Raw genomic sequence first — 115,343 nt, 5'->3', positions numbered from 1 at the left:
TTTCTGATATTGTAAAAGAAAACCCGGATAATCGACGACTCGATTATCCGGGTTAATTGTTTAAAATTCAGGGGGCTTGCCGGGAGCGCCGAATCGAGGCGTGCCATCCTCGTTCCAGCCCAGCCTCTGGGCGCGCGCATGACGATTCGGATCATAGAGCGGGTCTCCGGCAATTTCCTTATAATCCCTCGCGTGATAGACCAGCACATCGGTCGCTCCGTCCTCGGACACCGTAAAGCAATTGTGCCCCGGTCCGTATTGCCCCGTCTCTTCGTTCGTCGCGAAGACCGGCTCGGCCGACTTGCTCCAGGAGGCGGGAAGGAGCAGATCGCTCTCTTCGTCGGCCCACAGCAGGCCCATACAGTAATTATGATCCGTCGCACTGGCCGAATAGCTAATGTAAATTTTGCCGTTGCGCTTCAGAACCGCCGCCCCTTCGTTGACGCGAAACCCGATGATCTCCCAATCGTACTCGGGCGTCGATATCCTGATCTGCTCACTTCGGAGCGTCCAGGGATTGCTCATCGCGGCAATATACAAATTCGAGTTGCCGGGAATGTCCGGGTCCTTCTGCGCCCAGACGAGATAGCGCTCGCCGCGATGCTCGAACGTCGTAGCGTCCAAAGCGAACGTCTCCCATCGCGTCGCGATCTGCCCCTTCTCCTGCCACCGACCGTTCGTCGGATCGGCCGATTCGTTCTCCAGCACGTACATGCGATGATCGAACAGCCCTTCGTTGGTCTCGCTCGTATGAGCGGCGGCGAAGTAGATGTACCATTTTCCGGCGATAAAATGAATTTCCGGCGCCCATATGTTGGCGCTGAGCGGGCCGCTCTCGCGCTTCCGCCAGCACACGACGGGACGCTCCGAAGCCAGCCCTTCAAGCGTAGCCGATCTGCGCAGCTCGATCCGGTCGTACTCCGGGACAGAGGCGGTAAAGTAATAAAAGCCGTCCGTATGCCTGTAAACCCAAGGGTCCGCGCGCTGCTCCACAAGCGGATTGCGGTAGTCGACCGCCGCGCCTTCCGGACTCGGATTGCGGTTTTTTGCGTTATTCACGTTGCAACACCCTGCCTGTCTTCTGTTTTTAGTTGTCCTCGTACGGGTCAGCCTTTAACGCCGCCAACGGTCAAACCGGAAATAAAGAACCTCTGGAAAAATACGAACAGCGCCAGAATCGGCAGGATCGCCATCACCGAGCCTGCGATCAGCACCTGATAGTTGTTGCCGTAGGGCGTCATTAGCGTGCTCAGGCCGATCGGTATCGTCAGCATATCGTTCGTTCTCAGCACCAGCATCGGCCACAGGAAATTGTTCCAGTTGCCCAGCGCGATCAGAATCGTCATCGCCCCGAACGCGGGGATCATCAGAGGAACAAAAATACGGAAAAACATGCCGTACTCCGTGCAGCCGTCGATTCTCCCTGCATCCATGAAGTCCTTAGGCAAGCTGCTGGCGTATTGCCGAAAGAAAAAAGTCGGCAGCGGCGCTACGGCGAAAGGCAAAATAACCCCCTGCAGCGTATTGATCATTTTGAATTGGATCATCAGCTTGTAGAGCGGCAGCATGATAATTTCAGTCGGCACCATCATGACGAGCAATATCGCAACGAAAATCACGTTCTTCAGCCTGAATTCGTACATCGCCAGGCCATAGCCGACGAAGGCCGACAAGAGCAGCGATACCACGGTAGCCAGAAGCGTAATCACCAGACTATTCTTGAACCAGGTAAAATACGTATTCGCCGATTCGGTGAACAGGGAACGATAGTTATCGAACGTAAACAGCTTCCAATCGATGCTATAACTGAGCCCCGAGCTGATAGCCAGCTTGGCCGGCTTGAAGGAAGCCACGAGAATGGCATAAAACGGCGTCAGAACCGCAAGCATGACAAGGATGAACAGCAACAGCATCAGCAGAGAAGAAGGGGTTAGCTTTCTTTTGTCCACCGCCGGTCAGTCCTCCTTCTTGAAAAGCCCGAATACTTTCAGTTGAATCAGGTTCAGCACGAGCATTAAGATCAGCAGGGCCAGACCGATCGCGGAGCCGAGCCCCATGTTGTTCTGCTCAAAGCCTTGCTGGTAGATGTAGCCGACCATAGTGAGCCCCATGTCCTTCGGGGAGCGGTTGCCGCTCCATAGCGTGAAGCTTTCGATGAACATGGACAATCCGCCGAAGATGCTGATCGTCAGCACGTATATGGAGACCGGCTTCAGCATCGGAACGGTAATCCTCATGAACTTCTGCCACGCTGTCGCGCCGTCTATCTCGGCCGATTCGTAGACCTCCTGCGGAATGCTCTGCAGGCCGGACAGAAAGTAAACAATATTGACGCCCAACCAGCGCCATGTCGCCAGCAATACGAGGGACAGCATGCCCAGTCGGGAGTCCGCCAGCCATTTCTGCGGCTCGATGCCGAACAGCCCGATCACCTGGTTCATGATCGCGCCGTCGGACTGACCCAGCATCAGCCGGAAAATCGTGCCCGCTACGACAATGGAGACCAGCGCAGGCACAAAAAACGTGGAACGGAATACTTTTTTGAACGGCAGCGCGCTCGAATTCAGCATAACCGCGAACACGAGCGGCACCGGAATAAGCACGATCAGCGTCAGAGCGGTATAGAGCAGGCTATTGAAGATCGCTCTGTAGAAATGCTTGTTCAGCAGATTTTCGTAGTTTTCAAACCCGATGTATCGGGTGGCCCCCGGCAATACCTCCTGAAAGCTCATCCGAATCGTCGACGCGACCGGATAAGCGAAAAAAATCAGGAAGGTGAGAATGAACGGCAGCGCGTATACGTAAGGCGCGATGCTTCGGCTGTACAGAATGCCGGCTTTTCTCGGCGCGGGCGCTTTCGCGATCGCGGCGCGATTCGGTTGATTCACGGCGCTGCTCTCCTCTCGGGAAAGAACCACTAGCCAGGCTGAACCCAGCGAGGCTAGTGATCCTTATCGATATTTGGATTATCTGACCTCGTCCGCCACTTCCTTCAGCACCTTCGCAGGGTCCTCCAGATCGTTGATCGTGCGGAACATTGCCGACCGCTTGACGGCATCGATAATCGCAGGCGTCTTCTCGCCGATGTTGACCGGCTTGATCTCGTCCTTGATCTGGGACAGCATTGTGAATATGCCGTCGCCGAAGTACTCCGTGAACTTGTTCGGCTGGTTCAATTCAGGCAGGGTCCACACTTCCGAGCGGATCGGGTCGAAGCCGAGCTCCGTCCACAGCGCAATGTTCCCTTCCTTGGACAATTTCGCGAACGCCAGAAATTCCTTGGCGACGTCCTGTACTTTGGATTGCTGCGTAATTACCGTACCCGTACCGCCCATGCCCGCTGAACGCGCGCCGCCCGCCGTCCAGGCCGGCATCGGCTTAATGACCATTTTGCCTTTCAGCTCCGGCATATTGTCGATAAATCGGCCCATGTACCACATCGGCATCCAGATGGAGGCCGCTCCTCCCTGGTTCATGAACGCCCAATATTCCTCGGAGTGATGGAATCCGCCCGGAGTCGGCACGGCGATCTTCTCCTTGACCAGATCCTGCAAATATTGAAGCGTCTTGATGTTGGTCTCGCTGTCCAGCGTCACGCCGCCGTCCTTGCCGAGGAAATCTCCGTCCTGCTGCGCGATCAGAGGCCATAGAGACCAGTGCTCGGTCGTTTCGATCGTCGTCATGGGCACGCCGGCCTTCTCGAGCACGGCTTTGCCGGCCGCTTTGTAGTCGTCCCATGTTTTGATGTCGTCCGGATTTACGCCGGCCTTGTCGAGAATTTCTTTGTTGTAATAGATAACGGCCGCTCCGACGTGATAATCGATGCCGTAATAATTGCCGTCTTTGGCGTAAATATCGAAGCGGGATTTGACGAGATTGCCCAGCTCCGGCTCCACAATATCGTTCAGCGGCGCAAGCTGAGGCGTGCCCTTCAAGTAATTGGCGAATTTGCTGATCTCGATGTCCGCCATGTCCGGAGCGCCTACTCCCGTCTGCAAGGCGACCAGCAGCTTGTTGTGCACGTCGTCGTAAGGGAACGTGCTGCCCTCAAGCTCGATCGGCTTGTCCGGATGCTGCTTGTTCCATCTGTTCGCCATTTCCTCGTAATACTTCTGATGAAGCTCCTGAAACGTCCAAAACACGATTTTGGTCGCATCGCCGCCTGCCGCGGTCTTGCTGGCGGTTCCGCTTGCGGACGGAGATTCCGAAGATGAGGCCCCGTTGCCTCCGCTGCACGCCGTAAGCGCTATCATTGCGGACAAAAGAAATGAGAAAACTGCAAATCTGGTTTTGCGCATTCTGTTTCCCCCGTTCATTCTCAGTTTAATTAAATTGTTTTATATTTTACTGAAACAATTTATGGATTTATGATACTGGATTCCTTTATTTGTTGTCAACGCCTATTTTGAATGCGGTTACTTTTGAGTGAACCTTGCTTCAACAGTCGGAAAAATCATAGAAAGTACGCGACATTTCGGGATTCTCCAGCCCGACTTGATCCCGTATGACGCTCAGCTCAGGGTATCGTTCATATAGTTTAATAAAAGCTAAAAACCATAGGAGAGAAGTTTAGCTTATTCGACATGAACATTTCTATATCATTTTAGATCAATGTATAATAAATGCCGCTTTTATGATAAGCTGTACATAGAACCGAACCTTTTCGGAAAGGATTTTACGATTATGATTCATATTAAAGAGCTGCGATCCGGACTTAGTATTTTCAAAGCGCTCAGTTCGGAGATTCGAATTCAAATTTTGGAGCTGCTGGCCGAACACCAGACGTTGAATCTCAACGATCTGGCCACGAAGCTGAACCTGACCAACGGCGCCATTACGATGCATATCAAGAAGCTTGAGGAGAGCGGACTGATCGAGATCAACACCGTCGTAGGCAAGCACGGCTTGCAGAAGATGTGTTATTTGAACGAGGAGCAGCTGATGGTGGAGCTGCGCACGAAGGAGGTCGGCAACCGCTACGAGGTCGAGGTGAAGGCCGGCCATTACAGCAACTATCACGCTGTGCCGACATGCGGTCTAGCCACCAAGGACAGCATCATCGGAGACTTCGACGATCCGCGGTATTTCGCCGATCCCCAGAGGGTGGACGCCGAGATCATCTGGCTGTCGGAGGGCTATCTGGAATATCGCATCCCGAACTATTTGAAACCGAACCAGGAGTTTCAGGAGCTGCAGTTTTCTCTTGAGCTAAGCTCCGAGGCCCCGGGATTCGCGGACAACTGGCCGTCCGACATTTATTTCTATGTCAACGAGATCGAAATCGGCTCATGGACAAGCCCGGGCGACTTCGGAGACAAGAAGGGCGCCTTCAATCCGGACTGGTGGCCGCCCCATCTGAACCAATACGGCATGCTTAAGCTGATTAGAATCAATCGGGACGGAAGCTTCATCGACGGATGCCGGATTTCCGACGTGAATCTGGAGCAGATTAATCTGGACTACAAGAGCAACATCCGGTTTAAGCTCGCGGTCGACGAGAAATCGAAGAACAAGCGGGGGTTGACCGTATACGGCAAGCATTTCGGCAACTACAATCAGGACATTCTCATCAGGGTTCTCTATAAGGATTTGCATTAATGCCGTAACAAGCAAGGGCTGCCGGAATCCGGACAGCCCTTGCCTGTTATTGACACATCCCGTCGCCTCCATTAAACTTAAACTAAATCTAATTAAAAGGGGATGAAGGCTATGCGAAAAGCGGGCGCCATGACCGTGCAGCGTCAAACGATCTACGATCTGCTGGCCGCGGCCGACGACCATCCTACCGCCTCCGATATCATCGAAAGGCTGAAAGCCGGCGGCCATCATTTCGCTTACGCGACCGTATACAATACGTTGAAATACTTGACGGAGGAGGGGCTCATCCACGAGCTCAAGCTTGAAGGAGACGCCTGCCGTTACGATGCCCGCACCGAGGAGCATCAACATATCATCTGCACCTCCTGCGGCAAGGTCGACGAGGTATTCGCAGCTACGCCGCCGGAGTGGCTGGAATCGATCGCCGCGCAAACCGGCTACGACATCATGGATATGCAGCATGTGTTCAGGGGGGTGTGCCGAACATGCAGGAACGCGAACAGCTCCGCCCATTGACCGAAGATGCCGTTCCGATCGACCGCTTCACCAGCTCGCAGACATTGCCCGAGGAAGGGGAATATTGCGAGATCACCGATCGGATTCTGATCGTCAGCCCGCGCCCGGCCGCTCTGCGCGCGCTCGTGGCCGAGCTCGCCCGGCGCTGCTACGATGTCTTGCTCCTGCACCATGCCGACGATCCGCTTCTCAGCATGATTCCGGGCAATATCGTCGTCATGGACCGTACGGTAGACCAGCCTGCGGCAACGACGGCCGCCTGGTCGGACGGCGGAGCCTCTCCCGTTCTCGCGCTCGTTAGCCAGGGCGAGACCGAAGCGGCCCGGCCAGGAGAGGAAACGGCCGTCTGGCCCGGTCCGATAGAGGAGATCGTCGCCAAGATTCACCAGCTGGCCGATAAGCGCTTGCCGCAGACGGAAGCTTCGCGCGTGACCGTCTTCAAGGATCTCGCGCTCGATCCGGACCGAATGACGGTCAGCCGCAGCGGCGTCAAGGTGGAATTGACGAAGACGGAATACGATCTTCTGCGGGCGATCGTAGGAGCCGGCGGCAAGGTGATGACTCGCCAGGAGCTGATGAACGCCGTGTGGGGAGAAACCTATTTCGGCGGCAGCAACGCGATCGATGTCCACATTCGCAGCCTGCGCAGCAAGCTGGAGGACGACCCGCGCCAGCCGCGTTATATTGCGACCGTCAGAGGCGCCGGTTACCGGCTGGCCGATTCTTGACGTCATGAAGGACCGCTACCCGATGAGAATCGAGTCGCGGTCCTTCGCATGTTCATTCCTGGTGCGGCAAGTGCTCCAATTTGTCGGGATTGACCACGAGATACAGCTCGGCGATGGCGTCCTCTTCCATACGAAAGGTCAGAACGCTGTTCGGCCGAGCCCCGATTGAGGTGACGATGCCGGGCTGACCGTTGATCTGGACTATGCGGTAAGAGAAATCGGGCGGCGCTTTGCCGAGCACTCCGAGCAGGAAGGCCGCAATACGCTCCGCTCCCCGAATCGGATGGACAGCGGCCGTGACCTTGCCGCCCCCGTCGGAATACAGGGCGGCCTCCCGTTTCAGCAGCTCGACCAGCAGCCCCGGCTGGCCTCCCGTCAGCGCCGCGACGAACTGATCGACCCGTTTCGCAAGCGTCTCCGCTCCCGGGCCGGGCGCTGCCGGCCGTTCAGACAGTCCCGATACGGCTTTCCTTGCGCGGCGGAAAATTTGCCGGCAATTCGCCTGGCTCTTGCCCACGATCCCGGCAATCTCTTCGTAGTCGTATTGAAGCGCCTCCCGAAGAATAAACACCGCCCTCTCCGCCCAGGTCAGCTGCTGCAGCAGCAGCAAATAGGCGGTGGAGAGCGTTTCCTTGCGCAGATAAGCCTCCCCCGGCCCATCCGCGTCGGGAAGCTCGCTCAGCAGCGGGGCAGGCAGCCACGGGCCGACATAGAGCTCCCGCGACTTAGCGGAGCCGCGTAGGCGATCGATACAGCGGTAGGTTGTCATTTTGCACAGATAAGCCTTCGGATTGCGCACTTGCTCCCCTTCCCGCTCATTCCAGGACAGGAAGACCTCCTGGACAATGTCCTCTGCATCCATGACGCTGCCAAGCATGCGATATGCGATCCCGAACAGCAGCGGCTTATACGTCTCGTAATCCGCCTCCGCCGACTGCGTCTGCGTGCCTTCCACACGATCCCCCCCTCTCGCCATTATGCTCCCGATCCGACCGAGACAGCCTCGCGAAGCCGCCAGTCTCCCGTCGCAACGAGACGCGCCGCCCGAAGAGCGCTCGCAGCCGCGGCATCGACCAACAGCTCGCCATGACTAGCCCAATCGCCGGCTACGCAGAGCCCTCGAATCTCCGGCACTTCCGGCCCCGCATCGGGAAAGGTGCGGCCAATGTGGGGATAATCATGCACTACGGCGATATTCGGCAAGTATTGCCGTGCGGCAACCTCCTTCTCCCATCCCGGGTGAAGCAAGCTCATCGTTTGCTCCAGTTGCCGCTCGTCAGCCTTGGCGTCCTGTCCGCCAAGGCCGTTATACTTCATGACATGTACGACAATTGTACCATTCTCGCTTAGCCGCGCCACTCTTGAATGGTGAGCGAAGAAAATCGGCCGATCCAGCCCGATGGCCAGATGGCGATCCGCGGTCGGAAGCCTGCGCAGAGCCAGATCCAGGCTTGCCGCATACATCGGCCTCGCTTCCTCCTTCCACCGGCGCAGCGCCGTCCCTTCCGCTCCCGGCGTCATGGCGAATGTCGCGGCGGGCGAAGCCGTGCTGATTACAGCCGCAGCCGCGATCTCCGCTCCGTCGGCGCAGCGAACTCCGATCGTCGCCCCCCGTTCATGGCGAATTTCCTGCACGGACGCGCCGGAATGAATCCTAACGCCGAGGGCCGCAGCCTTGTCGCGAAGCTGATCGACGATCGACTGCCAGCCCCCGTCCACATACTTCACGCCCCCTGCTTTCAACGAGCGTCGCACTTGCTTCAAAGCCGGTCCGGCGCTCTGATAATCGGGATCCTGCGTATAGGTCGCCGTCCGGCACAAGGCGTAAAAAATGTGACGAACCATCGGGTCCCCGATCTCTCTTTCGGCCCATTCCCGCAAGCTCACGGCGCGCAGCCCGACGTCATCCGCCTTGGCTATTTTCAGCAGCAGACGAACCAGCCTTCCTTTCCCTAACCAGCCCAGCAGCTTCGAGGACAGAAGGGACAGAGGATCGCCGGGCAGCGGCGCAAGCTGCCCATTCCATATGGCCGTCCCCTTCGCGGCGGGAGAGCCTCCAGTGAGCTTTAAGCCATACCGCCGAAATAATCGGTCCGCTTCCCCGCCCGCATACAGCGCATGTCCTCCCAGGTTGAACAAGGCTCCGTTCTTGTTCACCGTCATCGCCCTGCCGCCCAGCTTGCCGGATTTCTCCAGCACAAGCGCCGTCTTCCCCGCTTCCGCCAATTCGATGGCCGCGATCAGCCCCGCCAGTCCTCCGCCGATGATTACTGCGTCATATCTCCTCATTCTCCTCGACCTCCAATCGTTATCGTACCCGCGTAAAGCCGCACCCCAAGCCTGCTTCATCCAGAGAGGTTCGGCTTATACAGGTAAGTCGAACCAGAGCGCCGATTTGTGACACGATATACGCCGATCAGGCTTCCGCGCCTGAAGGCAAGCCGAAATCTTCGCTTTCTTTGCCCTGCTTAATTGATTAAAATAGAAAATCAAAACCCTTCGCCGCGGCCCTCCCCTGTTTTGCCGGCCGCCCAGGCGAAGTCGACGAACGGGAGAAACGCCATGAAAAACGGGATTCCGTCGCTGCTCGGCCGTTTTCGCTTCCGCAGGGTAAGAAGCCGCTTTCTGGCGGCGATGATCGTGCTTTCCTTGCCGCCCTTAGTGCTGCTCGGCTACATTTCATTCGATATCGCCAAATCGACGCTGCTCGAAAACAACCGCCAGACGAACCGCGATCATCTGGAAACGTCCAGCGAGGTCGCGGATTTGCTGTTCCGCAATATCATCAACTTGAACCGGTATATCGTACTGAGCCCGGAAATCCGCGACGACCTGCGCAAGAGCGGCATCAACAGCAGCATCGAGCAGGAAAACAAAAATGTGCAGACGATCAATCGCCTGCAGCGGGTGCTGAATACGAACTCCATCGATACGCGCTTCGTCGATTCCATGTGTGTCTTTGACCTGCACTTTCAGGCATACTGCCTGGGCAGATCCGACGATGCCGGCATCTACGAGGGCGCCGACAAGGCCGAGGCCATCCAGCGGACCGCATGGTATCAAAAGGCGCTGGCCGCTCAGGGCAGAGTCGAATTTTTCGGCAGCAGCGTGCTGGAGGATAATCCGAACTCCTTCTCGACCGTCAAGCTGTTTCGGGATTCCGAGAGCCTCAGCGGAGAAACGCTCGGCTTGCTTGTGGTGAACTTGTCCAAGTCGATGTTCGGAAGCATCTTCAGCAGCAGCCCGGAGAGCGGACGCTTTCTCGCCATCGATGCGACCGGGGGCAAGGCGCAGGCAGTCTATCCTGTGGCGGCCTCGAGCGAAACCTCTCTGATCTCGGGCAATCTTCAAGAAGCGTTGGGCAATCTGCACGAGCAGGGCTATCTCACGAGCGAGTTCCGCAACATCACGACGGGCTGGACTTTCGTTCACGCCATTCCCTCGCGGGAATTGCTCAAGGATTCGAACCGGATCGGCACGGCGACTACGCTGATCGCTTCCCTCATCGCGCTTGTCGCGCTCATTCTTTCGTTCCTGCTTTCCGGCGGCATCACAAGGCCGCTGCTTCGGATCAAGAAGATGATGATCGACTGGACCAAGGGGAACCGCGAATTCGAAGGCACGTTTAAGGATGACGAAGTCGGGGCCATCGGCGAAACGTTCCGGCGGCTCGCCTACGAGAATCAGGAGCTGGATGCGAGACTGTACCATTCCGAGCTGAAGGAGCGGGAGGCGGAGCTGCGGGCGCTGCAGGCTCAGATCAAGCCTCATTTTCTGTACAACACGCTCGATTCAATCTATTGGATGGCCCGGCTGAACAAAACGCAAGAGGTTGCCCAGATGGCGCTCGCGCTATCGGAAAGCTTCAAGCTCAGCCTGAACAAGGGCCGCGAAACCATTCCGCTGTACAAGGAACTAAAGCATATCGAGCACTACATGACGATTCAGAATTTCCGCTACAAGGGTCGATTCAAGTACGAAGCCGAGATCGACTCCTCGATCATGGGCATCGAAATTCTCAAGCTGATCCTTCAGCCATTGGTGGAGAATGCCATCTATCATGGTCTGGAGCCGAAGGTCGGAGAAGGAACCATTCGCCTGGAAGGCAAAAGAGACGGCGATCAGCTGGTATTTATCGTGGAGGACGACGGGGTCGGGATGGAGGACCTGAGCGTGATTGAGCAGGGCTACGGACTCCGCAACGTCCGAGAGAGAATGACGCTCTATTACGGCAGCTCGTCAAGCTCGTTCACGATGACCAGCGAAGCAGGCAAGGGAACCCGGATCGAGCTTCGATTCCGGCCGTTTCTGGAAGAGGGGATATCGGATGCTTAAAGCGTTGCTCTTCGATGATGAATATATCGTGCTGGAGGCGTTAAGCGCGCTCGTCGATTGGGAGGGTCTCGGCATCGAGCTGGCGGGGACGGCGGGCGACGGCATAGCCGCGTTGGCTCTGTTCCGCGCCGAGCGCCCGGATATCGTCCTTACGGATATTCGTATGCCGGGCATGGACGGTCTGACATTGATCGAGCAGATCCTTCAGGAGGGGCCCGATACGATCTGCATCGTGTTCAGCGGATTTAACGAGTTCGAATACGTCAAGCGCGCCATTCAGCTTGGCGTGGCGGATTACGTGGAGAAGCCGATCACCGAGGACATCATCGAGAAGGCCTTGCGCAAGGCGCTCGAACAGATCGGCAGCAGGAACGAGACGAAGGCGCTGAAGCTGGCGTGGGAAAACAGCAGGCAGGAGCTGCTGGAGAAGGCAACCTGGGAGCTGCTGCAGTACGGGAGACCGGCGCTGCCCAAGTGGCTTGAGAGCGCGGGCGAAGACGCGCATGGCATTGTCGGCGTAACCGTACTGGCCGCGTCCGAGGATTTCCCGTGGCCCCCATTGCCAGACACCCTATCCATGAGCTTGCGAAACGGACCAGAATTTCTGAACGTGCTTTTCCATACGGTGGAGCCTACCCGTGAGCTGTGGGACTCCCTCGTCGGCGCCGCCGACCATGCGGAGAAGTCCATCGGCATCGGACTTACCTACGCGGAACCGGCCGATGCGGCCAATAGCTGCCGCGAAGCGCAGCGGGCGCTAAAATCCGCTTTGTTTCTGCAAATCAAGGGAGCGGTCCGGTTCGATGAGCTGGGCAGCCTGATCAAGGTGCCGGATGGCTTGCACGAACGCGAGGAAGCTCTGCTCGTCAGCCTGCGGGCAGGGAGCCGAAGCGGATTGCTGGAGCAAGTGGACCGCTTTATTCTGTGGCTTCATGCCGAACGGCTCGATGCTGAAATCGCCGAGCGGGAAATGCTCAAGCTGATCTACCTGGCACTCGATGTCGCCCAGGAGACCGGAGAGAGCAGCGGCAAGCCTGCCGCCCTCCGAGAAGGCTATATGCCGCATGTGGAAATCCGCGAGGCGGCGGCTCGGGGCGGGCAATCCCAATGGTTCAGGACCCAGTTCGAGCAGATCGCGGATTGGAGCCTGAAGGCTAAAGGAAACGCCAAGCATATAGCCGTCGAGCAAGCACAGCGATACATCGAGCACAACGTGTCGCGCGATGTGTCTCTTCAAGAGGTGGCCAATCACGTCGGTCTGAACGCGACTTACCTGAGCGTGCTGTTCAAGGAGGTCGTAGGAGAAACCTATATTAAATACGTCACCCGATATCGCATGGAGCTCGCGAAGGTGCTGCTGCGCAAAGGCCTGAAGGTGCAGGAAGCCAGCGAGAAGGTCGGTTATCTGACGCACCGGCACTTCGCCGAAGTCTTCAAGAAATATACCGGTCTGACGCCCGGGCAATATAAAGACGGCGAATCCGAAAAAACCGGACCCCGAACAAAAGAATGACGCACTCCCCGTGAAAACGTCTTCACGATACAATAAGGCTCACAGGGTACCCGGGCCCTGCTGGGCCTCATCTTACATCGAATGATCAGGGGGACATAACAAATGAGAAAAGCAAAAAAAATCCTGACCGTGCTGTCTTGCGCATTCCTGCTTGGCGGCGTGCTGTCCGCTTGCGGCAGCAATTCTTCCAGCAACTCTTCCAGCAACGCTAGCAGTCCCGCGGCTTCCGGCGGCAGCTCGCCAAGCGCATCGCAAGAGAAAGTGACCCTTTCCATGCTTGTCGACAACAATCCGGACTCCGTCAACATCGCCAAAGCTCTGATAGAAGCCTATCAGGCCAAAAACCCTAATGTGACCATTGAGACCGAGACCCGACCGGCCGGGGGCGAAGGCGATAACTTCGTGAAGACAAGATTGTCGACCGGCGACATGAACGATATCTTCTTCTACAACTCCGGCTCGCTCATGCAAGCGCTTAATCCCGAACAGAATATCCTTGATCTGACGAACGAGCCGTTCCAGGCCAACGTGATCGACTCCTTCAAGACAACCGTTTCCTTTAACGGTAAAGTGTATGGCGCTCCGAGGACATCCTCCATCGGCGGCGGCTGGATGTACAACAAAAAAGTGTACGCCGACCTTGGTCTCGCCATTCCGAAGACATGGGCCGAATTGATGGCGAACAACGACAAGATCAAAGCTGCCGGCATCACGCCGATCATCGGAACCTACAAGGATACCTGGACCTCGCAACTGATCGTGCTGGCCGACTATTACAACGTGCAGGCGGAAGTTCCGACCTTTGCCGCCGATTATACGGGGAACAAGGCCAAATACGCCACTACGCCGGCAGCGCTTAGAAGCTTCGAGAAGCTTCAGGAAACCGTCGGATACATGAACAAGGACTACCTGGCGACAACCTATGACGCAGGCATGAAGATGCTGGCCGAAGGCAAGGGCGCGCATTATCCGATGCTCACGTTCGCCGTGCCGGTCATCGCGCAGAACAATCCCGACCAGATCAACGACATCGGCTTCTTCGCCCAGCCGGGCGACTCCGCCGACAAGAACGGCCTGACGGTCTGGATGCCGGACGCCGTCTACATCTACAAGAATACCGAGCACGCCGACGAGGCCAAGAAATTCCTGGCCTTCATCGCCTCCGTCGAAGGCATGGCAACCGTCGGGAAGGTCTCTCCTCCGGTAGGTCCTTACGTCGTCAAGGATGCGGCGATTCCGGACGACGTGCCTCAAGTGATTAAAGAAATGCTGCCTTACTTCGAGAAGGAAGGACAGACTGCGCCGGCGCTGGAGTTCGTCTCCCCGATCAAGGGACCTAGCCTGGAGCAGATCACCGTCGAGGTCGGCAGCGGCCAGCGGAAGGCAGCCGATGCGGCGGCTATGTACGACAAGGACGTACAGAAGCAAGCCGAGCAGCTTGGATTGGAAGGCTGGTAATCGGAATATGGCGTGAGTAAGAGGTCATCGGCCCTGCGAGTCCATCTGCGCAGGGCCGATTTCTTCGCTCGGATCAGGAGGGATCACGATGTCTAAAGTTTTCAAGAGAATATACAGCTACAACTTTCTGCTCCCGGCGGCAGTGATCTATACGCTCATCTTTATCGTACCTACGGCGATGTCCTTCTTCTTCAGCATGACGAGATGGACGCTTTCGGACTGGGACTTCATCGGCTTCAAAAATTTCGTAACCTTCTTCCAGGAATCTTCCTTGAGCATCGGCTTCAAAAATACGTTTATTTACGCGGTCGTCACATGCGGGCTCAAGGTCGTCCTCGGCCTGCTTCTAGGCGTGTTCCTGACTTCCAAAATCAAGTCCAAAAGCTATTTGCGCTCGGTCGTCTTCTTCCCGACTCTGGTAAGTACGATCGCGGTGGGCATTGCGTTCAGCATGATGATGCATCCGACCACCGGCCTGTTGAATCAGACGCTGGCGCTGGTCGGCATCGAAGGGCCGGATTGGCTCGGCAACACGAAGCTGGCTCTGATTTCCGTAGCTCTGGTGGACGTATGGAAGGGCGTCGGATTCGCTACGGTCATCTATATTGCCGGCATTCTGTCCATTCCCGAGGAATATTACGAAGCGCTTCAGATCGACGGAGGCAATGCGTTCAACAAGTTCTGGAACATTATCGTCCCGCTCAGCCGCTCCGCGACGAACGCTGTCATCATCCTCGCTTTTATCGGGGGACTGCGGACGTTCGATCTTATCTGGGCCATGACCAAGGGCGGTCCGGGATTCGCGACCGACGTTATCGCTTCGATCATTTATAAGCAATATCAAGGGGGCTTCTATGGCCTCGCCACGGCAGGCAACGTCATTCTGTTCGTATTCGTCTCGGCGCTTGCATTCCCGCTTAATCGATACCTCAACCGAAAAGAGGTGGACCTATGAGCCGCAGACTTCGCAGATTCAGCATAGAAGCAATCGCCGTATTGGCCAGCATCGTCCTCTTCTGGGTCCCGCTATATTTTGTCGTGCTGACCGCTTTGAAGAGCCCGCAGGAAGCGTCGCTCATGAACTTGGACTGGCCGTCCAAAATTCAGCTCTGGGACAATATTAAAGAAGTCGTCGCGGTCCGCGATTACATGCTCGTTCGAGCTTTTTTCAACAGCACGGTCCTTACTGTGCTTTCCATTCTCGTACTGGTCGTGGTATGCTCGATGGCGGCATTCGTTATGCAACGGCGGAAGGACAAAGCCTCCCCCTGGATCAGCTTTCTGGTTCTGGCGGGACTGATTATTCCTCCGGCTATCGTGCCGACGATCTGGGTGCTGAACGAAATACACTTGTTCAAAACGATGACTGGACTTATTCTGGTGGAAGTGGCGCTTGGGTTTCCTTTCTGCGTCATGCTATATCGAGGGTTTATGGGAGCGATTCCACGGGAAATCGACGAGGCGGCGGTCGTGGACGGCTACGGCGGTTATCGACTGTTCTTTACGATCATCTTCCCCCTTCTGCAACCGGTTACCGCGACGATTATCGTGACTTCCTCGGTCAATATATTCAACGATTTCACGAATCCGCTTTATTTTTTCCCGGGCGCCAAGAATGCCACGGTACAGCTTACGCTTTACAACTTCACAAGTCAGTTTGTCTCGCAATGGAACCTGTTGTTTACGAACATCTTGCTGATTACGATTCCGCCTCTGCTGCTGTTCCTTTTCTTTAACAAGAAAATCGTTGCCGGCATGACGGCCGGTTCGGTGAAAGGCTAGAAAGCGTCTATCGGAATACCCTACATCCAGGAGGAACCTGACCATGAACCGTTTGAAAGTCGTTTCGTTAACCTGCGAATACCGTACGAATCCGCTCGGTCTCGACATCGCTCAGCCTCGCTTCAGCTGGCAGCTTCTGTCGGAGGAGCGCGGGACCCTTCAGAAGGGCTATCAGCTTGTCGTAGCCGGAGCAGATAGCAATTTCGAAGCCCCGCTCTGGGATACCGGCTTTGTCGATACGGATCAGTCGATTCAGATCACCTACGCCGGTCCGGCGCTCCAATCCCGAACTCGCTATTCGTATCGGGTCAAGGTGCAGGATCAATCGGGCGCGCAATCCGATTGGAGCGATACGGCGACGTTCGAAACCGCGTTCCTGACGGCAGGCGAATGGCAGGCCGACTGGATCGCTCCGCGCACCGCAGGTCTGGATGTTCAGTCCGAAGCGGCTTTTCTGCTTCGCAAGGGCTTTGAAACGCGGGACGATATCGCCTCCGCGCGGATCTATGCAACCGCCGCCGGGGTGTACGAACTGTATCTGAACGGACAGCAGGTATCCGAGGACCTTCTTGCCCCGGGCTGGACAAGCTATAATCATCGTCATCAGTATCAAACCTACGACGTAACGGCGCTGCTGCAAAGCGGAAGCAATGCCTTGGGCATCTTGCTCGGTCAGGGCTGGTACCACGGGATGGGCTTCGAGAACCGCAACTACGCGTACGGAGAACGCCGCGCCGCGCTGCTGCAGCTTCACGTGGAATATAAGGACGGCGCCGAATCCGTGATCTTGACGGACGATTCCTGGCAGTCCTCCCCAAGCGCGATTGTCTATTCCACGGTCTATCACGGCGAGACCTACGACGCGCGGCTGGAGCAGACGGGCTGGGATCAAGCCGGCTTTGTCGCCGACAAGCCTTGGAATGGCGTCGATGTTTGCGAAGAGAAGACAAAGACGCAATTGGTCGCTCAAGAGAACAACCCGACGCGCGTCACGGAAACGATCCGGCCGATCGCCTACTTCGTCACGCCGGCCGGAGATCATGTGCTTGATATGGGCCAGAACATGGTCGGCCGCATTCGCATGACCGTAGATGCGCCTGCGGGAACCCGCATTGTCGTGCGTCATGCGGAAGTGCTGGATAAGGACGGCAACATTTACTTCGGCAACCTTCGTCCGGCGAAGCAGACGATGGAATATATCGCGAAGGGCGAAGGCACGGAGTGCTACGCTCCGCATTTCACCTTCATGGGATTCCGTTATATTCGGGTTGAAGGCTATCCGGGAGATCGTCTGCCGATTGAAGCCTTCGTCGGAGAGGTCGTTCATACCGACATGGAGCCGACCGGGCAATTCGAATGCTCGGACGAGCGGGTCAACAAGCTGCAGAGCAATATCAAATGGGGCCAGCGCGGCAACTTCGTCGATGTGCCGACCGACTGTCCGCAGCGCGACGAGCGTCTGGGCTGGACCGGCGACGCCCAGGTATTCATCAGCACTGCCTTGTACAACTTCCAGGGCGGCCCCTTCTTCACCAAGTGGGTCAGAGATTTGGCGGCCGACCAGCTTCCGCATGGCGGCGTTCCATTCGTTATCCCGGACGTGGTAGGCGGCTCCAGCTCGGCAGCCTGGGGCGACGCTGCGGTCATCTGTCCGTGGACGGTATACCAGTATTACGGAGACAAGCGTTTGCTCGCGGAGCAGTACGGCAGCATGCAAGCTTGGGTCGAGTACATTCGCGGCCAAGGGGACGACGAATTTTTGTGGAACACGGGCTTCCACTTCGGCGACTGGCTCGGGCTGGATGCGAAGGAAGACAGCTATATCGGCGCTACGCCGACCGCATTGATCGGCACCGCTTATTATGCATATTCGACCCGGCTTCTGCGGGATACGGCCCGCATTCTCGGGAAAACCGAAGACGCGGCCAAATACGATGAGCTTCAGCGCAACGTCGTTAAGGCATTCCGCGAAGAATTCATTACGGCAACGGGACGCATCGCCGCTCCGACGCAAACCGCGCACGTGCTGGCCTTGATCTTCGATCTGGTCGATGATCGGGTGCGCACGCGGGTTGCGGCCGATCTGAACGATCTCATCGTCGAGAACAACTACCATCTCACAACCGGGTTCGTCGGTACGCCTTACCTGTGCTTCGCGCTGTCGAATAACGGCTACCACGACACCGCCGTGAGAATACTGCTGCAGGAGAGCTATCCGGGCTGGCTGTATTCCGTATCCCAAGGCGCAACGACGATCTGGGAGCACTGGGACAGCCTCAAGCCGGACGGATCGTTCTGGAGCGACGACATGAACTCGTTCAACCATTACTCTTATGGAGCGATCGGCGATTGGATGTACCGCAAGGTTGCAGGGCTTGATATGGACAGCTCGACGCCTGCGTTCAAGAAGATCCATATCGAGCCGCTGTTCGGAACCCGGAAGCTCACTTACGCCAGAACCTCCCACCTGTCGATGTACGGCCGGATCGAGGCCGGCTGGAAGATTGAAGGCGACCGGTTTGAAGTCAGCCTTACGATTCCGGCGAACACGACAGCGGAAGTCGTGCTTCGCGGCGCCACTCTCGACCAGTTGGCGAAGCATGGCGGAGATTCCGCAGACGCGGCGGGCATTGCAGCCGCGAAGGATACCGAGCGCGGCGCCGTCCTGACTGTCGGCTCCGGCACTTATTGCTTTATCTACCTCAATGCGGATATGTTCCGGACCAGCTACACAGAGGACACCAAGGTCAAGGAGCTGATGAGCGACGAAGCGGCGGCGGCAGTCGTCCGCAGGCTGGCTCCGCAGCTGTTCGACGGTCCGGTCCTGACCTTCATGGGCTCCAGCCCGTTGAAGCAGTTAACGACAGAGAACTCCATGGCTCGTATCACCCGGGAAGAGATCGACGCGATTCTGGAGGAACTGGCAAAGTAAGCTTTATACAGGGCCAGCGAGCTTGAAGAAACACTGCGGGTTACAAATGAGGACGAAGACGGGGCAGCTCCCGCTTCGTCCTTTGTTCCGTATGAGCCCCGCCTGCAGGATCGACCTAGAGCTCTTTCCGATATTGAAAAAAAAGACGGGCTGAAATTCAGCGCCGTCTCTCTCGGTATATCGTTAATTTAGACTTCATTCAGTTGAAGACCCGCTTCCGCATCTTCCGCCTGCCCGTTCTCCAGAAATCTTTCGCAGTCGAGCGCGGCCATACAGCCGGTGCCCGCGGCGCTGATCGCTTGACGGTACTTGTGGTCCTGCACGTCGCCGCAGGCGAACACGCCCGGAATATTCGTCTCGGTGGTGCCCGGTTTCACGAGCAGATAGCCGGTTTCATCGGTCTCCAGCTGCCCCGCCAGAAACCGGGTGTTCGGCGTATGCCCAATGGCCACAAACAAACCGTCCGTGGCGATCGTCTCCTCCGCGCCCGTCTCGTTGTTTTTCACCTTCAGTCCCGTCACTCCGAGAGGACCGCTGACAACCTCAAGCGGAGTGCGGTTCAGAGCCCAGCTGATCTTCGGATTGCTGCGGGCGCGATCCTGCATGATTTTCGAGGCGCGCAGCTCGTTCCGGCGGTTAACCAGAACGACCTCCGATGCGAAGCGCGTCAGGAAATGCGCTTCCTCCATCGCCGAGTCGCCGCCGCCGACGACGATAATCTTCTTATTGCGGAAGAAGAAGCCGTCGCAGGTCGCGCATGTGCTTACGCCGCGTCCGACGTTGTCCTTCTCCCCCGGAATGCCCAGATACTTGGCCGACGCTCCGGTAGAAATAATAAGCGTCTCCGCCGTCAATTCGCCAAGTCCTTCTACGGATAGCTTGAAGGGGCGCTCAGACATATCGACGGAATTCACCCAGCCCGAACGGAATTCCGCCCCGAAGCGTTCCGCCTGCTTGCGCATGTTCGCCATCAGCTCCGGCCCCATAATGCCATCCGGAAAGCCGGGGAAGTTCTCGACCTCCGTCGTTGTCGTTAATTGTCCGCCCGGCTCCGGTCCCTCGATCACCAGAGGATTAAGGTTCGCTCTGGCCAAGTAGATCGCTGCAGTCAAGCCCGCAGGGCCGGTACCGATGATAATGGTTTTACGCATCTTTATCCACATCCTTATATTGAGGCTAGTATAAAAAAATCATACCATCCGCAAGCCGAAGCTGCATGAAGGTATGATGAAAGTTAAATGAAGCTTTCATGAAGAAGCGTCGACTCTTAGGCTCTGAACCTGTCGAGGCCATGCGCAAGATTATCGATCGTCCATTGAATATGATGGCGATCCTCATACTTCCGGAAGGCGCATTCGATGTAAAGCAGCAGATCGAGGTACAGATCGTACAGCTTCCTTCTTGCAATCTGGGCAGGCTCGTTCAATAGCAAGCCGTACCCCTCCCGGAACGCCAGCGAGCCATGAAACCGTCCGAAATAATACTCCATCAACGGATCTCCCCATAAGCACCGTTCAAAATCGGTCACCCCGCAGACCTGACCGTCCTTCACGAACACGTTGCCGTCCCACAGATCCCAATGCAGCAATCTAGGCTCAGCGACCTCGTCAAGCGCATCCAGTCTTTCTTCAATAAGGCGCTCCATCTCGGAGTAGGCAATCGGCAATTCCACATTCATATCCCGACCGTCCGCCAGCGCTCCATAAATGATTTCGGCGAACGCCTTGCGCCACGAGTCGGCCGTAGGACGCACGAAGTAACCGTAGCCCGTTCCCTTCACTTCGTTGATTCGGCGATTGATTCCTCCGAGCTGACGGTAGACCGCGTCGAGCTGCTCTTCGCTCAGCTCCCCCTTCACTTTGTTCAAGGGCTGGCCTTCCATATACTCCATAATGAAATACTCGACCGGAAGCAGCTCTTTCGAAGCGTCGTAGGCGTAGACGCGGGGCACTGTCAGGCCCTTCGCCCCCTCGAACAGGCGCATCGCCTCCACTTCCGTCCTCATGCTTTCCACCTCGCAGCGCATAAGCACGACTTCAGAAGCCGGACGCGCCTTCAAGACCGCCCTCCTGCCATCGTCCAACAGAAGCGAATACGCACTGTTCGCCCATCCGCCCCCCAGCTCGGCGCTGGAGCGAAGCGTACAGCCGAAAGCCGCCCGAACGGCCGCCTCCAGCTGCGACTCTTCCAATTTGGTTTTATAAATTCCTTGCATGAATGTCCGTTGCCCCTCTCCTATCGTATCCTTCTGCCTGCCCGTTTTGCCCGATCCATCGGGAAAAACGCGGAGAATTATTCCATTTCGCGTCTCATTGGCCATTTCCTGCCTGCTCGATTTATTATTTTTCAAGCGACCTTTCGACTACTTCGAAAGCTGCCAACGGAACGTGTACGCTCCTGATCCTACCGCCACCGCGACATATTCGTCCTCCTGAGAAACCTTGCCGACTCCCGCCGACTCGCCCAGCAGTGCCCCGCTCTCCGACGAGGTGTGAATCGTAGCGCCGGGCAATCGAATTTCCGCCGACGTATTCGCGGGAATCGTCACCTCCAGCAGCCGAGCGCCATCATCGGAGCATTTCCAGTAGCTGCGAACTTCTCCGTACATCGTCTCCAGCCGGCCTTCCGCCCAGGCAAGCCCTTCCCCCGGCAGCGGATGTATGATCATCCTTTTGTAGCCGGGAGCTCGCTCATCCATATCAATTCCCGCTACACGCCGATACAGCCAATCCCCAATCGCTCCGTATGCATAATGATTAAAGGAATTCATATCCGTGCTCCAGAAGCTTCCGTCCGGCTTGATTCCGTCCCAATGCTCCCAGATCGTCGTCGCGCCTTTGACGACCTGATACAGCCAGGACGGATAATCCTGCTGGAACAGCAGCCGATAAGCCGCGTCATGATGCCCGTTGTCGCTTAACACGTGATTTAAGTACGGAGTGCCGACGAAGCCGGTCGTCAGATGGAATTTGCTCTCCTCTAACAGCTCCATCAGCTTGGCCGTCGCTCTTGTTTTGGCTTTCTCATTCAGAATGCCGAACATCAGCCCCAGCACTTGAGCTGTCTGCGTCGGAAGCGACAGACGTCCGCTCGGAGTCACGAATTCCTCATGAAACGCAGCTACGATCCGTTCGTACAGCTCGCCGTACTTGGCCGCATCCTCGTCTTTCCCCAGCACCTCCGCCGTCTTCTGCATAAGGGAGGTCGAATAAGCGTAAAAAGCCGTCGAGATGTAGTCGCGATCCGTCGCCCCGATGTAGGTGTCCGGCTTTGAATCCAGCCCGAGCCAATCGCCGAAGTGAAAGCCCGTATTCCATAAATACTCGTTGTCGCCCTGATTGCGAATGTATGAGATCCAGGCCTGCATGCTCTCGTATTGCTCTTCCAGTATCCTTTTGTCCCCATAGCATAAATAGATTGTCCAAGGGCAGATAACCGCCGCGTCCCCCCAGGCGGAGGACGAATGCGACGTCTCGCTCAGCACGTCCGGAATGACGAACGGCACGCCTCCATCCTCCCGTTGGTCCGCAGCCAGGTCCCGTCCCCATTTCGTAAAGAAAGGAGCGACGTTCTGCAGGTAAGCGGCCGTCCGAATGAACATCTGGGCATCCCCCGTCCAGCCGAGCCTCTCGTCGCGCTGTGGACAATCCGTCGGCACATCGAGAAAATTGCCTTTCATTCCCCACAAAATGTTGTGCTGCAGCTGGTTGACGAGCGGATCGGAGCACTCGAACCGCCCCGTCGGCGTCATGTCGGAATGCAGGACGACTCCCGTGAAATCCTCCAGCCGGATCGGCTGAGTGAAGCCTATCAGCCGCACGTAGCGGAACCCCTGGAACGTAAATCTCGGCTCGAAGACTTCTCCGTCCGATCCGCCCAGAATGTAACGGATTTCCTGCTTCGCGGCCCGCAGATTGGCCGTGTAGAAGTTCCCCTCTCCGTCCAACACTTCCGCATGGTGCAGAATCACTTCTTGGCCTGCCGCTCCCTCGACCCGGAATCGAACCCAGCCGACCATGTTTTGTCCGAAGTCCAGCACCGTCTCTCCCAGCGGAGTTTCGATCAGCGCGATCGGTCGGAGCTCCTCGATCTTCCTCACAGGCTCGTTCTCTTGTGCGATCAGAACGTCGGCGGATTGCTCAATCCTCTCCACTGCGTCCCAGGAGGAATCGTCGTAGCCGGAACGGCTCCAGCCCGGAATCTGGAGCCTGGCATCGACGGCTTCTCCATGGTAAATCTCGGACGACAAAATCGGGCTGCCGGTCGTACGCCAGCTCTCGTCGGATACAACCGTCTGCTCCGAGCCATCCCTGTAGACGATATGCAGCTGCAGGAAGAGCGCTTGCCGGTATCCGTAAAGGCAATAATTGTCCTCCCAGGCCAAGGGCCCCTTGTACCAGCCGTTAGCCAGCGTCGCGCCTATCGCGTTATCGCCGGAGTTCAGCATGTCCGTCACATCATAGGTCTGAACCTGAATGCGATGCTTGTAACTCGTCCATCCCGGAGTAAAGTAGCTGTCTCCCACTCTTTCCCCGTTCAGCTCCAACTCGTACAGTCCCAGCGCGGAAGCGTATATTCTGGCGCTCTTCACCGGCCCTGCAATCTCAAATCCTTTGCGCAGCAGCGGGCTCCGCTCCTCTGCCGTCTGGGGCTTGCTCTGCGCCTTACCCTTCGGCTTGGCTACGCCGATCCACCGAGCCTGCCATTGGCGATTGTCCAGCATTCCTGTCTCGAAGTACGCCGTTTGGGACCACTCCGACTGCTTGCCGCTTACAGCCCACACTCTCGCCCGGTAATAGTAACGCGTGCGCGAATGAGCCTCGAAGCCGGGCAATTCGACATGCGCCGATTGCTCCCCCTCCATCTTCCCGGAGCTCCATAGAACGCTTTCAAAATCCGGATGCTCCGAGATTTCAAGCTCGTAGGCCGACTGCAGCACCCCTCTGTCGTCCGATTTCAGCTTCCAGCTTAGACGCGGTTTGCTCACGCCCAATCCAACAGGATTGTTCTGATATTCGCAACGCAACTCTGTAACCTTCAACATCGTTCAAGAAGCTCCTCTCTTACTGCTGATTTGCCTCTATGATATACTGGTTCCAGTAGAAAATAATGCGGTATAACGGACACCTTGTTACGGTATAGAAGACATTTGAGACGAATTTCAACCAAGGGAGGTTCTCTAGTTGAACAACATCCCCCCCACTACCCTGTCGGGCGAATTATTGTTTCGGGGCAAGCTGATTTACGTGAATCGGGCATCTGAGGATTTCAATTCCCTGATGCACAATCACGATTTTATAGAGTTCGCTTATGTCGTCGAAGGGGAGGGCTTCCATCACCTCGAGAACCAGGTGCAGCAGGTACGCAAAGGACAGCTTTTCTATATCCCCATCGGGACCCGGCACGTATTCCGTCCCATATCGGCAGATCCGACCAAGCATCCGCTTTCTGTCTGCAACTGCGTTTTCTCTCCTAAGCTGATCGACGAGCTGTATCCTTTCGTATCCGACCCCGGCCTCGCATCGTTTATTCAAGCGCTGCAGCAGGACGGCGAGCGCTGCTTCCGCCTCTCCGATACGGACGACTCCATCGAACGGCTGATGATGATGATGCATCGCGAATTCTCTATGCCGGGAGAGGCGTCCTCCGACTGCTTGAATACGCTTCTGCTGCAATTCCTCATCGTCGTGTATCGCGCCAGGATCGGCGTTCTCCCCCCGGCCGCTCGCAAGCTCAATCGCTTCGACCATCTTCTTACGTATATGGAGCAGAACGTTTCCCAGGAGCTTTCCCTTGCTCACCTCGCACAAATAAGCCGTTGGAGCCAAAGACATCTCCAACGGCTGTTCATCCAGCACACTTCGCAAACCTTCCATCGTTGCCTGCAATCGCTCAGGGTGAGAAAAAGCTGCGAGCTGTTGCGCCATACGACGTTTAAGATCCATGCCATATCCGATATGGCGGGCTACAGGGATGTCGCCTCATTCCTTGCCGTGTTCAAACGCATCACAGGAATGACGCCGAGCGAATATCGCAAAGCCTCAGCCCTTGACGCCTCCGACCGTGAGTCCTTCGATGAAGAACCTCTGGAACAGCAGGAACAGAATTAAGATCGGCACGATGGTCATGACGGCTCCCGCGAGCAGCACCTCATAATTGTTGCTGGCCGGGGACAGCAGTCCCGACAAGCCGATCGGGAGCGTGAACTTATCGGCCGTCCGAAGGACGATGACGGGCCAGAGGAAGTTGTTCCAGCTGAATAAGGCCTGCAGGATAGTCATTGCGCCGAAGGCCGGAAGCATCAGCGGAACCATGATGCGGAAGTAAATACCCAGCTCCGTACAGCCGTCGATTCGGCCCGCGTCCATGAAGTCCTTCGGAAGCCCCAGCGCGAACTGGCGGAAGAAGAAGATCGGCAGCGGGGCGACGGCGAACGGGAGGATGACCCCCCAGATCGAATTAATGATCGCAAGATCGATGGACAGCTTATACAGAGGGAGAATAATAATCTCAACCGGAATCATCATGACGGCCAGCACTAGCGTGAAGATGACGGTTCTTCCCTTGAACTGGTACATCGCCAGCCCGTAGCCGACCATGGAGGAAAGCAGCAGGCAGATCGCGGTGAACAAAGCCGTGATGACCAGACTGTTGCGATACCAGGTGAAATAATGCTCCGCACCGCCCTTGCCGGAAAAGATCGACTTGTAGTTGGCCAGCGTCATAACATCGAAGTCCAGACGAACATTGAGCCCGTAGCGGAACAGTTCGGATGCCGGCTTAATCGAAGCCAGGAATAAAGCGTATAGCGGGAATAGCGCCAGAATCGCAAGTACGGCGAACAGAAGCACCAGAAGCAGGGACGATGCTGAAGGAAACGCGCGTTTGACTCCCATTGTTCTAGTCCTCCTTCCGGAAAAAGCCTAATAGTTTCAACTGAAGCATGCTGACAAGCAAGGTAATGCCCAGCAGCGTAATTCCGACCGTGGAGCCGAAGCCCAGATCGAAATATTGGAAGCCCTGCTGGTAGATGTAGCCGACCATGGTCAAGCCGACGTTCTGCGGCGACCCCCGGCTTCCCCATAGCATAAAGCTCTCCGTAAACATGGCATAACCGCCGTAGATCGTAATCGTAAAGACGTACAGGCTAATCGGCTTAAGCAATGGCAACGTTATTCTAAAAAATTTGCCCAGCGTTCCCGCACCGTCCAATTCCGCCGATTCGTACAGCTCCCGGGGAATGTTCTGAAGGGCCGACAGGAAATAAAGCATATTAATGCCGGCCCAGCGCCACGTCGCCAGCACGACAAGCGCAAACATGCTAAGCGAAGAACTGAGCAGCCACTTCTGGCTGGGCAAACCGAATAGTCCAAGTAGGGAGTTCATAATCGCCCCGTCCAGCTCGCTGAAGACCAGACGGAAAATGATGCCCGCCACCACGACGGAGGTTAGTGCCGGAATGAACAGCGTGGATCGGAAGAAGTAGCTTGCCTTCATCCTTTTGGAATTTACAAGAACCGCCAGCACGAGGGGAATCGGCAGCAATACAATCAATGTCCAGAAGGTGTATCTCGTATTGTTAAGCAACGCTTTGAAGAAATCGGGGTTAAGCAGCTTCTTGTAGTTGTCGAAGCCAACAAACTTCACGGCTCCCGGAAGCACCTGCTGAAAGCTCATGATAACGGCATCAATCAGCGGATAGGAGAAAAACACAAGGAAGGACAGGATGAAAGGAGTCACGAATACGTACGGTGCGTATTTCGGAGTGATGCTCCATCGGGACTTGACGATCGGCTTCCCGCGAGCCGCTTGCTTGTCTAATTGCATCGTTCTCCCGCCTCTTCTCTCTCTAGATGGAAACAAGATCCGACATTGCCGACGAGAATACCGTCGGCAATGCCGGGATAAGGTTGGCATGTCGGCTACGGAGCTCCCGTACCGGGAAGCGGCCGATTAGCCTTTGCGCAGCGTCTCTGCCACTGCCTTAAGAATCTTCTCCGGATCTTCGTTGAATTGGAAGATCTTCGGAATCGCTTCGTTGCGAATGGCATCGAATACTTTCGGCGAAATCTCGCGAATGTTAACCGGATAAATCTCGTCCTTGATTGCGAGCAGCGTGTCGAAGATGTCCGTTCCGAAGTAATCCGTGAACTTGTTAGGCTCCTTCATTGCCGGATCGGTCCAAACCTCTGTGCGGATCGGATCCATGCCGAGCTGCTTCCAGACTTGAATGTTGCCTTCCTTGGACAGCTTGGAGTAAGCCAGGAACTTCTTGGAGAGCTCGACCTGCTTAGACTGATTCGTAATCGACAATCCCGTTCCGCCCATGCCCGCGGAGCGATTGCCGCCCGCTTCCCATGCCGGCATCGGCCGAATGATCATTTTCCCCTTCAGGTCCGGCATTTCGTCCGTGAACCGGTTCATGAACCAGAACGGCATGAATACGGAAGCGGCTCCGCCGTCATTCATGAAGGCTTTGTATTCAGGCGTATCGTGACCGACACCTGGAGAGATGGCGGCGATTTTCTCATTGACGAGCTTCTGGAAAAACTTCATTGCTTCGATATTGCGCGGATCGTCTACGGTCACTTCGCCATTGGGCCCAACCTGATCCGATTTGAGCTGATTGATGGCCGGCCACCACGACCAGTTGCCCGCGCCTTCGAAGGTAATGAACGGCTTGCCGGTTTTCTCCACGACAATCTTGCCGGTTTTCTCCACGTCCGACCAGAGCTTGATGTCGTCCGGGTTCACGCCCGCTTGATCCATCAGTTCCTTATTGTAGTACATGACCGTCGCGCCTACATGCATATCTACGCCGTAATACTTGCCGTCTTTGCTGTAGATATCGACGCGGGATTTCACGATGTTCGGAATCTCGGGATCGACGACGTCGTTCAGTTCGACGAGCTGGACGGTTCCTTTCATGAAATTCGGGAATTTGCTTTGTTCGATATCGACCAGATCCGGCGCTCCCTCTCCCGATTGCAGCGCCAGAAGAAGTCTGGTGTGCATGTCATCGTAAGGGATGTTTTGCGCGTCCAGCTCGATCGGCTGGTTCGGGTTGGCCGCGTTCCAGCTATCCGCCATGAACTTGTAGAAGTCCGCATGCTGTTGAACGAACGTCCACAAAGTCAGCTTAACCGGGTCAGCCGGAGCTGCCGCGCTCGCGGATTCAGATGGCTCGGCCGAAGGCGAAGCGGAACCGCTTGCAGGCGCCGAAGCCGACGGGCTGGCTTCGTTGTTGTTGCCGCAAGCAGACAATACCGTTAACAGCATTAATGCAACGCCTAGCAATAGAACAACTTTATTACGCATTTCATATCTCCCCCAAATCTTTGTTGTTTATGTGCTACATCCTTGCGGATTGTGGCCCTGTTCAAAGTATCCGGACTAACTTTTTATTCCGGTCATCGTGATTCCCTCTACGAAATACTTTTGACCAACCAGGTAGAAAATAACGCCGGGAGCAAAGGACAGGCATGTGGCAGCCATAGTCAGAGACCAGTCCGACTTTAATTGGCCTCTAAAATTGGTAAGTCCCAACGCTATGGTGTATTTGTCGCTCGAATTAATGTAAATCATCTGTTGAAGCAAATCGTTCCATAGGCCGATAAAGATAAACAACGCGACGACGATCATGGCGGGCTTGATCGCCGGCATAATAATGCTGAACAAGATGCGTAAGTATCCGGCGCCGTCGATCGTTGCCGCTTGGTCGAGTTCTCTCGGTATGGACATGATAAACTGTCGGATCAAAAAGATATTAAAAGCGCCGCCCCCGCAGAAATAAGGAAGAATCAACGGCAGATAGCTGTCGCTGAGCCCCAGCCCCCGCGTCCACCCGATGTAGAGCGGAATGAGCGTAATCATGGTAGGTAAAAGCATCGAACCGATACACAGGGCCCAGATCAAACTTTTGCCCCGAAATCGCAGCCTCGCGAAGGCATATCCGCACAAGGTAGCCGTAAACGTTCCCGCCAAACAGGAAGGAACGATAATCACCATCGTGTTCCATAAATATTTCCAAAATTTGAATACTTTCAGCGTTTTTTCATAGTTGGAAAACAGCCAACTATTCGGTATGAGAGAGGGCGGAAATTTGTAGATCTCGGCATTCGTCATTAGCGACGTACGGAATATCCACCAAATCGGAAAGAGGACTAGAAGGGCACAGAATACGACGACGACAAGCGTTAGGAGATTCATCATTCGATCATTGCGTTTTTTGCTCTTTAGTCTGCCGTATACGGCTTCGCTCATTTCTCGTCGCCCCCTTCGGAAAAGATCCACCGGCTTGACGTCTTGAACAACACGGCGGTAAAGACGGCAAGGATGGCGAAAATGATAAAGGTCGTCGCACTGGCATAACCCAGCTTGTAATTGACAAAAGCCTGATCGTACATCAGATAAGTCATGAACCGGGAAGAATTGCCCGGACCTCCGTTCGTTAGAGCAAGGGCCGGCGTGATGATTTGAAGATTAGCGATCAGACTCATCAACAAGTTGTAAAAGATGATCGGCGAGATAGTGGGCAAGGTGATATGCCTAAAGCGTTTCCAACCATTCGCGCCATCCATTTCGGCCGCTTCATGATAGGCTCTCGGAACGTTCTGAAGCCCGGCCAAAAAAATAACGATCAAGTTCCCGGACAGCCAGACCGCAATCAAAGATAGAGAGGGGACCACATAATTGGAATCCGCAATAAAGAGAACTTTATTCAATCCCAATTCGGAGAGGAGATAATTGAAAAATCCGAAATTCGCCTCGTACAGCCAGGACCACCCCACGTATATGGCGACGGCCGGCAAAACATACGGCACATAAAATACGGCTCTGAAAAAACCTCTAGCCGGAATTTTGCGATTCAACAGCATCGCGATAAAAAGCGAATAAATCATGCTTCCGGCGACGGATAATACGGCGAAGTAAATCGTCGCGATAATCGAATCTTTAAGATAAGGATCGGTAGTAAACAGATTGACATAATTTTCGAAGCCGACGAATTCTGGTTTGGTTAACCCCGTCCAATTCGTCATACTGATTCCCAGCACCCCCACAAGAGGCGCATAAGTCAAGAAGATCAGTCCTATAAAGGCCGGAATCAAGCATAGATAAGCAACTCGTTCCTCGCTGGAATGAATGCGTGAACGGCGTCTCGTCGTTTTGTTGATGATTTCCATAGCTCGCTCCCCACCCCGTGTACGAAGGATGACCGCCACTTGCGCGATTTTGGCGGTCATCCATCATATCCTTTATTTCGTGCCTTTATTCGCCGCTTTCAAAGCATCGAGATTTTTGGAAATCGCTTCCTTGGCGGTCGTCTTTCCGGTCCAAACATCGCCAAGAACCGATGCGAGCAAGGTATTGAATTCCGTCGTATGATTCGTAAAGAACCAGGAAGTCGGTCTCGCGGCGGAGGATGAAGCATAATCGACTACCGCGGACTTGTACTCGTCATATGGAGGGAAGTTCGGATTTTCGACCCATTTGCGGGTGAGAGTTTCATCCTTATACCACTTATCCAGCACCGGCATCCAGATTCCCGATGAGATGAGTCCCCAGTTGTTTTCTTCTTGACCGTACCACTTAAGCCATTCCATTGCTTCTTGCGGATGCTTGGTCTGGGAAAATACGACATTAGCGCCGCCCGTATTGAGGGTAACCTTTTCCTTCATGTAAGGCAATACGGCTACGCCATAATTTAGTCCTGCTTCCTTGGCCGTGTTCAAGCTAGTTCCTATGTTCCACTGGCCGTTCGTGGCCATGGCGACCGTTCCTGCAATAATGGTGCGCTGAATGCCGTCATCGGTCTGTCCAACGGACAATGGAGCAACATGATCCTTCAAGTACAGATCCGCGACTTTCTGAATCGCTTCGATGCTTGCGTCTTCCCCGATTCTCACCTCTGTCCCGTCATCGTTATAGAAACCGCCGCCATTGGTAAGCGCCCAGGCTTCCAACTGCCACGTCAGATTTTCGACGGATGCGCCGTACTGAACGATGCTCTGCGAATCAAAGCCGTCTTCGCCGGGATGTTTGCCGTTTTTGTCATTCGTCAGCTTCTTGGCCGTTTCTACGAATTCGTCCCATGTCCATGCTTTATCCAGCGCATTCGGAGGATAAGGCACGCTCGCTTTGTCGAACATGTCTTTGTTGTAATAGAGGAGAAGGATTTCGTTGGCAGCCGCATAGGCTACGGGCTTGCCTTGATAGGTGTAAGCCAAGCTATCCAACGGCTTGCTATCGCTTCCTTCGTACATTGCGCTTACATCATTCAGCATGCCCTCGGAGGACCACTGGATGACGCCATCCTCCCGCATCATCCCCGCATCCGGCAATTGGCCCGCCGTTGCCATCGTGTTCAACTTGGTCATGTAGTTCTCGTAAGGAATCGCAAGCACTTCGACTTCGATTTTGTCTTGGGAAGCATTAAACTTGTCCGCCGTTTCCTGGACTTTGGTTCCTTCTTCCGCGGTTCCCCACATCGAATAGGTAAGCTTGACCTTCTCCGTCTTGGAAGGCGATTTCTCCGGCGATTTTGAGGCCTCTCCAGACGGTGAAGCTGTGTTGGTTTTCTCTTTGTCGTTCCCGCAGCCTATGACACCGAATACCACTGCAGCCGCGAGCAGACATGCCCCAAGTCTCTTACCTGCTTTCATCACTTTCACGCAAACCCCTCCATTTTATTTAATTCGTGCTCTTTCCCCAATTCCTCCCGCTCTCGCAGGGATTAATCATTCTGCTTTACGAGGTTGCACTTCGGAACGGCTATTCCATGTACTTCCCTCCCTGACCAGAGTCAGAATCCAAATCAGTAGCGTTTATATGAATTTGTTTGATGCCATCGTCTCGGCCACCCATACTCTCATTTCCCCGGAGCCTCGGTTTGCCCAAGCAAAATAGGGAATGAATCGTGCGGTCGTTGCCTCTAGCTCCATGTCGATGTTGGCCTGATATAACTTATCCGCCCATCCGTCTTCCCGGATTCTGTAAGCGGGAACCGTAATCGACTGCAAACCTCCCAACAAGCCCGATTCGAAGACGACCTGCTTATCGGCGTCGGATTTCACGACCAGTTGGTGAAGATTCGGGCCGTTGTCCGCTTCCTCCAAGCAGTAAACCATCGGGCCTCTCTGGAATGCGATCTTGCCGATCGTCTCGCGGATAAGGGGATTGCCCTTCATCGGCTGAACCGGCATCGGCAGCACGAGATGCAGGATATCTCCGGGCGACCATTCCCTGTCGATATGAACGTAACCGTCTTTCCGTTGATCGGGAGAGATCGTTAGCCCCTCGCCGTTAATGCGGATTTCGGGCTCGCCGCTCCAGTCGGGAATTCGCAAAGCCAGCTTAAATCTAGCCGCCGTCTGCAATCCCACCTTGAAGCGAACGACTCCTTCCCACGGCAACTCCGATTGCTGAACGAGATGAACCTTCTGTCCCGCCAGTTCCAATTGGATTTGGCTTCCGATGTATAAATGCGAGTAAACCGTGTTGTCCTTCACCGAGTAAATATAAGAGCCTAGGGAAGCGAGTAATCTCGCGATGTTAGGCGGACAGCACGCGCAACCGAACCATTGCTGGCGCTCTACCTTCACATGCTCGAAGTTCTTGTTCACGCGGTTCGCTTCGGGCCACACCTCGAGCGGATTGACGTAGAAAAAATGTTTGCCGTCTCGCGACATGCCTCCGATCACCGTGTTGTACAGGGCGCGTTCCAAGACGTCTGCGTATTCGCTCTTCGGCTCAATGCCGAGCATTCTCTGCGCGAAGAAGATCAATCCTATGGAAGCGCAAGTTTCGGCATAAGCGGTATCGCTTGGCAAATCGTAGTCCAGCGTGAAGGATTCCCCATGGGCCATCGACCCAATCGCCCCGGTTATATACATCCGCTTCGTGACGATGTTGTTCCAGAGCGTCCGGCAAGCCTGCAGCAAGCCCTCGTCACCAGTTTCGGCGGCTACGTCCGCCATCCCCGTCAGCATGTAAACGACCCGGACCGCATGGCCTTCGGCCGTTTGCTGCATTCTGACCGGCAGATGAGCCTGACTGTAGGAACGATCCTTCGCCATCCTTAATTCGGGAAAATGAATCGCACCCTTGCGACGCTCGTATTCTTCGTCATAGAAATGCGGCAACTGCCCTCTCTGGTCCAGGAAAAAACTGGCCAGCCGCAAGTACTTGTCGTTGCTCGTCGCATGATACAGCTTCATTAGCGCGAGCTCGATTTCCTGATGTCCGTCGTAGCCTTTGATTTTGCCCTCTTCAGGCCCGAACGCTTCATCAATACAGTCCGCCAGGCGAATCGCTACGTCCAGAAGACGATTCTTGCCCGTAGCGTTGCTGTAAGCGACCGCCGCTTCTATTAGATGTCCCGCGCAATACAGCTCGTGACATTCCGCCAGATTCGTCCATCTACCGTCCGGTTCCTTAAGCGTGAAATACGTATTCAGATAGCCGTCCGCATGCTGGGCCTTGGCGATAATCTCGATCACATTGTCGGCGATCTCCTCCAGTTCCGGGTCCGGCTGCAGCTCGAGCAAATATCCGACGGCTTCCAGCCACTTGGCGACATCGCTGTCCTGGAAGACCATGCCGTAGAATTCGCCCTGCTCCAATCCTGCGGCAATCTTGAAGTTGCGAATCGCGCGGCTTGGCTCCGTCCCCTCGATCCTGTCGTTCAACGCCTCCCATTGATAGGGAACGACAACGTCGCGGACTAACGAAATATAAGGGGACCAAAAGTTGTCCTGAACGGTTACGTTATGGAGAGATAAGTCTGTGGAGACGGATAAATTTCGCATGAAGTTTCCCCTTTAATTTTATAAATCTCACTTACGATGTAAGCGCTATATAAAGTATATTACATGTGTTATCATGGTTTTAATATATTCAATTCCAACCACATTTTTAAAAATATCAACCAACAGGAGGGGTCCCCTTGCTTGTGCCGATCCTGCATTTTATCTCACCGCCCGTACCCTATTTTATCGATTGCGGCCGGGCCTACTATCGTGTCGGAGAGCGCCACGTCAGCCGCAACATGATCGGCGTATTCGACTTGTTCGTTGTAACGAAAGGAAGATTAAGCATTGGAGAAGGAGCACAGGAGTGGACCGTGGAGCCGGGAGAGGCTTTCATTCTGAGACCGGACGCCAATCATTACGGCACAGAGGCTTGCACCGAGGAAACGGAAATTATCTGGATTCACTTCCACACGTTCGGGGCATGGGATGAATGCGCGGGGATGAACAAATGCTTGGAGAATCAGTCCGCTCTGATCGCCACTCACAAGCAATCCGCTTACTTGAATCACAGCGAGGTTTGTTCGATTTTCATTCCCAAGCATACGAAGCTCAAAGCCAAATCGTTGGACATCCTGAATCAATTTTTTCAATTGGAGGACGAGCCGCGATCGCTGCGCAACTGGAAACGGCAAAGCGCCTTTCAATTGTTCATTCAGCATCTGGACCGGGAGCTGGCTTCCACGTCTGACGGTACTGCGTTTCAACTGGCGGAGAAGGTCGAGCTGTACATCCGGCAAAATTATACAAGCAAGCTCACCAATGCCACTCTGCAGAGAGATCTTAACTATCATCCAAACTATATGGCCAAGTGCATGCTGAAGGTATTCGGGCAGACGCCGATGGATTATTTGCTATACTACCGAATCGAGCAGGCCAAGAAGTTGCTTGTTCAGACCGAATGGTCGATCGGTCGCATCGCCGAAGAGGTCGGCTTTCAGCACGGCTCGTATTTCACCTTTTGCTTTTCCAACAAGGAGGGCATCTCTCCGCTCGCCTTCCGCAGAAAAATGATGGGGCACGTATGAGGTTGCATCGGAAAAACGCCAAATAACCGCTCTGCCGGGGTGCGGCAGGGCGGTGCGAAGGAGGCGCGGCGCTATTCGATCGCTTTGCTGATCGCTTCGAGCACGCGGTTCGATTGGAACGGCTTCACGATGAAATCCTTCGCGCCGCTCTGAATCGCTTCAATAATCAAATTCTTCTGTCCCATCGCGGAGCACATCACGATGTTCGCCGCTGGATCGAACTTGCGGATTTCCTTGACGGCTTCGACGCCCTCCATGACGGGCATCGTAATGTCCATCGTCACCAGATCGGGACGTACCGCTTTATATTTATCAACGGCTTCGCGGCCATTCTGGGCCTCGAACACGACTTCATGTCCGGCTTTCACGAGAATATCCCTGAGCATCGCGCGCAAGAACGCCGCATCATCGACGACCATGATCTTTGCCATTCGCTTGACCTCCCGAGCATGACTGCTTTTGTTCAAGCATACTCGACAGCTCTCAACAAATTCTGAACAAAGCCGAGAGAAACACAATACCTTCGACAGGAATGGCTTTCCGTCGTTCACCGACTGGCTCCGCCTCCCCCCGATGAGCCCCCTCCGCCTCGTCCGCCGCCATAGCCGCCTCCCCCCGAGCCTCCTCTTCTCCCTAACAGATTCAGCAAGAAAAAAGTAATCGCCCCTCCGGTCAGCTTGAAGTCGAGAACAATCAACAAAACCAAGCCTACTCCGAGTAACACCTTCACATAGCCGGGAACGCCCCCGAGCAGCCCTCGGCTCCCGCCTTCCGGCGGATCAAGCCCGCTCGTCACCTCGGAAGCGTCGAGCCCGTATTCTTCGGCGACTTCACGGACAATCGCGCTTTGCGTCCGGGAGAAGGCTATGTCCAACTGCCCGGCATTCCGGTCAGGCACGAAGTACGTGTCCAGAATCGCCCCTGCCTTGCCATCCGGAATCCGCCCTTCCAGCCCGTAGCCGACCTCGATTCGCACGCGCCCGTCATCCGCCGAGTACAGGAGCAGCACGCCATCATTGCGCTCTTTGCCGCCCAACCCCAGCTTGCGGAACCTGTCCACCGCTGCCTCTTCTATCGTTTGACCTTCCAGCGATTGGACGGTGACAACGCCGATCTGCGCAGTTCCCGTCCGTTCTTTCAGCCATAGAGCGCGATTATACAGCTCATTCTCGGTTGTCAGGGAGAGAACGCCGCCCTCGTCTCTTACATACACGCCGTAATCGGACTGTGCCGTCGCGCCTGCCGTCCATGCGGATAAGGCCGCAAGCAGCAGCGACACGCAGACCGCTCGTCTCCAACGCGGGCCCAACATCGCTAGAATTGCACTTCCGGCACGGTTTCCGCCCCGGGAGCCGCCTTGAAGAAGTCTTTCTTGTCAAAGCCGAACAACGATGCATAGACGGCCGCGGGAAACCTGCGGATCTTCGTATTATAGGAAGTGACGGCATTGTTATAATCCTGACGGGCGACCGCGATGCGGTTCTCCGTGCCGGACAGCTCGTCCATGAGACGGGTAAACTGCGTATCCGCTTTGAGGTTGGGGTAGTTCTCAACTACGACGAGAAGACGTGACAGCGCCCCTTCAAGCTCTGCGTTCGCCTCCGATTTTTCCGTTGTCGTACCTGCGCCTGCAAGCTTGCTTCGGGCATTGGCGATCGCCTGAAACACCTCCTTCTCATGCGCAGCATATCCCTTCACCGTATTGACCAGATTCGGAATAATATCCTCGCGCCGCTGCAGTTGGGTATCGATCTGCGCCGCTTTGTTGTCCACCGCCGTTTCCGACGAGACCAGACCGTTGTAGGAGCCCACCGCCAGCAAAATCAACACGATTACCAGCCCCCCGGCCACAAGCCAAGGTATTGTGGAACGCTTCATTCCTTCTCCCTCCATTTTTTCGTTCGATTGCTCATTTCCTCTTGGGCTATTTTCCCTTATTGTGCCCATTTGAAACGGGTTTTGATCAAAGGAGAATACGGACAAGTAGATTTATATGCTTCACGGTCGGCAGGTAGACTTGTCTCCACGCCCCTTTGTATAAATTTTGTGTAATATAACCTCTTCAAATCCTAAATTTCCCAAAGGCTTATGACGATATATCCAAGTATGTAGGAAAAACAGCCGATGCCTGGAGGACTAGACATGAAGAGAAAGAAAAGAACCGGCTTTGCCAAGAAAACGACAACCATGCTGTCATTGGTAATGGCCTTGACGCCGCAGCTTGCTCCTTTCGTCAAAGCGGCAACATCACCATCTACCCCAGCCTCCGTACAATATTTAACGATTCCAACAAATAAAAAAGTCATTATCGATATAGGAGACCAATATGGTTTTAATGTTGGCAGCTACAACCAATCCATTGTCAGGATTACGACAGGAGCCGGAAATGTCCTGACGATTGATCCGCTTAAAGAGGGAAGCACTTTTCTACGACTCTCTGTCTATGATCATGTGAACTCGGTCACCCAATCCTTTGTTGTTCATGTGATCGATGCAGGAGGAGATTCGCGGCTGGACATCGGAGACATCGCCAAGTACTTAAACGCTTACACTTCATCGACGGTAGTCGGCGACATCAACAGCATGCTCACTCAAATCCAAACAGGCTTGATGCCAATACCTGCGCTTTCCAGCTTAAACCTTCCGCCTGTTGTAAGCTCAAGCTCCAGCATCATCGGCTACAGCCAGGGCTATGACAGCTACACTGCCAGTTCCTTTAATCTCGACTACGCCTTCACCGATCCCAACGGCGACATTGTCGGCTACAGCCTCATTCAGGCGCCCGATCCGGCCAGCGGTCTGTCCGCGCTTGTCTCCGGCAGCTACTTGCAGCTCAGCGGCTCTCCGACGAGGCCGACTTCCTTCAGCGTCCGTGCGACCGATTCGCAGGGGCTCTTCGCCGACAAGACCTACACGCTTAACTTCGCGCCGCAGGCTGTGTCTCAGCCTCCGATCGTCATGAACGGCTCGTCCGCCGTCGTCGACCTGCGCGACTATTTCTTCGACTACGAGGGCGATGCGCTAACTTACTACTTGAACACGTATGATTCAAGAATTACGCTGTACAGCAACGGCTTGCTTCACTTGTACGGGTCTTTTGCCGAGGATGTGCAATACGAAGTTCGTGCAACGGATCACCACGGATTCTACGTGGGTGCCACCGTCTCAATCCTTGCCCAAGCCTCCGCGCCTAGGCCTTGGGAGAGCACCAGCATCATCGGCTACAGCCAGGGCTATGACAGCTACACTGCCAGCTCCTTTAATCTCGACTACGCCTTCACCGATCCCAACGGCGACATTGTCGGCTACAGCCTCATTCAGGCGCCCGATCCCGCCAGCGGTCTGTCCGCGCTCGTCTCCGGCAGCTACTTGCAGCTCAGCGGCTCTCCGACGAGGCCAACTTCCTTCAATGTCCGTGCGACCGATTCGCAGGGTCTCTTCGCCGATAAGACCTACACGCTTAACTTCGCACCGCAGGCTGTTTCTCAGCCTCCGATCGTCATGAACGGCTCGTCCGCCGTCGTCGACCTGCGCGACTATTTCTTCGACTATGAAAATGATCAACTGACCTTTGCGTTTAGTTCCTACGACTCGAGAATTACGCTGCACAGCAACGGCTTGCTTCACTTGAACGGGTTCTTCCCAAGTGATATTCATCTGCCTGTAGCCGCGACGGACAATCACGGCTTTTACGTCAATGCGACCGTCTCGATCCTCGCCCAAGCCTCCGCGCCTATTCCTTGGGAGAGCACCAGCATCATCGGCTACAGCCAGGGCTATGACAGCTACACTGCCAGCTCCTTTAATCTCGACTACGCCTTCACCGATCCCAACGGCGACATTGTCGGCTACAGCCTCAGCCAAGCGCCCGATCCGGCCAGCGGTCTGTCTGCGCTCGTCTCCGGCAGCTACTTGCAGCTCAGCGGCTCTCTGACGATGCCGACTTTCTTCAGCGTCCGTGCGACCGATTCGCAAGGACTCTTCGCCGATAAGACCTACACGCTTAACTTCGCACCGCAGGCTGTGTCTCAGCCTCCGATCGTCATGAACGGCTCGTCCGCCGTCGTCGACCTGCGCGACTATTTCTTCGACTACGAGGGCGATGCGCTAACTTACCACTTGAACACGTATGATTCAAGAATTACGCTGCACAGCAACGGCTTGCTTCACTTGTACGGGTCTTTTGCCGAGGATGTGCAATACGAAGTTCGTGCAACGGATCACCACGGATTCTACGTGGGGGCCACCGTCTCGATTCTTGGCCAAGCCCTCGCGCCTAGGCCTTGGGAGAGCACCAGCATCATCGGCTATAGCCAGGACTACGACCGCTACACCGCCAGCTCCTTTTATCTCGACTATGCCTTTATCGATCCCAACGAAGACATTGTCGGCTACAGCCTCATTCAGGCGCCCGATCCGGCTAGCGGTCTGTCCGCGCTTGTCTCCGGCAGCTACTTGCAGATCAGCGGCTCTCCGACGAGGCCGACTTCCTTCAGCGTCCGTGCGACCGATTCGCAAGGGCTCTTCGCCGACAAGACCTACACGCTTAACTTCGCGCCGCAGGCTGTGTCTCAGCCTCCGATCGTCATGAACGGCTCGTCCGCCGTCGTCGACCTGCGCGACTATTTCTTCGACTACGAGGGCGATGCGCTAACTTACCACTTGAACACGTATGATTCAAGAATTACGCTGCACAGCAACGGCTTGCTTCACTTGTACGGGTCTTTTGCCGAGGATGTGCAATACGAAGTTCGTGCAACGGATCACCACGGATTCTACGTGGGGGCCACCGTCTCGATTCTTGGCCAAGCCCTCGCGCCTAGGCCTTGGGAGAGTACCAGCATCATCGGCTATAGCCAGGACTACGACCGCTACACCGCCAGCTCCTTTTATCTCGACTATGCCTTTACCGATCCCAACGAAGACATTGTCGGCTACAGTCTCATTCAGGCGCCCGATCCGGCCAGCGGTCTATCCGCCTTCATCTCCGGCAGCCACTTGCAGATCAGCGGCTCTCCGACGAGGCCGACTTCCTTCAGCGTCCGTGCGACCGATTCGCAAGGGCTCTTCGCCGACAAGACCTACACGCTTAACTTCGCGCCGCAGGCTGTGTCTCAGCCTCCGATCGTCATGAACGGCTCGTCCGCCATCGTCGACCTGCGCGACTATTTCTTCGACTATGAGGGCGATGCGCTAACTTACTACGTGGACACGTATTATGATCCAAGATATACGCTGCACAGCAACGGCTTGCTTCACTTGAACGGGAACATCACGAGCGATTTGCTTCTCCCTGTATCTGCGACGGACCATCGCGGTTTTTCTGCTCATGCAACGGTCTCGATCCTTGCCCAAGCCTTCTCTTGAACGAGACTTTTGCCGGTCCGCACTCCATCATCGTCGGTGCATATGATCACAATTCTGGTTTTTCGATATTCAACACCGTAAGCATTACCTTGTAAGCTCATCACCTATCAAGGAAAGGAAACTCTCGATGCATCCTAGTCACCAACAGATTTCCGACCTGATTATCGAAACAAAATATAGCGAAGCGGAAAGACTCGCTTTGGCGCATGTTCAAAAAAACCCCCTCGACGGCCAGGGGTGGCTGCTTCTGGGTGAAAGCTTACTCAGACAGCAACAAGGCAAATCGGCTCAGCTTCTCATGGAGCGTGCTTTGCTGCTGGACCCCGAAGCCAAGTGGGTCGATTGGATGCAAGAGGAGCTAGGCAAAGTGCCTTCCGGCGATATTCATCCGGACATCCAGCGGTTAATCCGTGTGTCCCGGCCCACGATTGCGGCGGCAATCATCGTCAAGAATGAGGAACGCTGTATTGAACGCTGCATTCGAAGCCTGCAAGAAGCCGTAGACGAAATCGTAATCGTAGATTCGGGCTCCACCGATCAAACCATACAGATCATTAAGAAATATCCAAATATCAAGCTGATCGAGTCCAACTGGAACGACAGCTTTGCCGAGCTGCGAAATATCTCGCTCGCGCACGTAACCTCCGATTGGATTTTGATCATCGATGCGGATGAATGGCTTCACCAAGGAGACGGCGATGCCCTTCGTCTGGCAGCGGGACTGTTCCACCCTTTGCGCCCGGTTACGCCTATGCTCCATCCCAGCATCATCAATCATATAAACGGGACGGAAAACGTAAATTTCTCCGTTCCTCGCCTGTTTCCCAACGGCAGAGGAATTCGTTTCGAAGGACGAATACATGAGCAGATTTCAACGGAAGCCGAAGGCATATTTACGACTAACGTCTTCCACAAGCCTGTAAGAATCCGTATTCATCACGATGGGTACGATTCGCAAGTGAAGAAAAGCAAAGCCAAGCTGGATAGGAACATCAAACTGCTGAAAATGATGACGGATGAAGACTCCTCTAATCCGGGATGGTGGTATTTTCGCGGCAGGGAAACGATGGAGCTGGGGGATATTGCACAAGCCCTTTACTGCTTCGAACAGGCTCTTCGCTACGGCAAGCAGTACGCACGGTTCGGGAGAATCCCGGAAATTCAGTTGCTTATGGGGAACATCCAGCTTTCACAGGGCCGTCTAGATCTCGCGGAAACACATTATCTTCAAGCCCTTGAGCCGCATGCAGACTTCCCTGACGCTCACTTTCAGTTGGCCAATCTGGCGATGATCAGAGCCCAGGAGCAATGGAAAAAGGCCATGCATCATGTCGCGCATGCCGCTGAAGGCTTTCATACTTATCGTGGAGCCGTTAGCGCGGACCATGAAATACACTTATGGAAGGCAGATGCGCTGAAGGCTGATTTGCTCGTTCAAAATGGCCATTTGTCGGAAGCGAAAAAACTGCTTAACCAGGTTAGAAACCGCTCGCCCCATATGGACCGAATACAGAATAAGCTGTCCTTTATTTTGCGGCAGCAAATGCAGCTCAATCAAAGTACTCTGACCCCATCAGCCAAGAAAGGAACAACCCAATGAACAGAAGACTTTTGCACCTTACACTCTTTATATTGCTGTTCAGCCTTCTGACGCCGATATCCTCTCTATCCGCCGCGTCCAAGCCTTCCGCCAACGCGGTTATTGTCTCGGTTACCGGGAAAGCCAGCATAACGCCAAGAGGAGGCGCCAATGCTTTCAGGGCATTCCCCGGAATGCCCCTCCGACAAGGGGACACGATCACGACGGGAGAAGAGGGCAGCGTTACGCTAAAAATCGCTTCGCCGGAATCCGTAAGGACTCTCGGCCCGAATTCTCAAGCCACCTTGAGTCGATTAGATGCAGGCAGCCGATTCATGATGACCATGCGTTCAGGCTCGGTATGGAGCTCGGTTAAGCCCGTTGCCGGAGCCGTTGAAGATGCGATTGAAGCACCGGGCATCAAGCTCAATGTGCGAGGCACGAACTTTCTGGTGCTCGTGGACCCGAACGGCCGTGTCTACATTGCCGTTGCTTCCGGACTGGTGAGCGCGACCGTAACGGAGCCTTCGGCGGCGGCTTCAGACGTCCATTCCGTATTGCTGGCCCCCTCCCAGCAAATGAATCTGAACCTCTCGTCATTGCCGGCAAACCTGCAAGATTCGGTGAGCGTCATTGACGTTGACGCGCTTGTTGAACAGACCGACCTGCCGCTCCATAAGGCTATCCTCCTCAGCGCGCCGTCCATTACGCAAGAGAATACGAATTTCATTGAGAGTCTGCAGCGCGCCTTGAATGCCGGTCAGCCAGCCGTCATCGATAGAGACGGAACCGCATCCGACCTGTCCATTCCAGATGCGAGCGAGCTTGATAAGGTGAGCCGGAACCTTCAATATTTGGTATCTCACATCGCTCGCGCATCCCTGCAAGCCTATCCGGCAGAAGCAGGCCAGTTGACCCGGCTGATTGAAGAGGTCAACGCTCAAATTCCGGGAACGGTCAAAGACATCGCTTTGAATGAGACGAACGCCATCGACCCGCTTGCCGGCATCAGCGATGCCGGCTTCCGTGCCAAGGAAAAGGAGCAGGCTCGTTTGGACGCTTTGCAGCTTCAGGCGCAGCAAAATCATAATCAGCTTCAGAAGACTTTCCAAGAACTCATTGCTCAGCTCAAGCAAAGCAACCAGCGGCTTGCTGAAGAAAACCGATCCGTACTTGATGAGTTCCAAAGAGAAGCGGAGGACTTGTATGTTCGCCAGCTCTCTCCTCAAGAGCTAGCCGCTTATCAGGCAGCCAAACAACAGCCACAATCCAATGAAGGGAACGCAGGCACATCGACTGCTCCGTCCTCAACGAGCGAACCGACAAACCCAGCGCCTGCCGTCGCTCTCCGCAAAATCGATACGGCCACCGGCTTTAACCTCGACCTTCAGCTGTCCAACTTTACGGGCACGAAGGCGGTATATGCGGCGGAATTCCATTTTATCAGCGGCTCCGCGATTCAAGCTGGCAGCGCGAACGTTCGATTGCTTAACGATCGGTATTTTTCGGCCGCGACAAGCACGGATGCGATTCAAAGCATTGAGGGCACGCTCGGATCCGCTCCCGAGCCGATGACGGAAACCATATACGCAGCGACGAACTTCGGTGCCGCCGCTCCGGTCTCTATCTCGAACGGCGTATTTGCAACCCTTCCATTCACGGCATCAAGCAGCGGCACCTTGCGGCTTTTTTATGTGAAGGTCGTAGACCGAACGGGCGCTACCCTATTGGAGCTTACGGACGGCTCGTCCCAATTGCCCGCGCCGATCCTCTACACGAAGCCTTGACGTAAAGATCGACATCTTAATTCAATAATAGCTATGAAGGAGTACCTATGAGAATATTTCGCACCTTGCTGCCGACATCGGCCATCCTTCTTTCCTTTATCTGCGGCTCAACCGTCTATGCGGCCGGTTCGGCAGCACCTCTTCTGAACAGCAATGGCCAATCTATGCAGCAAGTGGCCACTGCGGCCGGAGACGGATTATTCCGCGACAAAGACGGCAATCCTGCCGCCGCCTCCTTTCGGATGCCTGGCCCCTTGGCCATCGGCTCGGACGGCTCCTTGCTGATTGGCGACTCCGGCAATCATAAAATACGCAAGCTGAACTTCAAACAAGTCTCCACCTATGCCGGACCGGAGAGATCGATGCTGCTCGACCCCAGCGGGTTGCCGCAAGGAGCGCTTCTGGACGGAAAAAGCTCCTCGGCGCTTTTCCATTCCCCAGGCGGCTTAGCGGCGGGCTTCGACGGCACCCTGTATGTCGCCGATACGCAGAATAACGCCATTCGCAAAGTCGCCCCTTCAGGCCAGGTAACCACATTGGCAGGAAACGGACGGATCGGCTCTGAGGACGGCACCGGCACCGCTGCTTCCTTCTACCATCCCGGCGGCATTGCCGTAACGAAAACAGGCATTGTATATGTTGCCGATACGTTAAACCATGTCATTCGAAAAATAGACGAGAACGGCGTGACCACAACCTTGAATTCCGCTCCCGTCCGGGTGGTCGAAGCTTTTCCCGGACTTGCGGCTCGCGCGGGAGATTATAAGGACGGCAAGCTGTCCGAAGCCTGGTTTAACGAACCTACAGGGCTTGCATTGGACAACCAGAATAATCTGTATGTCAGCGACACGGGGAACCAGCGAATTCGCTACATTAATTTCACTACCGGGCAAGTGACGACCGTCGCAGGGGCGGGAAAGGCAAGCGGGGGAACGGCGATCTACGACAAAAACGCGCTGTACGCAGCGGGGGGGTATAAAGATGGGAAAGCGTCGGACGCCTTGTTCGACGCCCCGAAAGGCATCGCGCTGGATTCCTCGGGAGGATTGGTCGTCGCGGACTCTCTTAATCATGTCATCCGCTACATTCATCATGGCGCAGTCACGACCCTAGCGGGCCTTGCAACGGAATCCGGGATGCGGGACGGCATTGAATCGACGGCGCTGTTCAATCACCCGGACGGTGTAGCCATTGCGGCAGACGATACGATCTATATTGCGGATACGGGGAACAACCGAATTCGAAGCGTGTCGCTGTACCGGCTTCCTTCCGGCCTGACGAAAGACAACTCGATTAAAGTCGTTGTCGGACAAGATCAGATTAAATTCGATGCAAAGCCGGAAACGAGTCGGTCCAGAATTATGGTTCCCGTACGTCAGATTGCCGAGAGACTCGGCTACAAGGTCAGCTACGCCGACGGCGGCAACACCATTCGATTGACCAAAGCGGATGAGACGATCGAGCTTTACTTGAACATGAAGAAGATCAAGCGCATTGACGGGAACGGCTTGGCAACCGTCAAAGCCACCGATGTCACGGCCTACAATAAAAACAACCGGACTTATGTTCCGCTGCGCTTCTTCGCGGAAGAAACCGGCAGCGATGTGCAGTGGATTAAAAAAGACCAAATCGCGATTCTAAGAAATAAGTAAATAAAACGATCCCGAATTTGCATCGGGATCGTTTTATTTATTGCTCGTTCTCGGACTGATAACCGTTAATAATCCACTCCAGCTTGCCGGTATCGGGATGAATCAAGAAGCCGTGTACGGGGATGAAGTCGGGAACAAGCGGATGCTTGCGAATCATTCCCACGCTGTGCTTGACGCCGTCCTCGGGCTTATCGAAGCCTTTGAGGAAACGCTCCATGCGAATTCCCGAGTTTTCCAGCGTAGACAAGACGACATCGGAAATTCCATTCTTCTTGAACTTCTCGACGAGAGATGTGGAATCCAGCTGTGTCATGCCGCATCCGTGATGCCCGATGACAAGCACCTCTTTGGCTCCCATCTCGTGAATCGCGATCAGAATGCTGCGCATCGCGCTTCCGAACGGCTGAGTCAGAATCGCGCCCGCATTCTTGATGAACTTGGCGTCGCCGTTGCGTAGATTCAGCGCCTTGGGCAGCAGCTCGACAAGACGCGTATCCATGCAGGTCAGAATCGCAACCTTTTTCTCGGGAAACTTATCGGTCAAGTATTTCTCGTATTTTTTCTCCTGAACAAATTGCTCGTTGAACTCCAAAATATCGCTTACGAAAGACATATTCGTTCTCCTCTCTAACCGGAGCCTGCATTCAATAAAAAAATGAGACATCCTTATCGGTGTCTCTTAAGTTTATTCGATTTGCTCCAAAATACACAACCCTTTATCCGTAGGTCACCGCAGGCTCTAACAGAGTTAGCTCCGCCTCGGTCGCGTTCAGGTTCGCCAAAGCCCCCAGCGGCAGAGCCGCCTTGTATTCGCCATGCCCCGATGCCAGACCTGAGATCGTCGGCTTGCCGAGAGGGACGATATAGTTATCGACCACATCCGAATAGGATACGCCGTAAGCGTCGGGACAATCGGTGCATTGCCCTGCCAGAATGCCGCGGCAATCGTCGAACTTGCCGGCCAGACGCAGCTGCTCCAGATAACGGTACACCGTATTCACCGGCTCGTGAACCTCCTCCAGCAGCAATATTTTGCCCCGGGTATCGATCTCGAACGGCGTTCCCAGCGTGCCGGTCAGCGAGGTCAGATTGCCTCCGACGATCGGGCCGCTGACATTCCCAGGCACCTTGGACACCAGGGGAAGCGCCGGCGGGTTAACGATCGGCCGCGGAACCGCGACAGAGGACGTCGCGGCAAAAAACTGCTCGAAATTATAGGGCGGCGTACCCGGCTTGAAATCGATCAACAGCAAACTATGCAGCGTCACGATGTCGGACAGCTGGGTCAGAGCATTCAACAGAACGGTAATGTCGCTGTAGCCGCTGACGATTTTCGGATTCATCCGAATGAATCGGAAGTCCAAATAGGGCAATATCCCTTCGACCCCCACGCCGCCCCGCGAAGGAAGAATCAGTCGGACAGCCGGATCGGCGAACATGCCCATCAGATCCTCCGCCCGCTCCTGGGCACTTGCCGCCAGAAACCCGTTTGCGCCATAGACATGCCGTCCCACAACGACATTCAAGCCCAGAGACCGCAGATAGGCGATTCTGGCGTTGATCGTCTCGGCGGCAAGCGGGCTGCCCAGCGTCACGATGCCGACCGTGTCCCCCCGCTGCAATGCCAACGGCTTAATCGCCATTCCGGCTCACTCCTCTCCGCAGCTTCCCATTGCAGTTATTTTATGTGGCTTTGGGCAGAGATAGCCTTCCTGAATGGAAAGCGCTGTATTTCCGAATGTCGGCCAGCGCGAAATGGGTTATAATGGAGAAAAGATGGCGGAAGGGGGCGGGCTTACGATTGGCCAAGGCGAAAATATTCATTAGTTCCGTCAACGAGGACGGGCTCAAGCGCCTGCGCAAAGAAGCGTTCTCCGAGCTTCGCGCTCTGGGACACGAGCCGATGATGTGGGAGGAGAATCTCGGCCCCTGGCCGGCCCACGCCGATCCGGTGTCCAAATGTCTGGAAGCGGTCGACGAGGCCGACCTATTCCTTCTGTTCGTCGGAAATTACGGCGGCACCTACTATAAGGAAGCAAGACGGACCGTCACTCATCTGGAGTTCATTAAAGCCTACGACAGAGGGAAAACTGTTCTCGTATTCGTGGATACGACCGTCAAAGCGATCTTCTTCGGAACGATTCGCAAGTGGCTGGACGACTTCATGGAGCAATACATCGACGAATCGGGGCATCCTCCCTCGCCGGATGTGATTCTGACCGCGCTAAAGCAGAATCCGGCGATTCCGGCGCATATCGACCCGTACGTCTGGTTTCTGCTCCACGACCTGTCCATGCGCAACGTCTATATGGACGATCTTTCATTGGGCGTTCCCATTGACTGGAAGGCGTATTTCAGCGATCTGCTTCGGCGCGGCTCGATTCTGCTTCCGCTTCGGCATTCCATCGCGGAGAACGGACGCCGTCTGGAGCAATCCGAAGAGGCGTTCTCGCTTTTGTCGGAGTTCTCGCAGCTGCAGCAGAAAGCGGACGGCTCCCGGCACGAGTCAATTCTGCAAGCGATCGCGCATAAAATGTCCGGAGATACGATCGAGCAACGGTACGGACATTATCTCTCCGAAGCGATCGGCGCCTACAAGGCTTGTATCGGAGCAACGCTATACGTGAAGGACCATGAGAAGATGAGATTCGTCGCCAAATGCGCGGATGTAGCCTGGAACCGGTCCTTCAGGCTCGACGATCAGAGCTCGTATGTGGCCCTGACCTACAATCTGAACAAGGACACCGTGCACTATACGCAAGCCAAGCAGATGTTCTATTGCTGCCTCAAGCAAGGGGACTTCATTCTGACGCTGCATTTTCCCGCAGGGCCCGATTGGGACAATCGCAAGTACATGATCTATCAGGAAAACGTAAATAATGCTATAATTAATAAAAATCCTTATCTTGTCTTCATGGTCAAAATGATTTTGGGAGGCCTGCAGCCATGAGCGTATACGTATCCAAGAATGGCAAAGTCAGCCTGGCGATAGGCGAGCAGCCGAAGGACGCGCTTCTGTTCGCTCCTGCGAAGAAATCCTCGGTGCAGCTGTTGAACGAGGACTTGTCCGCATGGAAGATCAGCAACACCCTGATTCAAGAGCGCTTTGCCAAAGCGACTCAGAGACAATAGCGCCCCCGGCATTTTCTACCCGCAGGTCTTGTTCCCAAGACTTGGCGGGTATTTTTAATACGATACAGACTTTATAAGTTTCACGCTTATCCTTCCCTGTATCGTCTCCGCAAAGCTTCTCCCGCTGTCGGAGCGAAGCCGGAGGCGTTTTTGCTTGTGACCTTCGGATTTACTTTATCCATTTCATTTGATATAGTAACTTACATAAAGTAACTTAGTGAAAATTAATCAATGGAGGACTGCCCTATGACATCTACGATTCATCCCGAAACCTCGCTCGGCCAGCTTCAGCTTAAAGTCAGCGATATGGAGCGTTCAATCCGCTTTTACTTGGATGTCGTCGGCTTCCGACTGCTGGATCGCAGCGGCAACATTGCCCGGCTGACCGTAGACGGACAGACCGCGATCCTCATTCTGGAGGAGATTTCGAACGCGTTTGTCGTGCCCGGCAGATCGGCGGCCGGCTTGTACCATTTTGCCATTCTCGTTCCTACTCGGGAGCTGTTGGGTCTCTCCCTGCGCAACCTCGCTCTGCATCGCATTCCCGTCGGTCAGGGAGATCACCTCGTCAGCGAAGCGCTGTACATCTCCGACCCCGACAATAACGGAATCGAGATCTATTGCGATCGGCCCCGATCGCAATGGCAGAAGGACGAGCACGGCAACTATGTGATGGGCACCGATCCCGTCGATATCGAAGGACTGCTTAAGCTCGCCGAAAACAAGCCCTGGACGGGTCTGTCTCCGAGTACGATATTGGGCCACATCCATCTGCACGTCAGCGAGCTTGCCGCCTCCCGCCGTTTCTACTGCGATGTGCTGGGCTTTGAGATCATGGCCGACGCAGCCAGAACGATGGGCGCCTACTTCATCGCAGCCGGAGGCTATCATCACCATATCGGCATGAACATCTGGGCCGGAGTCGGCGTATCGCTTCCGCCTACGAACGGGACCGGCCTCTCTTACTACACGATCCAGGTTCCGAGCAAGGCGGAGCTCGATCGTCTGGAAGCCCGGCTAACCGCATCAGGCTTCCCGGTCGAACGACAAGAAGATTTCCTTCAGACGAAGGACCCTTCCGGCATTGTGATTCGCCTCCTTGCCGCAGCTTAAATCCAACTGCTCTGCTTATGAAAGCACAAGAGACTTGCCGTCCCTTCAGGGAGCTTGGCAAGTCTCTTTCTTCTCAGGCTTATTCCGCTGTCTCCGTCGCCCCCGCTGCCGCATCCGGCTTGGCCGTTCCTCCCGGAGCTTTGTCTCCCCCGTGATGGCGGCCTCCAAAGCCTTTGCCGTTCACCACGCTTTCGGCCGCTTCCGCCACCTTCTCCAGCTGCTTGTCGGCTTGCTCCTGCGTCAGCTTGCCGGACTTAACCGCTTCGTTAATCCGGGTTGTCATCGCAGCAGCCTGCGCATCGATCAGCGTTTGCACGTCAACCCCCTTGCTTGCAGCCAGCTCGGCCAACGTTTCACCCGCTTTTAGCTGCTCCTTCAGCTCTTCCTCGCTCAGTCCGAGCGCCTTCGCCGATGCCGATAAATCCGCAGCGCCGATGCCCGCGCCGCCCATGCCGCCCTTCCTGTCGCCTTGCAGCTTGGAATCGATCAGATTGTCGAGGTTATCGGCGAACTTCTGCTTCATCTCGGCCAGCTTCTTGTCGTTCGCGGCCGTCAATGCGGATTTAAGGCTTTCTCTGGACACGCCCTGCTCCTCCGCGATCTCTGCCAGCGTCGAGCCTGCCTTTACCTTCTCCTGATAAGTATCCTGATCCAGCTTCAGCAGAGCAAGCACGTCCTCGCCGATAATCTCTCTGATGCCAAAGCCTCCGTGCCCCGGACGTTCCCCGCCCTTCGCCGCTTTGTCGACTGCCTGAGTTTTGACCGCCGACGCGCCGGACGCAGAGTCTCCGGATGTCGTTGCGGCATACACCGACAGCGGAATCATCATGGCCAGTGCGGCCGTGACCCCCAGCGTCCTGATGGTGTTCTTCATAGTGAAGCCTCCTTCGTTTCGTAAAATGGGCCTTACCTCGTCCATTATCGCCTTTGTTTCTGAACGAAGGATGAGGCCAGCCTTAACGAATCCTAAGGAGGAACTGAAAGTTGGCTGAATCGGCTCAGGATTCCAATATGGCTAACGTAAAAAATAAAGGAGCATTATAATCGATGGCATATTCGTTGCTGGCGTAGCTGGACAAGTCGTCGACATAGCTCTTGGCCGGAGGAAGCCTTCGATCGGCCAGCTTCTCCAGCACGGGATCGTTCAAATAGCGATTCGGCCCCCCGACCAGCAGTCCCGGAACGAGTATTCCGCTTGCGGCCGAGATGCGATGATGAGGACGGACCGGATACACGGCGCCCCTCCCGGTCACGTAGCTCATGCCCATCGCATTTCTCCCGAGCACATAGTGCAGCTGATCAACGGCTCCCGCAACATAGGCCTCATTCGGCGCAAGCTCGTTAGCCAGCAAGAGCAGCTCGCTCTTCGCCAGAGCGTTCTTGTTCGAGGCCCAGGTGTATTCCGTGCCGGCGAGTGCGCTGCGGTACCCGTCCTCCCGAATTCGCTTAAGGATTAGCTCGGCCGCCGTAACAATCGTTTGTCCGGCTTGCGCCTTGACGTCCGGCGCGGACCGCTCCGCAGTCGCAAGCGCCCATTGCCCCAGAAGCTGGCCGTTGCTCCAGCCGACGATACCTGGATTGCTTGTCGACAGGTCGGCATAATTCCCTGCGATAGCTGCGCCGTAACGAGCGTCGCCCGTCGTCTTAAGAAGCTCGGCCAGCGCCCAGTAGCGCTCCTCCCTGTCGGTCTCCTTGTCATAAGGGCCCGATCCCGTATTCTGCCCTTCGTCCAAGCGAAAGAATGCTTTGGGATGGGCATCCAGCCAAGCCTGGGCCTTCTTCGCGCTGCGCAGCAAGCCGGATGCGTATTCGGGATCGTAGGACTGGAATACGCGAGCGCCCATCGCCATCGCGGCGGCGAACATAGCTGTACCGTAAGTCGACATGCCATAGACTCTGCGGTCCTGCACGTCTACCGCCGGGACGATGAAATCCGGAAAAACGCCGCCGCTCACCTTATGGTAGACGGCTCCATCCGCGCGTTGCATTCTCAACATCCAATCCAGCTCGTATTTGACTTCGACAAGCGTATCCGGCGCGGCATCCGCTCCCGGCCAATGCGCTCTCTCCCCGTTATATAGAAAGCGCAGCTCCGTCATCGCTTTCGGTCGCAATTCGAAAGCCAACAGCATCTGCGCGACGGTAACGGCGGCCACCGGTACGTACTTGCCATAGTCTCCGGCATCATACCAGCCGCCGCTCACGTCCAGCGTCGCTCGCTTTTCCCCAGGGTCCCGGAAGAAAAGCGTCGCCTCCTTGTCCAGCGCATGTCCCGGGTCCAGCTTTAATCCGAGCTTAGGATCGTCGATCCCTTCCCCGGATCGCTGCAGGCGATAAGAGCGGGCGACATCGCGGAAGAGCTCCTCGTACACTTCGTTTCCGATGACAAAGAGATGGGATTTCATTCCCGCCGCCGTGAGATAATAGGCGCCCTCCGTCTGCAGAGCCCCGAAATCCGCCTGCGATACCCAATCGCCCGACGCTTCGTCGAAAGTCGCGGCCGCGACTTTCCCTTCCCAGACCATACGGCCGTTCTCGTCCGCCTCAACCACGGTCAGCTCCAGCTCCGGAAAAGCCTCGTCAGCCGCTATGACGGCCACCTTGGCTGCCCGAACCGGGTAGCCGAGCTGATCCACATGAATACGCAGCTGCAAGGCGGCGTCATTCGGGTTCGCGACGGACGAAGCGGTTGGAGCGCTGGATGCCGAAGCTTGCGATGCATCAGTGCCGGACGGCGATCGGGGCTCTGGCGGCGGCGCGGTCGATGGCGTAGACGATTCCTGCGAGCGATTGCCGCCTCCCGTACAGCCTTGAACGATCGCCCCTCCCAGTACGATTAAGCTCATAACCACTCTCATCGTTCGATTTATTCCCATTCTACTGCTCTCCTCCTTTTTTTTAGAAAACGTTATCAAAAAAGTTCGACCTTTCCTTGCCAAACTCCTTCCGGCTCCAACTGCGACCATCTTAAGAAATTCTTCAGATGATGTTTTCGAATCGTTAAGCATTGGACTTGTATAATCAAGAGCAGAACGGAGGAATCCCTATGATTGAAATGAGCAGGATCAACCATCAATTCACCATTGGCAAAAAAGGCAAGGAACGCGTCGTTCCGGTGCTGCACGATATCGATCTTCATGTACAGCAGAGCGAGATAATCGCAATTGTCGGACGAAGCGGCTCCGGCAAATCGACGCTGCTTAACCTGATGTCCGGCTACATTCGTTCGACATCCGGCACCATCCGCATAGCGGGACAAGCCGTCTCCGGGCTAAGCGAGGGAGACTGGGCGAATTTCCGTCTGGCCCATCTCGGCTTCATGTTCCAGAGCTTCCAGCTCATCCCGAGCATGACCGCCTACGAGAATGCGGAGCTCCCGCTCGTGCTTAGAGGAACAAGCGCGGCAGAACGCAAGAAACGGGTCATGGAGCTGCTGGATCAAGTCGGCATCGCCGATTACGCCGCTCACTATCCCGGCGAATTGTCAGGCGGCCAGCAGCAGCGGGTATCCGTTGCCAGAGCGCTGATGCTGAATCCGCCCATCGTCCTCGCGGACGAGCCGACAGGAAGTCTGGACAGCGACAACGAAAGACAACTGCTCGCCCTGATCCGTCAACTGAACCGGGAGCGAGGTATCACCTTCGTCCTCATCACCCACGACGATCAGGTCGCGGCTACCGCCCATCGCACCCTTAAGCTGAAGGACGGTTATCTCTTGAATGCCTCCGGAAAAGGAGAGAATAATCCTCATGAAATTCACTGATCAATTCCGATTCGTCCGGCAAAATATGAAGAAAAACAAAACCCGGCTGTTCATGACCGTTCTGGCCACTGCGATGGGCTGCTCCTTCCTGATCGTTCTCGCATCTGTCGGCTTCGGTCTGCAGAAGAGCATTGTCGACAAGGCCATCGGGGATCGGCTCGTCACCTCGATCGACATATATGGCGTGCAAGGGGACGCCCAGCTCAATCGCGAGCTTGGCCCTGATCATCTGGCCTACCTGCGCTCCGTCGACCACGTCAAAGCGGTTACGTACCGCAACGCGGTGCAGCAGCGGCTCAAGATCGCCGTCGAGGACGTTCCGGTGAACAACGACGGCACGTACAATGTGGATTTCGAGGCTGAGACAAAGGCCGGCTTCAAGCTTAGCGCGGGACGGCTGCCCCAGGCCGACAACGAAGTCATCGTCGGTTATCATATCCGCATGCCCGACAGCGGCTTCAATCCGAGCGAAGAGCTGCCGTCCGCCAACGAATGGATCGGCAAAACCCTTACGCTGGAAGCAAGCCAAGTCGAGACGGACGGCTCAGAGCGGAGAACGACCTTCGAGGCCATTATCGTCGGCATCGGCCAGAAGCCGACAAGAGAATGGCAGGCAGATTCAAACGTCTATATCGGCAATGCATTAATGAGCCGGATTGAACAATATACCGGCACGCAATGGGGAGCCCAACGCCTCCTGCCCGACAGCCCCGACTCCGAAGGCTACGAGCCGCCCGGACTGGAGGAGCCGCGTCAATATCAGCAGGTCAAGGTCATCGCGGACAAAGCTAATCAGGTTAAGGGCATTTCCCAGAATATTCGCGAGCAGGGCTATCTGAGCCACTCCATCGCCGACGAGCTGGAGCAGATCAATCTGATCTTCCTGATTATGAAGATCGGCCTTGCCTTCGTCGGAACGATCGCGGTGCTGATCGCTTCCATCGGCATTTACAACACGATGACGATGGCCGTTACCGAGCGGGCCCAGGATATCGGCATCATGAAAGCGATCGGTGCCCATCCGTCCGCCATCCGCCGGATTTTCCTGCTGGAGAGCGCCATGATCGGAGTGCTCGGCGCCTTGATCGGAACCGTCGTCGCCTATGCGATCTCTTTCGCCGTCAACGCCGGCCTGCCGCTGGTCATCGAAAGATTCATGAACGAGGAAGTGCCGCAGGACTTCCGCTTTTCCTTGATTCCCGCTTACCTGGCCGTGGGCTCAAGCTTGATCTCTCTCGCCGTCGCTTTGCTGTCGGGGTCCCGTCCGGCTCGCCGGGCTACCCGCATCGACGTTCTGTCCGCGTTAAGAAGGGATATGTAAGTCATGCCGATAAGCCGGATCCGGCTGCTGCTTATCTCCCTGTCACTCACAGCTTTGCTTGCGCTTCTGGTCTGGGGGGCCAAGAGCCTGCTCGAGCCCTTCGGTCCGCTCCGCGTCACGGTCGTCAACGATTCGGGGAAGGATATCGTCTCGATCGAAACCGGGATGGTCTCCACCGGCCTTAAGCAGATCGATGACGAGCCGATCAAAGCCGGACAGCGGAGCAAGATCAGGCCGGAGTTCCGCTGGTCGGGCGAAGGCGCGGTGTATCAAAGGTACGTCTTTGCGGACGGCGAGGAGGCGGAAGCGATCGTCTGCGGCTATACGGAATCGCTCTCCGGAAAATCGACGGTCACCTTGCTCGAACGAAAGGTCGAGGTGGAGCAGAGCTGCTATTAGGCTTTGAAACGACAGACAAAAGGAACGCTCCCGAGCAACCGTTAACACGGCTGAGGGAGCGTTCCTTTTATCTGAAAATCCGTTCGTCTGCGCGCCGAAGCTTCCCGGAGCCTCACCCTTTGTTGGCGCCGGCCGTCAAGCCGTCCACGAAATGGCGCTGCAGGTACATGAACAGCAGCGTAATCGGAATGGCGATGAATACCGCTCCCGCCGCGAACAAAGTGAAGTAGGCATTCTGGTAGGAATTCACCATATCGTACAAGCCGACCGCAACCGTCCACTTCTCCTTGGTTCGCAGCACCAGACTGGCGAATATAAAATCCACCCACGCTCCGGTGAACGTCGTCAAGGCCACGAATACGAGCATCGGCTTGGACAGAGGCAGCATGATTCTCGTGAACACCCTGAAATTGCCTGCCCCGTCGATACGAGCCGCCTCCTCGATGCCCTTCGGCAGCGTATCGAAGAACCCCTTGGCTACGAACAGGTTAAAGATCACGGCGCCGAAGGAATAAACGATGATCAGCGCCAGATGCGTATTCAGCAGCCCCAGCTGCATCAACAGAATATATACGGCGACCATGCTCATGAACCCTGGGAACATGCCCAGCACCAGCATCAGACTGAGCGCGGCCTTCCGCCCGCGAAAACGAAACCGCGATAAGGCATAAGCCGATAGCGTAACCAGCAGCGTGCTGAGCAGCATGCTGAATATAGCCACCTTAAAGGTGTTCAAATACCAGGTGGAGAACATCAAGCTCTTGGAGTTGAACAGCTCGATATAATGATCCAGCGTGAATGTTCTTGGAATGAACGTCTCGCTATACAGCGATTTTCCCGGCTTGAAGGAGGATAGAACGACCCAGGCCGCGGGGTATAAGCTCCAGCATACGACGGCCGCAAGGAAGAGATAGCTGGCGGCCACCCTGAATTTCGTCGATCGTCTGACCATCATTGCACCATCTCCTCATCCTTAAACGATCGTGTACGCCGGTAATTCAATATCGATAAGCCCGCGATGATCAAGAACAGAATAATCCCGATGGCGGAAGCGATATTGTAGATATTGTTGTTCAGCGTGAGCTTGTATAGCCACGTAATCAGCAGGTCCGTATGGCCCGCGAACTGGTAATCGGGATTGGACGGTCCGCCGTTGGTCAACAAGTAAATGACGTTGAAGTTGTTGAAATTGCCGGCTAGCTGAATAATCAGAATCGGGGCCAGCGAGAACAGGATAACCGGAAAAGTCACGAGCCTTGCCTGCTGCATCCGTCCCGCTCCCTCTACCCTTGCCGCCTCGTACAATTCCGGGGATATCGTGGACAGTATGCCGCTGATCAGCAGAAACGCCAAGGGCATCCCCACCCAGATATTCACGATGATAACCGTGAACTTCGCCCAATACGGGTCGGTGAGCCACGGCAGCTTGCCTAATCCGAAATAAGACAGGTATTGATTGATCGGGCCGAACTTTCCGTTGAACATCATCTTCATCGCCAGCAGCGAGATCATCTGCGGCACCGCATAAGGGATGATGATCAGCGTCCTCCACATCCCTTTAAGCCGGATTTCCTTCTGCGAGAGCGTCAGCGCAACCGCCAGCCCGCTGGCGAACGTCGTGGCCGTAGCCACGAATGCCCACAGCGTCGTCCAGCCCAGCACGCCGAAGAAGGTGTCGCTCCAGCTTTGCAGCCGGAAGAGCTGCGCGAAGGAATCGAGACCGACCCAATCCACCAGGTTGCCCGGGGGAATATGGTTGGGCGACGAATAGTTGGTGAAGGCCAGCAAAATCATGAACAGGATAGGCAGAATCGTCAGGAACAGAATGCCCGCTGCCGGCACGATCAGCAGCACCTGAGCGAACTTGAAATCGCGGATATAGGTCAGCGTTTGCCGGAAGCTTGCGGGAGCCCGGCCCGAATCGCGATGGACGCCGGTCCGATAAGCATCCCGAATGGCCGAGACATAAACAAACGCATAGAGAACGAACAGGAATAGCACAATCAGGCTGTTGATCATCAGATTGATCGAGTGATCGCCGGGCACGTGACGAACCTTGCCCTCTATCTCCACGAGACGGGACGGCGTGTCCCCCAGCGTAACGATTCCCCATACGGCCTGGCTTAACCTGGTATAGAAGAAGCCGATGGCGCCTCCGCTTACAAGAAGCAGAATTAACCCCTTGATCCATTGACGATGATACAGCTGGCCGGCGCCCGGCACCAAAGCCGAGCAGAGGGCGGCAACGAACCGATGCTTCGATTTCATAGTCATCTCCGTCAGAATGGGGACTTGGACGCTTCCGGCTCGGCCGGCTTGTCCTCTTGCTTCGCGTTAAGGGAGATCGCGTCCCGAATTTGCTTGACCGCACGATCCAGCACTTCCTTGCGATCCTTGCCGTCCCAGATTTCGACCATGGCCGCATCCATCGGCACCCAGATGCTTCCGACTTCCGGAATGGACGGCGCGGGATGCGAGCGGCTGAACTGCTTGTAGAAAGCGCTCGTAATCTCGTCGCTTTGGATCGCCTCGTTGCTGGCCGCCTCCTTGTGCGTCGGAACGGCTCCGGTCAGCTCATAGTTGAGCAGCTGCGCCGATTGGGTCGAAGCGAATCTTGCGAACAGCTTCGCCGCGTTCGGATATTTGCTGTACGCGCTGACGTACCACGAATTCACCTGGGACAACGTGACGGAATCTTGACCGCCGATGGCCGGAATGGGTGCGACTCCGAAGTTGACGCCCGCCTGCCTGAAAGTATCGATGAGCCAAGACCCGGTAACGTTCATCGCCACTTTCCCTTCGCTGAACAACGTTGTCTTGATATCGCTGGCAATGTCGCCTGCGGTAATCGGCAATACGTCCTGACGCAAGCTTGCGAATACCTCCATCCCCTTCAGCGCGCCTTCGTTATTCAGCCCGATATCCGAAGCGTCGGTACCGTTCTTGCCGAAAATATAGCCGCCTGTCGAGCCGAGGAACGGATAGCTGAAATAAAAGAAAGGCGCATCGAACATAAAGGCGTATTGGTTGCTGTCCGGGTCGTTGTAGGTTTTGGCAAACTCGACCACCTCTTCCATCGTTGCCGGAGGTTGGCTGATCAAGTCTTTATTGTAGAACATCGCGTAAGTCATGACCTTGATCGGGTAGCCGTACAGCGTCTGGTTATAGGAGGCGGCTTCGACGGCAACCGGCTCATGCTCGCTTCTCGTCACATCCCCGAAATCATCGTTCGGAAGAATCAGGCCTGCGCTGGCCGCTTTTCCCAGATGATCCTGCGACGTCGTAATGACGTCTGCAGCGAGGCCGGCCGGACCGTCCAGCTCGAACTTCCCGATCTGATCCATCGTTCCAAGCTCCTGCATCTTCACCTCGACGCCATAGATCTCGGTAAACTTCTTCATAATCTCTTCTACGAACGGTCTGGCCTCCTTGCTCTCCCAGACGAGCAAGCTGGCGCCGGGCTCGGGCGTCAAATCGGTGTCCAGCCGCTCGAAGCTCAGCTCGAATTTCCCCGGGCTGGCCGGACTCGCTGCGCCCTCCGGTTCGGAAGCATTGGAGCACCCCGCCGCCAGGACTAGGGCCAGTGTGAAGACAAGCCATCGCTTTGCTAGAATACGCAAGCTTGTTTTGTTAGTCATTGAAGTTTCCCCGTTTCTAGATGGTTTGGCCTTGCATCCAACTCTGCACCTCATACCGAAGCGCCAGATCCTCGCAAGCGACGAAGCGCCGCTTGGGAGCCGGCGCGCCGTCCTCGCGCGCCTCCGTCAGTCCGGAATATTCGCAGACAAGAAAGGCGAACCCGGTTCCCCTCGGCAGCGAGAACCGTCTGCCGTATTTGCGCGGTCCGATCGCCTCCAGCTCGACACCGGCATAGATTCGGGCCCCTGCCGGTGTATCGGCCGGAACGACGACCTCCAGATCCACCGTCACCTCTTCCGGCAATGCCGGGACGATCGCGACAGAACGCGATGCGCGCAAGTCCGCATTCCGATATTCGATCCGGCAATCCCCCGCTTCCCGGGCGGAAATCACGCCATCGCCGCTCACCTTCGCAGCGCCGTCGGGCGTTACGCGGAAGCTGCCCTCCAGATCCACGAGGTCTAAACCGCTTTCATATCGCACGACGGGGTAGATGAAGCTTGCCGCACCGCTAATTCCCGCACATTCGCTCCCTTTAAGCTCAGCCGATAGGGGCTTGCCGATATTCCCGAAGAAATAGAGGAGCGGCCCGTGAACCCTTCTCTCCCAGGCCTCCTCGTTATGCTCGGCTTCGGGCTCGTAGCAGAACAGCAGGTCCTCTCCCGAGCGATAGCCAAGCTTGAGGAATTGTCCAACCCTCTCCCTGACGTGATCGGCGCGTACGGTCATGCCTTCCATTCCTCCGACGTCAATCCACAGCTTCAGCGGCCGTTTCTCTTCAAACTCCTGAACGATAGGATGGTGCTTCATAGCCGACTCATCGTATTGGGCAAAGTAAGGCGACATCATGGCCAGCATGCCGAAGACGTCGGAACGGCGAAATCCGATGTGATAGGTCACCAGGCCCCCTCTGGATGAGCCCATCAGAGCCGTATGGCGGCTTTCCGGCTTCGTTCGGTAAGTCCGATCTATATAAGGCTTCAGCTCATCTATCATGAACCGCTCGTAAGCTTCTCCCCGGCAGGGATAGTCCAGCTCGCCCGCATACGAACCCGAATGGGCGAACTCGCTATTGCGCGCCATCCCCATGTTCGAAACCGCGACGATAATCGGCGCTTTCATGCGTTGCTCGGCAATCAGCCGGTCGCACACGCGATGCAAATTCCACGACTGACCGTTGAACGCCGATGCGAATACATTCTGTCCGTCGTGAATATACAGCACGGGGTAGGTCTTGTCCGTATTCTTAGCGTAATCGGGCGGCAGGTAGATGTACAGCTTCCGCTCGTTGCCCAGAATCTCCGATCGAAAATGATCAATCGTCTCAATGGTAGATGGTTCTGTCATTGCCTATCGTTCCTCTCTTGCGCGGCTTCAGTCCGCAGGTCGATCCAGTTCTCTACCGTATAGACGACCTTCTTGTCCTCATCCGCCACCAGTCTTCTGTAAGGAATCTGCCCGTAATCGCGGTCGACTTCTTCCTTGTCGTATCCCCGCGTAATCAGAAAATCGAAGATCAAGCCTCTCGGCAGATGCATCGTCCCGGCATACAGGCCCTTGCCTCGTTTCGGCACCTCGAATGTGGCATAGACGGCCGCGTCGTCCGGCGTCGATTCGGGAACGCGGATTTCAATCTCCACCTCCACCGTCCCGGACAGCCGATCCGTCACCGCGATCTCCCGGCTTGCCTCCAGGCTCCCGCAGCGGTAATAGACGCGAGTGGCTCCCACTTTCTTGGGCCGCAGCCGGCCATTCGGTTCCACCTCAAGAATCCCCGAGTCCTCTATCCGATATTCTCCCTGCAGATCGCTGTAGCTGAGACCGTTGCTCAAGCTTACGACAGCGTTCAGGAATAGTTGCGGGCCTTCAATCCCGACGACATCCGGTCCCTGCAGCTCCACGCCCGTTGGAGCCCCCTTCGTTCCGAAGAAATGAACCAGCGGCATATGCGCCCTGCGGTTCCAGTCCCGTTCGGAATGAGCCGCCTGTCCGTCCATGAAGTAATACAGCTCGTCCTCTTGCGTCATGCCCCGCTGCAGCATGCCTTCGGCGACGGTCCGCACATGCTCCGGCATGAAGAACCCTTCGGCTCCGCCAATGTCCAGCCAAATCTTCTGTCCCGCGTTGACGGGATAGAAGCGGTATTGCAGCGTCTCCGCCAGCGTATCGGGATTCACCTGAACGAAGAACGGGGACAAAATGCCCAGCATGCCGAACGTGTCCGGATTGCGCAGGCCGATATTGTAAGTCGCGATTCCAGCCGCCGAAGAGCCCATAAGAGCGGTGTTTTCCGGCTCCGGGAGCGTTCTTAAGGTTCTGTCGACAAGCGGCTTAAGCTCTTCGATCAGAAAATGCTCATAGCTCTCTCCAAGGCAGCGAATCGGATACGCGCACAGCTCGTGAAAATACTCGCTCGTTCCTTCCTCGTATTTGTGCTCGACGGCCACGATGATTAGCGGACGGATCAGCCCTTCCGCAATCAGGCGTTCCGCCACGCGATGCATCGCCCACGATTCTCCCGACGGCTTGCTCGGCTCGAATACGTGCTGGCCTACGTGCATGTAGAGCACGGGATATCTCATCGACGGTTCGCTGTCGTAACCCTCCGGCAAATAGACGTAAATCTCTCTTTCGTTTCCCAACCGGGAAGCATGCACGCCGGATAACGTCACCAGCTGCGATTGAACGGCATTCATCATTGCGGGATTCCTCTCTATTCGGTTGTCTTATCGCATTCCCCTCGCTTTAACTTAACCGGTTAAGTTGATATCAGTATAGAAGATGGTCAACGGGCTGTCAATTGCCGGTTTGACATTTTTCCGAAGCGGGATTTATGATTAGCTAAGCTTGTGATCCCCTAGAAGGCGGTTTGGAAACATGAAAAAAACCACGCTCAGAGACGTGGCTCAAGAGGCCGGAGTTTCGGTAGCTACCGTAAGCTACGTGCTCAACAATGTTAGCAATCAGACAATACCTGAAGAAACGAGACAACGGGTTTTCGAAGCCGCCAGCAAGCTGCACTACGTACAGAATCTGACGGCCAAGGCGCTTTCCCTGGGCAAAACCAATGTGATCGGCGTCCTGTTCGCCAACGCGTCCGATACCCTCGTTCCCAAGCTGGTCAGCTACGGCGCTTTTCTGGACCGTTTGGAGCGTAAGTGCCATCATAACGGCTATCATCTGATGGTGTCGCAGATCGATCCGCTCAAACCGAGCTTTGATATTATCGTGGAGCGAAAGCTGGACGGCGTCTTCCTGATCGACGCGCCGGAGCAATCGTTCCATACCGTATCCGGCAATCTGCAGTACGGATCGCCGCTTGTCGTGATCGACGGCTTGATCGACGATCGGTTATTCCGCAAGGTGAATCCCGACTTTCCGGGCGTGCTGGAGGAGCTGAAATCGGCCTTTCCAGGCGAGCAAGCCTATGCCCTCATTCACGAGAAAACCTCCAACCTGCTGTTCCAGCAAAAGATTCAAGCCTATTCGGGGCTGGATCAGGATCGTCTCTTGGCCGCTACGAACGACGAGGACAAGCTGCGAGCCTTTATCGAACGGCAGGGCGACAAGCCGATCGTCGTGTTCAACGAATTTCTGGCGATGCGCGCCATGAAATACCGCGCTCCCGACAGTCTGGTCGTCGTCTGCACCTCCGAATGCCCGGAGCTGCTGCCGGAAGGGACGAGAAAGGTCGTTCTCGGCCGTTCGAAGGCCGACGTCGCTTACGAGCTGATGGTTTCGCTGCTGCAATCGCCCTTCAGTCCCCTGGAGGATCAAAGCATCGAATGCCGATTCATGAAATAACCGCCTTGCGTCCTGTCCGATCGGGCAGGCCGCAAGGCGGTTGTTGTTTATTTCTGTCGGTCCGAGGGGAGCAGCAAAGCGAACAGTCCTACCAGCGGGAAGAAGCTGGCCGCGAACATCACCTCGCTGATGCCGAACGAGTCGATCGCCTGACCGAGCGCGACGCCGCCGATGGCCCCCATTCCGAACGCCAGTCCCGTCGTTAATCCGGAGGCCATGCCCACGTTGGCCGGCATCAGAAACTGCGCATAGACGACGCTCACGGAAAAGCCGGACAGAATAATGAAGCCAAGCACGGCAATGACCGGATATACCCAGAACAGCGGCAGATGAGGCAGCAGCAGCGCCAAGGGCGACGCTCCCGCGATCGAGAAGACGATCATGTTCTTCAGGCCGAATCTGTCGGCCAGCACTCCGCCGAAGAACGTTCCGAGCACGCCCGCCGCCAGAAACAGGAATACGGGAATTTGCGCTTGCGATGTCGTCAAGCCGTAGTCCGCTTTCAGATAGAACTGATAGAAGCTGCCGATGCCCGAGTGATACCACGACCTGGCGAAGACCAGGAATACAAGCATGCCCATCGCGAATTTCACCCGGGGATGGCTCATTCGTTCCATTACCGTAGAGCCGTTCGCGCTTGCGGCTGAGCGACGGGATTTCTCCATTTCCCATTCCTTGAGCTTGCGCTTGTACCAGGGCAAGAGACCGAGCAGCACCGCGATCGCGAACCCCGCGAACAGCGTCCCCCAGATCGCGCCGATCTGCCCGAGATGAACGAACACAAGCGCCGTCATCAGCGGGCCCAGCGTGCTGCCCGCATTGCCTCCAACCTGGTAGACGGACTGGGCGAAGCCCCTCTTGCCGCCAGCCGCGAAATAAACCACCCTTGAGCCTTCCGGATGGAAGATAGCCGAGCCCAAGCCGATAAACACAACCGCGCACAGCAGCATCCAGAAGTGCGGCGCGAAGGCAAGCCCCACCATCCCGATCAAGCTTAACCCCATCCCGAACGGCAGCATGTTGGGCAACGTTCTTTTGTCCGAATAGGCGCCAACGACGGGCTGCATGACGGACGAGGTCATATTCAGCATAAATCCGATCAATCCGATCTGTACCATCGACAGGTTAAGAGACTCTTCCAGAATCGGATACAAAGCCGGCACGACCGCTTGCATGGAGTCGTTCAGCATATGGACGAGGCTGATAGCAAGCAGAACGGGCATTACCGTCTTCGAGCCCGATTGCGCCATCCCTCGCGAGTTCACACTTGCAGTCAAATGGTTTCCCTCCGATGCGCAAACACTTATGACTATCAAGTGTAGAATCGCCCGTTCGGGAAGTCAAGAATAGAATCCGTTAATCCATAAGAAAAGATTTACATATGAAAAAAGCTGCATGAGAAAAAATTAATCCCTCGAATTTCGACAGTACTGTATGATGAATAAGGTCAAATTTGGTAGAGGTGTGAGATATGAGGAAATTCACTTGGATATTAGCCGCCATGACTGCCTTCGCAGCTCTGCTCTCCGGCTGCAGCAGTCGCGACGAGCTTCCTCTGGAAGAAAAGGAAAATGCGGTTATTCAGATCGGATATTTATCGGAAGAAGCCTTCGAGAATCGATACGCCAACGTTTTGCAGCGGGAATATCCGAAGCTGAAATACGATATCGTTCCGATGCTAGAGGTATATCGGGGACGACTTCCCTTGTCGGAGTGGCTGCGAGACCATCATATAGACCTGCTGTACGTCCCGTCCCACCTTTTTCAGGCTGCGATCGACGATGGCCAGCTTCGCCCCCTGGAGCCTCTAATGGAACAAACCGGCTATTCTATCGAGAATCGCGTACCGGCAGTCATAGAGTTGACCAAGCTGTACGGCAATGGCAGCCTTTATGGTCTTCCTCCTTATTTCAGCGGAAGGGCCCTTGCTTATAACCGGGAGCTTTTCGATCAGGCGGGCGTGGGTTATCCGAAGGACGGCATGAGCTGGGAGAGCCTTCTCGAGGTCGCCTCGCGATTCCCGCAAGGCCTTTCCCTGACGGATCGAGACTCTTGGGATTGGATTCACAATATGGGCTCCACGACGGGGCTCCGGGTTTACGATTCGGCCAGCGGAACGCCATCGTTTAACGCGGAAGCCTGGCTGCCTATCTGGCAGAAAGCGATACGGCTGATTGAGACAGGCAGTGTGACGTTCGACGACATCAACGACAAGCCGTTTCTGAGAGGCGAACGGGCAATGGCCGTCATCGACAACACCCAGCTTCGCGAGCTGGAGCAGACCGGGTCGACGATGCGCTGGGAGCTTGTAACGATGCCCGCCAATCCCGCAGTACCGGATTACGGTCCGGATTTAAGCACGGAGGGGTTCTTCGCAATCCCCCAAGCGGCTAGCGTTCCGGACGATGCATGGGAGGTCATGCGTTTCCTGCTGTCCGAGCGGGTGGAGAAATGGGTCGCTTCCGAGCAATACGGCTTATTCTCCACTTTGACCTCGCAGTTAGGTTTGAACGAGGAGGAGAAGCAGCGGCGGGCCGTCTTCCATCGACTTCGCCCCACGCTTCCCGACAGCCGTCACAGCTTGCCCGACGGACTGCGAGAGCTGGCAGCAGAGACTGCCCGACAATTGGTCGAAGGTAAACAACCGATTGATCAATCCGTATTGGACAAGCTGCAAGAACAAGCGGAGCGTTGGCTACAAACTGCAAGCGCATTGGAGGGCTAAACGTGTATACAATGAAATCGCTCTTGCTTATCTTGGTTTTGACTCTGCTTCTGGCCGGCTGCCAGAGCGCCGAGCCTAAGGAGCTCGTCGTTCTGAAGGTCGCCTATCCTTTCGCGCAGAAGCTTTATCGCGATTACGGCTTTGGCTTCGAGAAGAAGTATCCGCATATTCAAATTCAGTTCGCTTCCGATTCGCCGGAATCAGGCAGCGATGCCGACATTGTTTACTTCCAATCGCTTGCCGAATTCCGGGAGCAGATCGAACGAGGCGCGCTCGTATCTTTGGCAATCCGGTATCGGGACGATAAGGAACTGGAACGGGTCTCCCCCATTGTCACAACCCTTCTGTCCTCTGCCGCCGACAACGGCGAGCTGTATGGAGCCGCCCCGAGCTTTGAAGGTACGGGAGTATTTTACAATAAGGACTTATTCGCGAAATATGGCGTAGAGTCTCCCCGCAGCGGCATGAGCTGGAAGGATCTGCTCGCGCTGGCGGCCAGATTTCCCCGGGAAAATGACGAAGGCGAGAAGCTCTATGGCTTTGATTCCAGCTATACGGTTAACGCATCGCTGAAGTTTTGGCTGGAAGCCGGACGGACGGAAGGCCTTTCGTATCTGCAGCCGCCGTCTGGCAAGGTCACGATCAACACCGAGCGCTGGCGAATACTTCTAGAGGGAATCATCGGCTCCCTGCGCTCCGCCGCGTTGTTCGAAGGCGACTCCCCGGCGGAGCCCTTCCTGACCGGACAAGCCGCGATGAAGCTCGGCAATCTGAGCTCCGCTTACAATTTCGAGCAATTCGCGAAGATGGGCACTTCGTCTCCCGTCAACTGGGCCGTTTCCGCTCCGCCCTCCGATCCGGGACAGCCCGATCGGTCCCGTTATTACGAGCTTCATCATATTTTCGCGATCTCCGCGCAATCTCCCCATCCGGAAGAAGCCTGGGAGCTGCTCCGGTTCATGCTGGCCGATGCGGACAACATCCGCGAAATGGCCGATGTCTCCAACAAGGGCATTCCCTCTATCACGGACTACCTTCGTCCGATGGCCGGCAAGGAGAGTCTCTCGGGTCTCTACGCGCTCGACGCCGAGCCTCGCGATCCGAATCCCTATGGATGGGCGGACGCCGATCTCGTCAATGCTTTGCAGGAAGCGATGGCGCCTGCCTTCGAGCAGGCAATCCGAGGTGAGCTGACCGTCGAGCAGGCGCTGGCGGCAATGGAGCAAGCGGGCCAACTCGCAGTAGACGCGAAACTAACCAAATAAGGGAGCTTGGAGGTTGACGAAGGCTAGCTCACCTTCTGCAAAGCTATCATAAAAGCGTTCAGAGCCGGCCGACCGCTTGCCGCCTCCCGCTTCTCCCCCAATTTGGGGAAGTACCAAGACTCCAAACATCTTCATTTTCACGTATTTTATGGCGAACCCTTACGCTAGTTGATTCACCCGCATTCCTTCCTCGAAAAATGGGACATGCTTGGCTGCAAGCGCCGCTAATCGGCCCTTACGGACCAGCGGCGCTCGCAGCGTATCCATCTATTCTTCATCTTGCGGGCTTGCGACCTTCAGCATCCGGACAATGGCCGACGCCGCTTCCGCCCGTGTGGACAGCGCCTGCGGCGCAAACTTGTCGGGCAGGCCTCCGACGATGATAATTCCGGTTTCCGCAGCCTTGTTGACGGACGGCTTAGCCCATGCCGGAATCGCCTCATAATCCGAAATTCGGGGAGGCATCGGCGCTTCGTTCAACGAGAGACCCGATGCGCGCATCACCATCGCGATCATTTCCGCATGCGTAATGTTGGCATTTGGCCGGAACGTATTGTCGGCGTATCCTTTAATAATGCCGAGCTTCGCTGCTTCCGCAACCATGGGACGCGCCCAGTTGCCAATCTGCTCCTTGTCCCTGAACGCCAATTGGCCTGCGGAACCCGCCTGGTTCAGCCCGGTCATCAGCATTTTGGCGAATTCGGCCCGGGTTACGTTGGCATTGGGAAGGAAGGCGCCATCGGGATAGCCGGTCACGAAGCCAAGGGCAACGGCCTCCTTGATTTCCTTCTCCGCCGGGTGATCCGCAATATCGCTCAGCTTGATCGTCGGCTCGTTGTGGCCCGGCTCCTCGCTTGGAGGCGCCGATACGGTGACGATAGCCGCGGCGGCAAAGCCCCCTTCGTCGGTCTTCGCCGCGATTTTCGCCGTACCCGGAGCAATGGCGATAACCTGACCTTCGGCGGTCACTCCGGCCACCCGCTCATTATCGCTGCTCCAGACGACCTTGCGGTTCGTCGCATCGGACGGCAGTACCGTCGCGATCAGGGTGAGCTTCGCTCCCGGCTGCAGCGCTGCGGACTTGACGTTCAGCTCGACGCCGCTTACAGCTACGGCGGGCAGTGTCTTGCTGCCATTGTTGAACTGCTCCCACACCGATTTGGGAATCACAAGCGCGGGGTTCTTATCGATCGGCGGCCATTTGTCGCCGTCAGGCTGAACGGGCCCGATCTGAAATTTATTCAAGTCCACATCGACTATTTCGGTACGCACCTTATCCACATTAATCGGCGTCTTTGTTTTAACCGGCACGTACACGATACCGGGCAGCAAATCTTCCGGCAGCTGATACTTCTCGTCGATCTCCGCAGATACCGAATACACGTATATCGTATCCTTGCTTTTGTTCGTGTTGCTGTCGGTGAAGGCGACAGGTCCGACGTAATCCGTCGTGTTCCCCGTGGAGAACACTTTAGTGCCGTCGGGTCCGTTCCGGGTAATCAAATACCGCGATTCCATATTGGAATTGTCATCCCAGGTCAGCAGAACCGTGCCGTCGTTATTCGCTTTCGCCGTGACATTCGTTGGGCCTAACGGCTGCAATATTTTGTAGGGGCCAAGCTTCTTCTCAGAGTACGTATTTGAGCCAAGAACCGGTCTAAACTCCACTCCTATGCGAAAAATCGCACTCGTCAGATTCGGATCAAGCGGCACTCGGAAGCTATCGGAACCATTCACTTTTGCTACGTAGAGCATACTCCATGTTGCACCGTTGTTTACAGAATAATCGTAGATGGGAAACATGAGGGTATTGCCTGCCTTATCGGTCACAATGGAGGTTGCGTACGGAACTCCTGCGATCAAATAATCTTTGTCCGTGAGAATATCAAATCGCTGAACCGTTGCGGCGGAAGCGCCCCCCGAAGGCCAGCCCGCCGACAGGATCGGCAGACAGAGAACAGCTGCAGCCAAGCGTCGAAAGAATGTCGTCATCGCGCTCAGCGCCCTTCGGTCGGCGCAGCCGGCTCGCTATCGAAATAGGACGTATCCATAACTCTCGCATAAATGTAAGGATTCAAGTTATGACTTTGCACGTGGATTTTGATTTTGTCGAGGCCCGCTACGTTAAACTCCATACGGGTGGCCGAATCCTCCAGGCTTGCGTTATGCGTTTCGAGCGCGGTAAGCGCCGTGTTGCCGGCCGCGTCCCCTGCATTGTACAACGTAAATTCCACATCATGCTCTCCCGGGCTGACGATGGCGGCATCCAGAACAAGACGCTTATACTTGCGATCCAAGGTAAAAATAATATCGCCGTACTGGTCGATTTTCAGAACTTCTTTGTATTGCTTCTCGTTGACTCGCGTTTCCCCCGGATCGCGCGTCGCAACGACATAGATGTTGTCAATCTCCATCGGCACCGCGAAGATCGGCGTCTGCGCTCCCGGTTGGTCTCCGATATAAATTTTCTGCGTGGCAGCGTCGAGTTTGACCGGCACTTTCAATGCCTCGGCTACGGCGCGAACCGGTAAATAGTTGACTCCGTTGTAGTATATCGCCGACATCGGTTTGCCGTTAGCGTCTTTGGGCTGCCACGCTTCGCCGTTAAGCACGAAGGTCGCGCTCCGGTTAAAAAAGGCCTTGATCGGCTCCAGGTTGACGGCCGCATATGCGGACCCGATAGAGCTGGACAATATCGCGACAATAAATAAAGCGACTACCGTCGATTTCTTCCTCCAAAACTTCATCATTATTAAACACACCCTTCCGCATACGCGTTTTCATACCAAGCAGTTTCAGCTTAGCACCGTGCGATTGCGGCGGGTATTATCTGAAAGTCGTAAAAAAGTAGCAAAATGGAGGGGGTTGTCAACGCCCCGAACCGGCTCCGTCCTGCGGAGACCGGCGTCCCGAATGCAAGTTGAGCAGCTGCGTTCGCTTCTTGATTTGAAGCTTGCCATAGATGTTGGTAACATGTCTCTTGACCGTCGCTTCGCTCAGAAACAGCCTCTGAGCAATCTCCAGATTGGAGCAGCCCTGGACCATAAGATCGACAACCTCCCGCTCGCGTTTGGACAACAGTTCAAAGCGATCTTCCCCGTCTTGGCGAGCCTGCGAGATTCCTACCGCGGCAATCATTCGGTTCAAGTAATCCTGAAGCTTGGATCCTCTCGTATCCAGCGCGAAATAAGGCGTCGGCTTGCCGTCGCCGTATTCAAAGTGAACGATGTCCTTGACTCTCTCGAACCCCAGCCCGCGAAAGATGGCATGAAAGAAAGGAATCGCCGGGGAAGTCGTCACCATCAGTCCGCCGGAAAGCATGTATTGAATAAACGTTAGTCCGGCCATATGACATAGCGTAGGATCGGAATAATCGCTCACTTCGATAAACATGACAAAATACCCTGCCGCTTGTTCGCGCGGAGTTCTCAGCCGCTCCAGCTCGGCCTTGGGCAGACTGGAGAAATAGGCGGCGAAAGGCGGGCGAGCCAGCAAGTAGTCCAATGTTCGCTCGTGAATCGGTAGCACTCCCGCCATTCCGCATATGCAGCCGCGAGCGTCCCTGAGCAGCTTGACGATACTCGGGTCTAGTCGATACAGCTCATACAGGTTCAAGTGCCGATAGACGTTGATGCAATCGGAAGCTTCCATAAAGTATTCGAATTGCTCCCCAGATTCCGGATTGTGCCCATTGATGCGAACATCGCGAGCCGAAGCAAGCCTGGTCGCGATATATTGCTCGGCTTCCGGCCAGTTCGCCGGACTCAGCGCCTCCGTGAATCCGTTGACGAACTGCTGATAAAATAAAGTGCGCACCAGGCGATCGCCGATATAGTACACCCAGTCCGATCTTTCCCATGCGGCGGATATGGCGGGCGGCTTTTTTTTCAAGGCGAGATAGTAGAAGGACACGCATCGCTTCCACAAGCGATCGTAGTAATTCGGCGCCCGCTGGCGCAGCTCGTAGCCGATGGCGTCGCGCAGCATATCGTGCAGCACCCAGCCGTTGTCGGTCTTGCGGACGAACGAGAACCCGGTAAGTTGGAGGAATTGCTCCGTCGGCACCGGTTTCTCCAGGACGAAGCTCAGCAGCTCCTGATTAAAGCGCCTCAGAACGGACGCGGCCTCCACCGCTTCCCGTACGGCGGAATCCGGCACCTCCTTCAGCCAGACGCTGACCGTCTGTGCGAAAGCGTTTTCGATCGCTGCGGTGGAGACAGGCAAAACGGATTGGGCAAGCGTAGTCGACACGAACAGGGACAACGTCAGCGGATGTCCTCTAGTGCGGCCCCAAGCCTGGCGAACTAATTCCTCCCGCTCAATGCCCGACCGGCTCAAATATTGCTTCACAGCTTGGTAATCCAGCTCCTCCAGCGGCATCCGCACGATCAGTTGGCGCCACGCTGGAGAGACAAGCCACGGGCCTTGCAACGGAATTCTGCCAGAAATGACGATCCGAATATCCGGGCTCAGCCTCGGAAGAAATTCCTCCCGCAGCCAGACCTCCAGTTCTCCGATCTCTTCGAACGTATCGAAAGCCAGAACCCTTTTTCCGCCTCCTGCGGTATCGCGTATTTCGTCCAATACAAGCTCTGTCAGCGAATGAACATCCCGAATCAGGCCGTTCAGCCGTTCCGGCGAATAACCCAGAGAGCGCAGCAACTGCAGGCAGAAGCCGGCTGAATCCGGGCTAAGCGCGCGACAATCTATGAGAAGATACGGAACAAGGGCTGCTTCGGATAGCCTTCGAAACTCATCCAGCAGAAAGCTTTTCCCCGCTCCCCCAGTACCGTAAACGTTAAGAATGCATCCTTCGAAGGAACAGCCCGCCACCCGCTGCACAAAAACGTCAAGTTCGCTTTCCCTGCCTACGAAGTATTGCCGCTCCAAACGGTCAATCTCTCCGGCAAGACTATGCAATCGAATGTCCTTCTCCATCGCGATCCGCTCACCTCGTCGCTTTATCCGTTCTTAAGCACGGGTCTTTTCCATGCGTCTCTTCATTAATCTTCTCGGTCAAGCATCGCAATAAGCGCAAATCCGTCGCGTCGATCGACGCGAATGCCAATATCTCCAAGTCCTTTCATCGGGAAATTTTTCGGCGGTTCTCGATTCACCAAGTCATTTCCCGCTCCGACAACTCTTCCTATAATTGTAGCAGACGCGGATTTCACGAGGATAGGGGAAATGAAAATACTGCGACTGTTATGCGGATCGCGTGCTGATTCAGGAAAATAGCGAGCGGATGAACTGTACCATAGGCAGGGGCGTACAAGGTTATCGATGAAAAGAGAAGGGCAGCTATCTCCTGGAGACTGCCTCATACAGTTCTGAAATCGCCTCTTAACGGGTTTACCGTTAACATTTCAGGACCGTATAGCATCGGAAGGAGATAGCTGCCCATTACCATGCATCCATCGATAATCGTTCGGTACGACTCGGTTACTTATGGGAGAGCCTTTTTTTTACGCTTCCTTAAACTTAAAGCTGCGAGCCCAGTAAATGACCGGGGTCGAAGCGACCGAAATGACGAATTTAAGCAGATAGGTAGTGAGCACGATTTCCCACCAGATGTCCCAGGCGTACTCTCCGGCGAACGCGATCGTGCAGAATACCAGCGTATCGACCATCTGGCTGACGCCGATGCTTCCGTTAAGGCGAATCCATAGCTGGTTGCGCGACGGAAATTTGTTTCTGAGCTTGCTGAATATTTTCACATCGAGAAATTGGCTGACATAATAAGCGGTCAAGCTGCCGAGCGCGATACGCGGAGCGAGACCGAAGATCGTCTCCAGCGCAGGCTGTCCGAAGTCGGTTTCCTGAGGCTCGAACACAAGCACCATCTGCATGATGGCCGTAGACATCAGCAGGAAGAAGAATCCAAACCAGACCGCCTTCTTCGCTTCCTTCTCTCCGTACTTCTCGTTCAAGAGATCCGTGGCCAAATAAATCGAGCCGTACATCGTGTTGCCCAGCGTCATGACAAGACCGAACATGCCGATTGTCTTGATCACCTGAATGTTGGCCAGCACCACCGCAGCCGCCACCCAGGCATACAGCCCCTGCTTCCCGAACAACCGGTAGCACATCAGGAACAACGCAAAGTTGACCAGAACGAACAGCGCGCCCCAACCGAGATTAAACATATGAATCATCCTCCTAGTTTTGTTAACGCGGGAGTTTTCGAACCGCGGCTCCGCTTTGCGGAGCAAACGCCTAATTATAGCACGAATAAACCGGATGCCAAGCGGAATGTTTTTCCCCCGGCATCCGGTTTCGTATGCAAGCTATCCGTTCTTTGCCGCGCGGGCTGATCAAGCCTCGGCTTGAACCGCTTCGAGCTTGGACTCTTCTTCTTTGGCATGCTTGACCTTGCCCACGAGCAAGCTCAGCGGCAGCGCGGCCACCGCGATGAACGTCGCGACCACATATACGTCATTCACGCTCATCGTGAAGGACATCATTGAAATATGGGCCATATCGGTGTCTCCCGCCATAGCGAAGACTTTGCCGTGGTACTCGGATCTCGTCGCCAGCAGCGTCGTGAAGATCGCGATGGCGAACGAGCCGAAGACGTTCCGCGTCCAGTTCATGATCGCCGAGGCGTGACCGGTCAATTCGCGCGGCACCAGCTCCATCCCGGCATTGCTCGACGGCATCATGACCAGCGCGATGCCGAGGTTGCGAACGATCATCCAGAATAAAATATAGCCGTGCGACACGTCGATGCTCAGCCAGCTTAGCGTCAGCGTACCTATCGTCAGCAGCACGATTCCGACGGACATCAGCCAACGAGGGCCGATTATGCCGTACAGCTTGCCCACGATCGGCATGACGAGCGCCATCGCCAGCGAGGCCGGAAGCAGAATCAGCCCGGTATCCATCGCCGACACGTTCTGAATGCGCTGCAGAAATACCGGCGTCAGGAACGTCCCCGAATACAAGCTGATCGTCAGAATGTTGGCGATCAGCAAATTCAGCGTATATCTGCCGTTGCGAAATACGCGCAGATTCAGCAGCGGCGTCTTCGCCGTCAGCTCCCGCCAAATAAACAGAACGAGGACAACGGCTCCCCCTACAAGCAAGGAGAGGGTTTGCCAGGAGTCCCAGCCCCACTTGTGTCCTTGGCCGAGAGCCAGCAATAAGGCCGAGCTGCTCGCGATAACGGTGACGAAGCCAAGCGCATCGAAGCTCTTGGGCACGCTTAAGCGATAATACGGGATATAGGCGGCGACGCACCAGATCGCTACGATTCCGATTGGCACGTTCATCAGGAACAGCCATTGCCAGTCGTAATTTTGCAGCAGCCAGCCGCTGATGGTCGGACCGAACGCAGGCGCCATCATGGCCGCCAGCCCCCAGAGAGCGACGGCCATCGCCTGCTTCTCGCGGGGCACGATCTGATAAATAATCGACATGGTCGCCGGAATGATCAGTCCGCTGAACGCCCCCTGGAGCACGCGAAACGCAATCAGCGAGGACTCGTCCCACGCCGCGGCGCACAAGCCGGAGGACAGCGTGAACCCGATCAGGGAGAACAGATAAAGCCGCTTGTAGCTGAATCTCTCGCCCAGATAGCCGACGATTGGAGCGGTCGTCCCCATCGCCAGCATGAATCCCGTCAGCGTCCATGTCACGGAATCCAGACTCGTTTCAAAGTGATCCTTCAATATTTCCAGCGCGATATTAATCGTGCTCGAGGCCAGAATGCACAAGAACGATCCGATAAAAATTGCAACCATTACGGGCATAAAACGTATTTCTTGATTATTGGTTTCTCCCATGCTTCTTTCTCCACGCCCTTCGTGTATTTATGTATTTATTTACATATGATATCGCAAGAAAACAATGATAACCCTTCACCCTCATTTTGTCAAAGCTTTCAATCTGGAGGATTCGCCATGAACACATTGGCTTACGGCTTGTTAAGCCTGCTTTCTCATTCATCCTTATCCGGCTACGATCTCATGCTGAAGATCCAGCCGTTCTGGCCGGCCAAGCATAGTCAAATTTACCCTCTGCTGGCTCGTCTGGAGCAGAAGGAGCTGGTTTCCTGCGCGCTTGTTCAGCAAAGCGACAAGCCCGACAAGAAGGTCTACTCGATCAAGGAAGCAGGGCTTGCCGCGCTGCGGGAGTGGCTGACAGAGCCTGCCTCCGATCCGGTAATGCGAGACGAGCTTATGCTGAAAGCCTTCTGCATGTCCAACGTCAGCCCGGCTGTCTCGCGCAAGCTATTCGTAGCGCGGCTGGAGCATTACCGGAACAAAATGACGCGCCTTCAGGATAGACTGCAAAGCATTCGCCAGCACGACGGCCTGGAGGAGGGCGCGCTGCCGGTCTATAGCTCCCCGTATTTCGGGGCTTTTATCTTGCTGAACAAAGGAATGATGACCTGTCGGACGAACATTGAATGGTGCGAGTGGGTTCTGCAGATCGTTCCTGAGGAGTAACCGAGGCAAGATTGGGATCGAAGAGGCTGCCGCAGAACAGGCCGTCCGTTATCGATACATGAAAGAACCGTTCCTGTCGCAGTGGAGGATTTGCACTCCCTCACTCATCAGGAACGGTTCTTTATTTGACGCAAGAACAAGCACGGGGCCGCCCCCTATAGGGACGGCCCCCGACTAAACCATGGTTAAGCGGATGGTTAAGCCGTCGGCGCTTCCGGACCGCGATTTCCCCGCTTCCCGGTCAGCTTCAGCCAGCCTTTGCGAATCAGAGGCAGGAGGTAATAGTCCAGTCCGAACTTGCCGGCATTGGCGCCAGCGAGGAACACGATCACGCCCAGCAGCGTCAGCCAAGGGTTAGTCGATATCGTGCCGGCGAAGAGGAACAGGAAGTTCATCAGCAGCCCGAAGAAGGCGGCCGCGGCGGTCAGTCCTCCGACGATCAATCCCAAGCCGACGAGAAATTCGCCCAGAGGAATGAGGAAGTTGATCAATTTCACGTTCGGCAGGGCGAAATGCTCCAGAAAAGCCGTGTATGTCGGATAGATCGATTCCTTCGTCGCTTTATCCAGAACCGGATTCTCAATCGCATTTTTCAGAAAGCCCGAAGCGCTGAATCCGTCTCCGGTAAGCTTGTGCCATCCGGCGTCCAGCCATTGCCATCCGAGGTAGATGCGAAGAAAAGTCATTGCAACTGCTGCCCAGACGTTCTCTCTAAGAAATTTTATTACCATAGCAGCCATCTCCTATCGTTCGTCTTCCTTGTTTTCCTTACACCCTCATTATGCCGGGGAATTCCGAAAAATAATGTGAAATTAATCACAAACATGCGATTATTTTGTTGCGCTTAAGTCGTGGTACAATAGAAAACAAAAGCTTTCGAACTGGAGACATCCGCGATGAACGAACGAGAAGGCCTGAAGCAAGAGCAAGCGATTATTATCGGAGCCGGCCCATGCGGCTTATCCGCAGCGCTGGAGCTGCAAGCCGTCGGCATCGAGCCTTTGCTGCTGGAGAAGAACGCCGTTGTCCATTCCATCTATCAATATCCTACCTATATGCACTTTTTCAGTACGCCGGAATTGCTGGAGATCGGCGGCATTCCGTTCACAACCCCGAACGACAAGCCTTCGCGCCGCGAAGCGCTGCAATATTATCGGGACGTGGCGCTCCGCCGGAACCTGCGGATTCGCGCCTATGAAGCGGCGACCGCCATTATCCCCCAGAAGGACGGCTCCTTCCGGGTGCAGACGTCCGATCGCTTCGGACACGAGCGCTTCTACGAAGCTCGCAGCGTGATCGTCGCTACCGGGTATTTCGACCATCCGAATCTGCTGGGCATTCCGGGCGAAGAACTGCCCAAGGTGACTCACTTTTTCGGGGAGGCACATCCGTATACCGGCATGAACGTCGCCATTATCGGGGGCAACAACTCCGCCGTGGACGCGGCGATGGAGCTGCTTCGGGTCGGGGCCCGAATTACGGTCGTTTACCGGGGCGATCAGTATTCCTCCAGCATCAAGCCCTGGGTCAGACCGCTGTTCGAGGGCAACGTCAACAAGGGACATATTCGCATGCTGTTCTCCTCCCGCGTCGTCCGAATCGACGAGACCGATATCACGGTGCAGCCTCTGGAGGAGGGTGCTGCCCCCTACCGGCTGGACAACGATTTCGTGCTGGCGTTGACTGGCTTTCGCCCCGAACGAACGTTGCTTACAGACGCGGGAGCCGTGGTTAACCCCGAGACGACTGTTCCCGCATTCGATCCCGAGACGATGGAAACGAATGTCCCGGGGCTGTTCATTGCGGGCGTCATCGCCGCCGGACGGGAAGCGAACGAAATCTTCATCGAAAGCGGACGTCATCACGGGAAGCTGATCGCCCGCCGCATCCAATCATTGCTGGAATAAGCAATGGGCATACGCTCTCTAGACGGCAAGAAGACCGGCCGCATAAGCGAACCGGTCTTCTTGCCGTTATTTCTGCGGAATCGTCAGCACGACCCTGGTGCCCTTGCCGGGCTCCGAGTGAATCCTCAGCTCGCCGCGAATCGCCCTGGCCCGCTCCTCCATACTGATGAGGCCCACGCCTTCCTTGCTGCCGTCTCTCTTGAAGCCCTTGCCCTTGTCCTCGATGGCAATCTCCACGCAATCTCCGCGATCGTGCACGCTCACCGAAGCCTCCGAGACATCGGCATACCTGCCCGCGTTCGTCAGCGCCTCCTGGATAATCCGGTAGATCGTCGTCTCCTCTTGGATGCTCAATCTTCTGCGCAGATCGGACTGGAAAGCGACCTGTATCCCGTAATGCTTGGAATACGTATCCAGGTAAGTCCGCAGAGCCGGAATGACGCCAAGATCATCCAATACGGTCGGCCTTAATTCCCAAGCTAGCCCCCGCACATCGGCCATCAGATTGGCAATCTGCTCCCGCACCTTTGCCAGCTTGTCGTTAGTCTCGTCCGATAGAATCGTATCGACGGAGATCAGCAGCGAGAACAGGCTTTGCCCGATCCCGTCGTGCAGATCCCGCGAGAAGCGGCGGCGCTCCTCCTCCTGAATCTGCATCATCTGGGACAGGAGCAGCTGCAGCTCCTCCTCCGCCTGCTTGCGCGCAGTAACCTCATGACGGATGGACAAATACTGATACGGCTTGCCTTCCTCGTTGAGGAACGGAACGATCGTCGTATCGACCCAGTAATAGCCGCCATCCTTGCTGCGGTTTTTGATCTCGCCGCGCCACACCTTGCCCGACCCGATCGTCCGCCAAATCTCCTTCATGAACGCCGAGCCGTGATAGCCGGAATTGATAATTCGGTGATCCTGCCCGAGCAGCTCTTCCCTCTTGTAGCCGGAAATCTCGCAGAATCTGTCGTTCACGTACTGGATCTTGCCTTGGCGGTCGGTAACCGCCACGATCGAAGCCTCGTCCAAGGCATACTTCAAATCGGACAGGCGCTTCAGCGTATTTTCCAGAGAGCCGCCTTCGTCCGAATCATACCTCGCGTATTCATCCGTCAAAGTTCAGCAGCCCCTTCTTCATCGCAAACTTGACCAAATCCGGCCTCGTCTTGAGGTTGAGTTTGTCCATCAGATTGCTTTTGTGGGATTCTACCGTCTTCACGCTTATGACCAGCTGCTCCGCGATATCCTTGTTCGTATAGCCTTGAGCCACCTTGGCCAGAATCTCCTTCTCCCGTTCGGACAACGATTCGAAGGGGCCTTGGTCTCCGCCATGCTTAAGCTTATCGAGATATTCCCCCATAAGCCGTTTGGTCGCTGTCGGATGCAAATAGGCGTTGCCTTCGGCGACATGACGAATCGCGCTGATCATCTCTTCATGCGGCGAGCTCTTAAGCAGATAACCCGAAGCGCCCAGATGAATAGCGCGAAACAAGTATTCCTCGTCGTCGTGCATCGTCAGAATCAGCACGGCCGTATCCGGCAGCGCTTTCTTTAATTCGGCCGTGGCGCTTAGCCCGTCCTTGCCGTGAGGCATGCTGAGATCCATCAGCACGACGTCCGGGCGGCACTCCAGCGCTTTCGCGATCGCCTCTTCCCCCTCGGTCGCTTCCCCGACCACTTCCATGTCCGCTTTGGCGTTAAGCAGCATCGCCAGGCCGGACCTCACGACGGCATGATCGTCGACCAGCAGTATCCGGATCATTTTCCCGCCTCCTTCCCTACAGCCCTATCATAACAAATCGGGAAACCGTTCGGCTATCTCGGCGGCCGCTTTCGTTACGGCCTGGCGTTGGGACGCTTCGTATGCGCGCTGCGTCCGATCTCCGACAAGCAAAATGCCCGCGATCTCCTGTTCCTCCATGACGGGTACCGCATAAGCCGAAACCAGACGCTCCGTCAGAATAATCGAGTACCCGGCATGCTTCTTCGACTCCTCATAGCTCCAGGCCAGGCCCCGCCCCACTTTGATGACCTCTCCTTCAATCCCTTGGCCGTAACGAACGCTGATGTTCAAATACCGCTCGTTGAGGTTGCCGGACACCCACTTCCAGCGCGAGTAGCGTTCCCGCCTGTCGATGATGGCCAGTGCCGAAACATCGCTGCCGACCTCCGCTCGCAATCCGTTCAGCGTTCCCTGAATTTGAAGCTCCTGTGCTTGCATATGGCCTTCCCCCGTTCATGCCTTCCTTTCATTCTATTGTAACGATTATGAGAACGCCTGTAAGTCAGGGAAAACCCTGAAAGATCTCGGGATAAACACCTATCTTTAAGGGGAAATGTGATTTTCCTCACACAAAGATAGGGGAATTCCCCCTCGTCATTTCAGCGAATTCCCCGATAACATTATTTCCCTCGGCAAGGTACGATTGAGTTAACAGAACGAAGGGAGATGGCGACGATGGGCATCAACTGTCCGACGATGGCGAACGAAAAAACGGGGGAGCGCGCGTGCTCCAGCAATAAGGGGATCGCAGCCTTCTGTACCCCCAAGCAATTCGAGCGCCTGGAGGGCATCATGGTGCCTATGCGGGTAGCCGCAGGCGGATTTCTCTTCTGGGAAGGCGACGAAACCGAGAACATCTATTATATTCGCAGCGGCAGAATCAAGCTGCGCAAATCGACCGAGGACGGGAAAGAATATATCCTCTCGATCCTTCAGGCAGGCGACCTGATCTGCGAATTCCCCGGAGGACAGACCCCGCTTCCTTGCGGCTGCACCGCGGAAGTGACGGAGAACGCCGAGATCGGCGTCATCACCCAGCACGAATTGGAGTCGCTGATCCGGAATGACGGCGACCTGGCGTTAAGCTTCATGAACTGGATGGCTTACAGCCATCGGGTCACCCAATCGAAATTCCGCGATCTCCTGCTCTTCGGTAAACCGGGCGCGCTGGCTTCGACGCTGATCCGCTTAAGCAATTCGTTCGGCGTCGTGGAGACGTACGGCATTCGCATCGATATGAAGCTGACTCACGCGGAGCTGGCCGATTTCATCGGCGCGACTCGCGAGAGCGTAAACCGCATGCTGAACGAGTTCAAGGAGAAGGAAATTCTCGATTTCCGCTACGGCAAAATTATTATTCGCAGCCTGAAGGCTTTGCAGGAAATCTGTCATTGCAATACTTGTCCGACGTGCCCGAAAGAAATTTGCCGCATCTAGCCGCAACGAAAATAACGCCTGTACGTCTGCTCCCTTTATTTGCCGCCCCCGGAATGGGGTAAGCTAGAAGGAGACGCCTATCCGCTCATGCAACGCTTGCCCGTCCGGAAGCGAACCTTGCGCGCATAAGCCTCGTCTATCTTGGCAAGAAAGGGAGTTGATCACGATGTACAGCTTACATTTGCGCCGCAAAGCCGTTCTCCTTCTTGCTGTGCTGCTCGCCTTCGCGCAGGCCGCATGCTCGAAAGCCTCCGCGCCGGAGACGGCTTCTTCTTCGGTTGCCTATACCCCTTCGCCGGCGGGAACCGCACCGAGCTCCCCCGGGCCGGCAAGCTCCGGCGTTCACCCCTCTCCCTCTCCTTCCGCAAAGCCGACTTCTTCTGCGCCTCAAGGCAAGGTTACCGCACTGAGGCTGGCGGATGAGAAAATCGGCTGGGCTGGCGGCGAGGGCTGGATTGCCCGCACGGACGATGGCGGAAAGTCCTGGCACACGCAGCTGGAGCACCCGTACGTCGTCAATCAATTATTCGCCTTGAATGGCAAGGAAGCTTGGGCCGCGCTCGACATCGGCAGCTCTAAAGCTCTGCGGCTGATGCATACGACCGACGGCGGACAAACGTGGACCGAGGCGGGAGAAATGCCCGGCAGGGGCTTTCTTCATTTCGTATCTTCGAAGGAAGCCTTCAGCGGCAACGAGCATACGACCGACGGCGGTCGAACGTGGACACGGCTTAACGTTCCGGCTTCTACCGCGGGAGAAGCCTATTTCCATGACCGCAGCAATGGCTGGGCCGTCGCGCAAAAGCAAAGCTCCGGCGAATTCAGCATGATGCGCACGACGGATGGCGGACACAGTTGGACAGCCGTCTTCACCCGTGCCTCTTCCGTCCCGATCAACGGCGTCGTAATCCGCTCCGCCGGAAGCCGGGATGCTTGGGCGCAGCTGATTGGAGATTCCGGAATGTCCCAGACCTCCTACTCGCTGTTCCACACGGCGGACGGCGGACGAAGCTGGACCGCCGTCGTCGCCAACAACCAAGCCGGATCGGGACCCGCTCCCGGCTTCAAGATGGATGAGAAAACGACCGTGCCGCGCAACAACGGCACAGCGCCAGGCCCCTTGTACGTCGTAAATCCCAAGGCTGCCTTCATGGGCGGCCAGTGCCCCGCTTGCGACCTGCCTAATACGATAGGCAAGACGACGGACGGCGGACGGACCTGGGTCAACCTGCCGGGGGAATTCGCCGGCTACGGTCCTCAGCTGATCGCCGCTGCCGATGCAGACCATGTTTGGCGGATTACTACGGACAACACCGATCCCTCCGTCCTGTATACCTCCTCGAACGGCGGCAAGAGCTGGAGCAAGGCGCATACCTTCGATAAACCGAAGCCGTAAGCTGATCAAGACGGAGCGGCGCGGGAGCGGAACGGCTCCTGCGCCGTTTTTCGCGTTTGCGGCGGGCAAGCAACCGAGGGGAGGGCGCCTCTTTGTCATCTTGCTCTTCGCAAGATGAACGATAAGACAACCCTTTTCTGACTGAATATGGTAAGCTGAGAGCAAGCGGACGGAGGGCATCTCCCTATCACTCGCCGTCGCCTAAAGGAGCCTTGCATGCCATGAAACGCCGGTCGGTGTCTCTGTTCGCCTGGTTGCTCATATGCGCGACGGTGGTGACGCTTTTCCTGCCTTCTTTTTATATCAACAGAACCTTCATCAAGGACAAGGGGGCACCTTCGGCCGTCCTGCTTAAGCATTGGGAAGTGCGGTACGAAGCCGACACTGCCGAATGGAGCAATCGCTGGCAGCCCTTCGGGCCGGAAGAATGGGAACGCTTGAGCCGTTACAAAGGCTCTTTGTGGGTGAGGCGCGAGCTCCCCCCCATTTCCTGGAGCAATCCGTATCTGTTCGCGGCCGGTATGAATCGCTTCGAGGCGTTCCTGAACGGGGAATCCGTCTACCGCTTCCATATGGACCCCGGTCCCGTTCACAACCTATTTCTGGCCACGCTGCATCCGATTCCGATCGCCCCCGAGGACGAGGGCAAGGAGCTGTCCCTGCATATCCTCTGGGATCGGCTGCCCTTCAATGCCTACTCCTGGATTCTTGCCGGAGAGCCCGAGAAGATTCTGACTCTCCTCTTGCGGCAAGACATCCCCCGCTATATATTCTCCGTGCTTTATTTGACCGTCGGATTGGTCGGACTTGTTCTGCTCGCCCGCCGCCGGGACAAGCTCTATGGGTGGTTTACTCTGCTGGCGCTCAGCGCGGGGCTCGGCTTGCTGCTGCTGTGCTTCTCGCTTCAATGGTTTCTGCATATCCGGGTGCTGTATTATTGGCGAGAGCTGCTGCTGCCGTTCGGCACTTATGCGTTCATCGGCTTTTTGGCCGAAGTGCTGGGAGCGGCAAGGCGGCCGCTGCTTCGAATAACGAAAGGCGTTCTGCTGCTGTGTGTGTTAGCCGAATGGATCGTCGGGCTCGTCAGCCCTTACTGGTATTGGACGCTGTTGAACGATATTTTTCCATGGCTGGCCGCATGCGCGTTCGTCGCGGTCGGCTTCGCCTTGATGAGATACAAGCAGCCCAACGAACGCCGGGACGAACGCAAATGGCTGATTCGAGGCTATACCGCCTTACTCCTCTGCGCTGCCGGATATATGGCCAACAACCTGAACTTCTATACCTTCGCGACCAAGCTTCAATTGCCTCCTTACCTGCAAAGCCTGTCCGTCCATCTTTTGCCCAACGGTCTATTTCTATTTCTGTTGGCCATGGTGATGATCCTGTTCCACCGCATCGGCAGCGTCTACCGGGATTCGGAGAGGAACGCTCGGGAGCTGCGGGAGAAAAACAACGAGCTGGAACGGTTTCATCGCAATCTGGAGCAATTGGTGGATATTCGCACCGAGGAGCTGGCCGAAGCCAACCGTTCCTTGACGATCACGCTGCGAGAGAAGGCGGAGACGCTTGCCGAGGTATCCGTTCTGGAGGAGCGCAACCGGATTGCCCACGAGATGCATGATGTCGTCGGTCACACGTTGACGGCCGCGATTGTGCAGCTGGAGGCCAGCAAGAAGCTGGCGACGAAGGATGGCCAATACCCTATGGACAAGCTCGATATCGTCAACGGGCTTGTTCGCAAAGGGCTTGACGACGTTCGCCGGGCGGTGCGCATGCTGAAGAGCGATTCGATCCCGACTCGACTGGACAAGGCGCTTCGGGAGCTGATCGACGAGACGATTCAGACGATGGAGGTGGCCATCGAGGTTGAACTCGATATTCCCCAGGGACTTGGCAAGCTGGCCGAGAGGGTTATTTATCGCGCGCTGCAGGAAGGGCTGACGAACGGCATTCGCCACGGGAGGTGCAGCAGATTCCGGTACACGATTGCAACGGAGATGGAGGAGGCTGTCATTCGGCTGTGGAATGACGGCAGGCCTTTCGGCTTCGCGAAGCCCGGCTTTGGCCTGACGACGATGAGGGAGCGTATCCATCTGCTCGGCGGCACGATGTCCATCGGCTCCGGAGAAGACGGGACCGGCTGCGAATTGGCTATCCGGCTGCCCTTGCGGGCGCCGGAACCAACGGCAGGATCGGCGTGAAGCGTCCGGTTGACGGAGCGCTTCCACAACGGGACGCTCCGGCTCCTTCGCGCCTGCCTTATTTGTAATAGGAGGTGGTCAGCGGGATAAACATCGAGCTCCCGTCCTTCACATCCCCATAAATATAAAGCGAGCTAACGCCGGAAATATCGACTTCCACCGTCACAAGACCGTCCGCAACGGCTACGTTCACTTGTCTGAGTTCCGTGTCCGCATCGGAGTCTTTGATCGTGAATTTTTCAATATCCTTGCCGATTGCCGCTACCTGAAGATATAGCTTCTGATATTTCTTGTTCGGGTAGAGCATGAACGAGCCTGAGCGATTGCCTTCGCTGGCGTTAAAGAAGACATCCTTGTAGTCCTTGTCCTTGTACACCGTTTTGCCCGGATCTTGAGTCCGATACTGCGAATCGAAGCCGTCGGCGATGGAGATGCCCTCCAACTGCTCCCCGAGATGCACCGTGCCCGTGCTTGCTTCGTAATTAACCGTGACCCCAAGCAAGCCCGATACGGCGCGGATCGGAAGATAGGTTGTATTGTTATAGGTGATCGGGGATACGACCGCGCCCTTTTCATTCGTCAATTGCGCCGGTACGCCGTCGACCTTGAATTTTAAGCCTGGGTTCAAATACGCTTTGATCTGCTGGAGATTAGTTCCCGCATATACCCCGGTTCCCATGCATCCCAGCATAGCCAGCGCGATCAGCGATACGGCCGTTTTTTTCTTCATTAATTATCCACTCCTCTTAGGATCGTAATCTACCTGAATCTTACCCAAGATTACCTGCGGCGAGAACCCGAACCCTATGCTTTTGAGCCGATCGACCTAGAAAATTCCCCCAATAGGCATGACTTCGCGAGCCGAGAGCCCCCGAAAAAAAACGGAGACCCTCCCTTGCGAAGGAAGGTCTCCTCTAATCTATGCAGACTTGTCGGACGCTCGCGCCCTGTCAGGAAAACTTCGGCAGCCAGTCGCCGTGAGCCTCGATCAGATCGTCGCACATGGAGACGATGTCGTCCATCGACAGCTCGGCGGAGGTATGCGGATCGAGCATGGCCGCGTGATAAATATGCTCGCGCTTGCCGGTGACCGCCGCTTCGATCGTCAGCAATTGCGTGTTGATGTTCGTCCGGTTAAGCGCGGCAAGCTGCGGAGGCAGGTGGCCGATATGCGTCGGGTTGACCCCGGAACGATCGACCAGGCAAGGAACCTCGACGCAGGCCTCGCGAGGCAGATTGGCGATCAGGCCTCCGGTGTTCATGACGTTGCCGCCAATCTTGAACGGAACGTCGGTCTCCATCGCCTCGAAAATATAAGAAGCGTATTCGTGCGAGCGTTCATGCGTCACGTTGGATTCGTTCACCAATTGCTCGCGCATGCTCTTCCAACGGGAGATTTGCTCGACGCAGCGGCGGGGATATTCGTCCAGCGGAATGTTGAAGCGCTCAATCAGCTCGGGATAGCCGCGCTTGATGAAGTAAGGATGATACTCCGCGTTATGCTCCGACGATTCGGTGATGTAATAGCCGAACTTCAGCATCATCTCGTAACGGACCATATCGTAATGCTGCTCCTTCTGCTTCTCGGCCGCGCGCCGTTTGATCTCGGGATATAAGTCCTTTCCGTCCTTGGTGACCTCAAGCAGCCACGCCATGTGGTTGATGCCCGCGATTTTTGATTTTACTCCCGTCTGATCGAGGTCCAGGTGCTTGAACAGCTCCGGCAAGCAGGATTGTACGCTATGGCATACCCCGACGGTATTTACCCCGCCGCTTGTGTTCATCACATTCGTCAGAACGGCCATCGGATTCGTATAGTTGAGGAAGAGGGCTTCCGGGCATACCTCGCGAATGTCCGCAGCGAAGTCGAGCATGACCGGTATCGTGCGCAGGCTGCGGAAGATGCCGCCGATGCCTACCGTATCCGCAATCGTCTGGCGCAGCCCGTATTTTTTCGGCACCTCGAAGTCGGTAATCGTACAGGGATCGTAGCCGCCTACCTGAATCGCATTAACCACATATTTAGCTCCGCGAAGCGCTTCTTTGCGGTCGCTGAAGGACTTGATCGCGCAGCTGCTTCCGGATGTCTTTTTGATGTTATTCAGAATATTCTCGGAATCCTTCAGCCGTACAGGATCGATATCGAACAACGCGATTTCGAAGTCCTGCAGCGCAGGGGTCAGCATGACGTCCCCCAGCACGTTTTTGGCGAAAACCGTACTCCCTGCACCGATAAAAGCAATTTTGGACATCAACAAAACCTCCGTATAGAGAATCGAAACGCTATCCTTAATGTAGAGGAAGCGAGCGCGATACTCTATGGAGGATTCGCGCATCTATATGGACGTTTGTCGTTTTTCTGATACATTATAATTAATTCAGAAGAGGCGGTGACGCTGTGACTCCCGAGCACGACCAGTATTTCGTCTGTATCAACCCCTCGCCTTCGGCGGGGGAGCTGATCCTGCTATTCAGCGGGGAAGCGCAACCGATCGGCTTGCATCAAATGGGACCGGCCATTCATGATTATTATCTTGTCCACACGGTTCTATCGGGCTGTGGGGATTTTACGATCGGCGGACGCAGCTACAGGTGCACGGTCGGGGACAGCTTCGTTATCTTCCCGGGCGAGCTGTTCTCCTACCAGGCGGATGCGAGCGAGCCTTGGCGCTATGCCTGGTACGCCTTCGCGGGAAGCGGAGCGGCAGCGGCAGCCTCCGCAATCGGCGTCTCCCCCGATCGGCCGGTTGTGACGGAAAGCTTGAATTCGCGGGTGCGAAGCTATTACGATCAGCTTCACCGCTGCTTCTCCCCCGCCTTGAGCGCGGAGCTTGCCAATCTGGAGGCCGAAGGCTGGCTTCGGCTGATGCTGCAGCAGCTCGGCCTCTCCCGCGCGACTAAGATGAGGTTCCCGGCCGAAGCTGCGACCGATGCCGACTATGTGATTAAGCAAGCTCTGCAATATTTAACTCTGCACTACACCCAGCCGATCTCCCTCTCGCATATGGCGTCGATGCTCGGGTATCACCGCACTCATCTTTGCAAGCTGTTCAAGCAATCTACGGGGCTGTCGCCCAGGCAATACCTGCTCGATATTCGCATGCATAGGGCGGAGCTTCTGCTGGCCGGCGCGATGACGATCGAGCAGATCGCGTCTTCCGTAGGGTACGGAGACGCCCTTTATTTCTCCAAAAAATTCCGGGCCTGGAGCGGACAATCTCCCTCCGCATACAGAAGAGCGCTCCGGAATTTGCCGAAGCGCCCTTCATCCGCACGTCTAACTTAAGATTACGGATTATAAATTTGATCGAAAATGGCCTTGTCGGCGAAGTGTTTCTTCTGCGCCGCTTCCCACCCTCCGAAATCGCGGATCGTGACCAGCTCCAGCTTCGGAAATTGCTTTGCATACTCTTTAAGCACCGCCGGATCGTTAGGACGGTAGAAATGCTTGGCGACGAGACGCTGCGCCTCTTTCGTATAGAGGAATTTCAAATATTCGTTCGCGACCTCCGTCGTACCGTTCTTCGCCGCGTTCTTGGTCACAACGGCGACCGACGGCTCCGCCAGAATGCTTAGCGACGGCGTCACAATCTCATAATCCTTGCCGAACTCCTTCTGAATCAGATGAGCCTCGTTCTCCCAGGTCAGAAGCACATCGCCGATGCCGCGTTGCGCGAAAGTCGTCGTCGATCCTCTGGCTCCGGAATCGAGCACCGGCACGTTCTTGTACAGCTTCGTTACGAACTCCTTGGCTGCCTTCTCGCTTTTGTTATTGTGCTTAAGCGCATACGCCCATGCGGCAAGATAAGTCCACCGAGGCGCTCCGCCCGTCTTCGGGTTCGGAGTGATGACCTGTACGCCGGATTTGACGATGTCGTCCCAATCCTTGATCTTCTTCGGATTGCCTTTGCGCACGACGAATACGATGGTTGAGGTGTACGGAGAGCTGTGATACGGCAGCTTCTCCTCCCAGCGCGCATCGAGCAATCCCTTGTTCTGGATTTCCGTAATATCAAGCGATAGGGCAAGCGTCACGACATCCGCCTTCAAGCCGTCTACGACCGAACGGGCTTGCTTGCCGGATCCGCCGTGCGACTGCTTGATCTCCACCGTCTGGCCCGTTTTCTTCTTCCAATAGGCCGCGAAAATAGGGTTGAATTCCTCATATAGTTCCCGTGTGGGGTCATAGGAGACGTTCAGGAGCGTGACTTTCTTTTTGGACGCCGCCGTCGCCAGACCGTTCACCCCCGCCGGGGCCGCAGACCCGACCAGCAGCGCGAACGCAGACAGCAGAACGACTGCAATCCTCATGCTCTTGAAGCTTTTCATCTAACATCCTCCTAGCTGGAACAATTTAGAATCCCCCTCATCATAATACATACTATTCCTAGTTGTAAACTAGTATTTATGAAATGAATGCCTTAAGGACAAAATGCAAAGCGCCGGAGCGAGCGGCTCGTCCTGTTCCGAACATGACGATGGACCGTATCGTACCGGCGCAAATGCCTTTGTCTATAAGCGGAGAGCTCTATTGCGAATGGATCATGGAGCGCCCGGAATCGGCGGAGATTTCACCTGCCGCCGAAGGCGCCGTATACGCGGAAGTCTTGCCCCGTCAATATGGGCCGCTATGCCGCTTAATCGCCAAGCTCGTTGTCCGCCAATCCAAGCGGCAACGGCGCCGGTCTGTCGCATGTGCTCTTCATGACATAGTGCGCGCCTTCGACAGACGCATCATGGAAGCCGTGCATCGCTTCCAGCACATGGTAGGCAAGCTCCCCGCTCGCGCGATGCTTGCGTCCCGACAGGATGGCTCGCGCCATGTCGGCGGCGCCCGCCCCGCGCACATTCTCGACCTTTCCGTGCGAAAGCGGAATTTCCGTCCATTCCTTCGAGCCGGACCGCCAGATGCTGACCGGACCCCCGAAGCCGTTCGGGTCGGGCACGAGCAGCGTCCCTTCGCTTCCGTATACCTCGATGCGCGGGAGCATCGATCCGCCCTTCACATCGAAGCTCGTCAAGATGGTGCCGACCGGACCGGAAGCGAAATCCATAATGCCCGCTACGTGAGTCGGCGTCTCCACCTGTATTTTCTGTCCGAATTTTGGCTGGCTCGTAATCGTTCTCTCCGGAAAGGAAATCCGGGCCGAGCCGGTCACCCGCTTGATCGGTCCAAGCAGCGCAATCAAAGCCGTCAAATAGTACGGCCCCATATCGAACATCGGGCCGCCGCCCTTGTGGTAATAAAACTCCGGCGCGGGATGCCAGCTTTCGTGTCCGCCGCACACCATGAACGCGGACGCGCCGATCGGCGTGCCGATCCAGCCGTCATCGAGAAGCTTGACGGCCGTCTGAATGCCGCCTCCAAGAAACGTATCCGGCGCGCTGCCGACGAGCAGACCCTTGCTGCGGGCCAGCTCCAGCACGCGAAGCCCTTCCTCGCGGGTGACCGCCAGCGGCTTCTCCACGTAGACGTGCTTCCCGGCCTCAAGCGCTTCCAAACAGACCGAAGCATGCGCCGCAGGGATCGTGAGATTGATGACCATCTGGATCTCGGGATCGGCCAGCAGCTCCTGCACCGAACAGCCCCGAACGCCGTGCTCCTCCGCCTTTTGCTTGGCCCGCGCCACGTCTAGGTCAGCGCAAGCGACGACTTCCATGGAGTCGAACCGCTTGCCGTTGTTGAAATAAGCTCCGCTGATGTTGCCCGTACCGATAATGCCGACTTTGATTTTGTCCATGATGCTTCCCATCTCCTGAGGTTAGAGTTGATTGTCCGCCATGCCCGTATAGGCTTCCGTCGGCTCATTCGCAGGCGCAAGCGCCTTGCCTTCCGCGCACCAATTAAAGCCGCGCCGCATCAGCTCCTTCACGGCCGGAATTTCCATGATGTTCGCCTGATGCCCGAGGGAGTTGTAATACACTCGTCCGTGCCCCCAACGCTTCGTCCAGACGACCGGCATATCCACCGCTTTGTTCGCGGCATGGGGCCCCGGAGCGAGCGGAAACCGCGTGGTCGCCAGCACTTCATTCGCCGGATCGACGTGCAGATAATACTGCTCCGTCGCCACCGTGAAGTCTTCTATGCCCGCGACGAGCGGACTGGAGCCCGCTTTGATCTCCACCTTGTGCTCGACGCCGTCGTTGCCGGGATGAGCGACCCATTGCCCGCCGGTCATGAATTGCCAGTCGGTGTTCTCCCGGAACGCATCGCACATTCCCCCGTGGCAGCCGGCCAGACCGACCCCGCTTTGCACCGCCGCGGATACGTTGTTGACCCATTGCTGCTCAATGCGTCCCATCGTCCATACCGGCACGATCAGATCCAATCCTTTGAGCTTCTCCCCGTCGGCGAACGCCTCCAGCGTGTCCGACACTTCTACCTCAAACCCTTCCCGCTCAAGCTGACTGCGGAATAGGCCCGCCACTTCCTTCGGCTGATGGCCATCCCAGCCTCCCCATACGATCAAAGCCTTTTTCATCGTTGCCGTCTCCTCTGGTCGTAATTTAATTTCCGCTGGATTTGCGGATGACAAGCTCTGTCGGCAGCTTTTCCTTAATCTGCGGACAAGGATCCGATGCCTTGTCCGCGAGCACGCGAAGCAACCTCTCCGCGGCCAATTTCCCCATGTCGTAGAAAGGCACCTTGACCGTTGTCAGCGGAGGCTCCGTAAAGCTGGCCGCATCGGAATTGTCATAAGCCACCACCTTGAGATCCTCCGGCAGCCGGCAACCGAGCTCCCTAAGCCCTTGCATGAGGCCGATCGCCATCCTGTCGTTGCCCACGAAGATGCCGTCCAGCCTCTCCAAATCCCGATAGACCAAGGCGGCTGCCTTTTTGCCGCTGGTGCGGCTGTAATTGCCCTCATACACCGCGGCTTCGTCCCAAGGGATGCCCGCCTCCGACAACGCCCGGCGATACCCGGTCAGCCGATCGCCGCTGTTCGAATATTGCGGAGAGCCGTTCAGGAAGCCGATGTGCCGGCAGCCCTTGTCGATCAGGTGCTTTACCGCTTCATAGCTGCCCTGCTCGTGATCCGCCGCAACGATGTTCAACTGCGGATGATCGAACCTCTGATCCATGACGCAATAAGGCAGACGCTCCTCCGCCAAACGGTGTACCGCATCCCTCTCCGTATCGATGGCGCTCGACCCGAGAATAATGCAGGCATCCACCCGCTGCGTCCGATACAGAGACACGTAATCGTAAGCCTCCGAGGGATCGCGGAAGAGCAGCAGCAAGCCGTATCCCTTGGCATGCACGGCCTCGCCGATGCCGCCGAGCAGCTCAGAGAAGTAATAGGTAGAGAACAGATGCACCTTGGGCACATGCGGAAGCACGACGCCCAGATTGCCGCTCCTCCCCCTTGCGAAGCTGGAAGCCACCGCGTTCAGCTCGTAATTCAGCTGCCTGGCCGCCTGAAGCACGCGCTCCCGGGTCGTTTCCTTCATCGGACCGATTCCATTCAGCACGCGCGAGACGGTCGCTTCGGATACGCCGGCCAGCTTCGCGACTTCTTTACGATTGGTCAAACCTCTCTCCATCCCGTCTATTCTCGAATTAATGTACGCGTGTACATTATGGCACGGACCTTTGCGATCGTCAAGATGCCGCATCTTTTCGGCGGCTCTTGGAAAGCAGACATTCGGTATGCAGCGAAAGCTTCGGGCGGGTTTTTCCTTCTGTCGCTCAGCGGCTTAGACGGACCTGGACGCGGGTTTCCTCCTTGATGTTGCGGACCGCGGGGCATTATTGTCCGTAACCATAACGCCCCGACGGAGCTTCCCGACAATCAGCGACCTTAACGTCCCCGCAGTCCGGTTATGAGGACAGGCGACATCTAGTTGGAAAAGTGCATCAAGTACTCGTCCAGCTCGATTCGAAGCGCGCTGTTAAACACATTTGTCGCAATCATCTGCCCGGCGAATGCCGTCAACGCGACAATCTGCTCCGGCGTATAGTACTGGCTCAGATGCCCGAACAGCGAATTGGGCACCCCGTTAGGGTTCCTCGACAATTGCCGCCCGTAATGCTCAAGCGCCTGCTCCTCGTCGTCGAGAAAAAGCTCGTCCGGGTTTTCTCCCCGGTCGGTCAGCGTCTTGCGAAACTGCGTCGAGTCCACCAAACTGTCGCTTTCCATAGAGATCGCATAAGCAAATACGGCGAAAGCCCGATGGCTGAGAAACTGCAGCAGCGCAGAACGCAGATTCATCCCTTCCTCGTAAGCATGATAAGAAGGCAAGTGGTTCAGCAGCGTCCTCTTCGTATTGGTCACCGTGCCGGTTGTTCGATATTGCCGTTCGTATTCCTTCCGCGCCTCCGGCGAAGCCTTCTCGTACAAGATCGGTTTGATTACGGCTATCATAATCGTTTCTCCTTCCGACATGAAAGTGTCCAACGCTGGTCTGCCAGCCTTCACCGCTAATGCCAAAGACCCCTGCTCTTGCTGGAGACAGGGGCCGCCGGTTGTGCCGGAAGACATATTATTCATAGTATTTGCATTGGTTTTATCGGTTAAATCTTATCATCGGAATAAACTCATGTCAACTTTCCCTGAAATATTTCTTCACTACGGCATAAGCCAGCTTCGGTCGGCGATAACGGTCGACGATTCCCTTGCTGTTCCGGGTCCCGGCGCGCGAGATCAGCCAACCGGTGTCTTCCGTCACCCGGCAGTCGCAGAACTGCCAGATCAACATGCCGGACACGTAAGGCCTTGACGAATAGGCTTGCAAATTCGCTTCGATGATATCAGCCTGCCGCTCCTCGGTGCCCCGCACCCGGCTGGGATCGCGCAAGCCGTAATAGCCGTCACCGCCGAACTCGCTCATGATCATCGGCTTGCCCGCTCCTCCCGCGGCGTCCGCCCAGCCCCGGGCGAGATCGCACAGCTCGCCCGGGTCCTCGTCCGTATACCAGCCCGGATAGAGGTTGCAGGATACGATATCCGCCAGATCGAAGCAAATTTCGTCCTGACGATGGTGGGAGGCGAACGAGAGGGGACGGCTTGCATCCAGCCCGCGAAGTTGCTTCAGCTGCCGCTCGTAGTGAACTCTCCCCTCTTCGCAGTTGCTCGCGCATTCGTTCAGAATTGCCCAGATGACTATCGAAGGGTGATTGTAATGCTGCTCTACCATCTCGCGGTTCACTTGCTCGCACTGCCAGATGAAGTTCGGATTTCGCATGTCCTCGATGCCGAGGCCGCGCGCGTGGTTTTCTTCCCAGACGAGCAGCCCCCGCTCGTCGCATAGATCCAGAAACCGCTCGTCGTTGGGATAGTGGCTCGTGCGCACCATATTGGCGCCCATATCCAGCATGAGATCGATATCCTGCATCATGAGCGCAGGGGTCAACGATGCCCCCGCCATCGGATGGTCCTCATGGCGGTTAAAGCCTTTGAAGACGATCGTCTCCCCATTTAGTAGAATTCGCTCCCCCTGCGTGGCGATCGTGCGAAAGCCGACTCTCTCCACAAGATCGTCGGAAGCTTCGGTCTCTCCGTCTACGAACAGCCGAACCGACAGCTCGTATAGGCGGGGAGCTCCGGGCGACCAGCTGTCGGCCTCCGGGAACGACAGCTCTCCCGTCCCGATCTCCACCGACTGTCCGGCTTCGACGCGCACGGAACCGATCGCAAGCTCGCGGCCGGCGAGCGTTGCTTCAATCCGAACGTCGTGCGGCCGCGGCTCGGGATTCGCAAGCTTGACGCGGAGGTCGCCGCCCCAAACGCCCGGTCCTCCAGATGGCGTGAACGCGATCCGTTCGACGTAAGGCCCCGCCAGCTCCTCCAGTACAACCGGACGCATGATTCCCCCGTAAGTGTAATAATCGTTCGGGACATGAAGCGCGGACGCTTCACTGAACGTATTGTCCACCCGTACTGCCAGCTCGTGCTCGCCCGGCTGGACGCCGGGTACAACCGCGCTGAATGCCGTATAGGCGTTATAGTGCTCGGCGATCAACCGTCCGTCCAAATAAACTTTTCCCGTATGACTGACTCCCTTGAACTCCAGCCGCAGCGCTCCCGCGCTTCCGACCTTGATCTTCCTGCGATATACCCCGTGGCCCTGATACTTGAGCAGCTCGGGATGCGTCTCCCAGCAGCCCGGCACGATGAGCCGGTACTTAAAGTCCAGCTCCCGAAGGTCGGCATCCGGACCGTCCGCAAGCGCGAACTCCCATACCCCGTCAAGCGTTGTGCTCTTCCGGATTTCATGCGTCGTAAACATTCTGCTCATTTGCAAGCCTCCTATTTTCGCGGCCATCGCGGTCCCTGTATGGGTAGGCGTCAAGCCGGTTTCAGCTTGGTCTTGTCCAAGCGAAGATTGTTGATCTATTCCACATCGTTCACTCCGAACACCTGCTTGAAGGAGCTACTTAGCGTTCCCTTCGGTCAAACACACCCTGGACACCCAATAAAGTTTACCGTCAACCAAATTGTTTGTAAACGTTTCCTGAGGGAACTGCGTCAGGTTAGAATAGTCCTTCAAGATCTCGGCCAAATCCCGGAATGCCCCTTGTCTAGCCGTCAATCGTAATGCCGTATTGGTCGTGTCCGTAACCTGCATCAGGTCAGGCATCTCCGCCCGTCCCGCCCCATGCCAAAGAGCCCCCTCCGCAGCAGGGAGGGGGCTCCGTAAAGAAGTCCTGTTAGCGCAAATCGGGATCGTGCGGCGACGTAATTACGCGGTCGATGATGCCGTACTCCAGCGCCTCTTCAGACGTCATGAAGAAATCGCGCTCCATATCCTTCTCGATCCTCTCGAGCGATTGTCCCGTGCGGTCGGCGAAAATCCGGTTCAGCTTCTCCCTCGTTCTCAGAATCCGTTTCGCGCTGATCGCGATGTCGCTCGCCTGTCCCTGCGCGCCTCCGCTCGGCTGGTGAATCATAATCTCGCTGCTGGGCAGCGCGAACCTCTTGCCCTTCGCGCCCGCCAGCAGCAGGAAGGCGCCGGCCGACGCGGCCATGCCCATGCAGATCGTATGAACCTCCGGCTTGATGAATCGCATCGTATCGTACATCGCGAACGCCGCAGAGGTCGAGCCGCCGGGAGAGTTGATGTACATGCTGATTTCCTTGTCCGGGTCCTCCGCCGCCAGAAACAGCAATTGAGCGACAATGCTGTTGGCCACCTGATCGTCGATGGCCGTGCCCAGAAAAATAATGCGATCCTTCAGCAGCCGGGAATATATATCGTAAGAGCGCTCCCCCCGATTCGATTGCTCCACGACATAGGGCACATAGTGGTTCATCCCTGTTCCTCCGCTTCCTCGTTTATTTGGCGAGTTCCCCCCGTAAACGAACGACGGCTTCGAAACGATACGGGTTATCGCATCGTCGCCCTATGCCGCCGGACGACATTCGCATAAACTAAAGGAAAGCAGCGGAACGATTATTCGCGAGGCGTCGAACGGATCGTATCCTTTGGCGCGTCTCGTTCGTTTACGGTAGCAAGGATTACTCCGCCATCTAAGGAGAGGATGTTAGCATGACATTTCCCGGAAGCAAAGCCGAGTTGAATCGCACCTTCACTGACGAAGCCGACCGCCTCGTCGAACAGCTGCAGCCCGCTCTGCGCAAATATTGCCTGTCGCTTGCCGAGTCGCCCTGGGACGCCGAGGATTTGGCTCAGGAGGCTTGGCTGCGCGCGCTTCGCAGCCCCTCCTTCGACAGCCATCCGAATCCCGAAGCGCTGTTGCTGCGCGTGGCGAAGAACGCATGGGTCGATCGCGGCCGCCGTTCCGCCAGATTGTCTCGAATACTGAAGGAGGCCCGTCCCTCCGCGACGATGCCGGACGACGGGAGCTTCGAGATCGAAGCCGCCTTTCGGGCGCTGATCATACATCTGACCGAGCAACAGCGCGCAGCATTCGTGCTGAGAGACGTCCTCGGCTATACGATCAAGGAAGCGGCGTTCCTGCTCGGCACGACGGAGGGGGCATTGAAGGCTGTCCTTCATCGCGCCCGCCACCGACTGCTTCTCGTCCGCCAAGAGCTCGAACAGGGCGACGCCTGGCGCTCCGACGAGGAGGAGCCCGGGCTGAAAGCCTATCTGAAGCTGATCGCCAGCGCCTACCAAGCCGGAGATACCCGCGCGATGCTCGCATTGGTTCAACGCATCGAAGCGGCGCCCTCCGCCGCCATCGGCATTCTGCACTCCGGAAGACCGCAGTCCGTGCCGTCCCCGCGGCTGTCGGGAACGCCGTTCGCCGGCCTGACCCTCTCCCGGTTAGCGGCTTAGAACGGGGGCAGTCTGTCCATACGTGCCGCGGCTTATCCGCATACAATAGATGCGAGGTGAGCGCAATGTCGCGTACAATTGGAACGGTGGTCTGGTTCGTCGGCTTGTCGGGATCGGGCAAGACGACGATCGGCCGGATCGTCTCACAGGAGCTCCAGCGCCGCAATATCGCCCATGCGGTGCTGGACGGGGATGAGCTCAGGCAAGCCTTGAGCTCCGATCTCGGCTTCTCCCGCCCGGACAGAATGAAGCACATTCAGCGCACTCTGTTCGTCGCCCAGCTGCTGTCCCGCAATGGCATCGTCGTTCTGGTTCCACTGATTACTCCCTACAAGGAAATGAGAGAGCAGTGCCGGGCAAGTCTGCCCTCCTATGCAGAGGTCTACGTCAAATGTCCCCTTGAGCGATGCATCGAGAGAGACGTCAAAGGGCTGTACCGCAAAGCCCTGGCGGGAGAAATCCCCCACTTCACCGGAATTGACGATCGGTTCGACGAGCCGGACAGCCCCGACCTGACCATCGAGACGGACGGCGAGACGCCCGCTTCGAGCGCCGGCCGTATTATGGAACTGCTCCGTCGTCGCGGGGTGAAGCTGGATGAGTAGCGACTCCAACGCGCGCTCTCGTCTGCTTTTCTTTATGCATATCCCGAAAACGGCAGGCTCGAGCATTCACCAGATTTTGTACAGACAATACGACGGCCGCCTTGGCGTCGTCGCGGGACAAGGCCCGGATGAGTGGGATGAACTTCTCAGCGTGCCGGATCACGGCCTGGATTGCGTATTCGGCCATTACGGGTACGGACTGCATCGCTGCTCCGTTCGTCCTCACGAATATACGACAATGGTACGGGACCCGATCGAAGCGATGTTATCCTACTATTTCTATATCGCCGCACAGCCCTCCCATTGGCTGTATCCCTACGCTGCGGAGTTGACTATGACGCAGTTTTTCGATATGCCGAATGAAATTCTGGACCTTTTTTTCCGCGACTATCAATCCGCCTTCATCGTCGGCCGCCGCCCCGCGTCCGCCCAAGAAGCCATACGAGCGCTCCAAGCCCATTTTCCGCTTGTCGGCATTACCGAGCTCTATCACGAATCCGTCTACCTGATGAAACGCAGATATGGATGGGGGGCTGTAGAAGTGTTCCATGTCAATGCGACGCCCAATCGTCCAACCCGGGAACAGATCGATCCCGAGGCGCTTGACCGCATTAAACGTCTGATCGGCATCGACATACGGCTGTACAGATTCGCCAGAACGCGCCTGATTCAAGAGCTTCGACAGCTTCCCAGAGCCGAGAAGCGAATCATCGAGCAATTCAAGGCCGTCGGCAGATTGGATGACTAATAGCGTTGCGGGTTTTCTTAGCTTTCATTGCGGGCGCGGGCGATGGCATAAGGAGTCAATTCCACCGCAGCGTCGGTATTCGGATGGAGCGTCCTGGCTTCCTGCACCAGCTCGGCGATGTCCTCGGCTCCGTAGCGCGAGCTGAAGTGAGTCAGCAGCAGCCGGGATACCCCCGCCTCCCGGGCGGTCAATGCGGCCTGCTCGGCCGTAGAGTGACCGTACAGCTCGGCTTTGTCCGCCAGATTGCCGCCGAAGGTCGCCTCGTGCACGAGTACGTCGGCGCGTTCGGAGAGTCGAACGGCGCCAGCGCATGGCCGAGTGTCGCCAAGTACGGCAACGATGCGACCCGGAATCGCCGGGCCGCGGACATCGGCGGAACGAATAATTCGACCGTCCTTAAGCTCAACGTCCAGGCCGGATTTTAATTGGCCGTACAGAGGTCCGGGAGGGATGCCCGCCCTTTCGAGCCGATCGACCAGAAGAGCCCCTGCGCGGGGTTTTTCCTCGACGCGATAGCCGTAGCATTCAATGCGATGATCAAGCTTCGCGCACCGGACTGAATAATCCCCATCCTCAAAGACAATCCCTTCTGTGTTCTCGCAGACGCTGAGCGGATAGCCGAGATGCGTTTCAGTGATTCCCATCCAGGAATCGATTAGCTCCCGAATGCCCGAAGGTCCATAGATCTGCAATGGGGCGGTTGCCCCGAGAGAAGAACGACTGCTTAGCAGTCCGGGAATTCCGAATACGTGATCTCCGTGCAGATGCGTAACGAACAGCTTCTCCAGACGGGTAATTCTCAGCGGCGTTCTCAGAAGCCGATGCTGCGTCGCTTCCCCGCAATCGAACATCCAGAATTCTCCCCGAGTCTCCGCCAATCGCAGCACGATAGACGTGACATTTCTATCCGCGATGGGCATGCCCGCATTCGTTCCCGTAAACCATAACTCCATTCGCCTAACCTCCCTTAATACAGCTTGGACGGATTCTCCGGCCTGTAATCTGCAAATACGGATGTTCCTTCATCTTGATCTACCCGGGGAGGCGTTGCAAGCCTCTTTGATTTCGCAAGCAAAAACGCCTTCGGCGTCCTCCGACAGCCGGAGAAGCTTTGCGGAGACGATTCAGAGAAGGATAAGCGTGAAACTTATAAAACCTGTATCGCTAAAAAAAAGGGTTGAGCGGACACAGCGCCGCTCAACCCTTTTGCATGTACGTCCGTTTACGCGGCCGCTACGCTTTTCTGCGATTGCGATTCCATGGCGTTCCAAGCAGCGGAAGCGCCCATCTATCCAATCCGTACCAGCCTGCTACCTTCCAACCCAGCACGATCCAGGTCGCCAGAATGAACAGAAGCGGATTCGTGCTCAACGTTCCCGCGAACAGGAAGCTTGCGTTCATGAACGCGCCGAAGAAAGCGGCCACGCCCGTCAGCAACCCCAGAATCAAGCCGATGCCGACCAGCAGCTCGCCGAAAGCGACAACATAAGAAAATACCTTCGCATTAGGCAGTACGGCGTTTTCCAGGAAGGAGGCATACCAGCCGGTTACGTCCTTTCCGCTCTCGGCCTTGCCGATCGCGCCCTGTACGAATCCGCGCAAGCCCGCGCCCGCATTGCTGCCGACCCAGGCGTCGCTCGTGACCTTGTGCCATCCGGCGTTCACCCAAGCGTACCCCAGGTAGAGACGTATGATCAGCCACAACAATCCCGATCTCGTATTGTTGAAAAAAAAGTTGGATACCGGATTATCGGGAATAATGATGTTCTTGCCTTGCAATTCTTCTTTGATCGTCACAATGTTCAGCTCCTTATAATGGGTATGATCCTTCCAAGATTATCATAAACGAACCTCGCGAAATGTAAACCCTCTCTCATTTGAGCCAAATAAAAACGACTTCGCTACCCCGGGTACGGCGGCAAACGTTGTGTATCGAGCGATCAAATGAGGATAAAAACAAAAAAAACCTGTAACTACCCTTGTTGTTCGTGAAAAAAAAGAGGCCGGATATCCGGCCCCTCCGCTATCATAGGATTCGCGCCGCCCATAAGCCGGCATTCAAAATCAGCTTGCGATATTCCCCGACCAAGAAGGACGACAGCTCATGCCCCGGCATGAGATAGACGACTCTGCCCAGGCCGAAGTCATGCGTCCACGCTGCGGGCCAATACTCGCCCTCATGCTCGTACTCCGCGAGAATCGTCGTGCGAACATGAGGATTGAATTCGAAGCGGTATGGCTCGTCCTCGACGACAAAGGGCTCCACGCGATCCATGATCCGGTGCTGCCGCTCGCGAATACGAACGGGCAGCGTCGTATAGGGGGGATGACCGACAAACTTTCCCCCGAGCATAACCGCGAGCTCCTGGTTTCTTTGCAAGGATATGCCGTTGTGAATCGCCAGCAACCCTCCTCCTCTGGCGACGAAGGAGAGCAAAGCTCCCGTGCCGGAAGCGGACAGCTTCTGCTCCAGAAATTCCGTGTAGGAGATCATCAGCCGATAAGGGGCCAGATAGGACTCGTTCAACATCCCGTAGTCTCCCGTACACCGGACATCGATTCTCCCTTGGAAAATTTCCGTGATTTCCTGATCCACGCCTGCGAAGGGATGGTAGATCGCATCCGCGTAATTTCCCAGAGCCAAAGCCTGAATGCCATTCATCGCGTTCCTCTCCTCTCTTAGATGCGAACGTCCAGTTGCGTCCCGGCCGCATCCTCCCCATTATCGCCGCCTCCCGGCTCCGCAAGCTCCCTCCCGGCTCTTCGCGCCAATAGAAGCACCCACAGACCGACTGCCAGGGAAGCGAACGCAAGCAGAAGAACGACCTCGAACAGGCTTTGCAGCGTGTAGTTCAGTTGAAACGGGAACAGAAACAGGTTCAGAAAGCCAACGCAGAACGCAACGCTCCAGACCGCGCGGGCGGAGTCTGCCAGCGGTATTTTATCGCGCTCCTCCGCGCTTTCGCGAATTCCTCTGCATAGTCCGTAATATAGAAGCATCTCAAAAGCGACGGAGAAAGTCATCAGCACCAGCGTAACTGTCGATACGCTTTCGACTCCCGTCAAGGAAAAGCCCGTAGGCGCCCCGAACATCTGCATAATCGAAAAAACGAATTGCACTCCGGCGGCGAACCAGGCGATGTTGAAGCCCCGATTGTGCGCATTCAACCGCGAGAGACCCAGCGCCAGCAAGAAGTATCCGACGAAATCGGGCAGGATATCGATCATGCCGATGCGAAAATCAATGAGCTCCAGCGCCAGCCCCCAAGCGATCTGCAAGTAGGCTCTCCTCATTCGTGCCGCCTCCTCATTTCACGCACATAGGCGCGCAGATCGGCTTCGGTGGGCGAAGGAACATAGTTGGCGAACACAATGTAATTGTAGGGGCTTCCGTCCGGCTCCTCGAAATTTTCGCGAAGCTGCACGTTATAGACGGACATGGCGTCCATCACGTTGGCGGGAAGGCGGAATTGGTAGCTCAGCTTAAGCGCTTCGCCTTGTTTCAACTCCAAAGGGGGGTGTACCTGCTCGGAACTGGCCGAGCCCTGCTTGCCGACAGACCGAACCTCGAACTGAAAAGCTTCTCCAAGCTTCTCCAGCAGCGAAGAAGAGACGCCCGTATACGTAACCGGCCTGACGACCTGCGTTGCCGCTTCGCCGCTATAATTACTGGAACCGCTAACGAAGCTCATCTGCACCGGGGCTTCCTTCTCCGCAGCGACCGGCCAAGGCTCCCTGTACACGATGATCTCCCCGACATCCTCCTCGCTTACGCTTCCGTCGCTGAAATATACCTTTAACGTATGCAAGCGAAGCGGCTCCAAAGCCGTCTTCCGTTCCTCCATCGCATTCAGATCATAGTAGCCTCTTAGAATGTAGAGCGTCTGACGCCGCATTTCCTGGTGCACCTGAACAGGATAGAAGCGGAGCGCCGGAAGCTCGGCCGCCTGCACGTTGACCGGCTTGCGCTTGTCGTCCCTATTGGCGACATACACGAGATTAAAGGCGACGGAGGGGACTTCCGCCGTCTCGATGTAATGGCGTAAAAACCCCGCCTCGGGTAAAGTGTAATAACGAAAATAACCGTAATTGATAAGCCAGCTGACAACGATTAATCCCGTTGCGATGCCGTAGACGGTTTTAGCCTTCATCGATCCTCCCTCTGCGAACGCGCATCGTTCGCAATTGCCCGCTACAGAGTATAACGCTTGCACTGTAACATAGTTTCTCCACACGGGCAAAAAAAAAAGGCCGCCGCCTCACCTCGGCTGACCGCCCCCGTAAATTACAGCTTCTCTTCGCTTCTCGAAATAAACGCTTCCGTCGGTTATCCTTGCGCTATAATGGGGGAGAGAGGCTTGTACCGGTCTGTTGTATCGGTCTGGACAAGCCCGACCCGGCAGCCAACATCAGAGAGGGGAATTTAAGGACATGAAATTTTCTTTATGCATAGGAGCTTATCCGGGAAAGGATGTCGTCTACCACCTGGAAAAGGTGAAGGAGCATGGCTTCCACGGGCTGGAATATTACGCGTGGTGGCAGCTGGAGGACTTAAGGAAGATCGCGGGGGAGCAGGAACGCATCGGCGTAGGTCTTAGCGCCACATGCACCAAGTTCATCAGTCTCGTCGACGAAGCTCAGCGCGAGGCCTATCTGGAAGGCATTCGGGAAACGATTGAAGCGTGCAAAATTCTCGGCGTCCGCTCGGTCATCTCGCAGACGGGCAATGAGCTCGACTGCGTGCCGAGGGACGTACAGCGGCAAACGATGGTCGAGACGTTGAAGCGCTGCGCGCCGCTGTTCGAGGAAGCGGATATCGTCTTGGAGATCGAGCCGTTGAACGGACTTGTCAATCACAAGGGTCACTTCCTGCAGCGATCCGACGAATCCGTCGGCGTGATCGACCAGGTCGGCAGCCCGAACGTCAAGCTCGTATTCGATGTCTATCACCAGCAGATTACGGAAGGCAACGTCATTCGCAACGCCACCGGCTACCGGGATCGGATCAACCACTATCACATCGCCGACAATCCCGGCCGCAACCAACCGGGCACCGGAGAGCTTAACTACGTTAATATTTTACGCGCTATCAAGGAAACCGGCTTCTCCGGCTTCGTCGGCCTGGAATGCGGCTTCACGATCGACACTGACGAAGCGATCCGGCAATTCAAGAACGACATCGTCTCGCAAGTGCTGTAACAGACGAAACGCCTATGCGATCTATAGAAAAATGCAGTAACGTCCACTCCAGCGCGGAGTGGACGTTACTGCATTTGGGCAAAAAACGAAGCGGCTAGTATTGCTTGAAATAGATTACTCCGCGAACAAAGGAGCGACTGCGGGATAGATCCGCTTGAATCTCTCGTATTGCCGGTCGTACCGCTCCCGCAAGCTTTCGTCCGGCACGTAAGTTTCTGCTATGCCGAGTCCCTTGAAAGCACGGCAGATTGCCGCATAGTCGGAGCCCCATCCGGCGAGCCGGAAACCGAGCGCCGCTGCGCCGAGCGACGGAAGATACTGCGAATCTTTCGGCACAACCAGCTCGCAGCCGAGCACATCCGCCATGATCCGGCACCAGGCTTTGCTCTTGGCGCCGCCGCCGATGAGCGTGACCCTCAGGCGCGCACCCGGTTGCCGTTCCGCCACCAAGTCGAGCACCTGGCGCATCGAGTAGGCTACGCCTTCCAGCACGGCGGTGCCCATTCGCTCCTTTGTCGTCGTCGGCTTCAACCCGATAAAACATCCCGAAGCGTTCACGTCCTGCACCGGACAGCGCTCACCGTTCAAATACGGCAAGAACAGCACGTCGTCGCTCCCTCGATCGGTCCGGCTTACCGCTTCATCGAATTGCTGGTATGACATCAAGTTGCCCGATCGGCCTCCACCGAACGCAGAGACCGCCCATTGGTGCGCGTTGCCCGCGTTGGAGAGCGGCGCGATCGCGATCTGGCGGCCGTCTTCGACGTAGGCCAGGTTAAACGCGCCGCTGCGCACGTCAATGTATCCGGAAGTCGCGCTCGCCACCCATCCGGTCGTGCCGACATAAGCATAGACATCCCCATCCTCGTACACGCCCGCGCCCAGCGTCGCCGCCCCGGCATCGCCGATGCCGCACAACACCGGGGTCCCTTCGGCGAAGCCCGTCGCTGCGGCTCCTCCCGCGTGAACGGTGCCGACGACGCTGTCGGATGCTCGGATCTCCGGCATTTTGTCCGGCTCCACCCCGTACCGTTCCAGCCAAGGGCGGACCCATTCGCGGGTCCGCCCGTCCATGCAGCCGGTCGTCGCCGCCGAAGTGGGGTCCGTCGCGCATACCCCGGTCAGGCGCGCGACGACGTAGTCCTTGGAGCTGACGAGGAAGCTTTTCGTCGCGCGGAAAGTCTCCTCCTCGTACTCCTTCAGCCATAATATCTTGGGGAATGTCAGCGTCCCATCCATATGGTTCTCGGTGAGAGCGTGGATGTCATCTTCCCCAAGCTCCGCGATCATACGCGCGGATTGCTCCGTCCCCCGGCCGTCCGCATAAAGAATCGCCGGGCGCAGCGGCTCGAGACCGTCCCCGACGGGGATGCAGTCCTGCATCTGACCGCTGAACGTCAGCACGCCAATATCCTTCGACTTGATGCCGACTTTGAACCAAGAGGCGGCGATCTGTTTTATCGCGTCGTACCATTGCTCCGGCTCCTGCTCGACGTAATCGCCGTGGCGCAATACCTTTAGCTCAATGTTCGTCTCCAGAAAAATGCCCGCGTCCGCAGTCACCAGCATTCCTTTGACGTTCGTCGTGCCGATATCGAAGGAAGCGATATATCTCATCTGCTCAACCCCTTGTCGAGGAGCCCATCGTCTCCAGTTTCATTTCGGCCACCAGCCGGTACAGGTAGTCCTTCTCCAGGTTCTCGCAGCACCTGACGAGAACAGAGCCAACGACGGCTCCGTCGAAGCCGCTTTGCACGGCTTGGCCTACCCGGTCCGGCGAACGAAGGCCGAACCCGGCGACGAGCAAGCACTCCGGCAGATGAGGCCGGATTCGATCGCACAGCTCGGCCAAGCCTTGAACGCGGGCCATCGGATCTCCCGTCGTGCCGGAGTACGATTGCGCGTAGATGACCGTGGCTCCTGCGCAGATCGTGCGGATTGCTTCTTCGTCCATCGCGCTGTTGATGAAGCGGATCACGTCGATGCCGGCCGGACCAACCTCGTCTTGCAGCCGGATCTGCTCCTCTAGCGAGCAATCCGGAAGCACGAGGGCGTCGATCAGCTTCTCCTCCGCCAAGCGCAAGTACAGTCCTTCCTCGACCAGCTCCCGCTTGTAACCCATCGCCCAGATCGGACGCGAGACCTCGCGGCGAACTTGGCGCCATAAGCCGAGCAGCCCTTCTGCGGGCGAAGCGCCCGCGTCTAGCGCCCGCTTGTGGGCGCGTTTGATCACTTCCCCGTCGACGAACGGGTCGGGGCTCGGCACGCCGAGTTCAATGATATCGATGCCCGCCAAGGCGCTTGCTTGAATCATTTCGAGGGATTCTTCGATCGTGGGATCGCCCGCGACCAGATAACCGATGAGTAATGCTTCCCCTCTCTCTTGGACTGCGCGATAAGCTTCTACGTTAAGAGGGCTATGCATGTTCAACGTCATGCTTTACCACGTCCCAGCTTCTGCATGAGTACGGCCGCAATGACGATGCAGCCCGTAATGACGTCCTGCATGAACGTCGGCACTTCCAGGATCGTCAGGCCGTTGGCGAGAATGCCGATAATGGCGGCGCCCACGAACGTGCCCCAGATATTCGGAACGCCTTCCTTAAATGAAGTCATGCCCAGGAAAGCCGCCGCATAAGCGGACAAGAACAAGCCGTCTCCCCCCGTCGGATGCGCGGAACCCAGACGCGAAGCCATCAGGATTCCGGTCAGAGCAGCCAGCATGCCGCACAAGGCGAACGCCATATTTTTGTTCAACGCCACCCTCACTCCGGCGACGCGGGAAGCGGATTCGTTGCCCCCGATCGCATACAGCTTGCGGCCGAAGGACATGTGCGACATCACGTACCAGAAGATCAACGTCACGAGCAGCATGATGAAGGATAAGACCGGAATGCCCGCCCATTCGGATTGTCCCAGGTAACGGAAGCCGTCCGGGATGTTCTCGAACACGGTCGCCCCGCCAGTCAGGCGGAAATTCAAGCCGCCGAGAATCGTGCCCATGGCGAGCGTTGTAATAAAGGAAAGCACGCGAAAGCGCGTGACGATCCAGCCGTTCACGAAGCCGATGACGAACGCGACGGCCATTGGCGCAAGAAAGGTCAGCCAGATCGGGTAACCTGCGACGGCCATCTGGGCGGCGAACACTCCGCCGAAGCTGGCAAGCGCTCCGACCGACAGATCGAACTCCCCGACAGACATGACGAGCGTGGCTCCTAGGGCGATGATGACGAGAAACGAGATCTGGCGGCTAATATTGATGGCGTTGTCAATCGTCGCGAACGAGTCCGGACTAAGCAGAGAAAACGCCAGAATGATCAGAATTCCCGCGACGACCGTGCCGTAGGTGCGGATGAGTCTTACGTAAGGAATTCCCGCGCGCGCTTCAACCATGATGTCCACTTCCTTTTCCGTGACTATAGCAGTAGCCGAGCACTTGCTCGGAGGTCACGCCGACGTTGTCCAGTTCAGCTACGATATGGCTGTCGTGAAGAACGTACAGGCGATCGGAAATATCCAATACTTCTTGAAGGTCCGACGACACGAACAGCACCCCGCAGCCCTTGTCGGCTTGCGCCTTAAGCAGTCGGTGGATTTCTTCGCGCGTCATGACGTCTACCGCCTGAGTCGGCTCGTCGCACAGAAACAGAACGGGATTCGAGAGCAGCGCCTTCGCGAAAACGACCTTCTGCTGATTGCCCCCGCTCAGCTCCCCGACCGCTTGCTCGGAGCCTGCGGCCTTCACGTTCATCTCCGTCATCCGGGTGGCTGCTTCCGCACGCTCTTTCCGGGCACGAAGCTTCAACCAACCCGAGAAGCGCTTCAGCACCGGCAGCGTCATGTTTTCGCGGATTGACATGCCCAGAACAAGCGCGTCTCGCTTGCGTTCCTCCGGGATGAGGACGACCCCGTTTTCGAGCGAGCGCTTGGGCGTAGGCGATTTCTCCATGCGACCCGCGACCTCGATGGTGCCGCCCGCCGTCTCGCGCAAGCCGTAGATCGTTTCGAGCAATTCCGTGCGACCGGCACCCGCCAAGCCGAAAATACCGACAATCTCTCCTTGGCGCACGTCAAGGCTCGTATCCTTCACTTTTCCATCCTTCGTGGACACCCCGCTTAAAGCGAGCACTTTTTCTCCCTCGGACCGGTTGCCCGATCTTTTCTGGGACTTCTTCACGTCCGCGTTACTCATGAGCCGGATCAAGCTGCTCTTGTCGGTCTCCGCCGTCTCGACCGTAGCGACCCGCTGGCCGTTGCGAAACACGGTAATCCGGTCCGATAGCCGGAATATCTCGTCCATCCGATGGGACACGTACAAGATCGCCGTTCCTTGGGCGGTCAATCTCCCGATGAGGGCGAACAACCGCTCCGTCTCCTGGTCGGTAAGAGACGCCGTCGGCTCGTCCAAAATAAGGAGCTGGCATTCGAGCATCATGGCCCGCAAGATTTCAAGCATCGTTTTCTCGGGAGGGGACATACGGTCCGCTGTTTTGTTCAGATCGATCTCAACCCCGAATTCTTTCTTCAGCTGCTCCGCGCGTTGCTTCATCGTCTTCCAGCTCACGCCGATTCGCGACTTGTTCGTCGGATAATCGAGGCCCAGGAACAGATTTTCGTACCCGGTAAAAGAAGGAACGAGATGGCGGTCCTGGTGCACTACGTTAATGCCGATCCGCCTGGAAGCCCCGGGGTCCGGGATCTCGACCTTGGCGCCTTTCCATTCGATCGTGCCGGCATCGAGCGTATAGACTCCGGTCATGATCTTAATGAACGTCGACTTGCCCGCTCCGTTCTCGCCGACGAGCGCGTGAACTTCTCCCGGCTTGATCTCGAAGCCGACGCCGGAAAGCGCGTAATGCTGTCCGAACGCTTTGTCTAGTCCTGCGACTTTCAGTAGGGTCAATTGGGAACCCTCCTTGCTTCCAAATTGGGCGGAGCGCCGCTCCGCCTCCTGCTGCTCTATCCTGAGCGATTATGCGTTATCTTTCGTGATCAGGCTGGCCGGAGCGTACAACTCGGTTCCTTCGGCCGGCTTGCCGTCGAATACGAGTTCAATCTGCTTCACGACGATTTCGGTCATGCCCGTGAAGTTCTGCTTCACCGTGGCGACGAGCGGGGAACCCTTCTTGATCATTTCCACCGCTTGGCTGTTGCCATCGATGCCGGTGACGATGATATCCTTGCGGCCGGCCGCTTCGATCGCTTGCGCCGCGCCGATCGCCGCTTCGTCCCAGCCCGCCCATACGGCGGTTATGGAGCCTTCGGCTTTGTTGGACAACAGCAAGCTTTCCATCTGCTTCCGGGCGTTCTCGATCGGTCCCGGCACTTCGACTTGCTGTTCCGTCACCTTGGAGATGTTCGGCTTGTCCTTCAGAAGCTCGTCCAGTTGCACAGTGCGGGCCAGGACGCCCGGGTGCGGACGATGAGTCAGGATGACCAGCTTGCCTTGGTCCCCGATCGTCTTGAATAGATGCTCGGAAATGAGCTTGGACATTTCCTTGTTGTCGCTCGTCGCGTTCATAACCATACCGTCGATGTAGCCGGAGTCGGATCCGAATACCGGAATGTTCTTTTCCTTCGCGCGTTGGATCTGGCTCTTCAATTGATTGGGATCTGTGCTGACGAGAACGATCGCATTGGTCTTGGAGGAGATCACGTCTTCCATGCGGCTGGCCAGCTGCCCCATGTCGCCTTTCGTGTCGACGACGTTCGTTTTCCAGCCCTTGTCCGCCGCTTGTTTCTTAAGCGACTCGACCATCTCGTTCGTCGTGACCGAAGAGAGATAAGGCGTCATGATCGAGATCGACTTGACGCCGTCCTTGCCACCGGATTTGCCTCCGCACGCGGTCAGGGCAACCGTCAATAAAAGCGCTGTCAAAATTAAGATTCCTTTTTTCACAGGACTTCCTCCTCATGTTGTAAACGGTTTTGTGAAATTTCGCGCAGGCCCCTGTCAGGCTTGCCTGACAGGGTTCTTGCGTTGCCAATCCAGCAGCAGCTTGGCCGTATCCATATCCGTAACGAGCACGTCCATGCACTTGCCCCTCAGAGCGGACGCGATCGCTTCCACTTTGTCGTCGCCGACGGCGATGGCGATCACATTCGGGATAGCCTTTATCTCGTCGATAGAAAGCCCGATCATACGCGCTTCCCCGTCGTAATGAACTCGTTCTCCGGTTTCGTCGAGGAACGAGGTGGAGATGTTGCATACCGCTCCCTTCGTCTGCACGCCCTTCATCTCGTCGTCGCTAAAATACCCGGAACGGACGATCGTCGCCTGATCCGTTACTTGACCGATCCCGATCAGCGCCAGCGACGCCTTCTTGGCGGCCTCCAGCACGTCAGAGATTTCCGATTCGTTGAGGAAAAAATCCCTCGCCTGCGGCGAAGCGACGACGGCTGGAGCGTTCAGCAGCAAATGACGGGATTTGAAGTGCTCCGCGAATACTCGCGCATTCGAGTTGGCGTGCCACGCTCCGCCGTCCGAGCCGAACCCGCCGATCATCGGCACGAACTTAACGTCTTTCCGACCGGCATAATGCATCTCCCTGCCGACAGATGAGATCGTCCTCCCGGCCATGATGCCGACGACGTCGCGATCTTTGATCGCGCTTTCAAGCAGAGCCGAAGCCGCGCGGGCGACGTGCTGATCGATGACTTGGCGGTCGGCGTCCGGTACGTGGACGACGATGACGTCGTGGATGCCGAATGTCTCTGCGATGGCCCTCTCGTACGCCTGCTCCTCGGAATAAGGATTACGGATGCTGATCTGCACGATGCCTTCCGACTTGGCGGTCGCGAGCATTCTGCTGATCTGCGGGCGAGAGATGCCGAGACGCTCCGATATTTCCTGCTGGTTCAGCCCATCCATGTAATACAAGGTGCTGACCTTCACCAACAACCTCTTTTTCTCTTGGCTTGCGTCATTCACAATGCGCCGTGCCTCCTCCCCTTGAACATATGTTCACAATTGAATATTTGTTCTGGACTCATCATACTACGGAGTGAAAGGGTTTGCAAGAACAAATTTTCGAGATAGATCATATGTTCAAAAATGGTAAAAGGTTGGCATTAGGAGGAAAACCGGCAGGATATCTCAGCCGTTCGGCGCGAGGGCGAGGCCGAGATCGCAGCGAGGGGGAATTCGCGGGAGAGTTGCGCACTCTTCTGGACGAATGAGCTTGAGGCGCTCCTATTTCGGATCGAATCTGTCCTATATGCAAACAACGGAAGCGGAGCCTCCAACGCCTCGCTTCCAGACTGTATTGCTCTGCATCAGCTTTCGTTGGACAGCACCTTCAGACAAGCAATATACCGTCCGCATTCAGGATCGCAATTCACAGAATGCGGACGGAAGCTGCGGTCACGCTCAAATCGCGGGCGGGCATCTCCGCAGCCAGGTCAAGCTCCTATTCCAATGGGGCTGCATCGGGTCCCAACACAATCGGAGTTCTCTGCGTATACGCCATCGACGCGTTATTAGCGGCGAGGCTATGATCTACGGTTGACCCCCCCGTATCCCCGTTAAACGAAGCCTTGATTATGTCTTGTGCGGGCAGCCTCGTGCCTGCTCCCGTCATGGCCAGCGTCGCTTGATTGCCGACCTGCGATTGCAGCTCCAGCATCTGCTCCGCTTGCGTGCCATGGGCCGTCGGCGCTGCGCTGGCAAGCGCGCCTGCCTGTTCAAGCGATCCCGCAGGCTTCGGGGCCTCGCCCGATCTATAGAAGACCATATGCCGTCCATCCTTTCGTCACGCTCCGAACGCCATCTCCGGCTAGCGGTTGCCCTTGATCTCCTCCAGCGGCTGCGCATTCCCGTAACGCGGGTATTCGCGGTCGACCGGCGCCGCCCACTTGACCGCATTGGAGATTACCTTCCGCACTTGGGGATGGTAATAGGTCGGGTACGTTTCGTGACCCGGGCGGAAATAGAAGATTTTGCCCATGCCTCGCGTATAGCAGCAGCCGCTTCGGAACACTTCCCCGCCCTCGAACCAGCTCACCATAACGAGCTCGTCCGGCTGCGGAATGTCGAAATGCTCGCCGTACATCTCCTCTTGCGGAAGCTCGATGTATTCGCCGATGCCGTCGACGATCGGATGGCCCGGATTTACGACCCAGATGCGCTCCTTCTCGTCCGCTTCCCGCCATTTCAGGTCGCACGAGGTGCCCATCAGCTTCTTGAATATTTTCGAGAAGTGCCCCGAATGAAGCACGATTAAGCCCATGCCCTGCAGCACTCGCCGGTGAACTCTATCCACGATATCGTCCCGCACTTCTCCATGCGCCATATGGCCCCACCAGATCAGTACGTCGGTGCCGTTCAGCACATCCTCGGACAAGCCGTGCTCCGGATCGTCGAGCGTAGCTACCGTAACCTGAACCTCCGCGCCCAAGCCCTCGGCGATCGCCGTATGCATGCCCTGCGGATAAACGGAGGCGACCTTCTCGTTCGTTTTCTCATGACGATGCTCGTTCCAGACCGTAACCTTGATTGCTTGGCTCATTACCGGACACTCCCTTAACGTTGATTTTCTTCTTCATTTTATTCTACAAGAAGAGCGCAAGCGATGGCCAATTAAATTGTTTTTATACGGTATTCTGTCATGGCCCCTTGCAATGCAACTAAATATGCTAAAATGGCCTTACGCAATCCTGTTGTTCTCTCTGTTTCCCACTTCACCTCGAGGAGTCTGGCCATGTACCCGGAAATGCGGCATGAGCAAGTCGTCTATCAGAACCCCTTCCTGGCGATACGCATCTGGCGGATCGATACGGAGAAGCTTCCCCCGGAAGAGCTGCTTCGCCGAACGGAGCAGAATTGGAAGCAGCAGCGCTACTACGAATGGCATTACCATGAGGAGGTAGAGTTTCTCCTCGTGCTCGAAGGCGAGATTACCGCTTACTGCCGGGAGCAGCAAATCGTGCTGGGGCCGGGAGACATCGCCCTGTTCGGCTCATCGGAGCCGCATACGACGATGCAGACGAAGAAAGGGCCCGCGCAGCAGCTCGTCTTTCAGATCGATCTGCGCAAATATTGGGACCCGAGCACGCTAAGCAGCATGCAGCATTTCTCCGAGGTCATCCGTCCGCTCAGCTCGCTGAACTACGTTTACCGGGACAATCGGGAAGTGCGGGAGCAGACCGCCGCGCTCATCCGGGATATCTATCGGGAAATGAACGAGACGACGCTCGGCTACGAGCTGGCCGTGTCCTCCCGAATCAAGAACATGCTGCTGCTCTTGCTTCGCAACGATGTCCGGCAGCAATTGAACTATACCGACAATCGGCTAATCGGCCGGTTGCAGCCCGCCGTCGACTACGTGGAGCAGCATCTTGACGAGAAGCTGTCCGTATCGGAGGTCAGCACGCTGCTGAATATGAGCTACACCCACTTTATCAAAACGTTCAAGAAAGCGGTGGGCATGTCCTTCACCGATTTTGTCGTCTTCAAAAGGATCAAGAAGGCCGAGCAGCAGCTGCTGACGAGCGACGTGAGCATCGTAGAGGTTGCCGAATCGGTGGGGATTTCCAACCTCGGGCATTTCTACGATCGGTTCCGCCGCTTTAACGGCTGCTCGCCCAAGCAATTCCGCGACCGCCTCCGGCAACCGCCGGGCGAGAGCGACGGCGGCGTTCCGAGTTAACGGCATAAGGATAGCCGTCCCGATGCGCGGGACGGCCTCTTCCGTTCACTATGTGCAGCAATCCTCGTACAGCTTACGCGACAGCTTTGACGGCTTGATCTGCAATTCTTCAAGCCTGATCACCAGATTGAGGTAAGTCAGATGAACCTCATGGTTTTTGCCCAGTCCGTGATACGCGCGCATTAACAGACGATAGGCTTCTTCCTCGTAGGGCGAGTGTTCTATCGCGGTCTCCGCCGTGGCCGCCGCCTTGTCGTACTGTCCGCTGCCTAGATAAAGCTCACCGAGCGCAAGCCGCCATTCGGAGGCCGAGCGCTCCAGCGCTTCCGCTTCATGGCTTGCCCACGGGTAATCCTCATCCTGCAGCAGTTGTCCCGTATGATAGGACAGGGCATTCTCGATCTCCTGGAGAGTGGGCGCGCCCGCCTGCTTCAGGCCATGAAAATGTCGCTTGAGAGAACGGACGTCGACGTCTATCCGCTCCGGGTCGAGATAATATCGCTCATCCTCGTACTTGATAATGCCTTCGAGATGGATCTGCTTCATGTGCTTGCGGAGCAGGCTGATGCAGGTGTGCAAATAAACCTTCGCTTTATCGTATTTTTCGTCCGGCCACACGTCCTCGATGATCCGGTCTCTATGCAAGCGATGGTCGCTTTGCGCGGACAAGTACGCAAGCACTTCCTTCTCTTTGTTCGTTCTCCATTTGATCGCGGAGCCGTCTTCCGCTCCTGCGTAATAATGACCCATTAACCGGATCAGAAAGCGAGTTGCCTCGACGGGAGCAGCCGCCATCACCGCCGGGGAGCGTTCCGCTCCCGTCTTCTCCACCTCTCTGACAAGCCTGGCGACCGTCTTCGACAGTCTGTCCATTTCCAACGGCTTAAGAATATAGTCGATCGCGGCTTGGTCGAACGCTTGCAACGCATACTGGTCATAGGCGGTCGCAAAAATAATATGTACGTCCGACCCCTGATTTCGCAAAATCTCGGCAAGCTCGATGCCGTTCATCTCGGGCATTTCGATATCCAGAAAAAGCACATCGGGCTTAAGCTCGCGCAGCTGGCGCAGAGCATCGAATCCGTTGTTCGACCGGCCAATCACCTCCACGCCTCCGATACGCTCCAGAAAAAGCTCCAAGATCGTAAGCGCATGCTCCTCGTCATCCACCAGAAATGCTTGTATCAACGTCCTCTCCTCCTCTCCTGAATTGAGCCTTTTACTTCAGCCTCTCGCGGTTCCTCAAGAATACGTTAACGGAAGCCAGATCGTGACCTTCGTGCCCTTCCCCTGCTCGCTCTCGACGATGGGCGGTTTGCCGGACATATGCGCCACGCGGCGCATAATGTTGCGAAATCCGACTCCTTGATCCTTCCCGTCGCTGATCCGAATGGCCTGCACCTGCTCGGACGTCATCCCGGCGCCGTCGTCCTCCACATCGACCCGGACGAATTCGCCCTCTCTCTGAATAATCAGGCGGACAGTTCCTCCGCTCAGCTTCTTGGATACGCCGTGCCGAATCGCATTCTCGACCAAGGGCTCAATGGTAAGCGGCATGATCTGGTAATCATACAAGTCTTTGTCCACGTCGAATTCCACGCGAACGCGCTCGCCGAACCGCGCTTTTTCGATATCCGCGTACGCCTGGATGAGCTCCATCTCCTTGCTTAGCTTGACGGTTTCCTCCGTATTGTCCAGATGAAAAATAATGCGCAAATAGCGGCTGAAAATACTGAGCAGCTCCCCTGCCCTTACGCCGTCGGTGTAACAAAGAGACATAATCGTGCCTAACGCATTGTACAGAAAGTGCGGTTTGATCTGCGACCGCAGGAACGCCATCTCGTTCATCGCGGCTTCCTTCACCAGCCGCTTCATAGACAGCAGCGTATTGATGCGTACGCGAATTTCTCCGGGATCAAGCGGCCGGGTCACGAAGTCGCTGCTGCCTGCGGCGATGCCGGCCTCGATATCGGCGGACGTGCTGCGCGAGCTGATGAGAAGAATCGGCATTTCCGCTTGCGTGAAGTGATGGCGAATGCGCCGGCAGAGCTCGTAGCCGTTCGAGTCCGGCAGCATTACGTCCAGCATCACGAGATCGGGCCGATCCATTCGCGTAACGCAGGCATAGGCTTCGGTATCCGAGCCTGCGCATAACACCTCGAAGCCTTCCGTCGAAAGCATGCCGTACAAATGCTCAACGTCTATCGGATCGGCGGAGGCGATCAGAATTTTCGGAAGCCCTTCGCCCGTTTTCTTAAATTCGGATTTCGTTCTCTGCTCCTGTCGATCGGGAGGCGGCTCCTGCGCAGCGGCAATTTCCTCCCGGGCAATGCCGATGTCCGCTGCCGGCAAGATCAGCTCAAGTCCTTCCTCCGTCGGATGATACGCCCCTCCCATAAATTCAACAAGCTCCTGTGCGACGGACAATCCGATGGAGAACCCGTTGCCCCTCTCCGCTTCCGAATCGGAACCCTCGCTCTTCGGACTCCGAGTTCCGGCGGTCGCTTGAATGTCGATACGAATGCTGTCCCCCTCCTTCCTGCTGCCGATGGAGACTTTTCCATCCTGGGTATGCTTAAGACTGTGATGGATTGCGTTATACAGCACTTGCATCAGCCGGCTTTCGTCGGCATAGACGTATCGTGCCTGAGAATCGATGCGAGAGACGAGCTGCGTGTTCTTGCCCTTGGCGAGATACCCGAACACCTCCATCACGATGGATAAACACGTGGCAAGATCAACCCGCCTCATATTCATGGCGAGCTTGCCGTCCTTCATCCGCACAGAATCGATAATATCGTTGACCATGTTGGACATCCGATACGCCGTGCTTCGGATCATAAGCAGCCTTTCCTTCATTTCCTGCTCGGCCGCCTTCCTGTACGGCTCCTTCAACAGCGCTCGCGATACGTTCATAATCCCGTTAAGCGGGGTGTTCAGCTCATGGGAGGTAATCAACAGAAATTCATCCTTCATTCTGTCGGCCATCTGCAGCTGCTTGGTCAGCTTCTGCATGCCAACGTACGCTCCGACGAATTGATGAATGAGCAGCATGGAGACAAAAGCCAGAAACATCAGCACAATGACATTGTTCAGCAGCATGGAGGTCATGTTTTCGGAGCTTAGAATGACGTTGACGCACAGCAGCAGAAGCGACCAGACCGCTGCGAAGTACAGCCGAAACTGGGTTCTGTTCAGGATGCCGTAACGACCGCGAACGTAGGAACTTAACAAAAATACGATCAATATCAGATAGCTAAGCGCGATTCCCGCATACATGTAATCCTGAATTTCCGAATAAATTCGGAACGGCAGGACGATCACTCCGACGGAATAGGTCGATAGCAACAAAAATGTACAGAAGAATAGGCGGCGTATCCTCGAATCGTGAGCAAGCTTCCAAGAGACCAGGAATAGAATAGCCGGTACTGCAAATACCGAGACGTACTTGATCTTGAAAGCCGCCTCGAAGGGAAAGCCGGGAAGG

97 protein-coding genes and 1 riboswitch (1 of these 98 only partly in view) are annotated in these 115,343 nt (G+C 56.1%); of the genes, 35 read left to right on the top strand and 62 right to left on the bottom strand.

Annotation, left to right across the window (positions count from 1 at the left end; all coding sequences use genetic code 11):
* Nucleotides 1–60: 60 nt before the first annotated feature.
* The 4 genes from ACFO1S_RS02340 to ACFO1S_RS02325 all read right to left on the bottom strand — a co-directional run bounded on the left by ACFO1S_RS02340 (nt 61) and on the right by ACFO1S_RS02325 (nt 4,298).
* On the bottom strand, nt 61–1,059 hold the full coding sequence (locus ACFO1S_RS02340) for a glycoside hydrolase family 43 protein (RefSeq protein WP_204600845.1): 999 nt from the start codon (nt 1,057–1,059) through the stop codon (nt 61–63).
* 47 nt (nt 1,060–1,106) lie between these two features.
* A complete protein-coding gene (locus ACFO1S_RS02335; protein WP_204601057.1) occupies nt 1,107–1,913 on the bottom strand; it encodes a carbohydrate ABC transporter permease in 807 nt (268 codons plus the stop codon).
* A 42-nt stretch (nt 1,914–1,955) separates the two neighbouring features.
* Complete coding sequence (locus ACFO1S_RS02330; RefSeq protein WP_378126281.1) at nt 1,956–2,864, bottom strand: carbohydrate ABC transporter permease; 909 nt, start codon at nt 2,862–2,864, stop codon at nt 1,956–1,958.
* Between the two features lie 102 nt (nt 2,865–2,966).
* Nucleotides 2,967–4,298 carry an ABC transporter substrate-binding protein gene (locus ACFO1S_RS02325; RefSeq protein WP_204600847.1) on the bottom strand — a complete coding sequence of 444 codons (1,332 nt, stop codon included), beginning with the start codon at nt 4,296–4,298 and terminating at the stop codon, nt 2,967–2,969.
* Between the two features lie 385 nt (nt 4,299–4,683).
* Here ACFO1S_RS02325 and ACFO1S_RS02320 point away from each other — a divergent pair, with 385 nt between their 5' ends.
* The 3 genes from ACFO1S_RS02320 (at nt 4,684) to ACFO1S_RS02310 (ending at nt 6,842) form a co-directional block, all read left to right on the top strand.
* Nucleotides 4,684–5,598 carry an ArsR/SmtB family transcription factor gene (locus ACFO1S_RS02320; protein WP_204600848.1) on the top strand — a complete coding sequence of 305 codons (915 nt, stop codon included), beginning with the start codon at nt 4,684–4,686 and terminating at the stop codon, nt 5,596–5,598.
* Between the two features lie 111 nt (nt 5,599–5,709).
* Nucleotides 5,710–6,114, top strand: coding sequence for a Fur family transcriptional regulator (locus ACFO1S_RS02315; protein WP_204600849.1), 405 nt, complete (start codon nt 5,710–5,712; stop codon nt 6,112–6,114).
* Complete coding sequence (locus ACFO1S_RS02310; protein ID WP_204600850.1) at nt 6,084–6,842, top strand: winged helix-turn-helix transcriptional regulator; 759 nt, start codon at nt 6,084–6,086, stop codon at nt 6,840–6,842. Before ACFO1S_RS02315 ends, ACFO1S_RS02310 begins: the two co-directional genes overlap by 31 nt.
* Before the next feature lie 52 nt (nt 6,843–6,894).
* Here ACFO1S_RS02310 and ACFO1S_RS02305 read toward each other — a convergent pair whose 3' ends face one another.
* Complete coding sequence (locus ACFO1S_RS02305; protein ID WP_378126163.1) at nt 6,895–7,797, bottom strand: RNA polymerase sigma-70 factor; 903 nt, start codon at nt 7,795–7,797, stop codon at nt 6,895–6,897.
* 20 nt (nt 7,798–7,817) lie between these two features.
* Entirely contained in the window at nt 7,818–9,131 is a 1,314-nt protein-coding gene (locus ACFO1S_RS02300) for a phytoene desaturase family protein (protein ID WP_204600852.1), read from the bottom strand.
* A gap of 273 nt (nt 9,132–9,404) precedes the next feature.
* On the opposite strand from ACFO1S_RS02300, the gene ACFO1S_RS02295 reads away from it, so the two are divergent.
* From ACFO1S_RS02295 to ACFO1S_RS02270, 6 genes are all read left to right on the top strand, one after another.
* A complete protein-coding gene (locus tag ACFO1S_RS02295) occupies nt 9,405–11,177 on the top strand; it encodes a cache domain-containing sensor histidine kinase (RefSeq protein ID WP_204600853.1) in 1,773 nt (590 codons plus the stop codon).
* The gene (locus tag ACFO1S_RS02290) at nt 11,170–12,690 is read left to right on the top strand and encodes a response regulator (protein ID WP_204600854.1); all 1,521 of its coding nucleotides are present in this window, start codon (nt 11,170–11,172) and stop codon (nt 12,688–12,690) included. The genes ACFO1S_RS02295 and ACFO1S_RS02290 overlap by 8 nt, the downstream gene beginning before the upstream one ends.
* 102 nt (nt 12,691–12,792) lie before the next feature.
* Nucleotides 12,793–14,148 carry an ABC transporter substrate-binding protein gene (locus ACFO1S_RS02285; RefSeq protein WP_204600855.1) on the top strand — a complete coding sequence of 452 codons (1,356 nt, stop codon included), beginning with the start codon at nt 12,793–12,795 and terminating at the stop codon, nt 14,146–14,148.
* A gap of 88 nt (nt 14,149–14,236) precedes the next feature.
* Complete coding sequence (locus ACFO1S_RS02280; protein ID WP_204600856.1) at nt 14,237–15,103, top strand: carbohydrate ABC transporter permease; 867 nt, start codon at nt 14,237–14,239, stop codon at nt 15,101–15,103.
* A complete protein-coding gene (locus tag ACFO1S_RS02275) occupies nt 15,100–15,930 on the top strand; it encodes a carbohydrate ABC transporter permease (RefSeq protein ID WP_204600857.1) in 831 nt (276 codons plus the stop codon). The genes ACFO1S_RS02280 and ACFO1S_RS02275 overlap by 4 nt, the downstream gene beginning before the upstream one ends.
* A 43-nt stretch (nt 15,931–15,973) precedes the next feature.
* A complete protein-coding gene (locus tag ACFO1S_RS02270; RefSeq protein ID WP_204600858.1) occupies nt 15,974–18,862 on the top strand; it encodes a family 78 glycoside hydrolase catalytic domain in 2,889 nt (962 codons plus the stop codon).
* A gap of 188 nt (nt 18,863–19,050) precedes the next feature.
* Here the strand turns inward: ACFO1S_RS02270 and trxB are convergent, their stop codons facing one another.
* The 3 genes from trxB to ACFO1S_RS02255 all read right to left on the bottom strand — a co-directional run bounded on the left by trxB (nt 19,051) and on the right by ACFO1S_RS02255 (nt 23,906).
* On the bottom strand, nt 19,051–20,013 hold the full coding sequence (gene trxB / locus ACFO1S_RS02265; protein WP_204600859.1) for a thioredoxin-disulfide reductase: 963 nt from the start codon (nt 20,011–20,013) through the stop codon (nt 19,051–19,053).
* Nucleotides 20,014–20,129: 116 nt separating this feature from the next.
* The gene (locus tag ACFO1S_RS02260) at nt 20,130–21,077 is read right to left on the bottom strand and encodes a phosphotransferase family protein (protein ID WP_204600860.1); all 948 of its coding nucleotides are present in this window, start codon (nt 21,075–21,077) and stop codon (nt 20,130–20,132) included.
* 147 nt (nt 21,078–21,224) lie between these two features.
* Nucleotides 21,225–23,906, bottom strand: a complete 2,682-nt coding sequence (locus tag ACFO1S_RS02255; protein WP_204600861.1) for a family 78 glycoside hydrolase catalytic domain — start codon at nt 23,904–23,906, stop codon at nt 21,225–21,227.
* Nucleotides 23,907–24,045: 139 nt separating this feature from the next.
* On the opposite strand from ACFO1S_RS02255, the gene ACFO1S_RS02250 reads away from it, so the two are divergent.
* The gene (locus ACFO1S_RS02250) at nt 24,046–24,972 is read left to right on the top strand and encodes an AraC family transcriptional regulator (RefSeq protein ID WP_204600862.1); all 927 of its coding nucleotides are present in this window, start codon (nt 24,046–24,048) and stop codon (nt 24,970–24,972) included.
* Here ACFO1S_RS02250 and ACFO1S_RS02245 read toward each other — a convergent pair.
* From ACFO1S_RS02245 to ACFO1S_RS02215, 7 genes are all read right to left on the bottom strand, one after another.
* Nucleotides 24,904–25,758 carry a carbohydrate ABC transporter permease gene (locus tag ACFO1S_RS02245; protein WP_204600863.1) on the bottom strand — a complete coding sequence of 285 codons (855 nt, stop codon included), beginning with the start codon at nt 25,756–25,758 and terminating at the stop codon, nt 24,904–24,906. The two genes, ACFO1S_RS02250 and ACFO1S_RS02245, sit on opposite strands and share 69 nt — an antisense overlap.
* Nucleotides 25,759–25,762: 4 nt before the next feature.
* The gene (locus ACFO1S_RS02240) at nt 25,763–26,689 is read right to left on the bottom strand and encodes a carbohydrate ABC transporter permease (RefSeq protein ID WP_204600864.1); all 927 of its coding nucleotides are present in this window, start codon (nt 26,687–26,689) and stop codon (nt 25,763–25,765) included.
* 126 nt (nt 26,690–26,815) lie between these two features.
* Entirely contained in the window at nt 26,816–28,180 is a 1,365-nt protein-coding gene (locus ACFO1S_RS02235) for an ABC transporter substrate-binding protein (RefSeq protein ID WP_204600865.1), read from the bottom strand.
* A 75-nt stretch (nt 28,181–28,255) separates the two neighbouring features.
* The gene (locus tag ACFO1S_RS02230) at nt 28,256–29,125 is read right to left on the bottom strand and encodes a carbohydrate ABC transporter permease (protein WP_204600866.1); all 870 of its coding nucleotides are present in this window, start codon (nt 29,123–29,125) and stop codon (nt 28,256–28,258) included.
* Nucleotides 29,122–30,105, bottom strand: a complete 984-nt coding sequence (locus ACFO1S_RS02225; RefSeq protein ID WP_378126159.1) for a carbohydrate ABC transporter permease — start codon at nt 30,103–30,105, stop codon at nt 29,122–29,124. The genes ACFO1S_RS02230 and ACFO1S_RS02225 overlap by 4 nt, the downstream gene beginning before the upstream one ends.
* A gap of 12 nt (nt 30,106–30,117) precedes the next feature.
* Nucleotides 30,118–31,524, bottom strand: coding sequence for an ABC transporter substrate-binding protein (locus tag ACFO1S_RS02220; RefSeq protein WP_204601059.1), 1,407 nt, complete (start codon nt 31,522–31,524; stop codon nt 30,118–30,120).
* 162 nt (nt 31,525–31,686) lie between these two features.
* On the bottom strand, nt 31,687–33,669 hold the full coding sequence (locus ACFO1S_RS02215; protein WP_204600867.1) for a glycoside hydrolase family 127 protein: 1,983 nt from the start codon (nt 33,667–33,669) through the stop codon (nt 31,687–31,689).
* A 143-nt stretch (nt 33,670–33,812) separates the two neighbouring features.
* Here ACFO1S_RS02215 and ACFO1S_RS02210 point away from each other — a divergent pair, with 143 nt between their 5' ends.
* Nucleotides 33,813–34,697 carry an AraC family transcriptional regulator gene (locus ACFO1S_RS02210; protein ID WP_378126279.1) on the top strand — a complete coding sequence of 295 codons (885 nt, stop codon included), beginning with the start codon at nt 33,813–33,815 and terminating at the stop codon, nt 34,695–34,697.
* A 71-nt stretch (nt 34,698–34,768) separates the two neighbouring features.
* On the opposite strand, the gene ACFO1S_RS02205 is transcribed toward ACFO1S_RS02210, so the two are convergent.
* The 3 genes from ACFO1S_RS02205 to ACFO1S_RS02195 all read right to left on the bottom strand — a co-directional run bounded on the left by ACFO1S_RS02205 (nt 34,769) and on the right by ACFO1S_RS02195 (nt 36,575).
* Complete coding sequence (locus ACFO1S_RS02205) at nt 34,769–35,128, bottom strand: response regulator (RefSeq protein WP_204600869.1); 360 nt, start codon at nt 35,126–35,128, stop codon at nt 34,769–34,771.
* Nucleotides 35,129–35,244: 116 nt separating this feature from the next.
* Entirely contained in the window at nt 35,245–35,976 is a 732-nt protein-coding gene (locus tag ACFO1S_RS02200; protein WP_378126158.1) for a TPM domain-containing protein, read from the bottom strand.
* Between the two features lie 35 nt (nt 35,977–36,011).
* On the bottom strand, nt 36,012–36,575 hold the full coding sequence (locus ACFO1S_RS02195; RefSeq protein WP_204600871.1) for a LemA family protein: 564 nt from the start codon (nt 36,573–36,575) through the stop codon (nt 36,012–36,014).
* Between the two features lie 264 nt (nt 36,576–36,839).
* On the opposite strand from ACFO1S_RS02195, the gene ACFO1S_RS02190 reads away from it, so the two are divergent.
* From ACFO1S_RS02190 to ACFO1S_RS02175, 4 genes are all read left to right on the top strand, one after another.
* Nucleotides 36,840–40,064 (top strand): hypothetical protein, encoded by a 3,225-nt coding sequence (locus ACFO1S_RS02190; RefSeq protein WP_204600872.1) that lies wholly within the window; start codon nt 36,840–36,842, stop codon nt 40,062–40,064.
* A 127-nt stretch (nt 40,065–40,191) separates the two neighbouring features.
* A complete protein-coding gene (locus ACFO1S_RS02185) occupies nt 40,192–41,664 on the top strand; it encodes a glycosyltransferase (RefSeq protein WP_204600873.1) in 1,473 nt (490 codons plus the stop codon).
* Nucleotides 41,661–43,430 (top strand): FecR domain-containing protein, encoded by a 1,770-nt coding sequence (locus ACFO1S_RS02180; protein WP_204600874.1) that lies wholly within the window; start codon nt 41,661–41,663, stop codon nt 43,428–43,430. The genes ACFO1S_RS02185 and ACFO1S_RS02180 overlap by 4 nt, the downstream gene beginning before the upstream one ends.
* 47 nt (nt 43,431–43,477) lie before the next feature.
* Nucleotides 43,478–45,082, top strand: a complete 1,605-nt coding sequence (locus tag ACFO1S_RS02175; RefSeq protein WP_204600875.1) for an NHL domain-containing protein — start codon at nt 43,478–43,480, stop codon at nt 45,080–45,082.
* Nucleotides 45,083–45,119: 37 nt separating this feature from the next.
* On the opposite strand, the gene ACFO1S_RS02170 is transcribed toward ACFO1S_RS02175, so the two are convergent.
* Complete coding sequence (locus ACFO1S_RS02170) at nt 45,120–45,695, bottom strand: beta-class carbonic anhydrase (RefSeq protein ID WP_204600876.1); 576 nt, start codon at nt 45,693–45,695, stop codon at nt 45,120–45,122.
* A 103-nt stretch (nt 45,696–45,798) separates the two neighbouring features.
* Complete coding sequence (locus ACFO1S_RS02165) at nt 45,799–46,725, bottom strand: S66 peptidase family protein (RefSeq protein WP_204600877.1); 927 nt, start codon at nt 46,723–46,725, stop codon at nt 45,799–45,801.
* A gap of 158 nt (nt 46,726–46,883) precedes the next feature.
* On the opposite strand from ACFO1S_RS02165, the gene ACFO1S_RS02160 reads away from it, so the two are divergent.
* From ACFO1S_RS02160 to ACFO1S_RS02150, 3 genes are all read left to right on the top strand, one after another.
* Nucleotides 46,884–48,032, top strand: a complete 1,149-nt coding sequence (locus ACFO1S_RS02160) for a DUF4062 domain-containing protein (protein ID WP_378126153.1) — start codon at nt 46,884–46,886, stop codon at nt 48,030–48,032.
* Complete coding sequence (locus tag ACFO1S_RS02155) at nt 48,029–48,214, top strand: hypothetical protein (protein WP_204600879.1); 186 nt, start codon at nt 48,029–48,031, stop codon at nt 48,212–48,214. The genes ACFO1S_RS02160 and ACFO1S_RS02155 overlap by 4 nt, the downstream gene beginning before the upstream one ends.
* 246 nt (nt 48,215–48,460) lie before the next feature.
* On the top strand, nt 48,461–49,327 hold the full coding sequence (locus ACFO1S_RS02150; protein WP_204600880.1) for a VOC family protein: 867 nt from the start codon (nt 48,461–48,463) through the stop codon (nt 49,325–49,327).
* A gap of 79 nt (nt 49,328–49,406) precedes the next feature.
* Here the strand turns inward: ACFO1S_RS02150 and ACFO1S_RS02145 are convergent, their stop codons facing one another.
* Both ACFO1S_RS02145 and ACFO1S_RS02140 read right to left on the bottom strand, forming a co-directional pair.
* Nucleotides 49,407–50,201: a hypothetical protein gene (locus tag ACFO1S_RS02145; RefSeq protein WP_204600881.1), complete on the bottom strand. Its 795-nt coding sequence runs from the start codon at nt 50,199–50,201 to the stop codon at nt 49,407–49,409.
* Nucleotides 50,202–50,325: 124 nt separating this feature from the next.
* Nucleotides 50,326–52,203: a glycoside hydrolase family 9 protein gene (locus ACFO1S_RS02140; RefSeq protein WP_378126150.1), complete on the bottom strand. Its 1,878-nt coding sequence runs from the start codon at nt 52,201–52,203 to the stop codon at nt 50,326–50,328.
* 170 nt (nt 52,204–52,373) lie between these two features.
* On the opposite strand from ACFO1S_RS02140, the gene ACFO1S_RS02135 reads away from it, so the two are divergent.
* Genes ACFO1S_RS02135 through ACFO1S_RS02125 form a run of 3 tightly spaced genes read left to right on the top strand, consistent with a single transcriptional unit; the run spans nt 52,374 to nt 54,810 of the window.
* A complete protein-coding gene (locus tag ACFO1S_RS02135) occupies nt 52,374–53,090 on the top strand; it encodes an ABC transporter ATP-binding protein (RefSeq protein WP_204600883.1) in 717 nt (238 codons plus the stop codon).
* Complete coding sequence (locus ACFO1S_RS02130) at nt 53,077–54,411, top strand: ABC transporter permease (RefSeq protein ID WP_204600884.1); 1,335 nt, start codon at nt 53,077–53,079, stop codon at nt 54,409–54,411. Before ACFO1S_RS02135 ends, ACFO1S_RS02130 begins: the two co-directional genes overlap by 14 nt.
* Nucleotides 54,412–54,414: 3 nt before the next feature.
* Nucleotides 54,415–54,810, top strand: a complete 396-nt coding sequence (locus tag ACFO1S_RS02125; protein WP_204600885.1) for a hypothetical protein — start codon at nt 54,415–54,417, stop codon at nt 54,808–54,810.
* Between the two features lie 112 nt (nt 54,811–54,922).
* Here the strand turns inward: ACFO1S_RS02125 and ACFO1S_RS02120 are convergent, their stop codons facing one another.
* Genes ACFO1S_RS02120 through ACFO1S_RS02100 form a run of 5 tightly spaced genes read right to left on the bottom strand, consistent with a single transcriptional unit; the run spans nt 54,923 to nt 61,148 of the window.
* A complete protein-coding gene (locus tag ACFO1S_RS02120) occupies nt 54,923–55,762 on the bottom strand; it encodes a sugar ABC transporter permease (RefSeq protein ID WP_204601060.1) in 840 nt (279 codons plus the stop codon).
* On the bottom strand, nt 55,762–57,078 hold the full coding sequence (locus ACFO1S_RS02115) for a sugar ABC transporter permease (RefSeq protein WP_204600886.1): 1,317 nt from the start codon (nt 57,076–57,078) through the stop codon (nt 55,762–55,764). The genes ACFO1S_RS02120 and ACFO1S_RS02115 overlap by 1 nt, the downstream gene beginning before the upstream one ends.
* 11 nt (nt 57,079–57,089) lie before the next feature.
* On the bottom strand, nt 57,090–58,448 hold the full coding sequence (locus tag ACFO1S_RS02110) for a sugar ABC transporter substrate-binding protein (protein WP_204600887.1): 1,359 nt from the start codon (nt 58,446–58,448) through the stop codon (nt 57,090–57,092).
* Nucleotides 58,449–58,464: 16 nt separating this feature from the next.
* Entirely contained in the window at nt 58,465–59,796 is a 1,332-nt protein-coding gene (locus ACFO1S_RS02105) for an alpha/beta hydrolase (protein WP_204600888.1), read from the bottom strand.
* A complete protein-coding gene (locus ACFO1S_RS02100; protein ID WP_204600889.1) occupies nt 59,793–61,148 on the bottom strand; it encodes an alpha/beta hydrolase in 1,356 nt (451 codons plus the stop codon). Before ACFO1S_RS02100 ends, ACFO1S_RS02105 begins: the two co-directional genes overlap by 4 nt.
* A gap of 178 nt (nt 61,149–61,326) precedes the next feature.
* Between ACFO1S_RS02100 and ACFO1S_RS02095 the strand changes: the two genes are divergently transcribed.
* Nucleotides 61,327–62,253 carry a LacI family DNA-binding transcriptional regulator gene (locus ACFO1S_RS02095; protein ID WP_204600890.1) on the top strand — a complete coding sequence of 309 codons (927 nt, stop codon included), beginning with the start codon at nt 61,327–61,329 and terminating at the stop codon, nt 62,251–62,253.
* A 47-nt stretch (nt 62,254–62,300) separates the two neighbouring features.
* Here ACFO1S_RS02095 and ACFO1S_RS02090 read toward each other — a convergent pair whose 3' ends face one another.
* Entirely contained in the window at nt 62,301–63,503 is a 1,203-nt protein-coding gene (locus tag ACFO1S_RS02090) for an MFS transporter (protein ID WP_204601061.1), read from the bottom strand.
* Nucleotides 63,504–63,724: 221 nt separating this feature from the next.
* Between ACFO1S_RS02090 and ACFO1S_RS02085 the strand changes: the two genes are divergently transcribed.
* Both ACFO1S_RS02085 and ACFO1S_RS02080 read left to right on the top strand, forming a co-directional pair.
* Complete coding sequence (locus tag ACFO1S_RS02085; protein ID WP_204600891.1) at nt 63,725–64,978, top strand: ABC transporter substrate-binding protein; 1,254 nt, start codon at nt 63,725–63,727, stop codon at nt 64,976–64,978.
* Nucleotides 64,979–64,989: 11 nt separating this feature from the next.
* On the top strand, nt 64,990–66,243 hold the full coding sequence (locus ACFO1S_RS02080) for an extracellular solute-binding protein (protein ID WP_378126277.1): 1,254 nt from the start codon (nt 64,990–64,992) through the stop codon (nt 66,241–66,243).
* A gap of 267 nt (nt 66,244–66,510) precedes the next feature.
* Here the strand turns inward: ACFO1S_RS02080 and ACFO1S_RS02075 are convergent, their stop codons facing one another.
* The 5 genes from ACFO1S_RS02075 to ACFO1S_RS02055 all read right to left on the bottom strand — a co-directional run bounded on the left by ACFO1S_RS02075 (nt 66,511) and on the right by ACFO1S_RS02055 (nt 74,027).
* Nucleotides 66,511–68,235 (bottom strand): S-layer homology domain-containing protein, encoded by a 1,725-nt coding sequence (locus ACFO1S_RS02075; protein WP_378126145.1) that lies wholly within the window; start codon nt 68,233–68,235, stop codon nt 66,511–66,513.
* A gap of 5 nt (nt 68,236–68,240) precedes the next feature.
* Nucleotides 68,241–68,993, bottom strand: a complete 753-nt coding sequence (locus ACFO1S_RS02070) for a hypothetical protein (protein ID WP_204600894.1) — start codon at nt 68,991–68,993, stop codon at nt 68,241–68,243.
* Between the two features lie 118 nt (nt 68,994–69,111).
* Nucleotides 69,112–71,181, bottom strand: a complete 2,070-nt coding sequence (locus ACFO1S_RS02065; protein WP_378126143.1) for a LuxR C-terminal-related transcriptional regulator — start codon at nt 71,179–71,181, stop codon at nt 69,112–69,114.
* Nucleotides 71,182–71,708: 527 nt separating this feature from the next.
* Nucleotides 71,709–72,389, bottom strand: coding sequence for a queuosine precursor transporter (locus ACFO1S_RS02060; protein ID WP_204600895.1), 681 nt, complete (start codon nt 72,387–72,389; stop codon nt 71,709–71,711).
* Nucleotides 72,390–72,396: 7 nt separating this feature from the next.
* Nucleotides 72,397–72,441: riboswitch (PreQ1 riboswitch) on the bottom strand.
* A gap of 116 nt (nt 72,442–72,557) precedes the next feature.
* Complete coding sequence (locus ACFO1S_RS02055) at nt 72,558–74,027, bottom strand: DHA2 family efflux MFS transporter permease subunit (RefSeq protein ID WP_204600896.1); 1,470 nt, start codon at nt 74,025–74,027, stop codon at nt 72,558–72,560.
* Between the two features lie 117 nt (nt 74,028–74,144).
* Here ACFO1S_RS02055 and ACFO1S_RS02050 point away from each other — a divergent pair, with 117 nt between their 5' ends.
* Nucleotides 74,145–74,693, top strand: coding sequence for a PadR family transcriptional regulator (locus ACFO1S_RS02050; RefSeq protein ID WP_204600897.1), 549 nt, complete (start codon nt 74,145–74,147; stop codon nt 74,691–74,693).
* A 197-nt stretch (nt 74,694–74,890) separates the two neighbouring features.
* On the opposite strand, the gene ACFO1S_RS02045 is transcribed toward ACFO1S_RS02050, so the two are convergent.
* Entirely contained in the window at nt 74,891–75,424 is a 534-nt protein-coding gene (locus tag ACFO1S_RS02045; protein ID WP_204600898.1) for a DoxX family membrane protein, read from the bottom strand.
* 165 nt (nt 75,425–75,589) lie between these two features.
* Here ACFO1S_RS02045 and ACFO1S_RS02040 point away from each other — a divergent pair, with 165 nt between their 5' ends.
* Nucleotides 75,590–76,600 carry a YpdA family putative bacillithiol disulfide reductase gene (locus ACFO1S_RS02040; RefSeq protein WP_204600899.1) on the top strand — a complete coding sequence of 337 codons (1,011 nt, stop codon included), beginning with the start codon at nt 75,590–75,592 and terminating at the stop codon, nt 76,598–76,600.
* 66 nt (nt 76,601–76,666) lie between these two features.
* Here ACFO1S_RS02040 and ACFO1S_RS02035 read toward each other — a convergent pair whose 3' ends face one another.
* The 3 genes from ACFO1S_RS02035 to ACFO1S_RS02025 are packed head-to-tail and all read right to left on the bottom strand — an operon-like array spanning nt 76,667 to nt 78,815.
* Nucleotides 76,667–77,710 (bottom strand): PAS domain-containing sensor histidine kinase, encoded by a 1,044-nt coding sequence (locus ACFO1S_RS02035; protein WP_204600900.1) that lies wholly within the window; start codon nt 77,708–77,710, stop codon nt 76,667–76,669.
* The gene (locus tag ACFO1S_RS02030) at nt 77,700–78,356 is read right to left on the bottom strand and encodes a response regulator transcription factor (RefSeq protein ID WP_204600901.1); all 657 of its coding nucleotides are present in this window, start codon (nt 78,354–78,356) and stop codon (nt 77,700–77,702) included. Before ACFO1S_RS02030 ends, ACFO1S_RS02035 begins: the two co-directional genes overlap by 11 nt.
* 27 nt (nt 78,357–78,383) lie before the next feature.
* Nucleotides 78,384–78,815 carry a GAF domain-containing protein gene (locus ACFO1S_RS02025; protein ID WP_204600902.1) on the bottom strand — a complete coding sequence of 144 codons (432 nt, stop codon included), beginning with the start codon at nt 78,813–78,815 and terminating at the stop codon, nt 78,384–78,386.
* A 237-nt stretch (nt 78,816–79,052) separates the two neighbouring features.
* On the opposite strand from ACFO1S_RS02025, the gene ACFO1S_RS02020 reads away from it, so the two are divergent.
* The 3 genes from ACFO1S_RS02020 to ACFO1S_RS02010 all read left to right on the top strand — a co-directional run bounded on the left by ACFO1S_RS02020 (nt 79,053) and on the right by ACFO1S_RS02010 (nt 83,414).
* A complete protein-coding gene (locus ACFO1S_RS02020) occupies nt 79,053–79,814 on the top strand; it encodes a Crp/Fnr family transcriptional regulator (protein ID WP_378126139.1) in 762 nt (253 codons plus the stop codon).
* Nucleotides 79,815–79,980: 166 nt separating this feature from the next.
* The gene (locus tag ACFO1S_RS02015; protein WP_204600904.1) at nt 79,981–81,210 is read left to right on the top strand and encodes a WD40/YVTN/BNR-like repeat-containing protein; all 1,230 of its coding nucleotides are present in this window, start codon (nt 79,981–79,983) and stop codon (nt 81,208–81,210) included.
* A 221-nt stretch (nt 81,211–81,431) separates the two neighbouring features.
* Nucleotides 81,432–83,414: a sensor histidine kinase gene (locus tag ACFO1S_RS02010; protein ID WP_204600905.1), complete on the top strand. Its 1,983-nt coding sequence runs from the start codon at nt 81,432–81,434 to the stop codon at nt 83,412–83,414.
* A 58-nt stretch (nt 83,415–83,472) separates the two neighbouring features.
* On the opposite strand, the gene ACFO1S_RS02005 is transcribed toward ACFO1S_RS02010, so the two are convergent.
* Both ACFO1S_RS02005 and melA read right to left on the bottom strand, forming a co-directional pair.
* Nucleotides 83,473–84,144 (bottom strand): stalk domain-containing protein, encoded by a 672-nt coding sequence (locus ACFO1S_RS02005; RefSeq protein WP_204600906.1) that lies wholly within the window; start codon nt 84,142–84,144, stop codon nt 83,473–83,475.
* A 220-nt stretch (nt 84,145–84,364) separates the two neighbouring features.
* On the bottom strand, nt 84,365–85,666 hold the full coding sequence (gene melA, locus ACFO1S_RS02000) for an alpha-glucosidase/alpha-galactosidase (RefSeq protein ID WP_204600907.1): 1,302 nt from the start codon (nt 85,664–85,666) through the stop codon (nt 84,365–84,367).
* 146 nt (nt 85,667–85,812) lie between these two features.
* Here melA and ACFO1S_RS01995 point away from each other — a divergent pair, with 146 nt between their 5' ends.
* Nucleotides 85,813–86,700, top strand: a complete 888-nt coding sequence (locus tag ACFO1S_RS01995) for a helix-turn-helix transcriptional regulator (protein WP_378126137.1) — start codon at nt 85,813–85,815, stop codon at nt 86,698–86,700.
* A gap of 2 nt (nt 86,701–86,702) precedes the next feature.
* Here the strand turns inward: ACFO1S_RS01995 and ACFO1S_RS01990 are convergent, their stop codons facing one another.
* The 7 genes from ACFO1S_RS01990 to clpP all read right to left on the bottom strand — a co-directional run bounded on the left by ACFO1S_RS01990 (nt 86,703) and on the right by clpP (nt 94,668).
* The gene (locus ACFO1S_RS01990) at nt 86,703–87,743 is read right to left on the bottom strand and encodes a sulfate ABC transporter substrate-binding protein (RefSeq protein ID WP_204600908.1); all 1,041 of its coding nucleotides are present in this window, start codon (nt 87,741–87,743) and stop codon (nt 86,703–86,705) included.
* 308 nt (nt 87,744–88,051) lie between these two features.
* Complete coding sequence (locus ACFO1S_RS01985) at nt 88,052–89,155, bottom strand: Gfo/Idh/MocA family protein (protein ID WP_204600909.1); 1,104 nt, start codon at nt 89,153–89,155, stop codon at nt 88,052–88,054.
* A 21-nt stretch (nt 89,156–89,176) separates the two neighbouring features.
* Nucleotides 89,177–89,896, bottom strand: a complete 720-nt coding sequence (locus ACFO1S_RS01980; protein ID WP_204600910.1) for a ThuA domain-containing protein — start codon at nt 89,894–89,896, stop codon at nt 89,177–89,179.
* A 25-nt stretch (nt 89,897–89,921) separates the two neighbouring features.
* Nucleotides 89,922–90,959, bottom strand: a complete 1,038-nt coding sequence (locus tag ACFO1S_RS01975; protein WP_204600911.1) for a LacI family DNA-binding transcriptional regulator — start codon at nt 90,957–90,959, stop codon at nt 89,922–89,924.
* Nucleotides 90,960–91,255: 296 nt separating this feature from the next.
* Complete coding sequence (locus ACFO1S_RS01970) at nt 91,256–91,780, bottom strand: carboxymuconolactone decarboxylase family protein (RefSeq protein WP_204600912.1); 525 nt, start codon at nt 91,778–91,780, stop codon at nt 91,256–91,258.
* Nucleotides 91,781–91,958: 178 nt separating this feature from the next.
* Nucleotides 91,959–93,653, bottom strand: a complete 1,695-nt coding sequence (locus ACFO1S_RS01965; RefSeq protein ID WP_204600913.1) for a glycoside hydrolase family 2 protein — start codon at nt 93,651–93,653, stop codon at nt 91,959–91,961.
* Nucleotides 93,654–94,065: 412 nt separating this feature from the next.
* Nucleotides 94,066–94,668 carry an ATP-dependent Clp endopeptidase proteolytic subunit ClpP gene (gene clpP / locus ACFO1S_RS01960; RefSeq protein WP_204600914.1) on the bottom strand — a complete coding sequence of 201 codons (603 nt, stop codon included), beginning with the start codon at nt 94,666–94,668 and terminating at the stop codon, nt 94,066–94,068.
* A 236-nt stretch (nt 94,669–94,904) separates the two neighbouring features.
* On the opposite strand from clpP, the gene ACFO1S_RS01955 reads away from it, so the two are divergent.
* From ACFO1S_RS01955 to ACFO1S_RS01945, 3 genes are all read left to right on the top strand, one after another.
* Entirely contained in the window at nt 94,905–95,657 is a 753-nt protein-coding gene (locus ACFO1S_RS01955; protein WP_204600915.1) for an RNA polymerase sigma factor, read from the top strand.
* A 65-nt stretch (nt 95,658–95,722) separates the two neighbouring features.
* Nucleotides 95,723–96,262 carry an adenylyl-sulfate kinase gene (cysC, locus tag ACFO1S_RS01950; RefSeq protein WP_204600916.1) on the top strand — a complete coding sequence of 180 codons (540 nt, stop codon included), beginning with the start codon at nt 95,723–95,725 and terminating at the stop codon, nt 96,260–96,262.
* Complete coding sequence (locus ACFO1S_RS01945; protein ID WP_204600917.1) at nt 96,255–97,010, top strand: sulfotransferase family 2 domain-containing protein; 756 nt, start codon at nt 96,255–96,257, stop codon at nt 97,008–97,010. The genes cysC and ACFO1S_RS01945 overlap by 8 nt, the downstream gene beginning before the upstream one ends.
* A 17-nt stretch (nt 97,011–97,027) precedes the next feature.
* Here the strand turns inward: ACFO1S_RS01945 and rnz are convergent, their stop codons facing one another.
* The 5 genes from rnz to ACFO1S_RS01920 form a co-directional block, all read right to left on the bottom strand.
* The gene (gene rnz / locus ACFO1S_RS01940; RefSeq protein WP_204600918.1) at nt 97,028–97,963 is read right to left on the bottom strand and encodes a ribonuclease Z; all 936 of its coding nucleotides are present in this window, start codon (nt 97,961–97,963) and stop codon (nt 97,028–97,030) included.
* Nucleotides 97,964–98,243: 280 nt separating this feature from the next.
* On the bottom strand, nt 98,244–98,807 hold the full coding sequence (locus ACFO1S_RS01935) for a DoxX family protein (protein WP_204600919.1): 564 nt from the start codon (nt 98,805–98,807) through the stop codon (nt 98,244–98,246).
* 229 nt (nt 98,808–99,036) lie between these two features.
* Nucleotides 99,037–99,672: a ThuA domain-containing protein gene (locus tag ACFO1S_RS01930; protein WP_378126132.1), complete on the bottom strand. Its 636-nt coding sequence runs from the start codon at nt 99,670–99,672 to the stop codon at nt 99,037–99,039.
* A gap of 17 nt (nt 99,673–99,689) precedes the next feature.
* Entirely contained in the window at nt 99,690–100,304 is a 615-nt protein-coding gene (locus ACFO1S_RS01925; protein WP_204600920.1) for a hypothetical protein, read from the bottom strand.
* A complete protein-coding gene (locus tag ACFO1S_RS01920) occupies nt 100,301–101,161 on the bottom strand; it encodes a hypothetical protein (protein WP_204600921.1) in 861 nt (286 codons plus the stop codon). Before ACFO1S_RS01920 ends, ACFO1S_RS01925 begins: the two co-directional genes overlap by 4 nt.
* Before the next feature lie 280 nt (nt 101,162–101,441).
* Here ACFO1S_RS01920 and ACFO1S_RS01915 point away from each other — a divergent pair, with 280 nt between their 5' ends.
* Nucleotides 101,442–102,209, top strand: coding sequence for a TIM barrel protein (locus ACFO1S_RS01915; protein ID WP_204600922.1), 768 nt, complete (start codon nt 101,442–101,444; stop codon nt 102,207–102,209).
* A gap of 114 nt (nt 102,210–102,323) precedes the next feature.
* Here ACFO1S_RS01915 and ACFO1S_RS01910 read toward each other — a convergent pair whose 3' ends face one another.
* The 8 genes from ACFO1S_RS01910 to ACFO1S_RS01875 all read right to left on the bottom strand — a co-directional run bounded on the left by ACFO1S_RS01910 (nt 102,324) and on the right by ACFO1S_RS01875 (nt 110,716).
* Nucleotides 102,324–103,826, bottom strand: coding sequence for a xylulokinase (locus tag ACFO1S_RS01910; RefSeq protein ID WP_204600923.1), 1,503 nt, complete (start codon nt 103,824–103,826; stop codon nt 102,324–102,326).
* Between the two features lie 4 nt (nt 103,827–103,830).
* The gene (trpA, locus tag ACFO1S_RS01905) at nt 103,831–104,646 is read right to left on the bottom strand and encodes a tryptophan synthase subunit alpha (protein WP_204600924.1); all 816 of its coding nucleotides are present in this window, start codon (nt 104,644–104,646) and stop codon (nt 103,831–103,833) included.
* Nucleotides 104,643–105,602: an ABC transporter permease gene (locus ACFO1S_RS01900; RefSeq protein ID WP_204600925.1), complete on the bottom strand. Its 960-nt coding sequence runs from the start codon at nt 105,600–105,602 to the stop codon at nt 104,643–104,645. The genes trpA and ACFO1S_RS01900 overlap by 4 nt, the downstream gene beginning before the upstream one ends.
* A complete protein-coding gene (locus ACFO1S_RS01895) occupies nt 105,595–107,112 on the bottom strand; it encodes a sugar ABC transporter ATP-binding protein (RefSeq protein ID WP_204600926.1) in 1,518 nt (505 codons plus the stop codon). The genes ACFO1S_RS01900 and ACFO1S_RS01895 overlap by 8 nt, the downstream gene beginning before the upstream one ends.
* Nucleotides 107,113–107,181: 69 nt before the next feature.
* Nucleotides 107,182–108,108 carry a sugar ABC transporter substrate-binding protein gene (locus ACFO1S_RS01890; protein WP_204600927.1) on the bottom strand — a complete coding sequence of 309 codons (927 nt, stop codon included), beginning with the start codon at nt 108,106–108,108 and terminating at the stop codon, nt 107,182–107,184.
* 54 nt (nt 108,109–108,162) lie between these two features.
* On the bottom strand, nt 108,163–109,140 hold the full coding sequence (locus ACFO1S_RS01885) for a sugar-binding transcriptional regulator (protein ID WP_204600928.1): 978 nt from the start codon (nt 109,138–109,140) through the stop codon (nt 108,163–108,165).
* Nucleotides 109,141–109,618: 478 nt separating this feature from the next.
* Complete coding sequence (locus ACFO1S_RS01880) at nt 109,619–109,942, bottom strand: hypothetical protein (protein ID WP_204600929.1); 324 nt, start codon at nt 109,940–109,942, stop codon at nt 109,619–109,621.
* A gap of 42 nt (nt 109,943–109,984) precedes the next feature.
* Nucleotides 109,985–110,716, bottom strand: coding sequence for a ThuA domain-containing protein (locus ACFO1S_RS01875; protein WP_204600930.1), 732 nt, complete (start codon nt 110,714–110,716; stop codon nt 109,985–109,987).
* Between the two features lie 192 nt (nt 110,717–110,908).
* On the opposite strand from ACFO1S_RS01875, the gene ACFO1S_RS01870 reads away from it, so the two are divergent.
* Nucleotides 110,909–111,856 carry an AraC family transcriptional regulator gene (locus tag ACFO1S_RS01870; RefSeq protein ID WP_204600931.1) on the top strand — a complete coding sequence of 316 codons (948 nt, stop codon included), beginning with the start codon at nt 110,909–110,911 and terminating at the stop codon, nt 111,854–111,856.
* A 48-nt stretch (nt 111,857–111,904) separates the two neighbouring features.
* Here ACFO1S_RS01870 and ACFO1S_RS01865 read toward each other — a convergent pair whose 3' ends face one another.
* Both ACFO1S_RS01865 and ACFO1S_RS01860 read right to left on the bottom strand, forming a co-directional pair.
* Entirely contained in the window at nt 111,905–113,044 is a 1,140-nt protein-coding gene (locus ACFO1S_RS01865) for a response regulator (protein WP_204600932.1), read from the bottom strand.
* A gap of 54 nt (nt 113,045–113,098) precedes the next feature.
* Nucleotides 113,099–115,343 carry the 3' portion of an ATP-binding protein gene (locus ACFO1S_RS01860; protein WP_204600933.1) on the bottom strand. Its footprint extends 791 nt past the window's final position, so only the last 2,245 of its 3,036 coding nucleotides appear in the window; its start codon lies beyond the right edge, outside the window; its stop codon occupies nt 113,099–113,101.

It is taken from the genome of Cohnella boryungensis, assembly GCF_042651945.1.
GTDB classification, from domain to species: Bacteria; Bacillota; Bacilli; order Paenibacillales; family Paenibacillaceae; genus Cohnella; species Cohnella boryungensis.
The sequence above is the reverse complement of the archived record's forward strand: the minus strand, read 5'-3'. Positions and strand labels throughout refer to the sequence as shown.

What these genes read in the sequence shown, in the direction of transcription:
- ACFO1S_RS01975 (WP_204600911.1), bottom strand. Translation starts at nt 90,959, where the DNA reads ATGGAGAGAGGTTTGACCAATCGTAAAGAAGTCGCGAAGCTGGCCGGC.
- ACFO1S_RS02245 (WP_204600863.1), bottom strand. Translation starts at nt 25,758, where the DNA reads ATGGGAGTCAAACGCGCGTTTCCTTCAGCATCGTCCCTGCTTCTGGTG.
- ACFO1S_RS02060 (WP_204600895.1), bottom strand. Translation starts at nt 72,389, where the DNA reads ATGTTTAATCTCGGTTGGGGCGCGCTGTTCGTTCTGGTCAACTTTGCG.
- ACFO1S_RS02185 (WP_204600873.1), top strand. Translation starts at nt 40,192, where the DNA reads ATGCATCCTAGTCACCAACAGATTTCCGACCTGATTATCGAAACAAAA.
- trpA (WP_204600924.1), bottom strand. Translation starts at nt 104,646, where the DNA reads ATGACGTTGAACATGCATAGCCCTCTTAACGTAGAAGCTTATCGCGCA.
- ACFO1S_RS02105 (WP_204600888.1), bottom strand. Translation starts at nt 59,796, where the DNA reads ATGACAGAACCATCTACCATTGAGACGATTGATCATTTTCGATCGGAG.
- ACFO1S_RS02075 (WP_378126145.1), bottom strand. Translation starts at nt 68,235, where the DNA reads ATGACGACATTCTTTCGACGCTTGGCTGCAGCTGTTCTCTGTCTGCCG.
- ACFO1S_RS02335 (WP_204601057.1), bottom strand. Translation starts at nt 1,913, where the DNA reads ATGCTGTTGCTGTTCATCCTTGTCATGCTTGCGGTTCTGACGCCGTTT.
- ACFO1S_RS02190 (WP_204600872.1), top strand. Translation starts at nt 36,840, where the DNA reads ATGAAGAGAAAGAAAAGAACCGGCTTTGCCAAGAAAACGACAACCATG.
- ACFO1S_RS02055 (WP_204600896.1), bottom strand. Translation starts at nt 74,027, where the DNA reads ATGGGAGAAACCAATAATCAAGAAATACGTTTTATGCCCGTAATGGTT.
- ACFO1S_RS01930 (WP_378126132.1), bottom strand. Translation starts at nt 99,672, where the DNA reads ATGAATGGCATTCAGGCTTTGGCTCTGGGAAATTACGCGGATGCGATC.
- ACFO1S_RS02285 (WP_204600855.1), top strand. Translation starts at nt 12,793, where the DNA reads ATGAGAAAAGCAAAAAAAATCCTGACCGTGCTGTCTTGCGCATTCCTG.
- ACFO1S_RS01875 (WP_204600930.1), bottom strand. Translation starts at nt 110,716, where the DNA reads ATGAGCCAAGCAATCAAGGTTACGGTCTGGAACGAGCATCGTCATGAG.
- ACFO1S_RS02150 (WP_204600880.1), top strand. Translation starts at nt 48,461, where the DNA reads ATGACATCTACGATTCATCCCGAAACCTCGCTCGGCCAGCTTCAGCTT.
- ACFO1S_RS02215 (WP_204600867.1), bottom strand. Translation starts at nt 33,669, where the DNA reads ATGCGAAATTTATCCGTCTCCACAGACTTATCTCTCCATAACGTAACC.
- ACFO1S_RS01920 (WP_204600921.1), bottom strand. Translation starts at nt 101,161, where the DNA reads ATGAAGGCTAAAACCGTCTACGGCATCGCAACGGGATTAATCGTTGTC.
- ACFO1S_RS02145 (WP_204600881.1), bottom strand. Translation starts at nt 50,201, where the DNA reads ATGAAGAACACCATCAGGACGCTGGGGGTCACGGCCGCACTGGCCATG.
- ACFO1S_RS01915 (WP_204600922.1), top strand. Translation starts at nt 101,442, where the DNA reads ATGAAATTTTCTTTATGCATAGGAGCTTATCCGGGAAAGGATGTCGTC.
- ACFO1S_RS02110 (WP_204600887.1), bottom strand. Translation starts at nt 58,448, where the DNA reads ATGACTAACAAAACAAGCTTGCGTATTCTAGCAAAGCGATGGCTTGTC.
- ACFO1S_RS01910 (WP_204600923.1), bottom strand. Translation starts at nt 103,826, where the DNA reads ATGAGATATATCGCTTCCTTCGATATCGGCACGACGAACGTCAAAGGA.
- ACFO1S_RS02115 (WP_204600886.1), bottom strand. Translation starts at nt 57,078, where the DNA reads ATGAAATCGAAGCATCGGTTCGTTGCCGCCCTCTGCTCGGCTTTGGTG.
- ACFO1S_RS02290 (WP_204600854.1), top strand. Translation starts at nt 11,170, where the DNA reads ATGCTTAAAGCGTTGCTCTTCGATGATGAATATATCGTGCTGGAGGCG.
- ACFO1S_RS02020 (WP_378126139.1), top strand. Translation starts at nt 79,053, where the DNA reads ATGGGCATCAACTGTCCGACGATGGCGAACGAAAAAACGGGGGAGCGC.
- ACFO1S_RS02140 (WP_378126150.1), bottom strand. Translation starts at nt 52,203, where the DNA reads ATGGGAATAAATCGAACGATGAGAGTGGTTATGAGCTTAATCGTACTG.
- ACFO1S_RS02225 (WP_378126159.1), bottom strand. Translation starts at nt 30,105, where the DNA reads ATGACCGCCAAAATCGCGCAAGTGGCGGTCATCCTTCGTACACGGGGT.
- ACFO1S_RS02155 (WP_204600879.1), top strand. Translation starts at nt 48,029, where the DNA reads ATGAGCGTATACGTATCCAAGAATGGCAAAGTCAGCCTGGCGATAGGC.
- ACFO1S_RS02040 (WP_204600899.1), top strand. Translation starts at nt 75,590, where the DNA reads ATGAACGAACGAGAAGGCCTGAAGCAAGAGCAAGCGATTATTATCGGA.
- ACFO1S_RS02135 (WP_204600883.1), top strand. Translation starts at nt 52,374, where the DNA reads ATGATTGAAATGAGCAGGATCAACCATCAATTCACCATTGGCAAAAAA.
- ACFO1S_RS02175 (WP_204600875.1), top strand. Translation starts at nt 43,478, where the DNA reads ATGAGAATATTTCGCACCTTGCTGCCGACATCGGCCATCCTTCTTTCC.
- ACFO1S_RS02095 (WP_204600890.1), top strand. Translation starts at nt 61,327, where the DNA reads ATGAAAAAAACCACGCTCAGAGACGTGGCTCAAGAGGCCGGAGTTTCG.
- ACFO1S_RS02275 (WP_204600857.1), top strand. Translation starts at nt 15,100, where the DNA reads ATGAGCCGCAGACTTCGCAGATTCAGCATAGAAGCAATCGCCGTATTG.
- ACFO1S_RS02235 (WP_204600865.1), bottom strand. Translation starts at nt 28,180, where the DNA reads ATGCGTAATAAAGTTGTTCTATTGCTAGGCGTTGCATTAATGCTGTTA.
- ACFO1S_RS02205 (WP_204600869.1), bottom strand. Translation starts at nt 35,128, where the DNA reads ATGGCAAAGATCATGGTCGTCGATGATGCGGCGTTCTTGCGCGCGATG.
- ACFO1S_RS02240 (WP_204600864.1), bottom strand. Translation starts at nt 26,689, where the DNA reads ATGCAATTAGACAAGCAAGCGGCTCGCGGGAAGCCGATCGTCAAGTCC.
- ACFO1S_RS02090 (WP_204601061.1), bottom strand. Translation starts at nt 63,503, where the DNA reads ATGGCGCAATCGGGCTCGAAGACGGTAATGCCCGTTCTGCTTGCTATC.
- ACFO1S_RS02100 (WP_204600889.1), bottom strand. Translation starts at nt 61,148, where the DNA reads ATGATGAATGCCGTTCAATCGCAGCTGGTGACGTTATCCGGCGTGCAT.
- ACFO1S_RS01945 (WP_204600917.1), top strand. Translation starts at nt 96,255, where the DNA reads ATGAGTAGCGACTCCAACGCGCGCTCTCGTCTGCTTTTCTTTATGCAT.
- ACFO1S_RS02120 (WP_204601060.1), bottom strand. Translation starts at nt 55,762, where the DNA reads ATGGTCAGACGATCGACGAAATTCAGGGTGGCCGCCAGCTATCTCTTC.
- ACFO1S_RS02320 (WP_204600848.1), top strand. Translation starts at nt 4,684, where the DNA reads ATGATTCATATTAAAGAGCTGCGATCCGGACTTAGTATTTTCAAAGCG.
- ACFO1S_RS01870 (WP_204600931.1), top strand. Translation starts at nt 110,909, where the DNA reads ATGTACCCGGAAATGCGGCATGAGCAAGTCGTCTATCAGAACCCCTTC.
- ACFO1S_RS02230 (WP_204600866.1), bottom strand. Translation starts at nt 29,125, where the DNA reads ATGAGCGAAGCCGTATACGGCAGACTAAAGAGCAAAAAACGCAATGAT.
- trxB (WP_204600859.1), bottom strand. Translation starts at nt 20,013, where the DNA reads ATGCGTAAAACCATTATCATCGGTACCGGCCCTGCGGGCTTGACTGCA.
- ACFO1S_RS01990 (WP_204600908.1), bottom strand. Translation starts at nt 87,743, where the DNA reads ATGAAAAGCTTCAAGAGCATGAGGATTGCAGTCGTTCTGCTGTCTGCG.
- ACFO1S_RS02125 (WP_204600885.1), top strand. Translation starts at nt 54,415, where the DNA reads ATGCCGATAAGCCGGATCCGGCTGCTGCTTATCTCCCTGTCACTCACA.
- ACFO1S_RS02280 (WP_204600856.1), top strand. Translation starts at nt 14,237, where the DNA reads ATGTCTAAAGTTTTCAAGAGAATATACAGCTACAACTTTCTGCTCCCG.
- rnz (WP_204600918.1), bottom strand. Translation starts at nt 97,963, where the DNA reads ATGGAGTTATGGTTTACGGGAACGAATGCGGGCATGCCCATCGCGGAT.
- ACFO1S_RS02315 (WP_204600849.1), top strand. Translation starts at nt 5,710, where the DNA reads ATGCGAAAAGCGGGCGCCATGACCGTGCAGCGTCAAACGATCTACGAT.
- ACFO1S_RS02310 (WP_204600850.1), top strand. Translation starts at nt 6,084, where the DNA reads ATGCAGGAACGCGAACAGCTCCGCCCATTGACCGAAGATGCCGTTCCG.
- ACFO1S_RS02270 (WP_204600858.1), top strand. Translation starts at nt 15,974, where the DNA reads ATGAACCGTTTGAAAGTCGTTTCGTTAACCTGCGAATACCGTACGAAT.
- clpP (WP_204600914.1), bottom strand. Translation starts at nt 94,668, where the DNA reads ATGAACCACTATGTGCCCTATGTCGTGGAGCAATCGAATCGGGGGGAG.
- ACFO1S_RS02195 (WP_204600871.1), bottom strand. Translation starts at nt 36,575, where the DNA reads ATGAAGCGTTCCACAATACCTTGGCTTGTGGCCGGGGGGCTGGTAATC.
- ACFO1S_RS02030 (WP_204600901.1), bottom strand. Translation starts at nt 78,356, where the DNA reads ATGATCCGGATACTGCTGGTCGACGATCATGCCGTCGTGAGGTCCGGC.
- ACFO1S_RS02180 (WP_204600874.1), top strand. Translation starts at nt 41,661, where the DNA reads ATGAACAGAAGACTTTTGCACCTTACACTCTTTATATTGCTGTTCAGC.
- ACFO1S_RS02045 (WP_204600898.1), bottom strand. Translation starts at nt 75,424, where the DNA reads ATGGTAATAAAATTTCTTAGAGAGAACGTCTGGGCAGCAGTTGCAATG.
- ACFO1S_RS02065 (WP_378126143.1), bottom strand. Translation starts at nt 71,181, where the DNA reads ATGGAGAAGGACATTCGATTGCATAGTCTTGCCGGAGAGATTGACCGT.
- ACFO1S_RS02070 (WP_204600894.1), bottom strand. Translation starts at nt 68,993, where the DNA reads ATGATGAAGTTTTGGAGGAAGAAATCGACGGTAGTCGCTTTATTTATT.
- ACFO1S_RS01970 (WP_204600912.1), bottom strand. Translation starts at nt 91,780, where the DNA reads ATGATAGCCGTAATCAAACCGATCTTGTACGAGAAGGCTTCGCCGGAG.
- ACFO1S_RS02130 (WP_204600884.1), top strand. Translation starts at nt 53,077, where the DNA reads ATGAAATTCACTGATCAATTCCGATTCGTCCGGCAAAATATGAAGAAA.
- ACFO1S_RS02050 (WP_204600897.1), top strand. Translation starts at nt 74,145, where the DNA reads ATGAACACATTGGCTTACGGCTTGTTAAGCCTGCTTTCTCATTCATCC.
- ACFO1S_RS01955 (WP_204600915.1), top strand. Translation starts at nt 94,905, where the DNA reads ATGACATTTCCCGGAAGCAAAGCCGAGTTGAATCGCACCTTCACTGAC.
- ACFO1S_RS02025 (WP_204600902.1), bottom strand. Translation starts at nt 78,815, where the DNA reads ATGCAAGCACAGGAGCTTCAAATTCAGGGAACGCTGAACGGATTGCGA.
- ACFO1S_RS02015 (WP_204600904.1), top strand. Translation starts at nt 79,981, where the DNA reads ATGTACAGCTTACATTTGCGCCGCAAAGCCGTTCTCCTTCTTGCTGTG.
- ACFO1S_RS01925 (WP_204600920.1), bottom strand. Translation starts at nt 100,304, where the DNA reads ATGAGGAGAGCCTACTTGCAGATCGCTTGGGGGCTGGCGCTGGAGCTC.
- melA (WP_204600907.1), bottom strand. Translation starts at nt 85,666, where the DNA reads ATGTCCAAAATTGCTTTTATCGGTGCAGGGAGTACGGTTTTCGCCAAA.
- ACFO1S_RS01900 (WP_204600925.1), bottom strand. Translation starts at nt 105,602, where the DNA reads ATGGTTGAAGCGCGCGCGGGAATTCCTTACGTAAGACTCATCCGCACC.
- ACFO1S_RS01980 (WP_204600910.1), bottom strand. Translation starts at nt 89,896, where the DNA reads ATGAAAAAGGCTTTGATCGTATGGGGAGGCTGGGATGGCCATCAGCCG.
- ACFO1S_RS02255 (WP_204600861.1), bottom strand. Translation starts at nt 23,906, where the DNA reads ATGTTGAAGGTTACAGAGTTGCGTTGCGAATATCAGAACAATCCTGTT.
- ACFO1S_RS01965 (WP_204600913.1), bottom strand. Translation starts at nt 93,653, where the DNA reads ATGAGCAGAATGTTTACGACGCATGAAATCCGGAAGAGCACAACGCTT.
- ACFO1S_RS02325 (WP_204600847.1), bottom strand. Translation starts at nt 4,298, where the DNA reads ATGCGCAAAACCAGATTTGCAGTTTTCTCATTTCTTTTGTCCGCAATG.
- ACFO1S_RS01985 (WP_204600909.1), bottom strand. Translation starts at nt 89,155, where the DNA reads ATGGACAAAATCAAAGTCGGCATTATCGGTACGGGCAACATCAGCGGA.
- ACFO1S_RS02260 (WP_204600860.1), bottom strand. Translation starts at nt 21,077, where the DNA reads ATGCAAGGAATTTATAAAACCAAATTGGAAGAGTCGCAGCTGGAGGCG.
- ACFO1S_RS02295 (WP_204600853.1), top strand. Translation starts at nt 9,405, where the DNA reads ATGAAAAACGGGATTCCGTCGCTGCTCGGCCGTTTTCGCTTCCGCAGG.
- ACFO1S_RS01880 (WP_204600929.1), bottom strand. Translation starts at nt 109,942, where the DNA reads ATGGTCTTCTATAGATCGGGCGAGGCCCCGAAGCCTGCGGGATCGCTT.
- ACFO1S_RS02300 (WP_204600852.1), bottom strand. Translation starts at nt 9,131, where the DNA reads ATGAGGAGATATGACGCAGTAATCATCGGCGGAGGACTGGCGGGGCTG.
- ACFO1S_RS02010 (WP_204600905.1), top strand. Translation starts at nt 81,432, where the DNA reads ATGAAACGCCGGTCGGTGTCTCTGTTCGCCTGGTTGCTCATATGCGCG.
- ACFO1S_RS02005 (WP_204600906.1), bottom strand. Translation starts at nt 84,144, where the DNA reads ATGAAGAAAAAAACGGCCGTATCGCTGATCGCGCTGGCTATGCTGGGA.
- ACFO1S_RS02220 (WP_204601059.1), bottom strand. Translation starts at nt 31,524, where the DNA reads ATGAAAGCAGGTAAGAGACTTGGGGCATGTCTGCTCGCGGCTGCAGTG.
- cysC (WP_204600916.1), top strand. Translation starts at nt 95,723, where the DNA reads ATGTCGCGTACAATTGGAACGGTGGTCTGGTTCGTCGGCTTGTCGGGA.
- ACFO1S_RS02085 (WP_204600891.1), top strand. Translation starts at nt 63,725, where the DNA reads ATGAGGAAATTCACTTGGATATTAGCCGCCATGACTGCCTTCGCAGCT.
- ACFO1S_RS02080 (WP_378126277.1), top strand. Translation starts at nt 64,990, where the DNA reads ATGAAATCGCTCTTGCTTATCTTGGTTTTGACTCTGCTTCTGGCCGGC.
- ACFO1S_RS02165 (WP_204600877.1), bottom strand. Translation starts at nt 46,725, where the DNA reads ATGGCGATTAAGCCGTTGGCATTGCAGCGGGGGGACACGGTCGGCATC.
- ACFO1S_RS02170 (WP_204600876.1), bottom strand. Translation starts at nt 45,695, where the DNA reads ATGTCTTTCGTAAGCGATATTTTGGAGTTCAACGAGCAATTTGTTCAG.